At 57.9% G+C, this 113,638-nt stretch carries 103 protein-coding genes (2 of these 103 only partly in view); 50 read left to right on the top strand and 53 right to left on the bottom strand.

Going from position 1 to position 113,638, the window contains the following annotated elements:
* A protein-coding gene (gene nadB, locus RGM3321_RS17225) for an L-aspartate oxidase (RefSeq protein ID WP_244394066.1) crosses the window boundary here: on the bottom strand, window positions 1–1,585 show its 5' portion. 32 nt of this gene lie to the left of the window's left edge; only the first 1,585 of its 1,617 coding nucleotides appear in the window; it begins with the start codon at window positions 1,583–1,585; its stop codon lies beyond the left edge, outside the window.
* Between the two features lie 497 nt (window positions 1,586–2,082).
* Here nadB and rpoE point away from each other — a divergent pair, with 497 nt between their 5' ends.
* From rpoE to pdxJ, 11 genes are all read left to right on the top strand, one after another.
* Window positions 2,083–2,664 carry an RNA polymerase sigma factor RpoE gene (gene rpoE, locus RGM3321_RS17220; protein WP_002554912.1) on the top strand — a complete coding sequence of 194 codons (582 nt, stop codon included), beginning with the start codon at window positions 2,083–2,085 and terminating at the stop codon, window positions 2,662–2,664.
* A 33-nt stretch (window positions 2,665–2,697) separates the two neighbouring features.
* Window positions 2,698–3,288, top strand: a complete 591-nt coding sequence (locus RGM3321_RS17215) for an anti sigma-E factor RseA C-terminal domain-containing protein (RefSeq protein WP_244394065.1) — start codon at window positions 2,698–2,700, stop codon at window positions 3,286–3,288.
* 8 nt (window positions 3,289–3,296) lie between these two features.
* The gene (locus RGM3321_RS17210) at window positions 3,297–4,256 is read left to right on the top strand and encodes a MucB/RseB C-terminal domain-containing protein (RefSeq protein WP_244394064.1); all 960 of its coding nucleotides are present in this window, start codon (window positions 3,297–3,299) and stop codon (window positions 4,254–4,256) included.
* A gap of 298 nt (window positions 4,257–4,554) precedes the next feature.
* Window positions 4,555–5,979, top strand: a complete 1,425-nt coding sequence (locus RGM3321_RS17205; RefSeq protein ID WP_244394084.1) for a DegQ family serine endoprotease — start codon at window positions 4,555–4,557, stop codon at window positions 5,977–5,979.
* 171 nt (window positions 5,980–6,150) lie between these two features.
* Window positions 6,151–7,947: a translation elongation factor 4 gene (gene lepA / locus RGM3321_RS17200; RefSeq protein ID WP_057455072.1), complete on the top strand. Its 1,797-nt coding sequence runs from the start codon at window positions 6,151–6,153 to the stop codon at window positions 7,945–7,947.
* A 9-nt stretch (window positions 7,948–7,956) separates the two neighbouring features.
* Window positions 7,957–8,811, top strand: coding sequence for a signal peptidase I (lepB, locus tag RGM3321_RS17195; protein ID WP_002554908.1), 855 nt, complete (start codon window positions 7,957–7,959; stop codon window positions 8,809–8,811).
* A gap of 116 nt (window positions 8,812–8,927) precedes the next feature.
* Window positions 8,928–9,305 (top strand): DUF4845 domain-containing protein, encoded by a 378-nt coding sequence (locus tag RGM3321_RS17190; protein ID WP_244394063.1) that lies wholly within the window; start codon window positions 8,928–8,930, stop codon window positions 9,303–9,305.
* A complete protein-coding gene (rnc, locus tag RGM3321_RS17185) occupies window positions 9,302–9,991 on the top strand; it encodes a ribonuclease III (protein WP_002554906.1) in 690 nt (229 codons plus the stop codon). The genes RGM3321_RS17190 and rnc overlap by 4 nt, the downstream gene beginning before the upstream one ends.
* The gene (era, locus tag RGM3321_RS17180; RefSeq protein WP_003363707.1) at window positions 9,984–10,886 is read left to right on the top strand and encodes a GTPase Era; all 903 of its coding nucleotides are present in this window, start codon (window positions 9,984–9,986) and stop codon (window positions 10,884–10,886) included. The genes rnc and era overlap by 8 nt, the downstream gene beginning before the upstream one ends.
* Before the next feature lie 60 nt (window positions 10,887–10,946).
* A complete protein-coding gene (gene recO, locus RGM3321_RS17175) occupies window positions 10,947–11,630 on the top strand; it encodes a DNA repair protein RecO (RefSeq protein ID WP_244394062.1) in 684 nt (227 codons plus the stop codon).
* A gap of 59 nt (window positions 11,631–11,689) precedes the next feature.
* Window positions 11,690–12,430, top strand: coding sequence for a pyridoxine 5'-phosphate synthase (gene pdxJ, locus RGM3321_RS17170; RefSeq protein WP_244394061.1), 741 nt, complete (start codon window positions 11,690–11,692; stop codon window positions 12,428–12,430).
* 10 nt (window positions 12,431–12,440) lie between these two features.
* On the opposite strand, the gene cmoB is transcribed toward pdxJ, so the two are convergent.
* The 4 genes from cmoB to lon form a co-directional block, all read right to left on the bottom strand.
* A complete protein-coding gene (cmoB, locus tag RGM3321_RS17165) occupies window positions 12,441–13,400 on the bottom strand; it encodes a tRNA 5-methoxyuridine(34)/uridine 5-oxyacetic acid(34) synthase CmoB (protein WP_244394060.1) in 960 nt (319 codons plus the stop codon).
* The gene (cmoA, locus tag RGM3321_RS17160; RefSeq protein WP_244394059.1) at window positions 13,397–14,140 is read right to left on the bottom strand and encodes a carboxy-S-adenosyl-L-methionine synthase CmoA; all 744 of its coding nucleotides are present in this window, start codon (window positions 14,138–14,140) and stop codon (window positions 13,397–13,399) included. Before cmoA ends, cmoB begins: the two co-directional genes overlap by 4 nt.
* A gap of 100 nt (window positions 14,141–14,240) precedes the next feature.
* Window positions 14,241–14,633, bottom strand: a complete 393-nt coding sequence (locus RGM3321_RS17155; RefSeq protein WP_058887083.1) for a protease inhibitor I42 family protein — start codon at window positions 14,631–14,633, stop codon at window positions 14,241–14,243.
* Between the two features lie 199 nt (window positions 14,634–14,832).
* A complete protein-coding gene (gene lon / locus RGM3321_RS17150) occupies window positions 14,833–17,250 on the bottom strand; it encodes an endopeptidase La (protein WP_244394058.1) in 2,418 nt (805 codons plus the stop codon).
* Window positions 17,251–17,431: 181 nt separating this feature from the next.
* Between lon and RGM3321_RS17145 the strand changes: the two genes are divergently transcribed.
* From RGM3321_RS17145 to RGM3321_RS17130, 4 genes are read left to right on the top strand one after another with little or no spacing between them, the layout of a single operon-like run.
* Window positions 17,432–18,106, top strand: a complete 675-nt coding sequence (locus RGM3321_RS17145) for a methylamine utilization protein (protein WP_244394057.1) — start codon at window positions 17,432–17,434, stop codon at window positions 18,104–18,106.
* Window positions 18,103–20,457, top strand: coding sequence for an EAL domain-containing protein (locus RGM3321_RS17140; RefSeq protein WP_244394056.1), 2,355 nt, complete (start codon window positions 18,103–18,105; stop codon window positions 20,455–20,457). Before RGM3321_RS17145 ends, RGM3321_RS17140 begins: the two co-directional genes overlap by 4 nt.
* Before the next feature lie 3 nt (window positions 20,458–20,460).
* Window positions 20,461–21,336: a DUF3034 family protein gene (locus RGM3321_RS17135; protein WP_244394055.1), complete on the top strand. Its 876-nt coding sequence runs from the start codon at window positions 20,461–20,463 to the stop codon at window positions 21,334–21,336.
* Window positions 21,336–21,758, top strand: coding sequence for a group 1 truncated hemoglobin (locus RGM3321_RS17130; RefSeq protein WP_244394054.1), 423 nt, complete (start codon window positions 21,336–21,338; stop codon window positions 21,756–21,758). The genes RGM3321_RS17135 and RGM3321_RS17130 overlap by 1 nt, the downstream gene beginning before the upstream one ends.
* Window positions 21,759–21,908: 150 nt before the next feature.
* Here RGM3321_RS17130 and RGM3321_RS17125 read toward each other — a convergent pair whose 3' ends face one another.
* Complete coding sequence (locus tag RGM3321_RS17125; RefSeq protein WP_244394083.1) at window positions 21,909–22,910, bottom strand: GntR family transcriptional regulator; 1,002 nt, start codon at window positions 22,908–22,910, stop codon at window positions 21,909–21,911.
* 336 nt (window positions 22,911–23,246) lie between these two features.
* Here RGM3321_RS17125 and RGM3321_RS17120 point away from each other — a divergent pair, with 336 nt between their 5' ends.
* The 8 genes from RGM3321_RS17120 (at window position 23,247) to RGM3321_RS17085 (ending at window position 31,038) form a co-directional block, all read left to right on the top strand.
* Window positions 23,247–24,620 (top strand): amidase, encoded by a 1,374-nt coding sequence (locus tag RGM3321_RS17120; protein ID WP_244394053.1) that lies wholly within the window; start codon window positions 23,247–23,249, stop codon window positions 24,618–24,620.
* Window positions 24,621–24,716: 96 nt separating this feature from the next.
* Window positions 24,717–25,598, top strand: coding sequence for a polysaccharide deacetylase (locus tag RGM3321_RS17115; protein ID WP_002554892.1), 882 nt, complete (start codon window positions 24,717–24,719; stop codon window positions 25,596–25,598).
* Between the two features lie 27 nt (window positions 25,599–25,625).
* Window positions 25,626–26,966: an MFS transporter gene (locus RGM3321_RS17110; RefSeq protein ID WP_058400827.1), complete on the top strand. Its 1,341-nt coding sequence runs from the start codon at window positions 25,626–25,628 to the stop codon at window positions 26,964–26,966.
* A gap of 10 nt (window positions 26,967–26,976) precedes the next feature.
* Complete coding sequence (locus RGM3321_RS17105) at window positions 26,977–27,738, top strand: SDR family oxidoreductase (protein WP_244394052.1); 762 nt, start codon at window positions 26,977–26,979, stop codon at window positions 27,736–27,738.
* 31 nt (window positions 27,739–27,769) lie between these two features.
* Window positions 27,770–28,519: an SDR family NAD(P)-dependent oxidoreductase gene (locus RGM3321_RS17100; protein WP_244394051.1), complete on the top strand. Its 750-nt coding sequence runs from the start codon at window positions 27,770–27,772 to the stop codon at window positions 28,517–28,519.
* Between the two features lie 22 nt (window positions 28,520–28,541).
* On the top strand, window positions 28,542–28,841 hold the full coding sequence (locus RGM3321_RS17095) for a hypothetical protein (RefSeq protein ID WP_244394050.1): 300 nt from the start codon (window positions 28,542–28,544) through the stop codon (window positions 28,839–28,841).
* On the top strand, window positions 28,838–29,845 hold the full coding sequence (locus RGM3321_RS17090; RefSeq protein WP_244394049.1) for a GTP-binding protein: 1,008 nt from the start codon (window positions 28,838–28,840) through the stop codon (window positions 29,843–29,845). The genes RGM3321_RS17095 and RGM3321_RS17090 overlap by 4 nt, the downstream gene beginning before the upstream one ends.
* The gene (locus RGM3321_RS17085) at window positions 29,842–31,038 is read left to right on the top strand and encodes an extracellular solute-binding protein (RefSeq protein WP_244394048.1); all 1,197 of its coding nucleotides are present in this window, start codon (window positions 29,842–29,844) and stop codon (window positions 31,036–31,038) included. Before RGM3321_RS17090 ends, RGM3321_RS17085 begins: the two co-directional genes overlap by 4 nt.
* Before the next feature lie 616 nt (window positions 31,039–31,654).
* Here the strand turns inward: RGM3321_RS17085 and RGM3321_RS17080 are convergent.
* Window positions 31,655–34,072: a glucose/quinate/shikimate family membrane-bound PQQ-dependent dehydrogenase gene (locus RGM3321_RS17080; protein ID WP_244394047.1), complete on the bottom strand. Its 2,418-nt coding sequence runs from the start codon at window positions 34,070–34,072 to the stop codon at window positions 31,655–31,657.
* Window positions 34,073–34,516: 444 nt separating this feature from the next.
* On the opposite strand from RGM3321_RS17080, the gene RGM3321_RS17075 reads away from it, so the two are divergent.
* Window positions 34,517–34,744, top strand: a complete 228-nt coding sequence (locus RGM3321_RS17075) for a VF530 family protein (protein ID WP_004658220.1) — start codon at window positions 34,517–34,519, stop codon at window positions 34,742–34,744.
* A 53-nt stretch (window positions 34,745–34,797) separates the two neighbouring features.
* Window positions 34,798–35,454 carry a Pr6Pr family membrane protein gene (locus RGM3321_RS17070; protein ID WP_244394046.1) on the top strand — a complete coding sequence of 219 codons (657 nt, stop codon included), beginning with the start codon at window positions 34,798–34,800 and terminating at the stop codon, window positions 35,452–35,454.
* A gap of 15 nt (window positions 35,455–35,469) precedes the next feature.
* Here RGM3321_RS17070 and RGM3321_RS17065 read toward each other — a convergent pair whose 3' ends face one another.
* From RGM3321_RS17065 to RGM3321_RS17050, 4 genes are all read right to left on the bottom strand, one after another.
* Entirely contained in the window at window positions 35,470–36,237 is a 768-nt protein-coding gene (locus RGM3321_RS17065) for a siderophore-interacting protein (RefSeq protein ID WP_244394045.1), read from the bottom strand.
* A complete protein-coding gene (locus RGM3321_RS17060) occupies window positions 36,234–36,824 on the bottom strand; it encodes a PadR family transcriptional regulator (RefSeq protein WP_244394044.1) in 591 nt (196 codons plus the stop codon). The genes RGM3321_RS17065 and RGM3321_RS17060 overlap by 4 nt, the downstream gene beginning before the upstream one ends.
* An 87-nt stretch (window positions 36,825–36,911) precedes the next feature.
* The gene (locus RGM3321_RS17055; protein ID WP_244394082.1) at window positions 36,912–40,031 is read right to left on the bottom strand and encodes a transglycosylase domain-containing protein; all 3,120 of its coding nucleotides are present in this window, start codon (window positions 40,029–40,031) and stop codon (window positions 36,912–36,914) included.
* A 215-nt stretch (window positions 40,032–40,246) separates the two neighbouring features.
* The gene (locus RGM3321_RS17050; protein ID WP_244394043.1) at window positions 40,247–40,960 is read right to left on the bottom strand and encodes a hypothetical protein; all 714 of its coding nucleotides are present in this window, start codon (window positions 40,958–40,960) and stop codon (window positions 40,247–40,249) included.
* Between the two features lie 403 nt (window positions 40,961–41,363).
* Between RGM3321_RS17050 and RGM3321_RS17045 the strand changes: the two genes are divergently transcribed.
* The gene (locus RGM3321_RS17045) at window positions 41,364–42,113 is read left to right on the top strand and encodes a hypothetical protein (protein ID WP_244394081.1); all 750 of its coding nucleotides are present in this window, start codon (window positions 41,364–41,366) and stop codon (window positions 42,111–42,113) included.
* 46 nt (window positions 42,114–42,159) lie between these two features.
* Here the strand turns inward: RGM3321_RS17045 and RGM3321_RS17040 are convergent, their stop codons facing one another.
* Both RGM3321_RS17040 and RGM3321_RS17035 read right to left on the bottom strand, forming a co-directional pair.
* A complete protein-coding gene (locus tag RGM3321_RS17040) occupies window positions 42,160–42,825 on the bottom strand; it encodes a hypothetical protein (protein WP_244394042.1) in 666 nt (221 codons plus the stop codon).
* 110 nt (window positions 42,826–42,935) lie between these two features.
* On the bottom strand, window positions 42,936–44,066 hold the full coding sequence (locus RGM3321_RS17035; protein WP_244394041.1) for an OpgC domain-containing protein: 1,131 nt from the start codon (window positions 44,064–44,066) through the stop codon (window positions 42,936–42,938).
* A gap of 294 nt (window positions 44,067–44,360) precedes the next feature.
* Between RGM3321_RS17035 and RGM3321_RS17030 the strand changes: the two genes are divergently transcribed.
* The 3 genes from RGM3321_RS17030 (at window position 44,361) to RGM3321_RS17020 (ending at window position 46,292) form a co-directional block, all read left to right on the top strand.
* Window positions 44,361–44,642 carry a type B 50S ribosomal protein L31 gene (locus RGM3321_RS17030; protein ID WP_244394040.1) on the top strand — a complete coding sequence of 94 codons (282 nt, stop codon included), beginning with the start codon at window positions 44,361–44,363 and terminating at the stop codon, window positions 44,640–44,642.
* 151 nt (window positions 44,643–44,793) lie between these two features.
* Window positions 44,794–45,885, top strand: coding sequence for a D-alanine--D-alanine ligase (gene ddlA / locus RGM3321_RS17025; RefSeq protein ID WP_244394039.1), 1,092 nt, complete (start codon window positions 44,794–44,796; stop codon window positions 45,883–45,885).
* A complete protein-coding gene (locus tag RGM3321_RS17020) occupies window positions 45,882–46,292 on the top strand; it encodes an NUDIX domain-containing protein (protein WP_244394038.1) in 411 nt (136 codons plus the stop codon). The genes ddlA and RGM3321_RS17020 overlap by 4 nt, the downstream gene beginning before the upstream one ends.
* 38 nt (window positions 46,293–46,330) lie before the next feature.
* On the opposite strand, the gene metR is transcribed toward RGM3321_RS17020, so the two are convergent.
* The gene (gene metR / locus RGM3321_RS17015) at window positions 46,331–47,248 is read right to left on the bottom strand and encodes a transcriptional regulator MetR (protein WP_244394037.1); all 918 of its coding nucleotides are present in this window, start codon (window positions 47,246–47,248) and stop codon (window positions 46,331–46,333) included.
* A gap of 106 nt (window positions 47,249–47,354) precedes the next feature.
* Here metR and metE point away from each other — a divergent pair, with 106 nt between their 5' ends.
* From metE to RGM3321_RS17000, 3 genes are all read left to right on the top strand, one after another.
* Window positions 47,355–49,655 (top strand): 5-methyltetrahydropteroyltriglutamate--homocysteine S-methyltransferase, encoded by a 2,301-nt coding sequence (metE, locus tag RGM3321_RS17010; protein ID WP_244394036.1) that lies wholly within the window; start codon window positions 47,355–47,357, stop codon window positions 49,653–49,655.
* Between the two features lie 185 nt (window positions 49,656–49,840).
* Entirely contained in the window at window positions 49,841–50,833 is a 993-nt protein-coding gene (locus RGM3321_RS17005; protein WP_244394035.1) for an alpha/beta hydrolase, read from the top strand.
* Window positions 50,834–50,914: 81 nt separating this feature from the next.
* On the top strand, window positions 50,915–51,562 hold the full coding sequence (locus RGM3321_RS17000; RefSeq protein ID WP_244394034.1) for a DsbA family oxidoreductase: 648 nt from the start codon (window positions 50,915–50,917) through the stop codon (window positions 51,560–51,562).
* 134 nt (window positions 51,563–51,696) lie between these two features.
* On the opposite strand, the gene RGM3321_RS16995 is transcribed toward RGM3321_RS17000, so the two are convergent.
* From RGM3321_RS16995 to RGM3321_RS16970, 6 genes are all read right to left on the bottom strand, one after another.
* Window positions 51,697–53,025 (bottom strand): sigma-54 dependent transcriptional regulator, encoded by a 1,329-nt coding sequence (locus RGM3321_RS16995; RefSeq protein WP_279614042.1) that lies wholly within the window; start codon window positions 53,023–53,025, stop codon window positions 51,697–51,699.
* 10 nt (window positions 53,026–53,035) lie between these two features.
* Window positions 53,036–54,967, bottom strand: coding sequence for a sensor histidine kinase (locus tag RGM3321_RS16990; RefSeq protein ID WP_244394033.1), 1,932 nt, complete (start codon window positions 54,965–54,967; stop codon window positions 53,036–53,038).
* A 55-nt stretch (window positions 54,968–55,022) separates the two neighbouring features.
* Window positions 55,023–55,757, bottom strand: coding sequence for an amino acid ABC transporter ATP-binding protein (locus RGM3321_RS16985; RefSeq protein WP_244394032.1), 735 nt, complete (start codon window positions 55,755–55,757; stop codon window positions 55,023–55,025).
* Window positions 55,754–56,422, bottom strand: coding sequence for an ABC transporter permease subunit (locus tag RGM3321_RS16980; RefSeq protein WP_170846026.1), 669 nt, complete (start codon window positions 56,420–56,422; stop codon window positions 55,754–55,756). The genes RGM3321_RS16985 and RGM3321_RS16980 overlap by 4 nt, the downstream gene beginning before the upstream one ends.
* On the bottom strand, window positions 56,419–57,165 hold the full coding sequence (locus RGM3321_RS16975) for an amino acid ABC transporter permease (protein WP_005741015.1): 747 nt from the start codon (window positions 57,163–57,165) through the stop codon (window positions 56,419–56,421). The genes RGM3321_RS16980 and RGM3321_RS16975 overlap by 4 nt, the downstream gene beginning before the upstream one ends.
* A gap of 130 nt (window positions 57,166–57,295) precedes the next feature.
* A complete protein-coding gene (locus RGM3321_RS16970; RefSeq protein WP_004664079.1) occupies window positions 57,296–58,210 on the bottom strand; it encodes a glutamate/aspartate ABC transporter substrate-binding protein in 915 nt (304 codons plus the stop codon).
* On the opposite strand from RGM3321_RS16970, the gene RGM3321_RS16965 reads away from it, so the two are divergent.
* The gene (locus RGM3321_RS16965; RefSeq protein WP_244394031.1) at window positions 58,203–58,364 is read left to right on the top strand and encodes a hypothetical protein; all 162 of its coding nucleotides are present in this window, start codon (window positions 58,203–58,205) and stop codon (window positions 58,362–58,364) included. The two genes, RGM3321_RS16970 and RGM3321_RS16965, sit on opposite strands and share 8 nt — an antisense overlap.
* Before the next feature lie 195 nt (window positions 58,365–58,559).
* Here RGM3321_RS16965 and glpD read toward each other — a convergent pair whose 3' ends face one another.
* The 4 genes from glpD to RGM3321_RS16945 form a co-directional block, all read right to left on the bottom strand.
* Window positions 58,560–60,098 carry a glycerol-3-phosphate dehydrogenase gene (gene glpD, locus RGM3321_RS16960; RefSeq protein WP_244394030.1) on the bottom strand — a complete coding sequence of 513 codons (1,539 nt, stop codon included), beginning with the start codon at window positions 60,096–60,098 and terminating at the stop codon, window positions 58,560–58,562.
* A 413-nt stretch (window positions 60,099–60,511) separates the two neighbouring features.
* Complete coding sequence (locus RGM3321_RS16955) at window positions 60,512–61,267, bottom strand: DeoR/GlpR family transcriptional regulator (RefSeq protein WP_011169330.1); 756 nt, start codon at window positions 61,265–61,267, stop codon at window positions 60,512–60,514.
* Between the two features lie 99 nt (window positions 61,268–61,366).
* Window positions 61,367–62,872, bottom strand: coding sequence for a glycerol kinase GlpK (gene glpK, locus RGM3321_RS16950; protein WP_004658188.1), 1,506 nt, complete (start codon window positions 62,870–62,872; stop codon window positions 61,367–61,369).
* Between the two features lie 60 nt (window positions 62,873–62,932).
* The gene (locus RGM3321_RS16945) at window positions 62,933–63,790 is read right to left on the bottom strand and encodes an MIP/aquaporin family protein (protein WP_244394029.1); all 858 of its coding nucleotides are present in this window, start codon (window positions 63,788–63,790) and stop codon (window positions 62,933–62,935) included.
* 340 nt (window positions 63,791–64,130) lie between these two features.
* Between RGM3321_RS16945 and ybaK the strand changes: the two genes are divergently transcribed.
* Window positions 64,131–64,601, top strand: a complete 471-nt coding sequence (gene ybaK / locus RGM3321_RS16940; protein WP_244394028.1) for a Cys-tRNA(Pro) deacylase — start codon at window positions 64,131–64,133, stop codon at window positions 64,599–64,601.
* 8 nt (window positions 64,602–64,609) lie between these two features.
* On the opposite strand, the gene RGM3321_RS16935 is transcribed toward ybaK, so the two are convergent.
* Together RGM3321_RS16935 and argF are read right to left on the bottom strand one after the other, a co-directional pair.
* Window positions 64,610–65,683 carry an ABC transporter ATP-binding protein gene (locus RGM3321_RS16935; protein ID WP_244394027.1) on the bottom strand — a complete coding sequence of 358 codons (1,074 nt, stop codon included), beginning with the start codon at window positions 65,681–65,683 and terminating at the stop codon, window positions 64,610–64,612.
* On the bottom strand, window positions 65,680–66,600 hold the full coding sequence (gene argF / locus RGM3321_RS16930) for an ornithine carbamoyltransferase (RefSeq protein WP_244394026.1): 921 nt from the start codon (window positions 66,598–66,600) through the stop codon (window positions 65,680–65,682). Before argF ends, RGM3321_RS16935 begins: the two co-directional genes overlap by 4 nt.
* A gap of 450 nt (window positions 66,601–67,050) precedes the next feature.
* Between argF and RGM3321_RS16925 the strand changes: the two genes are divergently transcribed.
* The 3 genes from RGM3321_RS16925 (at window position 67,051) to grxD (ending at window position 70,000) form a co-directional block, all read left to right on the top strand.
* Window positions 67,051–67,344, top strand: a complete 294-nt coding sequence (locus tag RGM3321_RS16925) for a hypothetical protein (protein WP_244394025.1) — start codon at window positions 67,051–67,053, stop codon at window positions 67,342–67,344.
* A 132-nt stretch (window positions 67,345–67,476) separates the two neighbouring features.
* Complete coding sequence (locus tag RGM3321_RS16920; protein WP_244394024.1) at window positions 67,477–69,585, top strand: molybdopterin oxidoreductase family protein; 2,109 nt, start codon at window positions 67,477–67,479, stop codon at window positions 69,583–69,585.
* Between the two features lie 88 nt (window positions 69,586–69,673).
* A complete protein-coding gene (gene grxD / locus RGM3321_RS16915) occupies window positions 69,674–70,000 on the top strand; it encodes a Grx4 family monothiol glutaredoxin (RefSeq protein ID WP_002554852.1) in 327 nt (108 codons plus the stop codon).
* Window positions 70,001–70,128: 128 nt separating this feature from the next.
* Here the strand turns inward: grxD and bfr are convergent, their stop codons facing one another.
* The 4 genes from bfr to pyrC all read right to left on the bottom strand — a co-directional run bounded on the left by bfr (window position 70,129) and on the right by pyrC (window position 72,935).
* Window positions 70,129–70,599, bottom strand: a complete 471-nt coding sequence (gene bfr / locus RGM3321_RS16910) for a bacterioferritin (RefSeq protein WP_244394023.1) — start codon at window positions 70,597–70,599, stop codon at window positions 70,129–70,131.
* A 201-nt stretch (window positions 70,600–70,800) separates the two neighbouring features.
* A complete protein-coding gene (locus RGM3321_RS16905; RefSeq protein WP_002554850.1) occupies window positions 70,801–71,019 on the bottom strand; it encodes a bacterioferritin-associated ferredoxin in 219 nt (72 codons plus the stop codon).
* Between the two features lie 198 nt (window positions 71,020–71,217).
* Entirely contained in the window at window positions 71,218–71,895 is a 678-nt protein-coding gene (gene rnt, locus RGM3321_RS16900; RefSeq protein WP_003363600.1) for a ribonuclease T, read from the bottom strand.
* The gene (gene pyrC, locus RGM3321_RS16895; protein WP_244394022.1) at window positions 71,892–72,935 is read right to left on the bottom strand and encodes a dihydroorotase; all 1,044 of its coding nucleotides are present in this window, start codon (window positions 72,933–72,935) and stop codon (window positions 71,892–71,894) included. Before pyrC ends, rnt begins: the two co-directional genes overlap by 4 nt.
* Before the next feature lie 149 nt (window positions 72,936–73,084).
* Between pyrC and RGM3321_RS16890 the strand changes: the two genes are divergently transcribed.
* Together RGM3321_RS16890 and RGM3321_RS16885 are read left to right on the top strand one after the other, a co-directional pair.
* Window positions 73,085–73,990, top strand: a complete 906-nt coding sequence (locus tag RGM3321_RS16890; protein ID WP_244394021.1) for an OmpA family protein — start codon at window positions 73,085–73,087, stop codon at window positions 73,988–73,990.
* Between the two features lie 120 nt (window positions 73,991–74,110).
* Complete coding sequence (locus RGM3321_RS16885; protein WP_003412906.1) at window positions 74,111–75,328, top strand: argininosuccinate synthase; 1,218 nt, start codon at window positions 74,111–74,113, stop codon at window positions 75,326–75,328.
* Between the two features lie 434 nt (window positions 75,329–75,762).
* On the opposite strand, the gene RGM3321_RS16880 is transcribed toward RGM3321_RS16885, so the two are convergent.
* Window positions 75,763–76,290 carry a hypothetical protein gene (locus RGM3321_RS16880; RefSeq protein ID WP_244394020.1) on the bottom strand — a complete coding sequence of 176 codons (528 nt, stop codon included), beginning with the start codon at window positions 76,288–76,290 and terminating at the stop codon, window positions 75,763–75,765.
* A 1,144-nt stretch (window positions 76,291–77,434) separates the two neighbouring features.
* On the opposite strand from RGM3321_RS16880, the gene RGM3321_RS16875 reads away from it, so the two are divergent.
* Complete coding sequence (locus tag RGM3321_RS16875; protein ID WP_002554843.1) at window positions 77,435–78,061, top strand: response regulator transcription factor; 627 nt, start codon at window positions 77,435–77,437, stop codon at window positions 78,059–78,061.
* A gap of 159 nt (window positions 78,062–78,220) precedes the next feature.
* Here the strand turns inward: RGM3321_RS16875 and RGM3321_RS16870 are convergent, their stop codons facing one another.
* From RGM3321_RS16870 to metG, 4 genes are all read right to left on the bottom strand, one after another.
* The gene (locus RGM3321_RS16870; protein WP_058401641.1) at window positions 78,221–78,403 is read right to left on the bottom strand and encodes a hypothetical protein; all 183 of its coding nucleotides are present in this window, start codon (window positions 78,401–78,403) and stop codon (window positions 78,221–78,223) included.
* A 106-nt stretch (window positions 78,404–78,509) separates the two neighbouring features.
* Window positions 78,510–79,148 carry an endonuclease III gene (gene nth / locus RGM3321_RS16865; protein WP_002554841.1) on the bottom strand — a complete coding sequence of 213 codons (639 nt, stop codon included), beginning with the start codon at window positions 79,146–79,148 and terminating at the stop codon, window positions 78,510–78,512.
* Entirely contained in the window at window positions 79,145–80,020 is an 876-nt protein-coding gene (gene rsxB, locus RGM3321_RS16860) for an electron transport complex subunit RsxB (RefSeq protein ID WP_244394019.1), read from the bottom strand. The genes nth and rsxB overlap by 4 nt, the downstream gene beginning before the upstream one ends.
* Before the next feature lie 129 nt (window positions 80,021–80,149).
* Window positions 80,150–82,198 (bottom strand): methionine--tRNA ligase, encoded by a 2,049-nt coding sequence (metG, locus tag RGM3321_RS16855; RefSeq protein WP_244394018.1) that lies wholly within the window; start codon window positions 82,196–82,198, stop codon window positions 80,150–80,152.
* 185 nt (window positions 82,199–82,383) lie between these two features.
* Here metG and apbC point away from each other — a divergent pair, with 185 nt between their 5' ends.
* The gene (gene apbC, locus RGM3321_RS16850) at window positions 82,384–83,478 is read left to right on the top strand and encodes an iron-sulfur cluster carrier protein ApbC (RefSeq protein ID WP_244394017.1); all 1,095 of its coding nucleotides are present in this window, start codon (window positions 82,384–82,386) and stop codon (window positions 83,476–83,478) included.
* A gap of 152 nt (window positions 83,479–83,630) precedes the next feature.
* Here apbC and RGM3321_RS16845 read toward each other — a convergent pair whose 3' ends face one another.
* Window positions 83,631–83,840 (bottom strand): cold-shock protein, encoded by a 210-nt coding sequence (locus RGM3321_RS16845; RefSeq protein WP_244394016.1) that lies wholly within the window; start codon window positions 83,838–83,840, stop codon window positions 83,631–83,633.
* Window positions 83,841–84,159: 319 nt separating this feature from the next.
* Between RGM3321_RS16845 and dcd the strand changes: the two genes are divergently transcribed.
* Window positions 84,160–84,726 (top strand): dCTP deaminase, encoded by a 567-nt coding sequence (gene dcd / locus RGM3321_RS16840; RefSeq protein WP_002554836.1) that lies wholly within the window; start codon window positions 84,160–84,162, stop codon window positions 84,724–84,726.
* Between the two features lie 112 nt (window positions 84,727–84,838).
* Window positions 84,839–85,060, top strand: a complete 222-nt coding sequence (locus RGM3321_RS16835; RefSeq protein WP_058401645.1) for a hypothetical protein — start codon at window positions 84,839–84,841, stop codon at window positions 85,058–85,060.
* A 71-nt stretch (window positions 85,061–85,131) separates the two neighbouring features.
* Here the strand turns inward: RGM3321_RS16835 and pdeM are convergent, their stop codons facing one another.
* From pdeM to RGM3321_RS16780, 11 genes are all read right to left on the bottom strand, one after another.
* Window positions 85,132–85,788, bottom strand: a complete 657-nt coding sequence (pdeM, locus tag RGM3321_RS16830; RefSeq protein ID WP_244394015.1) for a ligase-associated DNA damage response endonuclease PdeM — start codon at window positions 85,786–85,788, stop codon at window positions 85,132–85,134.
* Entirely contained in the window at window positions 85,785–88,277 is a 2,493-nt protein-coding gene (locus RGM3321_RS16825; RefSeq protein ID WP_244394014.1) for a ligase-associated DNA damage response DEXH box helicase, read from the bottom strand. Before RGM3321_RS16825 ends, pdeM begins: the two co-directional genes overlap by 4 nt.
* 240 nt (window positions 88,278–88,517) lie before the next feature.
* Window positions 88,518–89,282, bottom strand: a complete 765-nt coding sequence (locus RGM3321_RS16820) for an ATP-binding cassette domain-containing protein (RefSeq protein ID WP_244394013.1) — start codon at window positions 89,280–89,282, stop codon at window positions 88,518–88,520.
* A gap of 9 nt (window positions 89,283–89,291) precedes the next feature.
* Window positions 89,292–90,410, bottom strand: a complete 1,119-nt coding sequence (locus RGM3321_RS16815) for a succinylglutamate desuccinylase/aspartoacylase family protein (protein WP_244394012.1) — start codon at window positions 90,408–90,410, stop codon at window positions 89,292–89,294.
* A 12-nt stretch (window positions 90,411–90,422) separates the two neighbouring features.
* Complete coding sequence (locus tag RGM3321_RS16810) at window positions 90,423–91,133, bottom strand: ABC transporter permease (RefSeq protein ID WP_244394011.1); 711 nt, start codon at window positions 91,131–91,133, stop codon at window positions 90,423–90,425.
* Window positions 91,130–91,858 carry an ABC transporter permease gene (locus RGM3321_RS16805; RefSeq protein WP_002554830.1) on the bottom strand — a complete coding sequence of 243 codons (729 nt, stop codon included), beginning with the start codon at window positions 91,856–91,858 and terminating at the stop codon, window positions 91,130–91,132. Before RGM3321_RS16805 ends, RGM3321_RS16810 begins: the two co-directional genes overlap by 4 nt.
* A gap of 80 nt (window positions 91,859–91,938) precedes the next feature.
* Window positions 91,939–92,721 (bottom strand): transporter substrate-binding domain-containing protein, encoded by a 783-nt coding sequence (locus tag RGM3321_RS16800; protein ID WP_244394010.1) that lies wholly within the window; start codon window positions 92,719–92,721, stop codon window positions 91,939–91,941.
* Between the two features lie 342 nt (window positions 92,722–93,063).
* Window positions 93,064–94,767, bottom strand: coding sequence for an ATP-dependent DNA ligase (locus RGM3321_RS16795; RefSeq protein ID WP_244394009.1), 1,704 nt, complete (start codon window positions 94,765–94,767; stop codon window positions 93,064–93,066).
* Window positions 94,764–95,810, bottom strand: a complete 1,047-nt coding sequence (locus RGM3321_RS16790) for a ligase-associated DNA damage response exonuclease (RefSeq protein WP_244394008.1) — start codon at window positions 95,808–95,810, stop codon at window positions 94,764–94,766. Before RGM3321_RS16790 ends, RGM3321_RS16795 begins: the two co-directional genes overlap by 4 nt.
* A 633-nt stretch (window positions 95,811–96,443) precedes the next feature.
* Window positions 96,444–98,918: a penicillin acylase family protein gene (locus RGM3321_RS16785; protein ID WP_244394007.1), complete on the bottom strand. Its 2,475-nt coding sequence runs from the start codon at window positions 98,916–98,918 to the stop codon at window positions 96,444–96,446.
* A gap of 195 nt (window positions 98,919–99,113) precedes the next feature.
* A complete protein-coding gene (locus tag RGM3321_RS16780; protein WP_002554826.1) occupies window positions 99,114–99,320 on the bottom strand; it encodes an SEC-C metal-binding domain-containing protein in 207 nt (68 codons plus the stop codon).
* A gap of 159 nt (window positions 99,321–99,479) precedes the next feature.
* On the opposite strand from RGM3321_RS16780, the gene RGM3321_RS16775 reads away from it, so the two are divergent.
* The 3 genes from RGM3321_RS16775 (at window position 99,480) to RGM3321_RS16765 (ending at window position 101,105) form a co-directional block, all read left to right on the top strand.
* Entirely contained in the window at window positions 99,480–100,136 is a 657-nt protein-coding gene (locus RGM3321_RS16775; protein ID WP_244394006.1) for an XRE family transcriptional regulator, read from the top strand.
* 128 nt (window positions 100,137–100,264) lie between these two features.
* Window positions 100,265–100,513, top strand: coding sequence for a DUF1654 domain-containing protein (locus RGM3321_RS16770; protein ID WP_057455702.1), 249 nt, complete (start codon window positions 100,265–100,267; stop codon window positions 100,511–100,513).
* Window positions 100,514–100,775: 262 nt separating this feature from the next.
* Window positions 100,776–101,105, top strand: a complete 330-nt coding sequence (locus tag RGM3321_RS16765) for a hypothetical protein (RefSeq protein ID WP_003314406.1) — start codon at window positions 100,776–100,778, stop codon at window positions 101,103–101,105.
* 9 nt (window positions 101,106–101,114) lie between these two features.
* On the opposite strand, the gene RGM3321_RS16760 is transcribed toward RGM3321_RS16765, so the two are convergent.
* Complete coding sequence (locus RGM3321_RS16760) at window positions 101,115–101,606, bottom strand: LEA type 2 family protein (protein WP_244394005.1); 492 nt, start codon at window positions 101,604–101,606, stop codon at window positions 101,115–101,117.
* Between the two features lie 117 nt (window positions 101,607–101,723).
* Between RGM3321_RS16760 and RGM3321_RS16755 the strand changes: the two genes are divergently transcribed.
* Window positions 101,724–102,287, top strand: a complete 564-nt coding sequence (locus tag RGM3321_RS16755) for a hypothetical protein (RefSeq protein ID WP_244394004.1) — start codon at window positions 101,724–101,726, stop codon at window positions 102,285–102,287.
* A 111-nt stretch (window positions 102,288–102,398) separates the two neighbouring features.
* Entirely contained in the window at window positions 102,399–104,834 is a 2,436-nt protein-coding gene (locus tag RGM3321_RS16750) for a TonB-dependent receptor (RefSeq protein ID WP_244394003.1), read from the top strand.
* Window positions 104,835–104,998: 164 nt separating this feature from the next.
* Here RGM3321_RS16750 and RGM3321_RS16745 read toward each other — a convergent pair whose 3' ends face one another.
* From RGM3321_RS16745 to RGM3321_RS16730, 4 genes are all read right to left on the bottom strand, one after another.
* On the bottom strand, window positions 104,999–105,472 hold the full coding sequence (locus RGM3321_RS16745; RefSeq protein ID WP_244394002.1) for a YchJ family protein: 474 nt from the start codon (window positions 105,470–105,472) through the stop codon (window positions 104,999–105,001).
* Between the two features lie 411 nt (window positions 105,473–105,883).
* On the bottom strand, window positions 105,884–108,013 hold the full coding sequence (locus RGM3321_RS16740; protein ID WP_244394001.1) for a TcdA/TcdB catalytic glycosyltransferase domain-containing protein: 2,130 nt from the start codon (window positions 108,011–108,013) through the stop codon (window positions 105,884–105,886).
* Between the two features lie 137 nt (window positions 108,014–108,150).
* The gene (locus RGM3321_RS16735; RefSeq protein WP_244394000.1) at window positions 108,151–110,055 is read right to left on the bottom strand and encodes a hypothetical protein; all 1,905 of its coding nucleotides are present in this window, start codon (window positions 110,053–110,055) and stop codon (window positions 108,151–108,153) included.
* 740 nt (window positions 110,056–110,795) lie between these two features.
* On the bottom strand, window positions 110,796–111,293 hold the full coding sequence (locus RGM3321_RS16730; protein ID WP_244393999.1) for a DUF6231 family protein: 498 nt from the start codon (window positions 111,291–111,293) through the stop codon (window positions 110,796–110,798).
* Between the two features lie 217 nt (window positions 111,294–111,510).
* Between RGM3321_RS16730 and RGM3321_RS16725 the strand changes: the two genes are divergently transcribed.
* Entirely contained in the window at window positions 111,511–111,786 is a 276-nt protein-coding gene (locus RGM3321_RS16725) for a DUF1145 domain-containing protein (RefSeq protein WP_244393998.1), read from the top strand.
* Window positions 111,779–112,537 (top strand): collagen-like protein, encoded by a 759-nt coding sequence (locus RGM3321_RS16720; RefSeq protein ID WP_244393997.1) that lies wholly within the window; start codon window positions 111,779–111,781, stop codon window positions 112,535–112,537. Before RGM3321_RS16725 ends, RGM3321_RS16720 begins: the two co-directional genes overlap by 8 nt.
* Window positions 112,538–112,617: 80 nt before the next feature.
* On the opposite strand, the gene RGM3321_RS16715 is transcribed toward RGM3321_RS16720, so the two are convergent.
* Window positions 112,618–113,638 carry the 3' portion of a purine nucleoside permease gene (locus RGM3321_RS16715; protein ID WP_244393996.1) on the bottom strand. The gene runs 20 nt beyond the window's last position, so the window shows 1,021 of its 1,041 coding nt (coding positions 21–1,041); its start codon lies beyond the right edge, outside the window; it ends in the stop codon at window positions 112,618–112,620.

Genomic DNA, 113,638 nt, shown 5'->3' with positions numbered 1-113,638 from the left:
TGTCCAGCGCCTCCGGCAACATGTCCGGGTAGTCCAGTGTGTAATGCAGGCCACGGCTTTCCTTGCGCTGCATGGCCGAGCAGATCATCAGTTCTGCCACCTGCGCCAGATTGCGCAGCTCGATCAGGTCACGGCTGACCTTGTAGTTGCTGTAGAACTCGTCGATCTCATCCAGTAACAAACGCACACGGTGCTGAGCGCGTTGCAGGCGCTTGTTGGTACGCACAATGCCGACGTAGTCCCACATGAATCGTCTCAGTTCATCCCAGTTGTGCGCGATGATCACGTCTTCGTCCGAATCAGTCACCTGGCTGGCGTCCCAGGCCGGAAGGTCGGTGGGCATCTGTACGTCGGCCAGTTGCTGCTCGATGTCTGTCGCTGCCGAGCGGGCATACACGAAGCACTCCAGCAGTGAGTTGCTGGCCATGCGGTTGGCGCCGTGCAGGCCTGTGAAGCTGGTCTCGCCGATGGCGTACAGGCCCGGCACATCGGTGTGGCCCTTGCTGTCCACCATGACACCGCCACAGGTGTAATGCGCTGCCGGGACCACCGGAATCGGCTGGCGAGTGATGTCGATGGAGAATTCCAGGCAGCGCTCGTAGACGGTTGGAAAGTGCGTTTTGATAAAGGCTTCCGGTTTGTGGCTGATGTCCAGATAGACACAGTCGATACCCAGTCGCTTCATTTCGTGGTCTATCGCTCGGGCAACAATATCGCGGGGGGCCAGTTCTGCCCGTTCGTCGAACCGTTGCATGAAGCGCTCGCCGTTGGGCAGCTTGAGGTAGGCGCCTTCACCGCGAAGTGCTTCGGTGATCAGAAAACTCTTGGCTTGCGGGTGATACAGGCAAGTGGGGTGAAACTGGTTGAATTCCAGGTTCGCCACTCGGCAACCGGAACGCCAGGCCATGGCGATGCCGTCGCCGCACGCACCGTCGGGGTTGCTGGTGTACAGGTAGACCTTGGCAGCGCCACCTGACGCGAGGATGGTAAAGCGCGCGCCGTAGGTGTCCACTTCACCGCTGGTGCGATTGAGTACATAAGCGCCCAGGCAGCGCTGGCCTTCCAGCCCGAGACGGCGTTCGGTGATCAGGTCGATGGCGGCGCGCTGCTCGAGCAGTTCTATATTCGGCCGTTTACGGGCCTGTTCAAGCAGAGTGCGAAAGATGGCTGCGCCTGTGGCATCGGCGGCGTGGATGATCCGCCGGTGGCTGTGGCCGCCTTCGCGTGTCAGGTGGAATTCAAAGCCGCTTTCATCGCTATCTGCGTCATCGCCCCGAGTGAAAGGCACGCCCTGTTCAATCAGCCACTGAATGGCCTCGCGGCTGTGCTCGACGGTGAAACGCACCGCTTCTTCGTTGCAAAGGCCGCCGCCGGCATTCAGCGTGTCTTCAACATGAGACTGCACGGTATCGGTGTCATCCAGTACCGCTGCCACACCGCCCTGGGCCCAGAATGTCGAGCCATTGGCCAGATCGCCTTTGCTCAGCACTGCGATGCTCAGGTGGCCGGGGAGGGTCAATGCCAGGCTCAGCCCGGCAGCGCCACTGCCAATTACCAGTACGTCATGCTGAAAATGTTGACTCATCTGCGAATTCTGCCCTTGGCGACCACTAGTATAAGTATTGGGGTAACGGCACAATAGCCACGCCTACATGGCAATGTGAGACCACGGCGGGTATGGATTGTGCTCCAGTCCCGGATGTCATGCATATTGTTTTCCCTGTTATCTGTTACTGGAAATGCTCCAGTGCACTGATTTCAAAGAACTTTGTGCAGTGTGCGGCTCACACCTGTGATTGTGTCAATGGAACTTTTTGCCAGGATCCATGCTCAATAGCAGGTTGCCTACACAGGAACAGCGTCGTTTTCGCAGGGTTAGATAAGTGATCATCAACTGCGAGACCGGCGACAAGACTATTCACGCAGCCGACCGTGTCGCGCTGCGTTTTTCGTGCAGGCTTTACGATTGCCTGCAGGAAACTTGCTTGAAGGGGGAGAACTTTTGCGAAAAGCCCGAGTCTATGTTTGCGAGCCTGAACAATGTCAGTTGCAACACTCCTTCATGCTTAACGAGGAGTGTTCATGCTAACCCAGGAAGAGGATCAGCAGCTTGTCGAGCGCGTACAGCGTGGCGATACGCGAGCATTTGATCTGTTGGTGCTGAAGTATCAGCACAAAATTCTAGGGTTGATCGTGCGATTCGTGCACGACACCCATGAGGCTCAGGACGTTGCACAGGAAGCCTTTATCAAGGCTTACCGTGCTCTCGGAAACTTTCGCGGTGACAGTGCTTTCTATACCTGGCTGTATCGCATCGCCATTAACACGGCGAAAAACTATTTGGTGTCGCGAGGTCGGCGTCCACCGGATAGCGATGTAAGGTCTGAAGACGCGGAGTTCTACGACGGCGATCATGGCCTCAAGGACATCGAGTCGCCGGAACGTGCATTGTTGAGAGATGAGATCGAGGGCACCGTCCATCGGACCATCCAGCTTCTCCCGGAAGATTTACGTACGGCACTAACTTTACGTGAATTCGATGGTCTGAGTTATGAAGACATTGCGAGCGTCATGCAGTGTCCTGTTGGTACCGTGCGCTCTCGGATCTTCCGCGCTCGGGAAGCCATCGATAAAGCCCTGCAGCCGTTGTTGCAGGAATCCTGAGACAGCGGCGATAGCCCAAGAGAGGAACCCGCCATGAGTCGTGAAGCCCTGCAGGAATCGCTGTCCGCGGTACTGGATAACGAAGCGGACGAACTGGAATTACGTCGGGTATTGAATGCCATTGACGATGCCGGTACTCGCGCTACCTGGTCGCGTTACCAAGTTGCTCGTGCAGCTATGCATAAAGAGTTGCTGATCCCGCATCTGGATATTTCGGCTGCTGTATCTGCCGCAATCGCCGATGAAGTCAGCCCGCTCAAAGCAGCACGCGGACCTTGGCGCACGCTGGGTCGTCTGGCCGTTGCAGCGTCGGTTACCGTAGCCGTTCTGGCCGGTGTCCGCCTGTATAACCAGGATGACATTGCCGGTGCGCAACTGGCACAGCAGACCCAGCAGCCTGCCAACCTGACCGTTCCACAAGTGAAAGGCCCTGCCGTACTGGCTGGCTACACTGAAAGTACCGAGCAGGCACCTGGTCCTATGGCCAACGGTGTGCTGCAGGGTGCTGGTCAAGGTGATCAACGTTTGCCTGGCTACCTGCGTCAGCACGCCCAGGAAGCAGCGTTGAAAGGTACTGAAAGCGCTCTGCCTTACGCACGCGCTGCGAGTCTGGAAAACCGTTAAGGAGGATCATGCGAGCCGTCCCTCTACTGCCATTACTGCTTGGTGGATGGCTTGCCCTCCCGGTACAGGCTGATGATGCGCAAGACGCAATCAATCGTCTTGCCAAGGTTGATCAGCAGCAGAGCTATCAAGGCACCTTTGTATACGAACGCAATGGTAGTTTTTCTACCCATCGAATCTGGCACCGCATAGCGGACGGTCAGGTTCAGGAGCGTTTGTTGCAGCTTGATGGTTCTGCTCAGGAAGTTCTGCGTGTTGACGGGCTCACACAGTGCGTCAGCGGCTCCCTGGAAGCAGGTGTAGCCAATCCGGCCGACTCATCTGCCCGCGCATTCGATGTAAAAAGACTTTCCGCTTGGTACGACATAAAAATTGTTGGAAAATCCAGAGTGGCCGGTCGTCAGGCAACTATCGTTGCGCTGTCTCCCAAGGACCAGCATCGATACGGCCTCGAACTTCACCTGGATAACGAAACCGGTCTTGTGCTCAAGTCGCTTCTGTTGAGCGAGAAGGGGCAGTTGCTCGAACGTTTCCAGTTTACCGATCTCGATACCGCTGGCGTTCTGTCTGAGCAAATGCTCAAGACCAGCGTCGACTGCAAGCCCGTGTCTGTGGTGAAAACCAAGCCCGAGCCGTCCATAAGTTCTGTTGCATGGCATTCTGATTGGCTGCCGCCTGGTTTCGAAGTCAGCAGCGGTGGTGTGCGCAAGGACTCTTCCACGCAATCCTCCGTTACCCATCTGATGTATGGCGACGGTCTGGCGCGTTTTTCGGTGTTCATCGAGGCGGTGAAAAGCGGATCTTCCTCGGATATTCGCACCCAGTTAGGCCCGACAGTGGCTGTTTCGCGTCGCCTCACAACGCCGCAGGGTGACATGATGGTGACGGTCGTCGGAGAAATACCGATGGGTACCGCCGAGCGTATAGCCTTGTCGATGCGTTACGACGAATCTCCAGCCAAAAAATAAACATTTGAAGTCACGAATTCCAGGATGTAAAAATTTTCATCCTGGTTTTCAAGAGTCGCCAGGGCGCATTCAACCTGGCCTGGGCGCAGGTACTGAAATGTTTGGTGAGGTTTGCACGTTGCAAAAACTCTGGTTTTTTTCTATAGGTCACAGCCTCGCAGCTTTGGCCTTTTGTCGTTTCCAGAGGCCATGTCGCTGATCCAGGGATGAGCATCGCTGCTTGAGGTCTTTGAGTCAGTTGCTTGTACTGCTTAATTTTTTGCTCGTTACCAACGGGAGCCATATGTCGATACCACGCATGAAATCCTACTTTTCACTGATTGCCGCTGTGCTGATGCTCGGCCAGGTTGCTACGGCTCAAGCCGAGAACCTGCCGGACTTCACCGGGCTGGTCGAGCAGGCCTCGCCTGCAGTGGTGAATATCAGTACGCGCCAGAAACTGCCGGACCGCGCCATAGCCAATCAGCAGATGCCTGATCTGGAAGGCTTGCCGCCCATGCTCCGCGAATTTCTCGAGCGCAGTATGCCGCCAGGTTCGCGTCCGCCGGGAGCAGGCAAGGGTGATCGTCAGCGCGAGGCCCAGTCACTGGGCTCGGGCTTTATCATTTCCCCCGATGGCTACATTCTGACCAACAATCATGTGATCGACGGTGCCGACGAGATTCTTGTGCGCCTGTCTGATCGCAGCGAGCTGAAAGCCAAGCTGGTCGGCACCGATTCGCGTACCGATGTTGCGGTCCTGAAAATCGACGGCAAGGACCTTCCTACAGCCAAACTGGGCAACTCCAATACGCTCAAGGTGGGTGAGTGGGTGCTGGCGATCGGTTCGCCGTTCGGCTTCGATCATTCCGTGACCAAAGGGATCGTCAGTGCCAAGGGCCGCAGTCTGCCAAACGACACATATGTGCCGTTCATTCAGACGGACGTTGCCATCAACCCGGGTAATTCGGGTGGCCCGCTGTTCAACATGGCCGGTGAGGTAGTCGGGATCAATTCGCAGATATTTACCCGCTCGGGTGGTTTCATGGGGCTGTCGTTCGCGATTCCGATTGACGTCGCCATGGACGTGGCCAATCAGCTCAAGGCCAGTGGCAAAGTCAGCCGCGGCTGGCTGGGCGTGGTTATTCAGGAAGTGAACAAGGACCTTGCCGAATCGTTTGGTCTGGACAAGCCTGCCGGTGCGCTGGTTGCCCAGGTGCTTGAAGATGGCCCGGCTGCCAAGGGTGGCCTGCAGGTTGGTGACGTAATTCTGAGTGCCAACGGCCAGCCAATTATCATGTCGGCTGACTTGCCGCACTTGATAGGCAACCTCAAGGACGGCAGCAAGGCCGAACTTGAAGTGATTCGCGACGGCAAGCGTCAGAAGCTGACGGTCACTGTTGGCGCGTTGCCTGATGAAGGTCAGGAAATGGGCGATGTTGCTGGCACAGGCGCCGAACGCAGCAGCAACCGTCTGGGCGTGTCGGTGATCGAACTGACTGCCGAGCAGAAGAAATCCCTGGACCTCAAGGGCGGTGTGGCCATCAAGGAAGTTACAGGTGGTCCGGCTTCGCTGATTGGCCTGCAGCCGGGTGATGTGATCACTCACCTGAACAATCAGGCGATTACCTCCAGTAAGCAGTTCACTGATGTGGCGAAAAGCCTGCCCAAGGATCGCTCTGTCTCGATGCGCGTTCTGCGTCAGGGCCGTGCGACCTTCATCACCTTCAAGCTGTCCGAGTAACAGGTCGGTTTGACCGGGAAGGGTGGCTACGGCCACCCTTTTTTGTGCCTGTTTGTTTACGTTGCGCCTATCCGGGTACCTGTAAGCGTGACGCCTCTTGCTTAGTTCAGGTACAATTCCCGGCTATTTTTCGGCGGGCAATCTGCCTGCAACCTTTTTGAGTGTTGATCCGTGAGTGATTTGAGTCATATCCGCAATTTCTCCATCATCGCCCACATTGACCATGGCAAGTCGACGCTGGCCGACCGCTTCATTCAAATGTGCGGCGGCCTGTCCGAGCGCGAAATGGAAGCCCAGGTGCTCGACTCCATGGATCTTGAGCGCGAGCGCGGGATCACCATCAAGGCCCATAGCGTTACCCTGTATTACAAGGCCAAAGACGGTATCACCTACCAGCTGAACTTCATCGACACCCCCGGGCACGTCGATTTCACCTATGAGGTCAGCCGATCCCTGGCCGCGTGCGAAGGTGCATTGCTGGTGGTCGATGCGGGGCAGGGCGTCGAGGCACAGTCGGTCGCCAATTGCTACACCGCCATCGAGCAGGGCCTTGAGGTCATGCCGGTATTGAACAAGATGGACTTGCCGCAGGCCGATCCGGACCGCGTCAAGGAAGAGATCGAGAAGATCATCGGTATCGACGCCACCGATGCCGTGGCGTGCAGCGCCAAGAGCGGTATGGGCGTGGACGAGGTCCTCGAGCGTCTGGTAGCAACCATTCCCGCACCGACCGGCAACATCGAAGATCCGCTGCAAGCGTTGATCATCGACTCCTGGTTCGACAACTACCTGGGCGTCGTGTCTCTGGTGCGCGTGCGCCACGGTCGCGTCAAGAAAGGCGACAAGATCCTCGTCAAGTCCACCGGCAAGCTGCATCTGGTCGACAGCGTTGGGGTGTTCAACCCCAAGCACACTGCAACCGTTGATCTGAAAGCCGGCGAAGTGGGCTTTATCATTGCCGGTATCAAGGACATTCATGGCGCGCCGGTCGGTGACACCCTGACCCTGAGCACCACGCCCGATGTAGACGTACTGCCCGGTTTCAAGCGTATCCAGCCTCAGGTATATGCAGGCCTGTTCCCGGTCAGCTCGGACGATTTCGAAGACTTCCGTGAAGCCCTGCAAAAGCTGACGCTGAATGACTCTTCGCTGCAATACCTGCCGGAAAGCTCCGATGCACTGGGCTTCGGCTTCCGTTGTGGCTTCCTAGGCATGCTCCACATGGAGATCATCCAGGAGCGTCTTGAGCGTGAATACAATCTCGACCTGATCACCACTGCGCCAACCGTAATCTTCGAGCTGTTGCTGAAGACCGGCGAAACGATTTATGTCGATAACCCGTCCAAGCTGCCTGACCTGTCGGCCATCGAAGACATGCGTGAACCTATCGTTCGCGCAAATATTCTTGTGCCGCAGGAGCACCTGGGCAACGTCATTACGTTGTGTATCGAAAAACGTGGCGTGCAGCACGACATGCTGTTCCTCGGCACCCAGGTTCAGGTGAGCTACGATTTGCCGATGAACGAAGTGGTTCTGGACTTCTTCGATCGTCTCAAGTCTGTCAGCCGCGGTTATGCTTCGCTGGATTATCATTTTGATCGTTACCAGTCGGCCAACCTGGTCAAGCTCGACGTTCTGATCAACGCCGAGAAGGTCGATGCCCTGGCATTGATCGTTCACCGCGACAACGCTCATTACAAAGGGCGTGCGTTGACCGAGAAGATGAAAGAGCTGATCCCTCGACAAATGTTCGACGTGGCAATTCAGGCCGCCATTGGCGGTCAGATCGTGGCCCGGACAACCGTCAAGGCGCTTAGAAAGAACGTACTGGCCAAATGCTACGGCGGCGACGTCAGCCGCAAGCGTAAATTGCTGGAGAAGCAAAAGGCCGGTAAAAAACGCATGAAGCAGGTCGGCAACGTGGAAATTCCACAGGAAGCCTTCCTCGCAGTGCTCAGGTTGGAATAGTCAGGTCCTATGTCACTAAATTTTCCGCTGTTGTTGGTCATCGCTGTGTTCGTCTGTGGCGTGCTTGCACTGATTGATCTGGTCATCCTGGCACCTCGTCGCCGGGCTGCCATTTCGAACTATCAGGGAAGCGTCGGCGAACCTGACATTGCTGTCGTAGAGCGCTTGAACAAAGAGCCTTTGCTGGTCGAGTACGGCAAATCGTTCTTTCCGGTGTTGTTTATCGTGCTGGTGCTTCGTTCGTTTCTGGTAGAGCCGTTCCAGATTCCTTCGGGCTCCATGAAGCCGACGCTGGATGTGGGTGATTTCATTCTGGTCAACAAGTTCGCGTATGGCATCCGCCTGCCAGTACTGGATCAGAAGGTCATCCAGCTCGGTGATCCGCAGCGTGGCGATGTGATGGTGTTCCGCTACCCAAGCGACCCAAGCGTCAACTACATCAAACGTGTCGTCGGTCTGCCGGGTGATCGCATTCGCTACACCAGCGACAAGCGGTTGTTCATCAACGGTGAGCTGGTTGCCAAGAAGCTGATCGGCACCGAGCCCGGTACACTGGGCAGCGCAGAACTGTACGAAGAACAACTGGGCGCAGTCGAACACCAGATCCGTCAGGAAATGAGCCGATACCGCGCGCCGCCTGACAGTGAGTGGACAGTGCCTGCTGCGCACTACTTCATGATGGGCGACAACCGCGACAACTCGAACGACAGCCGTTACTGGGATGATCCCAATATTCCCAAGGACGAACTGGGCATGGTCCCGGACAAGAACATCGTAGGCAAGGCGTTCGCCGTCTGGATGAGCTGGCCGGAACCGAAACTGAGCCACTTCCCTAATTTTGCACGCGTAGGGTTGATCAAGTAATCGATGCGGCGCTGCCTGGAGCAGCGCCGTATGTCATTTGGGCTGACTGGAAACGCCTCTGAACCCTGAGTCGACCCGGTCGGGCAGGCAGTGAACTCTCGAGGTTGAAGTCGAACATGACGTTCTCTACTTCTCAAAAAGGTTTTTCGCTAGTGGGATGGCTGTTGGTGCTGGCGCTTGTCGCGTTTGCGACGAGCACGGCCTTCAAGCTGGTCCCGCATTACCTCGACTACATGACGATGAAGAAAATCATCGAAACGGTCGACACCAATCAGGCCCTGGGCATTACCACGGTCGACGATTTCTACGGTTATGTCGGTAAGAACATGCAGGTCAACAGCATTCGGGATATAGATTTGAACAAGGCGTTGAAAGTGACGGTGGAGAACAATGCGTTCAAGGCTCATTTGAACTATGAGCAGCGTGAACCGTGGTTCCAGAACATCGATCTGGTGATGAAGTTCGACAAGCAATTCAGTGTGGGTAAACCGTGAGCGTATCCTTGAGCCGCCTTGAGCGTCAGCTCGGCTATACCTTCAAGGATCAGGAACTGATGGTCCTGGCCCTGACCCATCGCAGTTTTGCCGGTCGCAACAACGAGCGTCTGGAATTTCTCGGCGATGCCATTCTCAACTTCGTGGCGGGCGAGGCGTTGTTCGAACGCTTTCCTCAGGCCCGCGAAGGCCAGTTGTCGCGCTTGCGCGCGCGCCTGGTAAAGGGTGAAACCCTAGCGTTGCTGGCCCGTGGTTTCGATCTGGGCGAGTACCTTCGTCTGGGTTCCGGCGAGCTGAAAAGCGGTGGTTTCCGTCGCGAGTCGATTCTCGCCGATGCCCTTGAAGCGCTGATCGGGGCGATCTACCTGGACGCAGGCATGGAGGCTGCGCGTGAGCGCGTTCTGGCCTGGCTGACGACCGAGTTCGACAGCCTGACGCTGGTAGATACCAACAAGGACCCCAAGACCCGACTGCAGGAATTTCTCCAGTCGCGGGCCTGCGAACTGCCGCGTTACGAGGTGGTGGATATCCAGGGTGAACCGCATTGCCGGACGTTTTTCGTCGAATGCGAGATCAACCTATTGAATGAAAAAAGCCGAGGACAGGGTGTCAGCCGCCGGATTGCCGAACAGGTAGCCGCAGCAGCAGCACTTATTGCCCTGGGCGTGGAGAACGGTCATGAATGATACAACCGCAACACGCTGTGGCTATGTTGCCATTGTCGGCCGTCCCAACGTAGGCAAGTCCACGCTGCTCAACCATATTCTGGGTCAGAAGCTGGCGATCACCTCGCGCAAGCCACAGACCACGCGTCACAACATGCTCGGAATCAAAACCGAGGGTGCCGTGCAGGCGATCTATGTCGACACCCCCGGCATGCACAAGAATGGCGAGAAAGCGCTCAACCGCTACATGAACAAGACTGCTTCGGCTGCGTTGAAAGACGTCGACGTGGTGATCTTCGTCGTGGATCGCACTCGCTGGACCGACGAAGATCAGATGGTTCTGGAACGTGTTCAGTACGTGCAGGGCCCGGTCATTCTGGCGATCAACAAAACCGATCGCATTGAAGACAAAAGCGATCTGATGCCGCATCTGGAGTGGCTGCAAGGCCAGCTGCCGAATGCGTCCATCGTGCCTATCTCCGCGCAGCATGGCCACAACCTGGAAGCGCTGGAAAGCCTGATTGCCTCGCACTTGCCGGAGAACGATCACTTCTTCCCGGAAGATCAGATCACTGATCGCAGCAGCCGCTTTCTGGCTGCCGAGCTGGTTCGCGAGAAGATCATGCGCCAGTTGGGTGCCGAGCTTCCGTACCAGATCACCGTCGAGATCGAAGAGTTCAAGCAGCAGGGCCGCACCCTGCACATCCATGCGCTGATTCTTGTCGAGCGTGATGGGCAGAAAAAAATCATCATTGGCGACAAGGGCGACCGTATCAAGCGCATCGGCAGTGATGCGCGTCGCGACATGGAGCTGCTGTTCGACTCCAAAGTGATGCTTAACCTGTGGGTCAAGGTCAAAGGTGGCTGGTCCGATGACGAGCGCGCCCTTCGCTCGCTCGGCTACGGCGACCTCTAAGCTGCCCTTTCGCCTGACCCTTCTGCGGTTGGGCGAACACTTCTCTTTCGAGCCAGCCTGATGAGCGCGCCCACCGGCCAACCTGCTTATGTGCTCCACAGCCGTGCGTATCGCGAAAACAGCGCGCTGGTCGATTTTCTCACGCCCCAGGGGCGGCTACGTGCCGTGCTGCGCAGTGCCAAAGGCAAGGCAGGCTCGCTGGCGCGTCCGTTCGTACCGCTTGAAGTCGAGTTTCGAGGACGTGGCGAACTCAAGAATGTCGGGCGCATGGAAAGCGCAGGCGTTGCTACCTGGATGACCGGCGAGGCGCTGTTCAGCGGCATGTACCTCAACGAACTGCTGATTCGCCTGTTGCCTGCCGAAGACCCGCATCCAGCCGTATTCGAACATTACGCCGCCACATTGCTGGCCCTCGCGCTGGGCCGTCCGCTGGAACCGTTGCTGCGTTCGTTCGAATGGCGGTTGCTGGATGATCTGGGCTACGGCTTTGCGATGGACGCCGACATCAACGGCGAACCGCTGGCAATTGATGGCATGTACCGCCTGCAAGTGGATGCCGGGCTTGAGCGTGTTTATCTGCTTCAGCCCGGCCTGTTTCAAGGCGCAGAATTGCTGGCCATGTCCGAAGCGGACTGGAACGTCCCCGGTGCGTTGTCTGCTGCCAAGCGTCTGATGCGTCAGGCGCTGGCTGTGCATCTGGGCGGCCGCCCACTTGTCAGTCGTGAACTGTTTCGCAAGCCTTGATCAGGCTTTATTCTTTACAGCCTGCTTCGATCAGCTCGCCCATTTTTCTGGAGACAACCGTGACCCAAAGCACTCGCATCCTTCTCGGCGTGAACATCGATCATGTAGCCACCTTGCGTCAGGCCCGTGGCACGCGCTATCCGGACCCGGTCAAGGCAGCACTGGACGCCGAAGAGGCAGGTGCCGACGGCATCACCGTTCATCTGCGTGAAGACCGTCGGCATATTCAGGAACGTGACGTCCTTCTGCTCAAGGACGTGCTGCAGACCCGCATGAACTTCGAGATGGGCGTGACCGAGGAAATGCTGGCGTTTGCCGAGCGCATTCGTCCTGCGCATATCTGCCTGGTGCCGGAGACACGCCAGGAACTGACTACCGAAGGCGGGCTGGACGTCGCGGGCCAGGAAGCGCGGATCAAGGCAGCGGTCGAGCGGCTGGCGAAAATAGGCTGCGAGGTCTCGTTGTTTATCGACGCCGATGAGCGCCAGATCGCCGCTTCAAAGCGCGTCGGTGCGCCAGCTATCGAACTGCACACCGGGCGCTATGCCGATGCTCAGACCCCGGCCGAAGTGGCCGAGGAGCTGCAGCGAATAGCCGATGGAGTAGCGTTTGGTCTTGCGCAAGGCCTGATCGTCAATGCCGGCCACGGCCTGCATTATCACAACGTCGAAGCAGTCGCAGCGATCAAGGGCATCAACGAACTGAACATCGGCCACGCGCTGGTAGCTCATGCTCTGTTCGTGGGCTTCAAGGCGGCGGTGGCAGAGATGAAAGCGCTGATCGTGGCAGCCGCTCGGTAGCCCGTCCTGTTCAAGGCTTGCGCCCCACAATCACCGCACGCATTGGCGCTGGCAGTCCTTCGACGGTCTTGCTGTGATCGGTGGGGTCCAGATAGTCGCTCAGTGACTGGAAGCGCATCCATTCGGTGCTGCGCTGTTCCTTGATCGTCGTATGGCTGACGTCGACGCAGCGCACATCGGTGAAGCCTGCGCGGCGCATCCACAGCTCCAGCGCCGGTACTGACGGCAGGAACCATACGTTGCGCATTTGCGCATAACGGTCTTCCGGCACGAGCACCTGATGCACATCGCCGGGGATCACCAGTGTTTCCATCACCAGCTCGCCCCCGTTGACCAGGCAGTCTTTCAACGCCAGCAAATGGTCAATGGGCGATTTGCGGTGATACAGCACGCCCATTGAGAACACCGTATCGAAGCCTTCCAGGTTGGCGGGTAAGTCTTCAAGTGCGAACGGCAGGTGCCAGGCGGGCAGGTCAGGCAGGTAGCGCTGCATGGCCTGAAACTGGCAGAAGAACAGCCAGTTGGGGTCAACACCAATCACGCTGTCAGCCCCGGCACCAAGCATACGCCACTGGTAATAACCGTTGCCGCAACCAACGTCCAGAACCCGTTTGCCCCGCAGATCAAGATGCGGCGATACCCGTGACCACTTCCAGTCCGAGCGCCATTCGGTGTCGATATGCACGCCGAACACATTGAACGGCCCCTTGCGCCACGGCGACAGGCCTAATAATGCCTTGCGCAGCACAGTACGGGTTTCGCCGTTGCACTCGGCTTGCAGGGTAAAACTGTCGAGCAGATCGATTCGCTCGGGCTGCAGGTCCGGAAGCGCATCCAGCGCACTTTGCCAGCGCTGCAAGTCACCATGACCCTTGGCCATTTTGCTGTCGAGCTGGGCTTGCAAGCCGTTGGCCCAGTCAGCCAGAGGGGTTCCCGCCAGACGGCGGACAAGAGGAGCGAGATCAATCATGGCAGGGCAATCAACGAGGTGAAATTAAGGCATTGGAACCAGGGCACCACCTTGGAAAAACCGGCGGCGAGCAGGCGTTGGCGGTGTTCTTCCAGGCTGTCGGGCTTCATCACGTTTTCGATGGCACTGCGCTTCTGGGCAATTTCCAGATCGCTGTAGCCGTTGGCGCGCTTGAAGGCGATGTGCAGATCCGTCAGCAGCGCATGCTCCTGCTCGTCATCAAAACGCAGTTTCTCCGAAAGGATCAACGCGCCGCCTGGCACCAGCGCATCACGAATGCGCCTGAGCAATGTCAGGCGCTGCTCGGGGGCGATGAATTGCAGGGTGAAGTTAAGCGCCACCACCGAGGCGGGTTTGAACTCCAGCGCCAGAATGTCACCCTCGATGACCTGCACCGGCAACAGCTCCTGAAACATGGAGTTCTGCGCATTGAGGTACTCACGGCAGCGTTCGACCATCGCACTGGAATTGTCTATCGCAATGACCTCACAGCCTTCGCTGCGTACATGGCGGCGCAGGGCTTGAGTCACGGCACCCAGCGAACTGCCAAGGTCGTACAGTACGGATTCCGGCTGGGCGAACTGCGCGGCAAGTACTCCGAGGTTTTCGACAATCGTCGGATAGCCGGGTACCGAGCGTTTGATCATGTCCGGGAACACCCGCACGACGTCTTCGTTGAAGGCGAAGTCAGGCACCTGGGCCAGTGGCTGGGCGAAAATGCGGTCGGTTTCTTTGCTCACGGCGGTTCCGGCGAAGGCTTTGAAAAGCGGGCATTCTAGCCAAGTTGTCGCCGTGATGCATGGTGCAGCGCGTGCCTTCGGACAAGCCGCGGGCAAACGGTCAGTTCACCGTGATTGCGCATTCGAAGGTCTGCTCCGGCGCCACTTCCGGAGCCCACGGCTGCTGATAGGTCATCACCAGCCGCCCGGTGCCTGCGTCGGTTGCCTTGTAGCGCCAGACTGACTGCCCGCCGCTGCCGACCATCTCCTTGCTCTCGGCGTTGGCATACACCTCCGGCCCAAGGCTGCGCAGGATGTTCTGCGCCGGGTTCTGGGTCAGCCAGCGAAAGCCGGTGGTCGGGTTGCTGGGCAGGGTGAGGATCAGCGTCTGTCCGCTCTGGAGCGTCAGCGGGCAGTCGTTTTCAGCCTCGATGGACACTATGTTTTTCGGTGTTTGCGCGCAGGCCGTCAGCAGCGCAAGGCTCAACGGTGCAAGGAAACGGGCGGGGGGCATGGCAAGTTCCGGTTTTTGCGAGACGAGGCGCAAGGATAACTGATCGGAGTTTTGGGGGGGAGTACGACAGGTGTCGCCGCTCTGGATAGGGCGTAGAGCGTCCAGAACTGCATTCCCACGCTGGAGCGTGCGGAACGAGAGGCGCCTGATAGAACACCTCTCGTGCCAGTTCAGCGTGGGACATGCGCAGTATCAATCTTTAGAACAACACCTTCACCACGTCTGCAAAGCGCTTGGCAAAGTGAACGGTGATGCCTTCCTTGAGATAGTCCGGCAGTTCTTCGAAGTTGCCACGGTTAGGCTCCGGAAGGATCAATTCGTGGATCTTCTGACGCCGCGCGGCAATGACTTTCTCGCGTACCCCACCGATAGGCAATACGTGCCCGGTCAGGGTCAGTTCGCCGGTCATGGCCACGCCCTTTTTCGGCGGCTGGTTGCGCGCCAGGGACAGCAAGGCGCTGGCCATGGTAACACCCGCGCTAGGGCCATCTTTCGGGGTTGCACCTTCGGGAACGTGTACGTGCACAAACGCCTCATCGAAGAACTTCGCGTCGCCACCAAACTTCGACAGGTTGGCGCTGACGTAGCTGTAGGCGATTTCCGCCGACTCTTTCATCACGTCGCCCAACTGCCCGGTCAGTTTGAAGCCCCGATTCAGGGTGTGGATACGCGTCGCCTCTATCGGCAGCGTAGCGCCGCCCATGCTGGTCCAGGCCAGGCCAGTAATCACACCCGTGCCCGACAGCACTTGTTCACTGCGGAACACCGGCATGCCCAGCGACGCTTCAAGGTCTTTCGGCCCGATCTTGATGACCGAATCCGGCGCATCGAGCAGTTTGACAACCGCTTTGCGCACCAGCTTGCCCAGTTGTTTTTCCAGATGCCGCACACCGGCTTCCCGCGCATAGCCTTCGATGACCGCGCGCAAGGCCGTGTCACTGATGCTCAGCTTACTCTTGGCAACGCCCGCTTTGGCCAACTGCTTGGGCCACAGGTGACGCTTGGCAATCGCCAGCTTTTCTTCGGTGATGTAGCCCGACAGACGAATCACTTCCATCCGGTCCAGCAGCGGGCCAGGGATCGAGTCCAGGGTGTTGGCGGTGCACACGAACAGGACTTTGGAGAGGTCCAGGCGCAGGTCCAGGTAATGATCGAGGAATTCGACGTTCTGTTCCGGGTCCAGGGTTTCCAGCAGCGCAGACGCCGGGTCGCCCTGATAGCTTTGGCCCATCTTGTCGATTTCATCGAGCATGATGACCGGGTTCATTACCTCGACATCTTTGAGCGCCTGCACCAGCTTGCCCGGCTGGGCGCCGATGTAGGTGCGGCGGTGGCCCTTGATTTCGGCCTCGTCGCGCATGCCACCCACACTCAGGCGGTAGAACGGTCGCCCCAGTGATTCGGCAATCGAACGCCCGACGCTGGTCTTGCCCACGCCCGGCGGGCCTACCAGCAAGACGATCGACCCGCTGATCTCACCCTTGTACGCACCCACAGCGAGAAATTCGAGAATCCGCGCCTTGATGTCATCCAGCCCGGCATGGTGTTGATCGAGCACTTTGCTAGCGTGCTTGAGGTCTAGGTTGTCAGCGCCGTAGACACCCCACGGCAACGAACTGGTCCAGTCCAGATAGTTACGCGTCACGGCGTATTCCGGCGAGCCGGTTTCCAGCACCTTGAGTTTGTTGATCTCCTCGTCGAACTTCTTGCGCGCCTGTGGTGGCAGGGTCTTGCCTTCCAGGCGCTGCTCGAACTGCTCGATGTCGGCGCTGCGGTCGTCCTTGCTCAGCCCCAACTCCTGCTGAATGACCTTGAGCTGTTCTTTAAGGAAGAACTGACGCTGATGCTCGCCGATCTTGCGGTTCACCTCGGCAGATATTTCTTTCTGCAAACGTGCGACTTCGACTTCCTTGCGCAGCATCGGCAGGACTTTCTCCATGCGCCTGAGCATCGGCACACAGTCGAGCACTTCCTGCAGTTCGACGCCGGTGGCGGAGGTCAGGGCCGCAGCGAAGTCGGTGAGTGGCGAAGGGTCGTTGGGGCTGAAGCGGTTGAGATAATTCTTCAACTCTTCGCTGTACAGCGGGTTGAGTGGCAACAGCTCCTTGATCGCGTTGATCAAGGCCATGCCGTAGGCCTTCACTTCATCGGTCGGGTCATTGGGCTGCTGCGGGTACTCGACTTCCACCAGATAAGGCGGGCGATGATGCTTGAGCCAGGTGCGGATGCGCACGCGGCTCAAGCCCTGCGCCACGAACTGCAATCGGCCATTTTCGCGGCTGGCGTGGTGAACCTTGACCAGAGTGCCATACTCGGGGAGCGCATCGGTCTTGAAGTGGCGAGGATCTTCCTGCGGGGTGTCCATGAAAAACAGCGCCAGCGAGTGGTGCTCGGACTTGCTGACCAGCTCCAGCGTCTCTGCCCACGGTTCTTCGTTGACAATGACCGGCAAAACCTGCGCCGGGAAGAACGGACGATTGTGGATGGGGATGATGTAAACCTTGTCAGGCAGATTCTGGCCGGGCAAGGCAAGTGAGGTGCTGTCGGAACTCAGAGACACTTCGTGCTCGTCTGCGTCATTGGGCAAATCTGGCGAGTCTGACTGCTGGTCGCTCATGGGGCACCTGAGAAGTTGAACATGCTTCTTAGATGGGGCAGTAGCCCTCAGGTTTCAATAGTCTTGGTCGATAGTCTGTAAAGCGGTTCTAAAACTGCTATTTCATCGCTGTGAGGCCAGCTATTGCTGACCTGAGCTGAATTGTTTATTTGCGGCACCGCCGTTATGGGTTGAATCAGGTATGACCAACGTATTGATCTCGGCATTAGTGGCTGGACTCTGGATGGCATCGGCCGCGACTGCATCGGCTGCCACCTTCACCGCGCAGTTGTTCGACAAGCAGGGCCAGCCCCTCGCGGACGCGGTCGTGACGCTCAAGGGGCCTCCCGGTCCGTCAGCCGTAGCGCTGAAGGCCGCCATGGACCAGCGTGAGCAGGAATTTGCGCCGCATGTACTGGCTGTTCACGTCGGTACTGAAGTCAAATTCCCCAACAGCGACAACATTCGCCACCAGGTCTACTCCTTTTCTCCGGCCAAACGCTTTGAATTGCGTCTTTACGAGGGTACGCCCTCGGACCCGCTGCTGTTCGACAAACCCGGCGTCGTGGTGCTGGGCTGCAACATCCATGACTGGATGGTCGGCTATATCTACGTGACCAACGAGCCGTGGTTTGGTGTGACGGACAGCAACGGCGTGCTGAAATTTGAACAGGTACCAGCCGGACACTACGCCGCCACGCTCTGGCATCCACAAATAGAAGATATGCAGCCGGTGTCGGGTGGCGAGTTCGATGTGCCCGCAGCGGGCCTGTCCCAGCGTTTCAATCTGGCGGTCGAAGTGAAAAACGAAGATAAACCTGTTAAACCCGCACCCGGTGGCTTCGGTGATGCTTTTCACAAGGCCGCACATGAATGAAGTTTAAGGTCAGCTTTCAGGCGCGTATCGCAGGGGTTCTGATTGCCCTGTTGCTGATTGTCGTGGGCGCAGTCTTTCTCGCGGTCAAGGTTGCGACCGGCGATGCAGTGCGAACCCAGGCCCAGGCGCAACTGGAAGTGGGGAGCCGGGTGTTCGAGCGCCTGATCGATTTGCGTGGCAAGCGCCTGCGGGACGCTGTGCAATTGCTCTCGGCCGACTTCGGCTTTCGCGATGCGGTGGCGAGTGCCGACTCGTCGACCATTCGTTCGGTGCTGCTCAACCACGGCAAACGCATCAACGCCAGCGACATGTTCCTGCTGGGCATGGATGGCGTGGTGATTGCCAGCACTGAAACCCAGGTGCCCGAAGGTTCGAGGTTTATCTACGACCAGGCGCTGCGGGGCGCCAAGCGTGCAGGTCAGTCAGTGCTTATCGTCCCTGGCGGTGGAACACCCCACCTGCTGGTAGAAAGTACCGTTCTGGCACCGTTGCCGATTGGCCGCGTGGTCATGGGCTTTACCATCGACAGCGATATTGCCGAAGAGCTGCGTTCGCTCAGCGGGCTGGAAGTGTCTTTTCTCACGGTGGAAAACGGTCAGTCCGGCGATTTGATCAGTACCCAGCCGCCCGCCATGCATGCGGGTCTGGTCGAACTGATGTGCAGTTCTTCAGAGGGGCAGATGCTGCTCACCGAGCAATCGAACCTTAACTTCCTCAGTCAGACGCTGATGCTTGCCAAAAGCGGCAATGGCGGTGACGGACAAGTGATCGCGCTGCTGCAAAGCCCGCTGGACAAGGCCTATCAAGCGTTTGCGCCGCTGGATGAAAAGATTTTCTGGATTTCCATGGCCGCCTTGCTGGCGTCGCTGATCGGCACGCTGGCGCTGGCTCGAAGTGTCTCGCTGCCGGTACGCGCACTGGCAACTGCCGCCAAACGCATCGGTGATGGCGACTATGAAACGCCGGTCACGATGGCCCGCAGCGACGAGTTGGGCATGCTCGCCGACGCGATCAACACCATGCAGCACGGCATCGCCGTGCGTGAAGGGCAGTTGGCGCACAACGCGCTGCACGACAACCTGACCGGGCTGCCCAATCGCGCGCTGGTGATGGAGCGTCTGGGCAGTTCGATTGCGGCAGATCGCCCGGTGGCATTGCTGTACATGGGCATCGAGAACCTTAAAACGATCAGCGAGAGTTCGAATGCAGAGGGCCTTGATCAACTGTTGCGTCAGGTCGGTCAGCGCTTGCAAGGCAACTCGCGGCCCGGCGATACCGTGGCACGCCTGAGCGCCAACGAATTTCTGCTGTTGCTGGACAACACGGCCAGCGACGGCGCAGTCGGTATCGCCGATGCCTTGCAGCACTTGCTCAGCGAGCCGCAGCGTATCGACAACCATGACTACGCGCTCGAATGCTGCATCGGCATCACGGTTTACCCGGAACACGGTGATTCGGCCCAGGAACTGGTCAACCGTGCGGCGATTGCACGCAAGGACGCAACCTTCCTGCCCGGTCGTCTGCAGATCTACCAGGACGGGCGCGATGTTGCTCACCAGCGTCAGATCAGTTTGATCCGCGACCTGCGCAAGGCTCCGCAGAATGGCGAGCTGATGCTCCATTACCAACCCAAACTGGATATCCGCCAGAGCTATGTTCGTCAGGCCGAAGCCCTGCTGCGCTGGACTCACCCGCGCTTTGGCAATGTTTCGCCGGCCGAATTCATTGTGCTCGCCGAGCGCACCGGCAGTATCAACCTGCTGACCAACTGGGTGATCGAAGAAGCCATGCGGCAACTGGCCGAGTGGCGTCAGCGCGGTCTGGTGATGCAGGTATCGGTCAACATTTCCGCGAACGACTTGCTGGGCGACGACCTGGCCGGTTATGTCATGAAACTGCTCAAGCAATACGGGGTGCCTGCCGAACAACTGGTATTCGAGATAACCGAGAGCGCGATCATGAGCGAGCCGGAAAAAGCCCTGGTGGTCCTGCACCGCCTGCGCGACTGCGGCATCAGCCTGTCGGTCGATGATTTCGGCACGGGCTACTCGTCACTGGCGCACTTGAAGCGCCTGCCGGTGCAGGAGCTGAAAATCGACCAGTCCTTCGTACGTGATCTGGACGAGACCAGCGAAGACGCTGTGATCGTGCGCTCGACCATCGAGATGAGCCATAACCTGGGGCTCAAGGTGGTTGCCGAGGGTGTCGAGTACCAACACAGTCTGGACCTGCTCCGGCGTTGGCATTGCGATACGGCCCAGGGTTACCTGATCAGTCGGCCGCTGACAGCGTCAGCATTCGAGGCATGGATTGCTACCTATCAGGCATCACCCAGTCTTATGGTGAATTAATCCATGTCCTACAAGACATCATTACTGTTGGGTTATCTGTTGGCGGGCGTGGCAGGGGGTGTCCCGGCGCTCGCGCTGGGCGACAACGGCCGGTTGATTGCCACGGGCGGCGCGACCAGCATTGAAGGCAGCGCCGGTGGCGGTATCACCCCATGGGCGGTGATCACCGGTTACAGCGAACAGGGCGAGTGGGGCGCGACAGCCTTCGCCACGCACGTCAATCTGCCCGACTACAACCTTGATGTGGCAGGCCTCGCCGTCGCCTATGGCAATCGCATCGAGTTTTCCTATGCCCACCAACGCTTCGATATCAGCAACCTGCAGCACAGGCTCAGCCTGCCGGACGACAACCTCAGTCAGGACGTGTTCGGCGTCAAAGTGCGCCTGTTCGGCGACCTGATCTATGAAAGCCTGCCACAGGTTTCGCTGGGCGTGCAGTACAAGCATCAGAACGATTTCCTGATCCCGAGTCTGGTGGGGGCCAAGCGTGATTCGGATGTCGAAGGGTATCTGACGGCCAGTCGGTTGTTCATGGGCGCGGCGTTTGGCTACAACGTCGTGATCAACGGTGGTGTGCGTTACAGCCGCGCGAACGAAACCGGCCTGCTCGGGTTTGGCGGGGACCGGCGTGACAGCCGCAGTCTGCTCAAGGAGGGTTCGGCAGCAGTGCTGTTCAATCCGCGCTGGGCACTGGGCGTTGAGTACCGTGAAAAGCCCGACAACCTGTCGTTTGCTGGCGAGAGTGATTGGGCCGATGTGTTTCTCGGTTATTTCCCCAACAAACACGTGTCCGTAGTACTGGCCTACGCCCGATTGGGTGAAATCGCCACGCTGGACAACCAGAACGGCACGTATCTGTCTGTACAGGGGAATTTCTGATGAGGAGTTTGCTGATATGTCTGATGCTGACGGTATTGGCCGGATGCGCCCAGCAGCCGCCCGGGGATGACAGCCTCTATCAAGACTTGGGCCAGCGTGCCGGCATCCAGCGCATCGTCGAGGGCATGCTGCTGAACATCGCCAAGGATGAGCGCATTGTCGAGCACTTCAAGAAGGTTAATATCGTGCGTTTGCGCGACAAACTGGTCGAACAGCTCTGTGTCGAAGCGGGCGGTCCGTGCCGTTACACCGGCGACAGTATGGCCGAGTCCCACAAGGGCCAGAACCTCACCCCGAGCGACTTCAATGCGCTTGTCGAAAACCTGATAGCAGCGATGGACACCGAGAACGTTCCGGTTCCGGTCCAGAACCGTTTGATCGCCCGGTTGGCACCAATGCGTGGCGACGTGGTTGGTAAGTAATTCGTAGCCTTTAAATGCACTCTAACTATCGTGCCAATGCTTCGCGTTGGCATGTCGTTCGTGACGCTCCGCATCACAAATCGTCGCCGCACCGCGCGTCCAGAACAGCGTTCCCACTGGAGCGTGTGCAATGAGTCTTCCAGCCACGTCTCAACTCAACCGCGTCAGGTACCCCGGCACTTCCTGCTCCGGCAAAACCGACAGCACTTTCAGGCGCTGGAGCATGCGCTGCCGGGCGCGTTGCAGGTGTTCCTTGAGGTTCAAGGCCGCAGCGTCGAAAGCACCGTGCAGCAATAACTCAATGATCAGCCGGTGCTCGGCCAGCATCGCTTCATCCGCGCCAATGCCCAGCAGCCGGTAGAAAATCCGGTTGATGATCATCGGGCTTTGCGCCTGGCTGATCAGGGTCGCGATCTTGCGGTTTTGCAGGCCGCCCAGACACTGCTGATGCAGGTCGTCCTCAAGGCGCTCTATCTCCTCCAGGCTGCACTGTTCGGCGTTTTGCGCCTGAATGACTCTGGTCAGCATGGCGTCCAGGGTTTCGCGACTCAACTGCGGCGCGGTCTGGCGCAGGGCTTCAGGCTCAAGGCAGGCGCGCAGTTCGTAGTCTTCGGTGATTTCCCGGGCCGTCAGCGGCCCTGCCAGCCACTGTGAGTAAGGCTCTTTTTCCACCAGGCCGCGGTCACGCAAACGCATCAGCGCCTCGCGAACCACGGCACGGCTGACGCCGTAATGCTGCGCGGCGTTTTGTTCATCGAGCCGATAATGACCAAAAGCGATACAGGCCGACAGCGCCGCGCCGATCTCGTCATGAATTCGTTCGCCGAGTGGGCGGGTGTCGACCAGCTCTTCGCTGCTGTCCAGCCCGAACTGCTTGTGGCTAAGACTCAACCGCAACGGCTCGACTTCCCCGGCGTCAGGATTGACCAGATAACCTCGGCCATCAAAGCGGCTGATCAAGCCTTCTTCATGCAGCAGATTGAGCGCCTTGCGCACTGGCACCCGGCTAGTGCCGAACAGTTCTGCCAGCGGTGCTTCAAGCAGCACCAGTCCATTGGCAGCCGCACCCGAGACGATTGCGTTACGCAACACCTCACGGATCGTGGCGTAACGCGACGCGGTGCGCGTGTCCTCTTCTGACATCGGTTTCATACACTTCTGGCGGTTGACGGGCAATTCTCGCACAGATGCGCCGTTGTCACCCTGGGCCACGTCCTGATGCTCGCTCATGGGGCCACCGTTACTTTTTTGCACTGAAATGTACCTTTTGTAAAAGATACATTATTTCTTTATGAAGCTCTGGTGTTCGGCTCAAGCATTGCCGAAACGGATTTAGTCATTTGCGGAGAGAGTTCTAGGACGGCGGTCCCAGCCCGAAGGGACCTGATCTCTGGCGCGGCCGAAAGTCTGTTAGTACAGATTGGCATGGAATCTGCCTTTGTTAAATGTACATTTTACTAATAAGTACATTTTAAAGGTCCGATGCCCATGATTGATACAGGAAGTCACAGCGTTACTCGTGATGCCTGCGCAATGGCTGAGGACTTCGCTCAGGGGCGCAGTGACCCGATTCAGGTTCTGGACAAGGCCCTGCAGCAGGCAGCTCAGGTTGACCATGTATTCATTTCCATGAGTGTCGAACGTGCCTATAGGGAAGCCGAAGCCAGCACTGCCCGCTGGAAACACGGGCAGCCACTGAGCCCGTTCGATGGGGTGCCGATCGCCTGGAAGGATCTGTTCGACGTAGCTGGTTGCGTGACAACGGCCGGTGCCGCCTTGCGCAACAACCTTTCGCCGGCACTGCTTGATGCGCCGAGCGTCGGGCTGCTGGCGCGTTCCGGGATGGTCAGTCTGGGTAAGACCAACCTCAGCGAATTCGCTTATTCCGGGCTGGGCCTGAACCCGCATTTTGGTACACCGGTCAACCCGATGAGCGATCGCACGCCGCGCATTCCCGGCGGCTCTTCTTCAGGTTCGGCAGTCGCAGTGGCTGCCGGGATTGTGCCGATTGCCATGGGCACCGATACCGCAGGTTCGATTCGTATTCCGGCCGCGCTTAACGGTCTTGTAGGGTTTCGCAGCACCAGCCGCCGCTACAGTCGCGACGGTGTGTTCCCGCTGGCGCTGACACTTGACAGTGTCGGTCCGCTGACCCGCAGCGTGCGTGATGCGCTGGTGATCGATGACCTGCTGTGTGCGCGCAACAAGCCTTCGTCATTGCTGCCTCGCAGTGTGGCCACCCAGCGGTTTCTGGTCGACAAGGCCGTGCTGGAAGACCCGCGTGTCGAGCCTGCGGTTCGTGAAAATCTGTTTCGTGTCATCGGCATCCTGCATGACCACGGTGCTTTTGTTGACGTGCGCCCCTGTCAGGCATTTCAGGCCACCTTGCAGTTGATTCAGCAGAAGGGCTGGCTTGGCGCTGCCGAAGCATTTGCGCTGCATCAGTCGTTGCTCGACAGCGACGCCGCCAGCCAGCTCGACCCCAGAGTGCGCAAGCGCCTGGAGGCGGCACGGCATATGCCCGCCAGCCTGCTGGTAAATCTGTACGCCGCGCGCGAACGCTTGCAGGAGCAATTGACCCTCGAACTCGATGGTGCGCTGCTGATCACCCCAACCGTTGCTCACGTTGCGCCGCCGCTCGCGCAGTTGTTGAGCGACGAAGATCTGTTCATTCAAACCAACCTCGCCACGCTGCGCCTGACCATGCCCGGCAGCCTGCTTAATATGCCCGGCGTGTCACTGCCCAGCGGCTGCGATGCCTCGGGCCTGCCCACCGGGCTGTTGCTCAGCGCTCCGGCGGGAGAGGACGCACGCCTGTTGCGCGCGGCTCTGACGGTGGAGTCGTTGCTCAACCAACCTTGAAAACAAGCACTTTGAAAGCAGGCACCTGAACACTGCAAACCGGCACGCGTGCTGAACACCGCGTAGCCGTTCTGATTAACCAGCGGGAGAAGCAAGATGGCCAAAGAAATTCTGTGTGCGTTTGGTGTAGATGTCGATGCCGTCGCGGGCTGGCTCGGCTCGTATGGCGGCGAAGATTCGCCGGACGATATCTCGCGCGGGCTGTTCGCCGGGGAAGTCGGTGCGCCACGTTTGCTCAAGCTGTTCGAGCGTTATGGCCTGCGCACCACCTGGTTCATTCCGGGGCATTCGATGGAAACGTTCCCGGAGCAGATGAAGGCCGTGGCCGACGCCGGGCATGAAATCGGCGTACACGGTTACAGCCATGAAAACCCGATTGCCATGACCCCGGAGCAGGAAGAGATCGTCCTCGACAAATCCATCGACCTGATCACGCAAATGACCGGCAAGCGCCCGACCGGCTACGTCGCACCCTGGTGGGAATTCAGCAACGTCACCAACGAGCTGCTGCTCAAGAAAGGCATCAAGTACGACCACAGCCTGATGCACAACGACTTTCATCCTTACTACGTTCGTGTGGGCGACAAGTGGACCAAAATTGACTACAGCCAGCATCCGGACACCTGGATGAAACCTCTGGTGCGCGGTGAAGAAACCGACCTGGTGGAAATTCCGGCCAACTGGTACCTGGACGACCTGCCACCGATGATGTTCATCAAGAAGGCACCCAACAGCCACGGTTTCGTCAACCCCCGGCACCTGGAAGAGATGTGGCGCGACCAGTTCGACTGGGTCTATCGCGAGCATGAACACGCCGTATTCACCATGACCATTCACCCGGACGTGTCTGGTCGCCCGCAAGTGCTGCTGATGCTGGAGCGCTTGATCGAGCACATTCAAAGCCATGCAGGCGTCAAGTTCGTCACTTTCGACGAGATTGCCGACGACTTCGTGCGTCGCAACCCCCGTACCCGTTGATACATTGCCCTGTCCGAGGCGTCACTCATGTCCATTTACAACAAGCTCGACCTGACCGGCTGGAAACCTGAGCAATTGACTCCGGAGCAAGTACGGTTCGCCACATGGATTGCGTTTTTCGCGTGGGTGTTTGCGGTATATGACTTCATTCTGTTTGGCACGCTGTTACCGGAGATCGGTCGGCACTTCAGCTGGAGTGAGGTCGAACAGGCCGAAATCGCGACCTGGGTCGCGGTCGGCACAGCGGTGGTGGCACTTGCCATCGGTCCGCTGGTAGATCGCCTGGGACGGCGCGTGGGTATCATTTTCACCGTGAGCGGTTCGGCGATCTGCTCGGCGCTCACGGCCATCGGCGGATCTTGGGGCAAGTCCCCGCTGATCCTGATTCGTTCGCTGGGCGGTTTGGGTTATGCCGAAGAAACGGTCAACGCGACCTATCTGAGCGAAATCTACGCGGCATCCGACGACCCGCGTCTGGCCAAGCGCCGTGGCTTCATCTACAGCCTGGTGCAGGGTGGCTGGCCGGTCGGCGCTTTGATCGCAGCAGGGCTGACCGCTGTGCTGCTGCCGATCATTGGCTGGCAGGGTTGCTTCGTGTTCGCGGCCATCCCGGCCATCGTCATCGCGATCATGGCGCGCAAGCTCAAAGAGAGCCCGCAGTTCCAGATCCATCAACGCATCACCCAACTGCGCAAGAAAGGCGACGTGAGCCAGGCACAGGCTGTGGCGCAAACCTATGGGGTCGATTACGACGAGCACAGCAAAGCGGGCATCGGTGCTGCCTTCCGGGGTTCTTCGCGTCGCGCCACGCTGGTGATCGGTGCTGCGATCCTGCTCAACTGGGCAGCGATTCAAGTGTTCAGCGTGCTGGGCACGACGGTGATCGTCAGCGTTCACCACATCTCGTTCGAGAACTCGCTGATCATTCTGGTGCTGTCCAACCTGGTGGGTTATTGCGGTTACCTGTGTCACGGCTGGATGGGGGACCGCATCGGTCGTCGTAACGTGATCGGTCTTGGCTGGATGCTGGGTGGTCTGGCGTTCGCCGGCATGCTCTACGGGCCGAGCAACATGGTGACGGTCGTTGGCTTGTACAGCCTTGGCCTGTTCTTCCTGATCGGCCCTTACTCGGCGGCCTTGTTCTTCATCAGCGAAAGCTTCCCGACCAGCATTCGTGCAACGGGCGGCGCAATCATTCACGCCATGGGCCCGCTCGGTGCTGTAGTCGCGGGCTTTGGTGCCACGTCGGTATTGAGTGCGGGCGGAGACTGGCAGACCTCGGCGCTGTATTTCGGCGCGCTGCCTTGCTTCCTGTCGGGTGCACTGATGTTTGCGGCCAGGCATGTGCGGCCTGAAACCGTGAAATGAGGAGCAACACATGATTCGTAAAGTTGCAGTAGTAACCGGTGCCGCCAGCGGCATCGGCCAGGCGCTGGCAGTGGCTTTCGCCCGCAACGGTGTGGCGGTGGCCGGCGGGTTCTATCCGGCTGACCCGCATGACCCGAATGAAACCCGCAGGCTGGTGGAGGCGGCGGGTGGCGAATGCCTGATGCTGCCGCTGGACGTGACCAGCACCGAGTCGGTCGACGATCTGGCCGCGGCTGCGATCAAGGCCTATGGCCGAATCGATTACGCAGTGGCCAATGCCGGACTGTTGCGTCGTGCGCCGTTGCTGGAAATGACCGACGAACGCTGGGACGAAATGCTCGACGTCGACCTGACCGGTGTGATGCGTACTTTCCGCGCCGCCGCCCGGCATATGGGCGAGGGCGGTTCGCTGGTGGCGATCTCATCGATTGCCGGTGGTGTCTACGGCTGGCAGGACCATTCCCATTACGCAGCCGCCAAGGCGGGCGTACCAGGGCTGTGTCGCTCGTTGGCGGTGGAGCTGGCGCCCAAGGGCATCCGCTGCAATGCGGTGATTCCCGGTTTGATCGAAACGCCGCAGTCGCTGGACAGCAATAACTCGCTGGGCCCTGAGGGTCTGGCGCAGGCGGCCAAAGCCATCCCGCTGGGCAGAGTCGGCCGAGCGGACGAAGTCGCTGCGCTGGTACGTTTTCTGTGCAGCGACGAAGCCAGTTACCTGACCGGGCAAAGCATCGTGATCGACGGCGGCCTGACCGTGCGCTGGCCGGGATAGATCGCGCAAATTCAACCAAGGAACCCGACCCATGCAACAGCTCAAACAAAAACGTGCGGTGATCACCGGTGCAGGCAGCGGCATTGGTGCTGCCATCGCGCTTGCCTACGCGACTGAAGGTGCGCACCTGGTGCTGGGCGATCGTGATCCGGTCAATCTGGCCAAGGTTGCCGAACGCTGTCGTCAGCTCGGCGCACAGGTGCACGAATGTGTGGCCGACGTCGGCATCGTCGAGGGTGCGCAGGCCAGTGTCGATGCCTGCGTCGAGCATTTTGGCGGCATCGACATTCTAGTCAATAACGCTGGCATGCTGACCCAGGCACGTTGCGTCGACCTGAGCATCGAGATGTGGAACGACATGCTGCGCGTCGACCTTACCAGCGTATTCGTGGCCAGCCAGCGCGCCTTGCCGCACATGATTGCCCAGCGTTGGGGGCGCATTATCAATGTCGCCTCGCAACTGGGCATCAAAGGCGGTGCCGAGCTGACCCATTACGCCGCTGCCAAAGCCGGGGTGATCGGCTTCAGCAAGTCCCTGGCGCTGGAAGTCGCCAAGGACAACGTGCTGGTCAACGCTATCGCTCCCGGTCCTATCGAAACACCGCTGGTCGCCGGGATCAGCAGCGCGTGGAAAACCGCCAAGGCCGCAGAGTTGCCGCTGGGGCGTTTCGGTCTGGCCGAGGAAGTTGCGCCGGTGGCTGTGCTGCTGGCCAGCGAGCCGGGTGGCAACCTGTTTGTCGGCCAGACGCTTGGCCCCAATTCCGGCGATGTCATGCCATGAGCAAACTGCTGGAGAACACCTGATGTGTGGATTGTGCGGGCTGTTGGGCGAAGACGTGCACTGGAGCGACCCGCTGGCTGCCGAGCTGCCCCGGCGGCGTGAGCGTTTGCGGCGTATTGCCGCGATCAACAAGGTCGTGGCGCCGTTTCGTCTCAAAGTCGAGGACTTTCAGGGCGTTTCCTACCTTCTGCTGGGGGCTACCGGCAAGCAGGAACTGGCGACCGGCCTGGAGCAGCTCTGGCAGAAAGCCGAGTCACTGATTGGTCGCCCGCTCGACCCGCTGGACTCCCGTTTGCTCGACCATCTGCAGAGGCCATCATGAGCATTGCCCTCAATGTGATTACCGGCTTTCTCGGCAGCGGCAAGACCTCGTTGCTCAAACGCCTGCTGGCCGATGAAGACATGGGCGAAACTGCGCTGTTGATCAACGAGTTCGGCGATGTCGGTATCGATCATCTGCTGGTTGAAGATGTTGCTCCGGATACCGTTCTGCTGCCCAGCGGTTGTGTCTGCTGCACCGTCAGAGGGGAATTGAAAGATGCGCTGCTTGGTCTTTTGGAGCGGCGTAATCGCGGCGAGATTCCAGCGTTTCGCCGGGTGATTCTGGAGACCACCGGCCTGGCCGATCCGGCACCGATTCTGACCACGCTGAGCAATGACCCGCAACTGCGCGGGCGTTTTCATATCGGCCTGATCGTCACGCTGGTGGACGCCTGCCACGCGACACTGCAAGAGCGTCTGCATCCGGAGTGGCTGGCTCAGATCGCGGCGGCGGACCGGCTGTTGTTGAGCAAGACCGATCTGGTCGATCAGCCCGCACTGGACGCGCTTCGTCAGCACCTGCAAGCGTTGAATTTCTCTGCGCCGCTGCGGGATGCGGCGCAGATCCACAGTGGCGATCAACTGTTGCTGGGCGAGGGCATGCGCAGCGAAGAACCGGCCGCTGAAGTGACGCGCTGGCAACTGCACAGGGTGTCGTCGACCTCCGCTCGGCATGGGGATGCACAAGTCTGCTGCCTGACGTTCGAGCGGCCTCTGGACTGGGTCGGTTTCGGGGTGTGGCTGTCGATGCTGTTAAGATGCCACGGTGAACGAATCCTCCGTGTCAAAGGACTGCTCAACGTGAACGACAACCAGGCTCCCATCGTGATTCACGGTGTGCAGCATTGCCTGCATGCGCCGGTGCATCTTTCGGCCTGGCCAGGAGAGGATCGTACTTCCCGGCTGGTGTTCATCCTGCGCGGTCTTGATCCCGAGTTGCTGCGCCGTTCATTTGAAGTGTTTTCCAGCAGCTTCGCGCCGTCACTCCGCGAGTCTGCGGCATGACCATTACCTTGCGTGTGCTGGGTACGTCTGTGACCTTACTGGAGTCCTTGCGTGAGCGGGCCGAGCAGGAACTGGGCATCAAGCTGATCTACCAGATCCATGACGTGCAGACCGCGCAACGTATTGCGGTCATGCAGCCCGACAGCTACGACCTTTACGATCAGTGGTTTCATAACGTCGATTTCGTCTGGCCTGCGCGGGCCATTCAACCCATCGACACGCGGCGTATTGCGCTGTGGCACGAGATTAACGACCTGCCCAAGCGCGGTCGTTTACGGCCCACCGATCAACCGGGCAGCGGCAGCGTGCCCAGCGAGCGCCTGTTCGTGCAGCACGACGGCAGCCTTGGCAGCACGGTGACCGAGCGCATCAGCATGTTACCGCTGACCCACAACGCCGACAGTTTTGCCTATCGCCCCGAGCGTTTGCCGGATGGGCTGAGCCCTGCTGACGAAAGCTGGGGCTGGCTGCTCGACCCTGTGTGGGGTGGGCGCATCGCCTTGCAGAGCGATGCTGCCATCGGCGCTCTGGATGCCGCATTGGCCGTGCAGGGCGCGGGACTGGCGGCGTTCAAGGACATCGGCAACATGAGCATCGAAGAAATCGACGTGCTGGCCGACGTGCTGGTGCGTAAACAGCAGCAAGGGCATTTTGGCGCGTTCTGGTCAGGCGACGAAGAAGCTGCCGAACTTATGCTCAGCCCGACCATCGACATTCAGAGCCTCTGGTCACCGACCCTGGTCAGGTTGCACCGCGCAGGTGTGAAGTACCGTGTGGCAGTGCCCAAAGAGGGTTATCGCGGCTGGTTCGGCGGGCTGTCTTTATCGCGCCACGCCAAAGGCCCGGTGCTGGATGCAGCCTACGCCTACCTGAACTGGTGGCTGTCCGGTTGGCCGGGCGCAGTAATGGCACGGCAGGGGTATTACATCGGCAATCCGGCGCGCAGTCGTGATCATCTGAGCGCCGCCGAATGGGATTACTGGTACGCCGGTCTGCCTGCCCGCGAGCAACTGCTCGGCAGCGACGGCCTGCCACTGATCGACGCCGGAGAGATCCGTGACGGCGGTTCCTACGAGGAACGCATGGGCCACATCGCGGTGTGGAACTCGGTCATGAACGAACACAACTACCTGGTCCGCCGCTGGAACGACATCCTGCGCGCCAGTGGCAAAAGCAGCGCCAAAGCGCGTTAGGCACGCATTCAAGAGCGGACGCAGAGCGTCCAGAACGGCATTCCCACGCTGGAGCGTGCGGAACGATAATCGTCTGGAAGGGCTGTTCCGGCAGGGCACTTCCGCGAGAACACCATCGTGCCAATGCTCCGCGTTGGCATGCATTTCGTGCCGCTCCGCGTCACAGATCTGCGCCGCACCACATATTCAAGATCGGACGCAGAGGAACGGCTTTCCTACGCTGGAGCGTGCGGAACGATAATCGTCTGGAAGGGCTGTTCCGGCAGGGCACTTCCGCGAGAACACCATCGTGCCAATGCTTCGCGTTGGCATGCATTTCGTGCCGCTCCGCGTCACAGATCTGCGCCGCACCACATATTCAAGATCGGACGCAGAGGAACGGCTTTCCTACGCTGGAGCGTGCGGAACGATAATCGTCTGGAAGGGCTGTTCCGGCAGGGCACTTCCGCGAGAACACCATCGTGGCAATGCTCTGCGTTGGCATGCATTTCGTGCCGCTCCGCGTCACAGATCTACAGCCTTGTCCGGTAGCAAATGCAGCCGAGATCAAGGTTTCAATGGTAATAAAAAAGCGGCTGCCTCTCGGTAGCCGCTTTTCATTTACCGCACTAATGCATCACTTCGGCAGTTTGAACGCCATCACGTAGTCACCCTGTTTAGTGCCCAGTGAGCCGTGACCGCCGGCCACGACCAGCACGTATTGCTGACCGTCCTTGCCCGTGTAGGTCATCGGTGTGGTTTGCGCGCCTGCTGGCAGGCGGGCTTCCCACAGTTGCTTGCCGTTACGCACGTCATAAGCACGCAGGTACTGGTCAAGCGTGGCGCTCATGAAGGCCAGGCCGCTGGCGGTAGTGAATGTACCCCCCAGGCTTGGAACACCCATGGTCAGCGGGATCGGGATCGGCGAGCTGTCACGCACGGTGCCGTTTTTGTGCATCCAGATGGTTTTCTGGTTGGTCAGATCGACCGCCGCCACATAACCCCATGCCGGTGCCTGACACGGCAGGCCCATTGGCGACAGCAGTGCTTCCAGAATCACGCCATACGGTGCGCCCTTGTTCGGCTGCACGCCTTCGGTTTCGCTCTTGCGGCCCGGGCCGCCTTCAACTTCGGCAGACGGCACCAGCTTGGAGCGGAACGCCATGTAGTTCGGATTGACGAAGGCGATCTGGCGAACCGGATCGACAGAGATGCCGCCCCAGTCGAACACACCGAAGTTACCCGGATACACAATCGAACCCTGCAACGATGGCGGCGTGAACGGGCCGTCGTAACGCAGCGACTTGAAGTCGATCCGGCACATCATCTGGTCAAACGGCGTCACGCCCCACATGTCGCGCTCTTTAAGCGGCGGCGGCATGAAGTTCAGGTCGGACTTGGGCTGAGTCGGCGAAGTCCAGTCGCCTGCAACAGCGCCCTGCGGAACCGGTACTTCCTTGATCGGCACGATTTCCTTGCCGGTGCTGCGGTCCAGCACATAGATGCTGCCCTGCTTGGTCGACGCCAATACAGCAGGCTTCACGCCATCAGCCGTTTTCATGTCCAGCAGCGTCGGTTGACCGCCCACGTCCATGTCCCACAGGTCATGGTGAGTAAACTGGTAGTCCCAACGTACACGGCCGGTCGCGATGTCCAGTGCAACCAGGCCTGCGCTGTACTTCTCGGACTCCTTGGTACGATCACCGCCCCATTGGTCCGGCGTCTGATTGCCCATCGGCAGGTAGATCATGCCCAGCTTTTCATCGACGCTGAACATGGACCACATATTCGGCGAATTTCGCGTGTAGATCTTGCCGTCGGCAATCGGAGCCGTTTCTTCCGGGTTGCCGCTGTCCCAGTTCCAGACCAGACGACCGGTGTGCACGTCGTACGCACGGATCACGCCGGACGGTTCGTCCATCGAAACGTTGTCGGTCACGTGGCCACCAATGATCACCAGATCCTTGGTCACTGCTGGTGGCGAGGTGGAGTAGTAGCCGCCCGGTGCGAACGTGCCCATGTTGGCCGTCAGGTCAACCGAACCCTTATTGCCGAAATCTTCACACATCTTGCCGGTATCGGCGTTCAGCGCGATCAGACGGGTGTCGGCAGTCGGCAGGAAGATTCTGCGTGGGCAGGCACTTGAGGTGGCACTGGCTGTGGCCGGTGGTGCCGGGCTTTGTGCCGGGGCGCTGGCTGCATAGGCTGCGTCGTCATGATAAGTGACGCCACGGCAGGTCATGTGCGCCCAGCCTTTGAAGTTTTTCGCGTTCTGGGTGCTGAGCTTCGGATCAAAGCGCCAGATTTCCTTGCCCGAATCCGGATCAAGCGCGATCACCTGGCTGTGCGGCGTGCACACGTAGAGCATGCCGTTGACCTTGAGCGGGGTGTTCTCGGCAGTGGTTTCCCCCGGGTCGTTCGGCCCAGGGATGTCGCCAGTGCGGAAGGTCCAGGCCGGTTCCAGTTTGTTGACGTTTTCCGGGGTGATCTGTGCCAGAGGCGAGTAGCGGTCGCCGAATGCGGTACGGCCGTAGGACTGCCAGTCGCCGTCAGGCATGGCCGGAGCGGTGTTGGTGGTGCCAGCAGTTTCGCGGTCCAGTTGGCCTTCGATACGGCCAGGGTTGGTGAACTGGCTCGCCAGCGCGGTCAGACCGGCCAGCACGACAGCAACGCTCAATGCGCCAGTGCCCAAGCGCGCCGGGCCATTGCGCAGCAATGGCTTGCGGAACCACGGCAGCAGCAGGACGATGCCCAGAGCAAACCACAGCGCCAGGCGTGGTACCAATTGCCACCAGTCGAGACCGACTTCCCACAACGACCATACGGTGCTCGCGAACAGCAGCAGTGCATACAGGCCAAGTGCAGCAGCACGGCCGGTCATCAGCAACACGCCGGTCACGGCAAAACCGATACCCGCCAGCAGGTAATACAACGAGCCATCCAGTTGCAGCAGTCGGGCACCACCGACCAGCAAGGCCAGCCCCATCAACAGGATCACCAGCCCGAGCAGGGTCGGCAACAGGCGATTTCTATTTGAAGCACTGTCAGTGCTCATAATGCGAATCTCCGCGAGAAGTAAGTAGTTGATATCTTGTTTTCATGTACGCCGCCGACCCTGGCAGCATTCCTTGAGGCTGTTTATTGAAACGAATCACCGACGGTCGAATTCAACGTCACACAGAGCACGGTTGCCCATTCAGCGCGGCCCGGTCATTGATTCGTAGACCATTGCCGCCCGAATTCGTGCATAGGTGTTTATTCAGCGGAGCCTCTTCAGAAAGGAAACCTGAAGTCCTTAAACGCGCAATGATAGGACGCTAACGATTTTTCTAAAAGCTATAAACCTGACATGGATCATTGCAAGGTCGGCAACAGTGCCTCAAGTCGACTGTGTTTTATGAAAGCGCGGCGCTTACAATGGCAGACTTTTCGGGAAGACCAGCGCGTTCCAGAAAGCTGTTCAGGCTGTTATCCCTCTTCATCAGCTTCAAGGCTCATCATGACAACACCCAATTCCGATCCGCTGCACGGCGTCACGCTGGAGCAGATTCTCAGGGCTCTGGTCGAACATTACGAATGGTCCGGCCTGGCCGAGCGTATCGACATTCGCTGCTTCAAAAGCGATCCAAGCATCAAATCCAGTCTGACTTTTCTGCGCAAGACACCTTGGGCGCGTGAAAAGGTTGAAGCGCTGTATGTGAAGTTGCATCGCGGCAAGGGCTGGTAACAGGCCCGCCAGAAAAGCCCGGCATGGACGCTGGAACTCAAGGATAACGATTCATGCACCGCGAACACTCAACTGCGCAGGGACAGCGCTATTACACCCTTGCTGCAGCCTGCCTAGGCTGGTCGGGGCTGGTTATACAGCTGTACCTGATCTTCATTGGCCGTTATGCCGATCACGCCAGTCTGCTGGGCGGGCTAGTGCGGTTTTTAAGTTTCTTTACCGTACTGACCAACACCCTTGCAGCCGTTGCGCTGAGTTGTGCCCTGACGTCGCGGCAGTCGGCAGGCCACCGTTTTTTCAGGCACCCTGTGGTGTGTGGCGGTATTGCGGTGAGCATTGCGCTGGTGGGCATCGCTTACAACATTCTGTTGCGCCATCTGTGGCACCCGCAAGGCTGGCAGTGGGTGGCCGATGAGTTGCTGCACGACATAATGCCGCTGGCGTTCGTATTGTACTGGTGGCTGTACGTGCCCAAAGGCGCGTTGCGCTTGAGCCATGTGCCGCTCTGGGCGATCTACCCGGTCATCTACTTCGCCTATGTCCTGCTGCGTGGCCACATGCTTGGTGACTACCTTTATCCGTTCATTGATGTCGGCACGATCGGTTTTCCAAAGGCATTCATCAACGCGCTGGGCGTGCTGCTCGGGTTCTTGTTCGTTGGACTGTTGCTGCTTGGGGTCGACAAATGGGCGGCTCGTCGCACGATGTGAGTCGCCCAGGCTTGCCTACTCTTCAGTGCCGTCCAGCTTCCAGTAGCCAGCGGCTTTGACGAAATCCTCTTGCAGGCCGAACTCATCGAGCAGCACACGGCGCAGCTTGCGTGACAGCGCGGATTCGGTCGCGACCCACGCGTACAGCTTGCCCTCGGGCATTTCAAGGCGGCGTGTGACGTCCACCAGGCTCTGCTCGCCGCGTACAATCCAGATCACATCGACCTGTGCGGCGCTTTCGAACACCTGCTGTTCCTGCGGGTTGGCCACTTCGACCACCACCAGCGCAGCACGGTTGGCGGGCAGCGACTCCAGGCGTCGAGCGATGGCGGGAATCGCCGTTTCATCGCCGATCAGCAGGTAGCTGTCGAACATGTCCGGCACTACCATCGAACCCTTTGGCCCTGCGATGTGCAGAAATTGCCCCGGTTCAGCCTGAGCCGCCCAGGTGGCAGCCGGGCCTTCGCCGTGCAGAACGAAGTCGATATCCAGCTCACCGCTGCTTTCGTCATAGCGACGCGGGGTGTAATCGCGCATCGGCGGACGTGGTGCGTCCTTGTCGCTGGTAGCGGTCAGGTCTTCCAGGGCAGCCTGTTCTTGCGCTGTCTGCGGGAAAAACAGTTTGACGTGGTCGTCTGTGCCCAGGCTGATGAAGCCTGCCAGTTCCGGGCCCTGCAAGGTAATGCGGCGCATCAGCGGAGTCAGCTCTGTGACCCGCAACACTTTCAGTTTGCGACGCTTGATCTCATGCATGACCCGATGGATTGCTTGTGGCGAATTCATACGCTTGCCTCCGACGCAGGTTGAGGTCCGTCGACAACGGCCTTGGCAGTGGTGTTGAGCAACTCGCTGACCCGCAGAATCTCTTCCGGGGTCCAGCGGCCGTGGTGCATCTGCAACGCGTGGCGCAGGTTATGCACAGCTTCATGAATTTCCGGCGGTCGATCATGGCCGCGCAATGAGCGCTTGCTGACATCAATGCGCATCCGCACACCTTCCAGCGCCACTGCCTGATCCTGCAATGACTGGCGACCTGCGTCGGTCACGGTGTAGAGCTTCTTGCCGGCCTGGGCATCGCCGACCACCATTTCGCTTTCTTCAAGAAACGTCAGGGTGGGGTAGATAACGCCGGGACTGGGGCAGTACGCGCCATCGAACAGACCTTCGATCTTGCGGATCAGGTCATAGCCATGGGACGGCTGTTCGGCGATCAACGCCAACAGCAGCAATTTCAGATCGCCAGGGGCGAAAACCCGAGGACCACGTCCACCGCGTTCACGGCCCGGGCGTTTTTCAAAACCGTCGCGGTCATCACCTGCTTCACGAAGATGCGGCGGACGGTGGTGGGGAGGGTGTTTGTCTTCACGCATGTTTTTGATCTCTGGTTACACGTTAGATATACCTTAAGATATATCTAAATGTATTCACAGAGTCGGCAGACGAGCGGTCTTTAACGGTCAGGCACCCTTGGGTGGGTCGGGAAGTGGGGCATTGCACATCGCCTGCCCATGATTCTCCAGGTACGGTGTCAGGATCGGAGCCATGCCTTTGAGTACCTGCACCGGTAGCGCCGAAGTAAAGCGAAAGCCTTCGGCGGCGCGCCCTGGCACGAACGCGGTCAATGCGCCGAAGTGGTTGTCGCCGATATAAAACACAAAGGTCGCCGTGCGGTTGATCGCCCTGGAACTGAGAATGCGTCCGCCTGCGCCAATGCTCTCGATCCTGTTATCACCCGTGCCGGTTTTGCCGCCCATCGCCAGCACGCTGCCGTCCTGCATCTTGAAGGTGCCTTGCACACGCTTGGCGGTGCCGCCATCCACCACCTGCGACAAGGCTTCGCGCATTGCCGCGGCAACTTCTGATGGCAGCACGCGCTGGCCCAGCTCCGGGTTGATGGTCAGTTCGGTGTCGTAAGGTGTACCAGCGGCAAAATGCAGACTGTCGATGCGCACGGGCGGCAAACGGATGCCATCGTTCTGGATAATGCCGATTAGCTCGGCCAGCGCCGCCGGGCGATCACCCGAGCTGCCGATAGCCGTTGCCAGCGATGGCACCAGATGGTCGAACGGATAGCCCACGCGCTGCCAGCGCTGCTCGATATCCAGAAACGCCTCGACCTCCATCATGGTCCGCACTCGACTGTCGCGCGCACCCTTGTGCCGACTCTTGAACAGCCAGCCGTAGACTTCCTGACGCTCGTAACGACTGGCGGCCACTGCGTCCTTGAATTGTGCTTCAGGGTGTTTGAGCAGGTAGCCCACCAGCCACAGCTCCAGCGGGTGGACGCGGGCGATGTAGCCTTGATCGGGCAAGTCGTAAGTCCCCGGTCCATAGCCCTTGTACAAGTCGGCAAGACGCTTGTCGGTCAGCTTCGAGGTTGCTTTCGGCTCATCCAGATGCGCACGGATGAATGCGTTGAACGTGGTTTGGTCAGCCCCAGGCAACAGGTAGCGATGCACGGCAGCCAAGCGAATGGCCGTAGGATGGATACCGTCCAGAAAGGTATCAAGGCGTTCCTGGGTGGTCTTTTCCTTGTAGCGTTTCCAGAAGCGCAGCAGGAACACCGTACCCTCGCGATCGGCAAACTGCGCGAGGTATTCCTGACGGCGCGGGTTGTCGTCATCCTTGAGCAACTCGGCGCTGTTGTTGGGCGCCTGATAAGTGCTGTAGCGCACCACATCGCGCATCAGGCGAATGAACGGCAGGTTGATCGACTCACGCAGCGACTCACGCAGGGTGGGAATGCGCTCGTTGTCCTCACGCCGGAAGTTATTGAAGCGGTGCATGCCGCCACCAGTGAAGAACGCTTCTGCCGGGCTGGCCGAATAGGTGCGGTCCAGTGCGGCCGAGAGCATTTTCGCCAGATCACGGTCCTTGTTCATCAGCAGGTAATCCACTGCCCAGCGAGTCAGCCGGTCAGGTTCTTCGACAGGCACTTTGCGCAGTTGCGCGGTACTCAGGTTCCCATACTGCCCATGCAGCTCGGCAATGATTTCCAGGTACGTGGTCAGCACACGCATCTTGGCCGTCGAGCCCAGCTCCAGCTTGCTGCCTTCATTGATGTCGAACGGCTGATCGGTACTGTCGGTCTGTACCCTGACGCGCGAGCCATCGGCGCCGCGCTCGAACAGCGTGAAGCTGTAGCGCACCTGAGTGGTGCTGGCAGGCGTCAGCAAACGCTCGCCCAGCAAACCGACTTTGGCGGCGAATTCAGGGTCAGCCAGATCGCGCAGGTACTGGCTGACACTGCGCTGCAAATCGCCGTGCAAGGTGCTGGTGGCCGACAGGTCAAGACGGTCCAGGTCGTACAGCGGGCGATTGAGCAGGTTCGACAGACGAGTGCGCGCGACACTGATGCCCTTGTTGGTTTCGATGGGCTGAATGGTCGGCTGCTGCGCCCAGTCGCGGTAGGTGACCTGGGCTGCCAACGCGGCATCGGCCAGTGGTTGATCAATGACATTGGCCTGGGCCAGCAGACGTATGTGGCTGTCGGTCAGGTCCGCCAGTTCCAGGCGACCCTTGGCCAGGTAGTGCGACGGACGACGCTGGGCAATGACCAGCGACAGCACTTCACGCAGGGCGAGCGCCTTGTCGGCCAGCCGCTGTTTGTCAGTCGGGCTGGATGCCAGTAATTCATTGGTTTTGGCAAAATCCACACCGAACCAAACCCGCAACCCTTCGGCCAGCCCATGCACCTCACCGTGCCCCGGCACCGCAGACAACGGCACGCTGTTCAGGTAATCACGCACCACCCGCTGGCGCACCGCAAGGGTCTCGGCCCCCGGTTGATAAGCCCGCACACTGGCGGAAATCATCTGCCGCAACTTCTCTGAACCCGACAGCGTCAGCCCGTCGGGTGAATGGCGATATTTTTCCAGTTGAGTGGCAAGCGTACTGCCGCCAGCCGACTGGCCGGGGAGGGCGAACATCTTCGCCAGTTGCGACCACGCAGCCTTCACGAAGCGTGGCCAGTCCACTGCCGGGTTGGCCAAAGGTTGCTGCGGGTCCAGCAAGTCGCGGTTTTCGATAAACAGCAGGCTGTTCACCAGCAGTGGCGGAATAGCGGTAAAGGTCGGGTAAAACTGTTGTGGGTATCTGAACTCATACAACGGTTCATTTCGGCAATCAGTGATCGACAGGCCAGCCTGGGTTTTTTCCTCGTAAGGCACGAAGAAGCCATGCTGAACGTAGCGCATCAGCTCTGGAGAGAAACGGGTCTGGCGAGTAATCACATAATCGCGCTTGAGCAGGCGCTGCAGGAACTCGTCCAGCGACGAATAACCCAGGCGCCTGTCGAACGGCCCGTCACCGGGATACACCACGTCATGGCTCGGCCCAGGCTGCATTGAATAACTCAGGCTCGCGGCAAAGCGGCTGAACTCCCGCGCCTGCAGCCTTGAACTGCGGCTCTCCACGGTTATTGCAACACCCAGCGCAATGCAGGCCAGCACCACAATCACCCAAAACACCCGCCACCCGTATCGCTTGCGACGCGGATGCTTTGGCGCGCGTGGGTCATCCTGGCGGTCAGCTGACAGCGCTTCATGCTTGCTATCGGAATGCCGAAATACGCCCATAGTCGATTGTCCGGTCATCCTGTCAACGCACCTGACCCAAGCTTAGACGCTGGATGGGAATGTGGGGGAATTGTGTGGTGGTTTTCGAGGCGGACGGCGCGCAGTGGCGATGAGCGTCATGAGAGTGCTTGCGCCCAAACTAGCTGCGTCATGACTCGCATACCGACACGTCAGGCCGGTATGCGTTATGAGTTAATCCGGCGTATCTGACTGAATCAAATGCGCACATCAACCAAAGGTTTCGGCTCCTCCTCACGCTTCGGCGCGTTACGCTCGATCTGGTAGATAATCGTGTCCATAAAGTTACCAATATGGTTGCGGCTGAAGATCTGTCCGTAGTCGATGACCTTGCTGTAATTCTCAAGGTTGAGCGTGTGCTGATCGCCGAATTTTTCCGTGTAATGGTCGAGTAGCGTCATCACGATTTTTGCGTGCGCACGCAGATCTTCTTTCAGTTGTTGACGTTCGTTCAGCTTTTCGGTCAGGTACGTGAACTCTGCCGGGGTGAGAACCTCGTCCGGGTCGGTCACCTGAATGTCCTGATTAAAGCCCAGCGTGAAGCCGAAATGCTTTTTTGACAGCTCAGTATTGAGGTAAAAAAGCTGCTGCTTGAAATCGTGGAAATTGTCGTACATACGGCATATGGTTTGGTCAAAATCCTTAATGTAGTTTTCCAGGTACCTGCCTCGGATATCTTTTGCTTCCTTTTCGGACATGTTCTCTAAAATAGCGCGTCCTGCCGCCGAATTTTTGTAGCTGGAAAACCAAGGTGTTTCCTCGGATTTATAGAATTCAGCGTTCGGGTCACGCGGTTTATCATGTGCCAGAGGGACATTGATCGGCAAAGTAGCAGATGAATTGAGGGGTGGCGAGCCTAAGAGAGTGCGCTGTTGATTTTGTAATGAAAAAGCCAAGGGGTTGATATACATGCTAGGCGCTCTTTGGTGTTAGTGATAGCTATCTAACGGCAGGCTTTTGCAAAACTTTGCCTGATAAGCGTGTAGGATATTTCCTAGGCTGTAGGTGGTGGTTGTTTTTGTAGGAGATTTCCTTAATTTCAATATGATGGTTGACTAAGTGTTCGGCTCTCTATTACGTCGATTTTGTCAGTGGCAACCTGCCTCTGCATAATCTGCGAGAGTATCTGTGAATATTTATGGGAAAAAATGTGTTGGTTTTTGCTTGTTTTCTATCTTCGTGGTACTGGCATCGGCGTCCGGCGCTCACGCCAATACAGGTAGTGAGGATCCGGTCGGTGCATCAACTAACGAAACCAGCGAGACCGTTTTGGCTGAAGCTGTTCAAGAAGTTTCCGAACCAAGATTCACCGTCATGCTGGATAAGCTGCACTCGGTAGCAGATACGTTGACAGTTAAACATCCTGTTCACTACTACGGTTTTGTGTCGCATCGTGGGCAAATTGTACTGCTCTATGCGCCTGTTGGTGACCCGGTCACTAACGAGTGGAAGACCGAGTATTACGAAAATGGTGAGTGGGTTGCTCAGACACTTGAGACCAAGGTTTTTACAAATCTGATTCCCGAGGCAGAGGTGATTGTCAGAATCACGCCAAGAAACCCGTTAGTAGGGAGCACTCTCCCATACACCGTCAGATTTGGTTCCTACCCTGTTCTAAAAAGCTACGAACTGCTTGACGAGCCGGGTGTGATAAGGATTCCAAGTGGGTATACCAATCCTGACTGGTTGGCCACCCAGATTTATAAAGAAGCTGTTTTTGAGGCGAGATTTACCGACACCAAAGGCTCGCCCTTGGAAGGCGGTATGGCGATTCTTGACCTGAGTTTTGGTAAAACAGAACCTTCAATTGAGCATGTTGTAGTCAGTGATGCTACCGGCTTTGCTTCTCAGCGTATCGAGTTTGGACGCTGTTACGGTGGCGTGGAGGCCCAAGATTTTGTGCACGCACAAAGAGGTTTCAATACATGGAGAAGTCACTATAAAGTTGCTGGCTACACCGTACACAACTTTTCATTGGGACCAATGACAGCGACCCCTCATATTTTTTACATGGGGCATATCTGTACACAGACCGTTCTGCGAACTGTCGCTCCTCGTAGTTAACATTCAGCTCAGTCTGGCGAGCCGTTTGTCTCGCCAGTCTGATTTCTCATACCGCCAAAGAAATATAGGAAAAATCTCGCTTTTCAGCATTGCTCTGGACTTGCTGTATCCATTCGTCCTGCATTTTTTGCACGCTGGTGCTCATGATCTTGCCATAATCGATCACATCCTGAAAATTACTGATGTCCAGTTTATATCGACCACCAAATGTTTCATGATCATGGTCAACCAAGGTCATGACCGTCTTTGCGTGCTGCTGTATTTGCTCTTTGAACTCTCTGAACCCGTTGATAGCATGGGTAAGCACTGATTTGTCATTCTCAGTCAGGCTGTTATCGTAGTCAATTATCTTGATGGATGCGCTTTCGTTCAGTGTAAAACCAAATTTTTTACTTGCGATTTCGGGGTGCGTTTCTTGCAGGTCTTTACGAAAACTGTCGTAGGTGACATTTATCAACGCAAGCTCCAGTACGTCGACTATTTTTTTATGCGCTACGTAGTCAAGCCGATTTGTAATGTGCTCGTTGATCGACTCCAACAACCACGGCTCTTTTTGGTATTCATAAAATACATTTTCTTCTGTCTTTTTTGCTTCGGATGCAATGGCCTTTTCCAAGCCAGCATCTTCTGTCGGATCGCCATTTTTGGTGCCAGGTATCAGCGCCGTTTGTTGCAGGGTGTTTGCCTGATTCGGAATGCCATTAATGTTCAAAATGTTGCCCTCCCTTTGGTCTCATACCGAATAGCGGCCAGTTTCTGAAAAACTTGGCCTGATAAACCAGTAGGACATTTCCGAGAGGGCGTGCAAACGTGACGCTGTTCTCAAGTAGTTAACAGGCGGGGCGATTTTCCCAGCCGCTTATTCAACTCCAGCCCATTGGCCATCAGCATCATCAAGCCCAGCCCGACAATCGCGGTAGTCACCTGCATAGGCCATGTATCACCTGCCAGTGCATTTGCCATGTCTGCCAGTGGCGCGAGCAATACGCCCAGGCAGAAGACTTCCAGCGAATAACGGCCCATGCGGCAGGTCTGGCGGGCGGGCCAGTTTTCGAGCCAGGTGCTTGAGGTCGGCAGCAGTCGGGCGACGACGTAGACCAGTGCAAGGAAGTGCAGCAGGCGCGCGGGTGCCAGGTCGGTTTTGCTGATGGGGTACAAGGCGTCGAGGTGCAGGGTCGAGACTAGCGCGCTGTGCAGGCCGGGCCATTTTTCGCTGAAGGTCAGCATTCCGGCAATCACCACGTAGACGGCGGCCATCAGGAACAGCGGCTGTTGGCGCAACGGAGGTTGCACAGCAGTTGTGGCTGTTTCGCTGCGCAATGCACAGGCGCCGCCGAGGATGAACAGCAACTGCCAGGCCACCGGGTTGAAGTACCACACGCCACCGCCTTCATAGGCACGCAGGTTCCAGCCGAATAACGGCACCATCAGGTACAGCGCGATCGACAGGCCGACCGCCAGTTCCAGTTTGCGCAGCATCAACGGCAAGGTCAGGGGCAGGGTCAGCAGCAGGACGATGTACAGCGGCAACGGATCGGTCAGGTTGGGTTTGAAACGCAGCAGCAGCTCATCGGCCAATGCCTGCTGCGGGTTGCCGACGAAGTATTCAAGGCCCATCTGCTGGACCATGTCGCGGGTTTCGACATGGTTGTTGGCGACGAAGACGATGCCCATCAACAAGGTCAGCAGAAAGATGTGCACCACATACAGCACCCAGGTGCGGCGCAGGATCCGCACGCCAGCCACTAGCATGCCTTCGCGCCGGGCGATGCGCCCGTAGGCCAGGATCGATGCGTAGCCGGCGAGAAAAACAAAGATTTCTGCTGCGTCGCTGAAACCGAAGTTACGCACGGTCAGTTGCGCCAGAGGGTTGTCCGGCACGTGATCCCAGAATATGAAGATCAGCGCCAGGCCGCGAAAGAAGTCGATTCGATGATCGCGTCCGTTATTCATAACGGTGAACTCTTGAAAGTGCTAATGAGTAAAGATCGGCCACACGGGCTCAGGTTCCAGGCCAGCGACCAGTGACGTTCGGCGGCGCGGCAGGGTGGCGTTAATTTGGCCCGATTGCAAAGGCGCGCTATTACAGAATGTCTCTGGCTCAGGCGTTACGGTGGCTTCACGCCGACAGCGGCGCCATGTGCGTGTTCGATCAACCTCACCAATGATGGCAATCAACAGCAATCATTCTCATCTTCTATTATGTTACTGTATAACGATTGCAGTCAACTCACCGGAGAGCTAACCATGAAACCCGACACCCATCCTGCTTACCGTACTGTGCTGTTCCACGACACCGCTGCCGACGTGTACTTCCTGATCGGCTCGACCGTAGACACAGACCGCACGCAGCAGCACACCGACGGCAACACCTATCCTTATGTCGCGCTCGACGTGTCCAGCGCCTCGCACCCGATGTACACCGGGCAGCAGCGCAAGACCACCAACGAAGGCCGGATCGCGGGTTTCAACAAGCGTTTCGCCACCTTCGGCTCTGGCGGCAAGAAAGAAACCGCAGCGGCTCAATGAGCTGTCTTACCTCCCGGTGATGGGCATTTCACATGGATTGCCCATCACCGGGATTTTTTTGCCTGAATTTCAGGCGCACGGCCAATCATCTGCTGGACTAACAGTCGACATTGCTTTTATCTTCGCGGCCTGAAAAACAGGAGTAACCGCTTTGAAAAAGTCAGTCGCCATCGTTTTCGGTGGGCAATCCAGCGAGCATGAGGTTTCGTTGCAGTCGGCACGCAACGTGATCTATGCGATTGATCGTGAACGCTATGCGTTGACCCTGATTGGTGTCGACAAGCTGGGCCGCTGGTTACGCTTCGACGAGGCCGACTACCTGCTCAATGCCAATGATCCTGCGCGGATCAAACTGAGTGCATCCGGCAAGCAGTTGTCGCTGTTGCCTGGCAGCACTGGCGGCCAGTTTGTCGAGGTCGAGACAGGCAAGCCGCTGGCAGCTATCGACGTGGTATTTCCGCTGATCCACGGCGCGTTTGGTGAAGACGGTGCGTTGCAAGGCGTGCTGCGCATGCTGGCCGTTCCGTTTGTGGGCGCTGACGTACTCGCCTCGGCGGCGTGCATGGACAAAGACGTGACCAAGCGTCTGCTGCGCGATGCAGGCATTGCTGTCGCGCCGTTCATGGTGCTCAGCCGTGGGGAGACCCTGTCGTTCGCCGATGCGACCACGAAGTTGGGGCTGCCGATGTTTGTCAAACCGGCCAACCAAGGCTCGTCGGTGGGCGTCAGCAAAGTGTCTGACGAAGCTGGTTTCGCGGCTGCACTGGCATTGGGTTTCGAGTTTGATCACAAGCTGCTGATCGAGCAGGGCATCGTCGGCCGGGAAGTGGAGTGCGCCGTACTGGGTAACTTCGATGCGCAGGTCAGCGTCTGTGGCGAAGTGATTGCCAACGACGAGTTCTACGCCTACGACACCAAGTACCTGAACGGCGATCAGGCGCGCATCGCCATCCCCGCCGAGCTGCCCGCCGATCTGAGTGATCAGGTGCGTGAAGTCGCGTTGCAGGCTTACAAGGTGCTGGGCTGCGCAGGGCTTTCACGGGTCGATTTCTTCGTCACCGAAGGTCGCGACATCATCATCAATGAGGTCAACACGCTGCCCGGCTTCACCTCCATCAGCATGTACCCCAAGCTCTGGCAGGCCAGCGGTCTGTCGTATGCCGAATTGATCCATCGCCTGATCGTTCTGGCCTTGGAGCGTGCGGACGAATCGCGCCTGCTGAAAAGGGACATTTTTGCATGAAGGTCATCAACATTGCGGCAGCGTTGCTGATCGGCGCAGATGGCCGAACGTTACTGGTGCGCAAGCGCGACACTCAGGCATTCATGCAGCCGGGCGGCAAGATCGAGCCTGGCGAGCCCGCACCGCTGGCGCTGGCCAGAGAGCTTGAAGAAGAGCTCGGGCTGGTCATCGATCCGCAGCAGGCGCTGTTTCTCGGCGAGTTCGCTGCACCGGCTGCCAATGAGCCGGGTTTTGAGGTGTGTTGTCAGCTTTACGAGGTCAGAACTGATGCCCAGGTTTTGCCTGCTGCCGAGATCGAAGAAGTAATGTGGGTCGGCGCAGACAGTCTTGCGGATGTGCATCTGGCTCCGCTGACACGCGACCTGATCCTGCCGTTGTACCGCGAGCGGCAGACTCCAGCCAACTGAACCAGTGTCGTCCTGTGCCTTGGCACAGGACGACACTGTCAGCGAACCACGCTTACCCCGTCCAGCGTCGAAAACGACGTGTCCTTGGCGGTCAACAGAAAGTCGCGCATGTACGGTGCGTCGAGCATGTCGGCGCGAATGCCGGCATACAGGGTCGCAAAAAGTCCTTTCTCGCCCAGCCGTTTGGCCTTCACATAACCGCGTGAACTGTATTCATGCAGCGCCCAGTGCGGCATGCCACAGACCCCGCGGCCGCTGGCGACCAGTTGCATCATCATCACTGTCAGCTCCGAGGTCCTCACCTGTGCGGGCTCGATGTCGGCGGGCTCCAGAAAACGGGTGAAGATGTCCAGTCGGTCGCGCTCCACCGGGTAGGTGATCAGCGTTTCAGGGATCAGGTCTTCCGGCACGATGTACGGCCGGCTCGCCAGCGCGTGTTGATTGGCCACCGCCAGCATCGCTTCATAGGTGAACAGCGGCACGTAGGTGATGCCGGGCAATTCCAGCGGGTCGGACGTCACCACCAGGTCCAGGTCACCACGCGCCAGCGCCGGCAATGGCGCGAACGAGAAGCCGGAAGACAGGTCCAACTCGACCTCGGGCCAGGCATCGCGGAACTGATCGATGGTCGGCATCAGCCATTGAAAACAGCTGTGGCACTCGATTGCCATGTGCAGCCGTCCCGCCGTGCCGCCTGCCAGACGGGCAATGTCGCGCTCGGCACTGCGCAGTTGCGGCAGCATGGAATCGGCCAGTTGCAGCAGGCGCAAACCGGCGCTGGTGAAGCGCACCGGCTTGGTCTTGCGCACAAAAAGCGGCATGCCCATGCGCTCTTCCAGTTCCTTGAACTGATGGGACAGCGCCGACTGCGTCAGGTGCAGGCGTTCGGCGGCCTCCACAAGGCTGTCGGCCTCGCGCAGGGCGTGCAGGGTTTTGAGGTGGCGTATTTCAAGCACCGTCAGCGCTCCATGAATAAAATTTGTGACCATCACGAAAACAATGAGTTTGTCTCATGTTGTGTCGGCTGTCGACAATAGCGCCATCTTTTATGGAGGACGCACTATGGCCCTGGCCCACAACCTTGGATTTCCGCGCATTGGCGCAGATCGTGAATTGAAAAAAGCCCTGGAGGCTTACTGGAAAGGCGATCTTGATCAGGCTGGCCTGCGCGCCGTTGGTCGTCAGCTACGCGCGACCCATTGGCAGGTACAAAAAGATGCCGGCATCGAGCTGCTGCCGGTTGGCGACTTCGCCTGGTACGACCAGGTGCTGACGCACTCCCTGACGCTTGGGGTCATCCCGGAGCGCTTCGCTCATGCCCGGGACGCCGCCGGGTTGCCGACGCTGGACACATTGTTTGCCATGGCGCGCGGAGCGAGCAATTGCTGCGGTGCGTCTCAAGGCAAAACGCAGCATGCCCAGGAACTGACCAAGTGGTTCGACACCAACTATCACTACCTCGTCCCGGAGTTCACTCAGGACCAGCGTTTCCAACTGAGTTGGGAGCAACTGTTCGAGGAAGTCGATGAAGCGCATGAGCTGGGCCACAAGGTCAAGCCGGTACTCATTGGGCCGTTGACTTACCTGTGGCTGGGCAAGGCCAAAGGCGACAGTTTTGACCGGCTGGAACTGCTGGACAGGTTGTTGCCGGTATATGGCGAGATTCTTGGGCGTCTGGCCGCGCAAGGCGTGGAATGGGTGCAGATAGACGAGCCGATCCTGACCCTGGACCTGCCACAGGAGTGGAAAACCGCATTCGAGCGCGCCTATCACAGCCTGCAGTATTCCCCGCTGAAAAAGCTCATTGCCACCTACTTCGGCGGCCTTGAAGACAACCTCGGTCTGGCTGCCACGCTGCCGGTGGATGGCCTGCATATCGATCTGGTACGCGCGCCGGAGCAACTGCCGGTGGTGCTTGATCGTCTGCCGTCCTACAAGGTGTTGTCATTGGGCGTGGTCAACGGGCGCAATGTCTGGCGCTGTGATCTGCAGACTGCGCTGGCAGCCTTGCAGCAGGCACATGCCCGTTTTGGCGATAACCTCTGGGTGGCGGCCTCCTGCTCGCTGTTGCACAGCCCCGTCGACCTGAACCGTGAAGACCGGCTCGACCCGGAGCTTAAAAACTGGCTGGCATTCGCGGTGCAGAAAAGCGAAGAAATCGCCATTCTCAGCCACGCGCTGAACGAGCCACAGGCTGCCGAAGTGCTTGATGCGTTGGCACAGAGCCGCGATATCCAGGCCAGCCGTGCCCGCTCATCGCGCATTCATAACCCGCAGGTGCAGGCGCGTCTGGCATCTGTGACCGCCGCTGATCATCAGCGCCGTTCAGCATTTGCCGAGCGCATCGAGGTGCAGCGTGAACGCTTGCAGCTTCCAGCGTTTCCGACCACCACCATCGGCTCGTTCCCGCAGACGTCGGCGATTCGCCTGGCGCGTCAGGCTTATAGGCAGGGCAAGTTGTCGCTCAATGACTACACCGACGCCATGCGCCACGAGATTCGTCATGCGGTGCAGATTCAGGAGAACCTCGGCCTGGATGTGCTGGTCCACGGTGAGGCCGAGCGCAATGACATGGTCGAATACTTTGCCGAGCAACTGGACGGCTATCTGTTTACCCGCTTTGGCTGGGTGCAGAGTTATGGTTCGCGCTGCGTAAAACCGGCAGTCATCTTTGGCGACCTCAGCCGTCCGCGGCCGATGACTGTCGACTGGATCCGTTACGCGCAAAGCCTCACTGACAAGACCATGAAAGGCATGCTGACGGGACCGGTGACCATGCTGACGTGGTCCTTCCCGCGCGAAGACGTTTCACGCGAGGTTCAGGCGCAACAGCTGGCGCTGGCGATTCGTGACGAGGTGCTGGATCTGGAGCGAGCCGGTATCAGGATCGTGCAGATCGATGAGGCAGCTTTTCGCGAGGGTTTGCCGTTACGCAAGGCGCAGTGGCAGCAGTATCTGGATTGGGCCGTCGCTGCATTTCGCCTGTGTGCTGGCGGTGTTCGGGACGAAACCCAGATCCACACGCACATGTGCTACAGCGAGTTCAATGACGTGATCAAATCCATTGCCGCCATGGACGCCGACGTGATCACCATTGAAACCTCGCGTTCGGACATGGAACTGCTGGACGCTTTTGAAGCGTTCGACTATCCGAACGACATCGGTCCTGGCGTTTACGATATCCATTCGCCGCGTGTTCCGGAAACCGCCGAAATGGTTAGCCTGATCGCCAAGGCGGCACGACGCATCCCCGCTGAGCGGCTGTGGGTCAACCCGGACTGCGGCCTCAAGACCCGCGGCTGGCCAGAGACCGAAGCCGCACTGATCAACATGGTCGCGGCCGCCAGGCAACTGAGGCTTTAGGGGCTGACACCGATCTTGAGCTGCAAGTGGATTCGTCCTTTCTTGCAGCTTGAGGTTTACCGCTTGCGGCGGCTGCACCTACCACTCAGCGCCATTCATCAAATTGTCACGTAACTGTGGCAGCGCGCTTGGCAAAACATCATCAGACTCGCGGCTTACTGGGGTTCTGTTTTTTGGTGTTTTTCATGCGGGTTTTAATTTTTCTGGCCGCGCTTCTGTGCGGCTTGCCGTCTTTTGCGGCCAATCGTTGTGATGTCGATGTTCCTGTACAGCTCGCTGACCTCAAGGAAGTACGCATTGCCTACCAGAGTATCGGCAGTGAGTCCGACCCTGCCTTGCTGTTGGTCATGGGCCTGGGCGGTCAGTTGATTCATTGGCCGGACGAGGTCGTGGTTGCGCTGTGTCAGCAGGGTTATCGGGTGATTCGCTATGACAATCGCGATGTCGGCCTGTCGACCTGGGTACAGCGGCCAGCCGATGCCAACCTGACCTTTGAAGTGCTGCGCTACAAGCTGGGCCTGCCGGTCTCTGCGCCGTATTCGCTGACCGATATGGCCGACGATGCCTTGGGTCTGATGGACGCCTTGCAGATTCGCCAGTTTCACGTTCTTGGCGCGAGCATGGGCGGCATGATTGCCCAGCACCTGGCCGATCTGGCCCCGTCGCGGGTCGAAAGCCTGACGCTGATCATGACCAGCTCCGGTGCGCAGGGCTTGCCGATGCCCAACGCGGCGCTGCTGCAGCTATTGGCGCGTCGTGGCGCGCCTAACCGGGAGGTGGCGCTGGAGCAGCAGGCTGACTTGCTGGCGGCGTTGGGCAGCCCGCAGGTCAAGGATGATCGCGAGCAGTTGCTGCATCAGGCGGCGGTTTCCTACGACCGGGCGTTCAATCCCGAAGGCGTCAAACGCCAGATCATGGCGATCCTGGCCGAGCCCAGCCGTGTCGAGTTGCTCAACCGCTTGCGCCTGCCGGTGCTTGTGGTGCACGGCACTGCCGACCCGTTGCTGCCGGTCATGCACGGTGTGCACGTCGCCGCGCACATTCAGGGCAGTCAACTGCGCCTGATTCCAGGGCTTGCGCACCGTTTTCAGGAAGCCTTCAAGGCACCGTTGCTCGGGGCGGTGCTGCCGTACCTGAAAGCCCAACATGAGGACGGTCGCAGCCTTGCTCAACTGTGAAGCCTGCCCGGTTGTCAGGCTCCGACAGAGGTGTATCGTATGGCCCTTGCTTATTGAATTAGCTGACTGAGAAGGGCCGACATGACAACTGCACTGAAGATCGATTTCATCTCCGATGTTTCCTGCCCCTGGTGTGTCATCGGCCTGCGCGCGCTGGATCAGGCGCTGGAGGCGCTGGGTGATGAAGTGCAAGCGCACATCCACTTCCAGCCTTTCGAGTTGAACCCGAACATGCCTGCCGAAGGGCAGGACATCAAAGAGCACATCGCCGAAAAATATGGCTCTACGCCAGAACAGATCGAAGGCATTCACGAGACGATTCGTGAGCGCGGTGCTGAACTCGGCTTCACCTTTGCCAGCGGCGAGCGACGTATCTACAACACGTTCGATGCTCATCGCCTGCTGCACTGGGCCGAACAGCAAGGCAAGCAGCACGCGTTGAAGCAGGCGCTGTTCGAGGCGTATTTCAGTGACCTGAAAGACCCGTCCGATCACCAGACTCTGGCAGCTGTGGCGCAGAAGGTCGGTCTTGATCGTCTGCGTGCTCAGGCCATCCTCGACAGTGGCGAGTACACCGCAGAGGTCCGGGAAGCCGAGCAACTCTGGACATCCCGTGGTATCGCCTCAGTGCCGACCATGGTCTTCAACGACCAATACGCGGTATCGGGCGGGCAGCCGGTTGAAGTGTTCGTCAGCGCGATCCGGCAGATGCTCAGCGAGTCGAAGTAACGTATTGCCTGTGCAGGATCGGTGTCGTTAGAGCACCGATCGTTCCGCACGCTCCAGCGTGGGAATGCAGTGGGTGACGCTCTGCGTCACGGATCTGCGTTACACCGCACACTCAAGAGCGGACGCAGCAGTGCTCAAAGCCCGTATTTCTTGACCTTGTCGAACAAGGTGGTCTTGGCCATGCCCAGCTCCTGACTGGCCTGGCTGAGGTTGCCGCCGCTGCGTTGCAGGGCTTCGCTGAGCAGGGATCGTTCGAAGGCTTCAACCGCTTCGGCAAACCCCAGGCTTTGATTTTCACTGACCGTGCCTGCCTGTTTGAACGCTGGTAGACCCAAGGCAAATCGCTCGGCTACGTTGCGCAGTTCCCGCACGTTACCTGGCCAGTCGTGGCTCATCAGGCTTGAACTGGTCTGTCTGTCCAGCGTCGGCGGTTCGCGGTCGAAGCGTAATGACGACAACTGCAGGAAATGTTCGAACAGCTGCAGAATGTCTTCGCGGCGCTCACGCAATGGCGGCAGCTCCAGCGTGACGACGTTTAGACGGTAATACAGGTCGCTGCGGAACTGACTGGTCTTGCTCAGTGCATTGAGGTCGGATTTGGTCGCCGCAATGACCCGGCAATCCACCGCGACACTCTGGTTCGAACCAAGCCGCTCCAGAGTTCGTTCCTGCAAGACGCGCAACAGTTTGATCTGCAGGTTGACCGGCATACTTTCCACTTCATCGAGAAACAGCGTGCCATTGTGGGCGTGTTCGATCTTGCCGATGCGCCGCTTGCCCGCGCCGGTGAATGCATTGGCTTCGTGACCGAAAATTTCCGACTCGAACAGGCTTTCTGCCAGCCCGCCACAATTGAGTGCCACGAACTGGCTGTCCTTGCGCCGGCTGAAGTCGTGCAGGCAGCGCGCAACGAGCTCCTTGCCGGTGCCGGTCTCGCCTTCGATCAGCACATTGGCCGATGTATCGGCGACGTTGGCAATCAATGCGCGCAGGTTTTGCATGGCGGGGGAGCGGCCGATGATCCGGCCTTCCAGCGAATCGCGTTCGGCCAGTTGCTTGCGCAAGGCCCAGACTTCACGGGCCAGCCCGCGCTGCTCCAGCGCACGCCGGGTGACGTCGACCAGGCGCTCGGGAGAAAAGGGTTTTTCCATGAAATCGTAAGCGCCATCGCGCATTGCGTTGACGGCCATGGTGATGTCGCCGTGACCGGTGATCAGCACCACCGGCAGGCTGCTGTCACGCGCCTTGAGACGGCTCAGTAATTCCAGCCCGTCGATACCCGGCAAACGGATGTCGCTGATGACGATACCGGCAAAATTGTCACCGATGCGCTTGAGGGCGTCTTCGGCGCTGGATACGCCTTCACTGGCAATGTCTTCCAGTGCCAGTGCCTGCTGGCAGCCGAGCAACACATGCGGGTCGTCTTCGACGATCAGCACAGTCAGGTCGCTGTTGATGTTCATGGGTGTCGTCTCATGTCAGTCCACCTGGGCCGGGGCCGGTCGGGCGATTGTCGGTCGGGGCATCGGGGACGAACGGCAGGCTCAGGACAAATGTTGTGCCGCCGTCACCCGGATGCTCTGCGCTCAGGCTGCCCCCGGCTGCGGCGGCAAGGCTCGCCGACAGCGTCAGGCCCAGTCCCAGGCCTTGTTCGCCGGGTTTGGTGGTGAAGAAAGGTTCGAACAGGTGCTTGCGGGTTTCGGTATCGATGCCGTGCCCGTTATCACGCACCCGCAGGCGATAACGGCCGTCTTCAATTGACCCGGTGAGCCACAATTCGGGCGCTGGCTGGTTGAACATGGCGTCCAGCGCATTGCCGATCAGGTTGACCAGAATCTGTTCCAGGCGGGTTTGGTCGATGGTGAGGGTGGCGTCGACGAAGTCTCGATGCAGCGTCAGGCCAGATTGCTCCAGGCGTACGCCCAGCAACTGCGCGGCCGCCTCGACGGCCTTGCTCAGCTGCGCCTGGCCCTGATCGTCGCCGCGTCTGGCGAATGCGCGCAGGCTGGCGGTAATTCGGCCCATGCGGTCGACCAGATCATTGATGGTGCGCAGGTTGGCGCTGGCGGTGTCCAGTGCGCCTCGCTCAAGAAAACGCACGGTGTTGCCAGACAAGGTGCGCAATGCTGCCAGAGGCTGGTTCAGTTCATGAGCGATGCTGGTCGACATCTGGCCGATGGCCGCCAGCTTGCCAGCTTGCACCAACTCGTCCTGAGCTTTGCGCAGGGTGTCTTCAGCCTGTCTTCGTTCGCGAATCTGCGCCTTGAGGCGTTCGTTACTGGCACGCAGGTGTTCGGTACGCTCGGCGATCTTGCGTTCCAGCTCATTGTTCGCAGCCTGCAGCGCCTCTCTGGCCGCCAGCCGGGTCGAGATCACCTTGCGCCGCTCGTTCCAGGCAATCAGCAGAAAAGTCACCAGCGCGCAGGCCACAGCTACCAACATGCCCTGATTGGCCGCTTCACGGCGCAGGTCTTCCAGGGGCGTAAGCAGTGTCAGGTGCCAGGCGGTATCGCTCAGCGGGCGGCTCTGGGCCAGATAGCTGACCTGCTTGTGCTCTCGATCGACACTGACGTTGGCCGGGAACACAAGCTTTTCGACGCCTTCGGAGAGGGTTTCCCGTTCCAGTGGCACCAGCTCGTTAAGCGGCCACCAGTAATACTGCAGGCTGCGGGCCAGGCGTTCCTTGACCTGCGGGGTGAGCGGTCGAACTGACTTCAGGCGTCGAGCCGGGTCGCTTGAGAGAATGATGATGCCGTTCTCGTCACTGACAAACGCTTCCAGACGCGCACGCTGCCAGCGTTCTTCCAGTGCTTCAAGGCGCACCTTGATCACGGCGACGCCGATGATCCGTCCTTTGTCTTCCAGCCCGTGGGCCAGGTAGTAACCCGATTCGCCCGTGGTGGTGCCAATTCCGTAAAAACGGCCGGGCAGGCCGCGCACGGCGTCCTGAAAGTAGGCGCGGAAGGACAGGTCTTCACCCTGATAACTGTCGGAATCACGCCAGTTGCTGGTGGCCAGCACTCGGCCGGTGGTGTCCATCACATAAATGGCGCGGCTGCCGCTGCGTCGATTCATCCCTTCCAGATAACGGTTGACCTGCTGCTGAAGCTCGGGGCTCGGCTTGTTGAGCATCTGCGACACGCTGGATTCAAGCTCCAGCACGCTGGGCAAATAGGTGTACTTGCTGATTTCGCTCTCGACCGTACGGGCGTGCAGCTCCAGCTGGCGCTCACCGGTCTCGCGCAGGCTCTTGATACCGCTGTGTTCACTGATCAGGTAGGCGATATAGCCCAGTCCGATCATCAGCATGAGGATCAGTGGCGGCAAGAACAGTTGGCGTATCAGACGAGGTTTCACGGCGAGTGATGGCGGCGCGGCGCGATACAGAGTGGGGTCGCATTTCATCACAGTCGTCCTGAACCGAACAGCTGCCCGCGAGCGCGCGGGCAGCCGGCATTACCTAGTGCTGGAGAATCTTGGCGAGAAATTGCTGAGCGCGTTCCGAGCGTGCGCTGACGTCACCGAAAAACTCTTCTTTTTCGCAGTCTTCGACAATCTGTCCCTTGTCCATGAAAATCACCCGATTGGCGACCTTGCGAGCGAAGCCCATTTCGTGGGTCACGCACATCATGGTCATGCCTTCGTGCGCCAGTTGCACCATCACGTCGAGCACTTCGTTGACCATTTCGGGGTCCAGCGCAGACGTCGGTTCGTCAAACAGCATGACCACCGGGTCCATGGCCAGGGCGCGGGCGATGGCAACACGCTGTTGCTGACCACCGGAAAGCTGCCCGGGATGCTTGTGCGCATGCTCGGAGAGGCCGACGCGGTCCAGCAATTTCAGGCCTTTTTCGGTCGCTTCGGCCTTGCTGCGGCCCAGTACCTTGATCTGCGCGATGGTCAGGTTTTCGACAATGCTCAGGTGCGGAAACAGCTCGAAGTGCTGAAACACCATGCCGACCCGCGAGCGCAGTTTTGGCAGGTTGGTCTTCGAGTCGGAAATGGAAGTGCCGTCGACGACAATGTCGCCTTTCTGAAACGGTTCCAGCGCATTCACGCATTTGATCAGGGTCGACTTGCCGGAACCGGAGGGCCCGCACACCACAACCACTTCACCTTTGCTGACCTCGGTGCTGCAACCGGTCAGCACCTGGAAGTCGCCATACCACTTGTTGACGTTTTTGATGGAAATCATACGGCAAACCTTTTTTGCAGACGCTTCACCAGCAGCGAGGCGGCAAAGCTGATCGTGAAATAGACCAGACCGGCAATGATCAGGAACTCGTTGGCGCGCCCGATGATGTCGCCACTGGAGCGCGATGCGTTGAGAAAGTCCACAAGGCCCACGGTGTACACCAGAGAGGTGTCCTGAAACAGAATGATGCTCTGTTGCAGCAACAGCGGTGTCATCTTGCGAAATGCCTGGGGCAGGATGATCAGTCGCATCATCTGCGAGTAGTTCATGCCCAGCGCCTGGGCTGCGCCCATCTGTCCTTTGGAAATCGACTGCACGCCGGCACGGACGATTTCGCAGAAGTACGCGGCTTCGAACATCATGAAGGCCACGACGCAGGAGGCGAAGGCCCCGATGGGCGTGTCTTCACCGGTAATCCAGCGCAAAACGAATGGCACTGCGAGGTAGAACCAGGTGATCACCAGCAGCAGCGGGATCGAACGAAAGTAGTTCACGTAAGCGCCAGCCACATTGGCCAGCAGCTTGTTCGATGACAGACGCATCAACGCCAGTAACGTGCCAAGCACCAGGCCTCCGATAACGCCCATTGCCATCAGCTTGAGGGTCATGACCATGCCGTTCCACAGGCCGGGAATGGCCGGAACGATTCCAGTGAAGTCCATTATTTGCCCCCCAGCGAGATGAGTCCGGGTACAGCGACTTTCTTCTCGATCATGCGCATCAGCAGCATCAGGCTCATGTTCAGCGTGAAGTAGATGAGGGTTGCGAGCGTAAAGGCTTCAAACAGGTTGGCGGAAAACTCGGCGGTCTGTTTGGTCTGCGCGAGCAACTCCATCAGGCCGATCAGCGACGCTACCGAGGAGTTCTTGAACACGTTCAGGAATTCGGAGGTGAGCGGCGGAATGATGATCCGGTAAGCCTGTGGCAACAGCACGTTCCAGTAGATCTGCGGCAGCTTGAAGCCCATTGCACGCGCGGCCGATTCCTGGCCCTTTGGCAGTGCTTCAATGCCGGTACGCACTTGTTCGCAGACCCGTGCAGCAGTAAACAGACCCAGGCAGACCACCACGCTCAGGAACGCGGAGGTCGTCGGGTTGAGGTCCTGCTTATACCACTCCTGCAGGTTTTCCGGCAGCAGGTCGGGCACCAGAAAGTACCAGATGAACAGCTGCACCAGCAGTGGCACATTACGGAAAACTTCCACGTATACCGTGGCAATACCCGATACCAGACGGCTTGGTACGGTACGCATGACGCCCAGTACCGAACCCAGTATCAGGGCAATGATCCAGGCAACGACAGCAATGGCTATGGTCCAGCCCAGGCCGGATATGAACCAGTCCAGATAGGTCTCGCTGCCGACGCCGGTGGACTTGAAGAACACGCCCCAGTCCCAGTTGTAATTCATCAGGGTCTCCCCCTATTTTTCTATTTATATCGATATGCACGCACTGTCGGACTTCGAGAGTGAGGGGCCTGTCCCGAACAGGTTTTGCCTGTTCGGGATGCCATCAGTTCAGACTGGCTGAACCGGTTGCTCAGGCTTTCTTGTCTTCTGCGGCCTTGTCGGTCGGGTTCTGAATCAGTTCCTTGAGCTTGTCGCTCATCGGGAAATTCAGATTCAGTCCTTTAGGCGGGACGGGGGACATGAACCACTTGCTGTAGATGGCGTTGATGTCGCCAGACTTGTAGGTGGCAACGATGGCGTCATCCACTGCCTTCTTGAACGGGGCATCGCCCTTGCGGACCATGCAGCCGTAGATTTCGTAGGATTGCGCTGTACCGGTCACTGCCCAGTCATCCGGCTTCTTGGCCTTGGCCATCTCGCCGGCCAGCAGTGCGTCGTCCATCATGAACGCGACCGCACGGCCGGACTCAAGCATCTGGAAGGATTCGCCGTGGTCCTTGGCCGAGATCACGTTCATGCCCATCTGCTTGTCGGCGTTCATCGCTTTGAGGATGCGCTCGGACGTTGTGCCAGCGGTGGTCACGACGTTCTTGCCTTTCAGGTCATCGAAGTCTTTGTAGCTGGAGTCTTTTTTCGACAGCAGGCGCGTGCCGACTTCGAAGATGCCGATGGAGAAGTCGACCTGCTGCTGACGCTCGACATTGTTGGTGGTCGAACCACATTCAACGTCGACGGTGCCGTTCTGAACCAATGGAATACGAGTCTGAGACGTTACCAGGTTGTACTTGACCTTAAGGTCAGGCATGTCGAGGTCTTTCTTGATGGCTTCGACGATTTTCAGCTGGATGTCATGCGAGTAGCCCATCGGTACGCCAGAAGCGTCTGCGATGTAGGAAAACGGAATGGACGCGTCACGGTGGCCCAGCGTGATGGTGCCGGATTCCTTGATTTTCTTCAGGGTGCCGGTAAGTTCGGCGGCGAAAACCGGGGTGCTGATCAGAGCGGCAGTGATTGCTACGCCCAACAGGTGGGGAACGATGCGCATTGATGAATCCTTGATTTCATTTTTTATTGATGGGGCCGCAATGGGAGGCGACCCGCTTCTTGGCGAATGCTTCAACGGCGTCCAGATCCAGACACACGCCCTGTCGAAACGCTCGGTTCAGAGTGTAGAGCATGAGTCGTGCCAAGCAGCTTGAATCGATCAAGACTATGAATTTAAAGGATTTTATTCATGATTGAACGCGACACCCGGAATGGAAGCGTCCGGGAAGCCGAATCAGGCAGAGCGAAATGTTCGGAAAACCGAATGCAACCGAGTGTTCAGGGGGAGGGCGGTGCAGAGGAACAAACCTGTTCGCCGCGCGATGGGCGAACAGGTGGTGTGCGAGCTATCAGGCAGCCTCGATAGCGGCCTTGTTGCGCACAACAGTTTCCAGGTAGCTGCGCACAGCGGCCTGTTCTTCAGGCGTGGTGAACAGGCCAAGCTTGGTACGGCGCCACAGGATGTCTTCTATGCTGGTAGCCCATTCCTGATCGCACAGGTAATCGATCTCTCGGGTGTACAGACCTGCACCCAGATGCTGGCCGAGGTCTTCCAGACCTTGCGCGCCTTCCAGCAAGCGCCAGCTGCGGCTGCCGTAGGTAATCGCCCAGCGTTTGGCGATAGGCGCGGGCAACCAACTGAAGCGGCGGGTCATTTCTCCTGCCAGGGCTTCTGGCGTGCTCATGTCTTCTCCGCCAGGCAGAGCAGCTTTGGCCGTCCAGCTCGGTTTCATCTGCTTGAAGAACGGCGCCAGTTGCGCCATTGCCGACTCGGCCAGCTTGCGATAGGTGGTCAGCTTGCCACCGAATACCGACAGCATTGGTGCCTCATCGCCACTGCCCGACAGCGACAGCGTGTAATCGCGGGTAATGGCTGACGGGTTATCGGATTCGTCGTTGCACAACGGGCGCACACCCGAGTAAGTATGCAGAACGTCTGCACGAGTCAGTTGCTTTTTGAAATGGTCGTTGGCCACTTTGAGCACGTAGTCCATTTCGCCGTCAGTGATCTCGACCTTGTTCGGGTCGCCCTGATATTCACGGTCGGTGGTGCCGACAATCGTGAAGTGCTCCAGGTAAGGGATCGTGAACACGATGCGTTTGTCTTCGTTCTGCAGAATGAACGCATGCTCGCCTTCATACAGTTTCGGCACGATCAGGTGGCTGCCCTGAATCAGACGAATACCGTAGGCAGACTCAAGTTTGAGGTCTTCACGGATGAACTTGGCCACCCACGGGCCTGCTGCATTGACCAGCGCCTTGGCATGGATAGAAAACAGGCTGCCATCGCTGCGTTCCAGATGCAGGTGCCACATGCCCTTGATTCGGCGGGCACCGACACAGCGGGTCTGGGTATGAATATGCGCGCCGTTTTCACGCGCTGCCATGGCGTTGAGCACCACCAGACGGGCGTCGTCGACCCAGCAATCGGAGTATTCGAAGCCACGGGTGATGCTTGAGTTCAGTGGGCTGTCTGCGCCAAAACGAATGGTTTTCGAGGCGGGCAGCTTTTCGCGCTTGCCGAGGTTGTCATACAGGAACATGCCGGCGCGGATCATCCATGCTGGACGCAGGTGCGGACGGTGCGGCAAGACAAAACGCATGGGTTTGACGATGTGCGGCGCCTTGGCAAGCAGCACTTCGCGTTCTGCGAGTGCCTCGCGGACCAGACGGAATTCGTAGTGCTCAAGATAGCGCAGGCCGCCATGAATCAGCTTGCTGCTGGCCGAGGACGTGTGGCTGGCCAGGTCGTCCTTTTCGCAAAGAAAAACCGACAGGCCGCGACCGGAGGCATCCGCCGCAATACCGACACCATTGATGCCACCGCCAATAACGGCGATGTCGTAAACCTCGGAGAGGGGTTGGGTTGGCACGGTAGTGTGGGGCATTGGTGGCCTCCTGGACAATTCGTGAGCAAAGCTCGAAAGGCGAATCTGAACATTAATGTTCACTTTCGAAAATGATAGCTCAATAAAATGACCCTTGCTAGCGAGTATCGATTGAAAATACTGATGATGGGGTCAGGAAAAGAACAAATGTGAACATTGTAGGGCGGGATGTCATGCGGGGATGATTGTACTTTCTGATGCTTTTCGTTCTGCACGCGCCAGCCTGGACACCTCTCGTGTCTCAGGCTCCAGAGGGAATGAAGTTCGCGACGCTCTGCGCGTAAAAGAGGACGCAGAGCGTCCGGAACGGCATGCGGCGCGGAGCGTCGCACGATATTCGGGCTTGTCGTTCCTCACGCTCCAGAGTGTCCGGAATGGCATGTGTTATCGCGGACACTGCTCGTTCGTGACAATCACACCACTTCCAGACGAATCTTGTGTTGGGTCAGCAGTTGTTGCAGTGCGGGCACAGGTGGCTGATCGGTGACCAGGCAATCGATCAGGGTGATTGGCCCCAACCGGACCATCGCATTGCGCCCGAACTTGCTGGAGTCAGCCGCAAGCAGCACTTTGCGTGCGTTGGCGATGATCGCCTGGGAAACCCGTACTTCCTGATAATCGAAATCCAGCAGGCTGCCGTCTTCATCAATACCGCTGATTCCGACCAGCGCGAAGTCCACCTTGAACTGGGTAATGAAGTCGATACTGCCCTGGCCCACCACGCCGCCGTCACGACGCACATTGCCACCGGCTATCAGGACCTCGAAATCATCCTTGGTACTGAGGATCGATGCCACATGCAGGTTATTGGTGATGATCTTCAGGTTGTTGTGGTTGAGCAGGGCGCGTGCGATGGATTCGGTGGTGGTGCCGATATTGATGAACAACGAGGCGTTGTCCGGGATTTGCGCGGCAATGGCCTCGGCGATCCGTTGTTTTTCGTCGCGCATCTGATCTGCACGCATGGCGTAGGCAGTGTTTTCGATGCTGGAGTCATAGGCCGCGCCGCCGTGGTAGCGACGCAGCAGATTCATTTCCGCCAATTGATTGATATCACGGCGGATGGTTTGTGGGGTCACGACGAACAGCGTCGCCATTTCCTCGATGCTGACGTAACCACGGTCACGGACCAGTTCGAGGATCTGTTGTTGGCGGGGAGGCAGGTTCATTGTTTTTCCTTGAGCGCCCTCTGCAAATGGCGCCCATCATGCCGCAGGAAAGTGTGACCTGTCAGCCGGAATCCTGTCCCCTCCGCACAACAGCGGGTATCACTCTTCGTTTTCGTGCGGTTCCCAGTCACGGGTGCGCGCGACGGCTTTTTGCCAGCCTGCGTAGAGTTTCTCGCGGTGCGCTTCTTCGCAGGAAGGTTCGAACACGCGCTCGATCACAGCCTTGTTGCGCAACTCGTCCAGGCTGCTCCAGAACCCGATCGCCAGACCGGCCAGGAACGCGGCGCCCAGGGCTGTTGTTTCACGCATTTGCGGGCGTTCGACGTGGGTGCCGAGAATGTCCGCCTGGAACTGCATCAGGAAGTTGTTGGCTACCGCGCCGCCATCTACACGCAGCGACTTGAGGCGTTCGCCGGAGTCCTGCTGCATGGCGTCGAGCACGTCGCGGGTCTGATAGGCGATGGATTCCAGGGCTGCACGGATAATGTGATCAACCTTCACGCCGCGGGTCAGGCCGAACAGAGCGCCTCGTGCATACGGGTCCCAGTAGGGCGCACCCAGACCTGTGAACGCTGGCACCAGGTACACGCCGTTGCTGTCCTTGACCTTGCTGGCAAAGTATTCGGTGTCCAGCGCATCGTTGATGAGCTTGAGTTCGTCGCGCAGCCACTGTACGGTCGAGCCACCGTTGAACACGGCACCTTCCAGTGCATAGGCCACTTCACCGCGAGGCCCGCAGCCAATGGTAGTCAGCATGCCATGCGCCGATTTCACCGCTTTCTTGCCGGTGTTCATCAGCAGGAAGCAGCCGGTGCCGTATGTGTTTTTGGCCTGGCCGGGTTCGACACACATCTGCCCGAACAGCGCCGCCTGCTGGTCGCCTGCGATACCGGCAATCGGGATGCCGCTCTTGCTGTGGCCGTAGACTTCGGAAGAGGCTTTGACCTCTGGCAGGATCTCGCGCGGGATATCCAGCACGTCTAGCATGCGCTGATCCCATTCCAGCGTATGGATGTTGAACAGCATGGTCCGCGAGGCGTTGGTGTAGTCGGTGACGTGAACCTTGCCGCCAGTGAATTTCCAGATCAGCCAGGTATCGATGGTGCCGAACATCAGTTCGCCTTTGCGGGCGCGCTCGCGGCTGCCTTCGACGTTGTCCAGAATCCATTTGACCTTCGAGCCGGAGAAGTACGGGTCAATCACCAGGCCTGTAGTGTCCTTGATGTACTCCTCAAGACCGTCACGCTTGAGCTGCTGACAGATCTCGGTGCTGCGTCGGCACTGCCAGACAATTGCGTTATAGATAGGGCGGCCGGTATCGCGCTCCCAGATGACGGTGGTTTCGCGCTGGTTGGTGATGCCGATGGCAGCGATCTGGTTGTGGTGCAGATCAGCCTGTGCCAGCGCCTTGGTCATGCACGCAGTCTGAGTGGCGAAGATTTCCATCGGGTCGTGCTCGACCCAGCCTGCCTGAGGATAGTGCTGTACGAATTCGCTTTGGGCAGTGCTCACCACGTTGGCATCGCGGTCGAAAATTATGGCGCGCGAGCTGGTGGTGCCCTGGTCAAGAGCAATGATGTAGTTCTTGTTCTGTGTGTCAGTCATGTCGATTGCCTTGCATTGTTGGGTGGGATTCAGTTGGGTGAGATTCAAATTGAGTGAAATTCAAGATGAAGCCTGAACTTTGCCGCGAACCACTGGAGCATTTTTTTCGTTTTCAACAGGAGCGGCGCTCGGCAGATGACGCGCAATCAGCACGCGATAGCCAGCAGCACCGAGGCAGGCACCCAGGATGGGCGCAAAAATTGGAACCAGGAAATAAGGAATGTCACGACCACCGGTGAAGGCTATTTCACCCCAGCCAGCGAAGAACGTCATCAGCTTTGGACCGAAGTCGCGCGCCGGGTTCATGGCAAAACCGGTCAGCGGGCCCATCGAGCTGCCGATCACCGCCACCAGCAGGCCTATCAGCAAGGGTGCCAGCGGGCCGCGCGGCAAGCCGTTACTGTCATCGCCCAGGGCCATGATGACGCCCATCAGAATGGTGGTGATGACCACTTCGACCAGAAATGCCTGCCCTACGGAAATGGCAGGGTTTGGATAGGTCGAGAACACCGACGCCAGTTCAAGGCTCTGTTCGCTGCCGCGAATGATGTGGTGCGCATGTTCGAAGTCGAAAAAAAGACTGATGTACAACAGGTACACCAAGCCAGCTCCGCAGAACGCGCCTGCGATTTGCGCCGAGATATAAAAAGGCAATTTACGTTTTTCGAAACCGGCAAACAGACTCAGCGCGATGCTGACAGCCGGATTGAGGTGGGCGCCTGAAATGCCGGCACTGAGGTAGATCCCCATGCTGACCGCCATGCCCCAGATGATGCAGATTTCCCACAAGCCGAAAGTGGCTCCCGCGACCTTGAGCGCTGCAACGCATCCTGTGCCGAAAAAAATCATCAGCGCGGTGCCAAGAAATTCAGCTACACATTGCCCGGTGAGTGTCGGTTGTTTTAGTGCGATGGTCATGGATACCTCTTTTTTGTTTTTGTCTCGGCACCCTGAGACAGGCATGGGTGCTCGTTATTCGTGCGTATCAGAAAAACCCCATTTCTGATCGCTGGTGCGAGTTATACCGAAAAACCGCTTTCGATAATATTCGTAAACGAAAAAATATAGACAAGAAACAACGCTGTCAAAGGTCGGAACCGAACGGTCATGGAGTGGATACGAGCCCGCACAGCCGCTTAATATCGGGATTTTGTGGCTGTTACCAAAAAGCCATCAGTGTTGCAGGTGGCGTGAATCAAGGCATGTTCACTTTACTTGGCTTAAAGTGGCAGGCAGTCGGAAGCCTATGGAGCGTTGCATGACCCCTGCACTGGATTTACTGAAAAAACTTCGCGCCGAACATCGTATTCACAGTTACGAGCACGATCCCAAAGCAGCGTCATATGGGCTGGAAGCAGCGGAAAAGCTGGGGCTGGAGCCTGCGCGGGTTTTCAAGACATTGTTGGCCAGTACCGAAAAGGGCGAGTTACTGGTCGCAGTAGTGCCGGTCGTCGGAACGCTTGATCTGAAGGCTTTGGCACAGGCCGCCGGGGCGAAAAAAACCGAAATGGCTGACCCTGCGGCGGCGCAGCGCTCAACGGGCTACCTGTTGGGTGGAATCAGCCCATTGGGCCAGAAGAAGCGCTTGCGCACGTTTATTGACGATACAGCGCAACGTTTTGAGAGTATTTATGTCAGCGCCGGGAGGAGGGGGCTGGAGGTTGAGCTTTCGGCAGCCGTGCTGGCCGAGCATACGCAGGCACGGTTCGCAGCAATTGGCCGGGAATAAGCTGCAGCTCAGTGATTGACTGTATGCACTGCGACGCTGCCTGGCACTGCAAACAGCACCAGATGGTCAGCTGCCACACGAATACCGACTTCCTCGCCCTGACGGTGATCGGCATGACTGGGGAAAATGGCTTCAAGTTGGCTACCGGTAGACAGCTGCAGGCGATACAGCGTCGATGCGCCCTGAAATGTTCGACCGATTACCCGCGCTTTCAGGTCGCTGTGCGGCGCGTAGACGATATCGTCAGGTCGCAGCAAGACATCCACTGCGCTGCCGCTGCCGCCCGGATATGCCCGGTTGCCGCGCAGAACACCCAGTTCGGTGCGCACCGATTCGGGGTCTATCATCTGCCCGCGAATGAAATACCCCTGGCCAATGAAGCTGGCAACAAAGGGTGTGCGAGGTTCGTGATACAGGTTGTAAGGCGTATCCCACTGCTCCAGGCGACCCTCCTTGAATACGCCGACATGATCGCTGACCGCGAAAGCCTCTTCCTGATCATGGGTCACCAGAATGGCACTGGTGCCACGTGCCTTGAGAATATCGCGCACCTCATGGCTCAGACGTCTACGCAACTCGCCATCCAGATTGGAGAAGGGTTCATCGAGCAGCAACAGTTGCGGCTCCGGTGCCAGCGCCCTGGCCAGGGCCACTCGTTGTTGCTGCCCACCTGACAACTCGTGAGGGTAGCGTTTGCCCAAGGCGCCGAGGTTGACCAGTTCAAGCAACTCGGCGATCACTTGATCCAGGCGCGGGTGGTTGCGAATGCCGAATGCGATGTTCTCGGCGACGCTCAGGTGCGGGAACAGCGCGTAATCCTGAAACACCATGCCGATACGGCGCTTCTCCGGTGCAAGAGTCCAGCCCGGACGGGAAATGACTTCGCCCGCCAGGCTGATCTCTCCCGCGTGTATCGGCTCGAAACCGGCAATCGCACGCAGTGTGGTGGTCTTGCCGCAGCCCGATGAACCCAGCAGGCAGCCGATATCGCCCGCGTTAAGGTGCAGATTCAACTCCTGCACCACGCGCTGGTTCTGATAACCGCAAGCGAGGTTGCGCAGGTTCAGCAGCAACGGGTTCATGCGGGCTTGCAGGACGGCGCGACGAGAAACTCCAGCAGCGCTTTCTGTGCGTGCAGGCGATTTTCGGCCTGATCCCAGGCGACCGAACGCGAATCATCCAGCAGATCAACACTGATTTCTTCGCCACGGTGGGCAGGCAGACAGTGCATGAACAGCACGTCCTTGTCGGCCAGGTCGAGCAAAGCGCGTGTTACCTGAAACGGTGCGAACAACGCCATGCGCCGAGCGGTTTCCTCTTCCTGACCCATCGAGGTCCACACGTCGGTGCTGACCAGGTGTGCACCGGCGACCGCTGCTTTCGGGTCGCGGACAATGGTCACTCGCTCACCGGCCAGCGCCAGGAACTCGGGGTTCGGCTCGTAGCCCGCGGGGCAGGCCACGCGCAACTGGAAGTCAAACTGAATGGCCGCTTCTATATAGCTGTTGCACATATTGTTGCCATCGCCGATCCAGGCGACGGTCTTGCCTTTGATCGAGCCGCGATGCTCCAGAAAGGTTTGCATGTCGGCCAGCAACTGGCATGGGTGCAGGTCATCCGACAAACCATTGATAACCGGGACGCGGGAATTGGCGGCGAATTCGGTCAGATTGCTGTGCGCGTAGGTACGGATCATTACCGCATCGAGCATGCGTGACATGACTTTTGCACTGTCGGCAATCGGCTCGCCACGGCCCAATTGGGTGTCGCGATGGGACAAAAAGATGGCCTGGCCACCCAGCTGAATCATCCCTGCTTCAAAAGAAAGACGGGTACGTGTCGAGGATTTCTCGAAAATCATCCCCAATACCCGGTTCTTCAGCGGTTCAAAAAGCTCACCGCGATTTCGCAGGTCTTTGAGCTCTACGCCACGACGGATCAAGCCCAGGAGTTCATCTGGGGTGTAATCCATCATCGAGAGAAAGTGCCTGGCGTTCATGATTAACTACCTTTTTTGCAACAGACCGCAGGTTATCAAAGCCGGTTTTTATCGGGAAAACGGGCGAGACCTGCGGCGGAAACCGCACGAGGCGACGAATAAGAAAGGCGCGATAGTATAAAAAAATGTCGCGTCTTACCAATAGCATGCTGTTTTCTGAAACACCGATGTCACTGGCGCTCCCCGTCAGGGGGCACTGTTATTCTTTGTTGACGAGTTAAAAACTGGCTAAGCTGACAAGGCCAATAGCCATCTCTGCTTTTTCCGAAGGCAGCATTTGTACACTGCCCAAATAGCGCTTGGCAATTAGTACCAATCCTGCAACAGTCCGGGTTTGCGCGTGCGCGCTGAATGCGACCCGCTTCACGGGCTGGAAACAGGGACCGTTTCTTTAATGCCGGGCGTAGGTTATAAATCGTTGCCGATACATTACTGATCGAGGGGTGGGGAATGGACTCAAAAGAGCGTCAACTAACGGAGTTACTCGGGCTGACCGCACGCACGCTTACCCATCTGACCGCCTCAATGACCTCGATGTCCTTTGAGTTGCTGCGCAGCGAGGACGAAGTCACGCGTAATGCGGGGCGGCGCATGATTGATCGCATGGCGACCATCAGCTCGGGACTCGACGAGCACTGGCGCCTGATCGGCGACCTCACCGGCGTCCACCTGGCGCAGGAACAGATCGAAACCGTGGCGGAAATCCAGCAGCAGCGCAAGGTCGTCACGCCTATCGGCGGTTGATACGCTCCACTCATCGGCCCGCCTGATGCCCCCCGATTCACACGACACACGTCAGTGGCGCGGGTTATTGGCAGCAGCCATAGTGCTTGTCAGGCAATCAACCGGATTGCCATGACAAGATCTGAGGCTGTGATGACCCGGACTGAACACTACCGCGCCTGCCACCTGTGCGAGGCCATTTGTGGTCTTGCCATCGAGACCGTTACCGAGCCGGATTCTGCCCCGCGCATCACCTCGATCAAGGGTGACCCGCTTGACACTTTCAGCCGTGGCCATATCTGCCCCAAGGCTGTTGCGCTGCAAGACATTCAGAACGACCCCGACCGCCTGCGTCAGCCAATGCTGCGCACCGGTGACCAATGGCGACCGATCGCCTGGCAGGCCGCGTTCGATCTGGTGGCAGAGCGGCTTTACGCCATTCAGCAGCGCCATGGGCAGAACGCGGTAGCGGTTTATCAGGGCAACCCCAGCGTTCACAACTATGGGCTGATGACCCACAGCAATTATTTTCTCGGGCTGCTCAAGACTCGTAATCGCTTCTCGGCGACCTCGGTTGATCAGTTGCCGCATCACCTCACCAGTTTTCTGATGTATGGCCACGGCATGTTGTTGCCGATTCCGGATATCGATCTCACCGACTTCATGCTGATCCTGGGTGGCAACCCGTTGGCGTCCAACGGCAGCATCATGACCGTGCCGGATGTTGAAAAGCGTCTGAAAGCCATACAGCAGCGCGGCGGTAAACTGGTGGTCATCGACCCGCGCCGCAGTGAGACCGCGGCCATCGCCGACCAGCATCTGTTCGTGCGTCCGGGCGGTGATGCAGCGCTGCTGTTCGGTCTGCTCAATACTCTGTTTGAAGAAGGCCTGACTCGCGAGACTCACTTGCCCGTTGATGGTCTGGACCAGGTGCGACACGCCATTGCAGGCTTCACTGCGCAGGCCATGAGCCCACGCTGCGGCATTGCTGCCGAGCAGATCCGGCAACTGGCGCGGGATTTTGCTGCCGCTGACAAGGCGGTGTGTTATGGCCGAATGGGGGTGTCGACCCAGACCTTCGGCACGTTGTGTCATTGGCTGGCGCAACTGATCAATCTGGTGACCGGCAACCTGGATCGCGTGGGCGGAACGCTGTGTACGGAACCCGCAGTTGATCTCGTCAGTTCGACTTCGGGCGGCCATTTCAATCTATGGCAAAGCCGGGTGTCCGGCCTGCCTGAGTACGGCGGCGAATTACCGGTGTCGGCGCTGGCCGAGGAAATGCTCGTGGAAGGAGAAGGGCAGGTTCGCGCACTGGTCACTGTCGCGGGTAATCCGGTTCTGTCTACCCCCAATGGCCGTCAGTTGGAACAGGCGCTCGAAGGTCTGGAGTTCATGCTCAGCATTGATCTTTACATCAACGAAACTACCCGCCATGCCGACTTGATCCTGCCGTCCACCTCAGCGTTGGAAAACGATCACTATGACACCACCTTCAATACCCTGGCAGTGCGCAACGTCACTCGCTTCAATCAGGCCATTTTCGACAAGCCCGACGGTGCGCTGCATGACTGGGAGATTTTTGTCGGTCTGGCCAGATCATTTGCAGCCAGGGCGCAGCGGGAACTCAAACCGACCCTGCCACCCGCGCAGATGATTGATCGCGGGTTGCGCGCAGGCTTCTATGGCGATGCATCGCCGCACAAACTGTCACTGGAAACGCTGGCCAGTCACCCGCATGGGCTCGATCTGGGGGTGTTGAAGCCTAACCTCACTGAGCGCCTGAAAACCGCCAACGGGCGGATTCAGGCGGCCCCAGAGGTCATCATGGCCGACCTGGCGCGCTTCGCGGCCGACCCCGCTCCCGATTCCGCAGCGTTGTTGCTGATTGGTCGTCGGCACGTGCGCAGCAATAATTCGTGGATGCACAACTATCACAGGCTGGTAAAAGGCAAGCCCCGGCATCAATTGCTGATGCACCCTGACGATCTTGCCTGTCGTGGTTTGAGCGATGGCCAGCAGGTTCGGGTCAGCTCTCGGGTCGGAACGATCGAGGTACAGGTGTTGGGCAGTCTGGACATGATGCCTGGGGTGGTCAGCCTGCCGCATGGCTGGGGGCATTCGCGTACCGGGGTGAAAATGGATATCGCCCGGAGTCAGCCAGGGGTGAGCGCCAATGACCTGACTGACGAACGGCAACTCGATGTACTCTCCGGCAATGCGGCGTTGAACGGTGTGCCGGTGCAGGTGGCTGCCCGTTAAGGCTCAAGACAGAGCGTCATGCTCGGGATTTCGTTACAATGCGCCACCGTGCCGACAACTGAGTCGGATATTTCAGCCGAGGTGCTCCATGGATATCATCGAAACGATCAAAGAGCAGATTGCCAACAACACCATTCTGCTTTACATGAAAGGCGCTCCGAATGCCCCTCAATGCGGCTTTTCGGCCAAGGCTTCCCAGGCATTGATGGCGTGTGGCGAAAAATTTGCCTACGTCGACATTCTGCAAAACCCTGAAATTCGCGCCAACCTGCCAAAGTACGCCAACTGGCCGACTTTCCCGCAACTGTGGGTGGCTGGTGAACTGGTCGGCGGTAGCGACATCATCACCGAAATGATGGCTGATGGTTCGCTGCAAACTCTGGTCAAGGAAGCATCGGCCGCCAAAGCCGAGTAAAGCCTCGCGCTGCAGCGTGGGCACGGTAGTCGAGATTATCGTGACCTGCGTTCAAGCATGGTCTTACGCACAAGAAAAAGCCCGCTCTCGGTTGAGGCGGGCTTTTTCATTGCAGCGTAACCAGTGAATCAGTCACCCATCTGCGACTGCAGGTAGTTCTCGATACCAACCTTGACGATCAGACCCAGCTGGGTCTCCAGCCAGTCGATTTGCTCTTCCTTGGGCTCAAGGATGTCTTCCAGCAGCTCACGGCTGCCGAAGTCACCCACCGTTTCAAAGTGAGCAATGGCCGCTTTCAGATCAGCCAGGCCTTTGTGCTCGATCTTCAGGTCGCACTCCAGCATTTCCTTGGTGTGCTCGCCAATCAGGATTTTGCCCAGATCCTGCAGGTTTGGCAGCCCTTCAAGGAACAGCGTGCGCTTGATCAGCTTGTCGGCGTACTTCATCGCATGGATGGATTCTTTGTACTCATGACCGCCGAGCTTTTTCAGACCCCAATCTTCATACATGCGCGCATGCAGGAAATACTGATTGATGGCGACCAGCTCGTTTCCGAGGATCTTATTGAGATGCTGGATGACTGTAATGTCGCCTTTCATGTTCGAGGTCCTGCCGGTGGCTTGTGTATATAAGCGCCGAGTGTGAGCCGCGCTTAAACGCCTGTCAAACCTAAGTTGTTGAATAATAAGTGAATTTAAATAGGAATAAGAATGTTTGAGTTCCGCATCTTGACGCTAAGCGCTTGAATTACAGGCATAAAAAAACCGGGCAGGGTGCCCGGTTCTTTAAAATAGGGGAATTCAGGCGGCTGAAAATTCTGCTGGATACGCCAGCGATGCCTGAGTGGTTTGCAGTTCTGTCAGCGTGTCACGCACCACTTCCTTCGCAAGGCAGGCGCATTTTCCGCATTTACTCGCAACACCCAGCGTTTCACGGACTTCACGATAACTGCAGCAGCCTTCCAGAATTGCATCCCGGATTTGACCGTCTGTGACACCTTGGCAAAGACAAACATACATAAGCTATTGACCGTCGCTGGTTTATTGCTTGGTGCCGAGGAGCTTAATGTTAATGAGAATGCTTGTCAAAACTGTTTTGGATTCGATTCAGGTGGAACGATGAGCGGTTGTTTTCACCCAGGGCGCGTCCAGCCATCACGTTTCAGGCAGGCATGAAAAAACCGGCGCGAGGCCGGTCCATTCACTGCCGTGCCGACCTTAGTCGTCGAAGTCTTCCCAGCCGCCCATTTCTTTCCAGCGGTTGACGATGCCGCAGAACAGCTCTGCGGTCTTCTCGGTGTCGTAGCGAGCCGAGTGAGCCTCGCGGCCGTCGAAGTCGATTCCGGCAGCCTGGCAGGCCTTGGCCAGCACGGTCTGACCGTAGGCCAGGCCTGCGAGGGTAGCGGTGTCGAAGCTTGAGAACGGGTGAAACGGGTTGCGCTTCATGTCCATTCGCGCGACAGCGGCATTGACGAAGCCGAGGTCGAAGCTGGCGTTGTGGCCGACCAGCACGGCGCGTTTGCAGCCATTGGCCTTGAGAGCCTTGCGCACGCCGCGGAAGATGTCGTTCATTGCGGTTTCTTCGCTGACCGCCATGCGCAACGGATGATCCAGCTTGATACCGGTAAACTCCAGTGCAGCGGCTTCGATGTTGGCACCTTCGAACGGCTCGACGCGGAAGAAATAGGTGTGTTCCGGGAACACGAAGCCTTTTTCATCCATGCCGATGGTCACGGCAGCAATTTCCAGCAGTGCGTCGGTGGCTGAGTTGAAACCGCCGGTTTCTACGTCGACGACCACTGGCAGGTAGCCGCGAAAGCGTGCTGCCATCGGGTGACGAGAACCGCCGCCACCGCCGTGGCCTTCGTGTTCGTCGTCAAAATGATCTTCACTCACGCGTGTTCCTCCAGACGCCAGCGCAGTTTTTCACCGGCGCGCAGCGGGATAACGGTCAACTCGCCAAACGGCAGGCTGGCAGGGGCGGTCCACTCGTCACGCACCAGCGTGATGGTGTCCTGATTGGCAGGCAGGCCGTAGAACGCCGGACCATGAAGACTGGCAAAGCCCTCCAGCTTGTCCAGAGCATTACGCTGCTCGAAAGCTTCTGCATACAATTCGATGGCCGCGTAGGCGGTGTAGCAACCGGCGCAACCGCAAGCGTTTTCCTTGGCGTGTTGGGCATGCGGTGCCGAGTCGGTGCCCAGGAAGAACTTGCCGCTGCCACTGGTGGCGGCGTCGAGCAGGGACGCCTGGTGCGTATTGCGCTTGAGAATGGGCAGGCAATAGAAGTGCGGGCGAATGCCGCCGACCAGCATGTGATTGCGGTTGTAGAGCAGGTGATGCGCGGTGATGGTCGCCGCGACATTGGCTGATGCTTCATTGACGAACTGCACCGCTTCACCGGTGGTGATGTGTTCAAACACCACTTTCAGGGTCGGGAAGCGTTCGACTACACGGCGCAGGTGCTCATCGATGAAGACCTTTTCGCGATCGAACACGTCGATCTCGCCACGCGTCACTTCCCCGTGTACCAGCAGGAGCATGCCGACTTCGGCCATGGCCTCGAGCGCCGGGAAGATCTTGTCGATGCTGGTGACACCGGAATCGGAGTTGGTGGTCGCTCCGGCCGGATACAGCTTGGCGGCGTGCACGAAGCCACTGGCCTTGGCGGTACGGATGTCGTCGGGCGTGGTCTGGTCGGTGAGGTACAGCACCATCAACGGCTCGAAGCGGTTGCCGGCCGGGCGTGCAGCCAGAATGCGCTGACGATAGGCATCGGCTTGCTGCGCGTTGCGCACCGGAGGCACGAGGTTGGGCATGATGATTGCGCGGCCAAAAGTTCGCGCTACGTCAGCAACGGTATGAGGCAAGACAGCTCCGTCACGGAGGTGAATGTGCCAGTCGTCGGGACGCAGGAGGGTCAGGCGGTCAGACATTGGGGATTCCAGGCGGGTCAAACTCGCTGGGAATGCTACCGGAAAAGACTCTCTCAGGCATCCGCTATCAAGTTTTGCACGAAGTTACCGATAGCTCCCTTGTCAGTCAGTCATTTTTTGTTTCGCGTTTATTTCCAGTGGAGCCTCCCGTGCGCCAGCGATATTTAGCCCTGCTCAGCATGTTTGCCAGCCTCCCGGCGATGGCTATCAGTTTCCAGACTCGTCTGGAGAGCATCGAGTGGAAGGTCGAAGGCGATCAGTTCGAGTGCCGCCTGACTCAGCCGATCACCGACTTCGGTGCCGGTGAGTTCGTGCGCCGTGCCGGTGAGCAGGCGACGTTTCGCCTTAAGGCTTCCTACAATATGCTGGGCAACGGTTCCGCAACGCTGCTGGCCGCCGCCGCACCGTGGCAGCCGGGGCGCGGTGATATAAATCTGGGGTCGGTGCGCGTCAGCAATGGCGACATCCCCTTCAATACTTCCCAGGCACAGGCCGGGCGTCTGATCAGTGGGCTGATGGACGGTCGCAGCCCGCTTATCCGTCACTACACCCGTGACGGTGGCCAGATGGAAGTGCGCCTGCTGCCGGTCAAGTTCAGCAAGGCGTTCAGCGATTACCAGGCGTGCACAGCCAAACTTCTGCCGATGAACTTCGATCAGGTCAAACAGGCTGAAGTAGGTTTTCCCGGTGGCGGTATTGAACTGGATGCCCATGCCAAGGCGCGTCTGGACAACATGGTGGCCTATTTGAAGGCCGACCCGACGGTTAACCGTATCGAGCTTGACGGCCATTCGGACAACAGTGGCAACCGACTCACCAACCGCGACCTTTCTCGCCGCCGTGCGCTGGCGGTCATGGACTACTTCAAGGCTCAGGGCATCCCCGAGCAGCAAATCACCCTGCGATTTCATGGCGAACGCTACCCGCTGGTGCCCAACACCAACGAGGCCAATCGTGCGCGCAACCGCCGCGTGAACGTGCATCTGGAGCGTGTTGCGCCCGATGAGCGTCCGGTGCCGGTAGCCTCCACGGCCAGTGCAGCACACACGTCCTGATAGCTGCATAAGGCTTCTGCCAAACGTCGCCTTGTCGTCACAAGCTGTCGCGCCCCTGTAAATTTGCTGGTTTGAACGGTAGAATCAACGGTTTTCCGTACAACCCGGTGGAGTGATGGCATGGCGGACGTAAACAAGGTAGTTCTCGCGTATTCCGGTGGCCTGGATACTTCGGTAATCCTCAAGTGGCTGCAAGATACGTACAACTGCGAAGTGGTGACCTTTACCGCTGACCTGGGTCAGGGTGAAGAAGTCGAGCCGGCACGCGCCAAGGCTCAGGCCATGGGCGTGAAAGAAATCTACATCGATGATCTGCGCGAAGAGTTCGTGCGTGATTTCGTGTTCCCGATGTTCCGTGCCAACACCGTCTATGAAGGCGAGTACCTGCTGGGCACTTCCATCGCTCGCCCGCTGATCGCCAAGCGCCTGATCGAGATCGCCAACGAAACCGGCGCTGATGCCATTTCCCATGGTGCCACCGGTAAAGGCAATGATCAGGTGCGTTTCGAGCTGGGCGCCTATGCGCTCAAGCCAGGGGTCAAAGTGATTGCTCCGTGGCGTGAATGGGACCTGCTTTCTCGTGAAAAGCTGATGGACTACGCCGAGAAGCACAACATTCCGATCGAGCGCCACGGCAAGAAGAAGTCCCCGTACTCGATGGATGCCAACCTGCTGCACATCTCCTATGAGGGCGGCGTGCTGGAAGACACCTGGACCGAGCACGAAGAAGACATGTGGCGCTGGACCAAGTCCCCAGAGGACGCGCCGAATGTTGCAACTTATCTGGAGCTGACCTATCGCAATGGCGACATCGTTGCGCTGGATGGCGTCGAGATGACGCCTGCCACTGTGCTGGCGACCCTGAACCGCATTGGTGGCGAAAACGGCATTGGACGTCTGGATATCGTTGAAAACCGTTACGTGGGCATGAAGTCTCGTGGCTGCTACGAGACGCCGGGCGGCACCATCATGCTGCGTGCTCACCGCGCCATCGAATCGATCACTCTGGACCGTGAAGTCGCCCACCTCAAGGACGAACTGATGGCCAAATACGCCAGCCTGATCTACACAGGTTACTGGTGGAGCCCGGAGCGTCTGATGCTGCAGCAGATGATCGACGCGTCTCAGGCCCATGTGAACGGTGTTGTACGTCTGAAGCTTTATAAAGGCAATGTGATTGTTACTGGCCGCAAGTCGGACGATTCGTTGTTCGATGCCAATATCGCTACCTTCGAAGATGACGCAGGTGCCTATGATCAGGCCGATGCGGCAGGCTTCATCAAGCTCAATGCCTTGCGTATGCGTATTGCTGCGAATAAAGGCCGCAAGCTGTTCTGATACTGCTGGTTTTTCGATGAGTGCAGCCCTTGCAGGGCTGCACTTTAAACCCGGGTTCCCCGTCACGGCTGTAAAGCGTCAACGCCTGTAGCCATTTCTCGAATTCAGGTTCCCTGACAAGTTGCTCATTGTTCATGAGTGTTTCGAGACCGTCCTGCCGGACGCTCAGTGTTTTTTCGTTGTCGCAGTGCTCGTTTGATATTGATAGAGTATTTCCTTCGGCAATTCATGTAAGCAGTAGTTCGCCGGGTGCAGGCGATCATGTATCACCGCGTATGTACTCATTAAAGTCGTTCTTACCGTTCGTGGCGAAAAGTACAGGTCTGCTTTTGGTTTTTTCCTACAGTGGCTGTCGAAGTTAAAAGCAGGGTGCCTGGTGCTTTCTGCGTGGCAGTCGAAACTTACGCACTCGATACCTGTTTTAGAGTCGGGCTTCAGGGCGTGTCGTTCTCCCGTTGCTGCCTGAACTCAAATCGATAGGCCTTGCCGATATTCCATACCTGGCGAAGGCTCAGGTCCAGTACCTGGGCAATCTCGGCTGCGGTATAGCCCAGCGCCGAATAATGCATGGCGTGGCCGGCAACCACGTCGTCGATATCCGTAGTGTCATGACGGGCCTCTCTGCGGGTGGTGAGCATGGGCTGACTGACAGTGATTGTCACACCATTTTCGGTAGCCAGTTGGCGAACGTCTTTTTTATTCATGCGTAATGAATATTGCAGCGCTGTAAAGCCTGCGCCCTTGGCGGCCAGGTATTTGAGTTGTTCCAGCTTGCCAGCGTGTTCAGGCCCGTATGGCAGGGCTGGCGCTGTATCAGTTGAGGACGGGTATGATGCGCCTGCCATCTCTCCATCGGGTATGACTGCAATAATACCGCCTTTGGCAACAAAGGTTTCCACAGCGGTGATTAACTCAGAGGCGGTGGGTATTGATGAGCGCGTGCGCGCATATCTAGTATTCATGGTATGTCCCTTTTTGAGCATGGTTATACACAGAGCCCATTCAAAAGAGTTACCAGGCACTCAGTGTTTGTCACGCAGCAGCCCGCTTGATGAGCCGTGTACGTAACACCTGGATTCAGCCGGTTCGCGTGATACACCAAGTTCGTGTAAACGCGCAGCTCATGAACTGCAAACGTGTATTACCTAATGATAGTGTTTCATAGGGCTGCACATAGTTGATGGCAGTAAGTAATAAAGTCTCTGTTAAAAAAGTAACGACTGGTAATAAAATTTGCAAGTGAAAAATGGGGTGTCTCCAGAATTGATTTGTCGTTCTTTATAAAGTCTTACGTGTTGTAATGTTGCGTCCGTGAATTTTGTAGTACGTTTCCCATTCGATTCCCTGCGTCTGGATTTGAAATAAAAAATGGTATTTGCTACTTGTCGAAAGAGCTACTTATGGTCTTGAATGATGTAGGGTTATGCTATGGTGTGTGTAAGATCCTGCGACAATACGAGGGGTGAAGGGCTATCATTATTTGTCGTCTGTCGACAATGGTTCAATTTGGCACGCCGCGTTTATGTTGTGCGCTTCGGTTGTAGGAACTTTCCTTCATGCCTGTAAGGCGCGTCCTTAAATAAATATTTTTACGAAATTCCGTAATCGATGTGTAATTTTTAATCCCTGTTTACGTATGTAATGCGTGCTGTGTATTCACTGATTTTCCATCATGGGGTTTCGGGTAGGGCATCCGGATGCAAGGCCTCTACAGTTTTCCGGCTGTTTTTGCTGGCGATAAGCCATGTATTCGGCGTGTTCTGACGCTGACGCAAAAATAGTGTGGCGATACTTTTAACAGATGCAGCAAGGTCATTTTTGAACGTAAAAGTTTGGCTGGGTTTTGCTGCATGCATTTACTGACTGGCGCTGTGATGCTTATGCCGTAGCCGCCAGCAATAAAAAATCACCAGATTCCGAAAAGGAAGGCGCTGTGAAAATTAATAAAAAATGTACGTTTCTGCCGAGTTTTGTAGGAAGTTTCTGCTGTAATTGTAGGAATGGTCTTTGGCTGTCAGTCCACAAGGGTGAGCGCCATGCAAAGCAGTAAACGACTAAGTTATTGTGCTGGCTCTGAAAATTCGAATAGCGAAAAATGGACTGCCCATGAATAAAGTGCTGATCGTGGATGATCATCCCGTCATTCGCCTTGCTGTACGCATGCTGATGGAGCGTCATGGCTATGAGGTCATTGCGGAGACTGACAACGGTGTGGATGCGCTGCAACTGGCTCGTGAGCACCTTCCTGATATCGTCATTCTTGATATTGGTATCCCCAAGCTCGATGGGCTGGAAGTCATTGCCCGCCTTTCAGCCATGACATTGCCTTTCAAGGTTCTGATTCTGACGTCTCAGGCACCCGGCCACTTTTCCATGCGCTGCATGCAGGCAGGGGCCGCAGGATATGTCTGCAAACAACAGGACCTGACCGAGCTGCTCAGCGCTATCAAGGCGGTACTCTCGGGGTACAGCTACTTTCCCAATCAGGCGTTGCACACGGTTCGTTCCAGTATGGGCAACGCGAGCGAGTCGGACATGGTTGACCGACTTTCCGGCAGGGAGATGATGGTTCTGCAACAACTGGCCAGAGGCAAGACCAACAAGGAAATTGCAGACGGTATGTTTCTGAGCAACAAAACCGTCAGTACCTATAAAACGCGTTTGTTGCTCAAGCTCAACGCGCATTCACTGGTCGATCTGATCGAACTCGCCCAGCGTAACGGGCTGGTCTGAGTAACCGGTCTGTTTGAGAAGGAAGCGTGCCTGGTGCCCACGTATGTGGAGCGGGTGACGAGCAGCCATTCACGTATTGAAGCCTCTTCTGTGAGAGGCTTCAAATGCCTGAATGGAACGGTAGGTGCAGGAAGCCGATGCGAGGTTTTTTGCGCTTGTCTAGAAGTCGAAATCGTAGTCGGCCAGCTGTTTCTGCAAGCGCCGCTCTTCAAGCAGGTTGTCGATGGTGCGTCGTTTGCTCAGATTGGTCTTTGCCGGCTCAACAGTCGCTGTTTCGGTTTCATCCGTTTCGACGGAAACAAGGTCATCGTCCACGTCCAGTTGCTCGTTGTCAGTGCTCATGAAGTCGACTCCAGGGCTTGGGCTCTCTGGCGCCTCTTATATCGACAATCCACAAGCGGGTAAAAAAGATTTTTTCAATCGACAGGGCAGCAACTACCTATCGTGCTCAATCGTCGGACGTTTTTTCCTTGTAATCGCATAGGTCTTCTATGCGGCAACTGCCGCATCTGGGCTTGCGTGCCTGGCAAACGTAGCGTCCGTGCAGGATCAGCCAGTGGTGCGCATCGAGCAGATAGTTCTTTGGCACAAATTTCATCAATTGCTTCTCCACCTCCACCACATTTTTCCCTGGCGCGATGCCCGTACGGTTGCTGACGCGAAAGATGTGAGTGTCTACAGCCATCGCGACCTGACGAAAAGCGGTATTGAGCACGACATTGGCTGTCTTGCGTCCCACGCCCGGTAAGGCCTCGAGCGCTTCTCGGGTCTGCGGTACTTCGCTGTTATGCAGCTCCACCAGCATCCGGCAGGTTTCAATTACGTTTTTGGCTTTGCTGTTGTAGAGGCCAATTGTCTTGATGTACTCGGACAGCCCCTCGACGCCCAGGTCATATATGGCTTGTGGCGTATTGGCAACCGGGTACAGCTTCGCCGTGGCCTTGTTGACGCTCACGTCAGTGGCCTGGGCAGAAAGGATGACGGCGATCAACAGCTCAAAAGGCGTGGTGTAGGCCAGTTCGGTTTTAGGGTCCGGATTGTCCTCATGCAGCCTGCGAAAGATTTCCTGGCGTTTTGCGGCATTCATGGACGGAGCTTTTCCTCGGAATTAGCCTGTGCGGGAGGCGGCAGAAGTGCTGCAAGTGTTTGCTCGGCGGCTTCGTATTCGCGCTGCAACTCCACGAGCCTGGCGGCCTGCTCGGCAATCGGTGGATGGCCGAAGGCCTTGAGCGACTTGTTGAGCTGCGCGCGGCTCATGGCCACGGCAATACGGGCCTTTTTCAGGGCCTCGTCCGGCGCAGCAGGCTTGTCGTTCTGGGCGTGTCTGGCTGCGGATAGGGGTAAAGCGTCACGACTCGACTCAACGCGCTGTGACCGTGCGAGACGCTCGGCCAGCCGGGTTTGTTGCTCACGGTACAAGCGTGCATTGCGCGCTTCGAAACGAAGCCGCGCATGCGTACGCTTGCGCAGACGAGCTTTTTGCAGATCAGGGGTGGGTGCCAGGCCGCCTATAATGGGCGTGACACTCGCCAGCGGCAGTGGATGCATTTCAATGCAGTCCACCGGGCATGGCGCAACGCACAGATCACAGCCTGTGCATTCATCGATAATCACGGTGTGCATCAGCTTGGATGCGCCGAGAATGGCGTCCACGGGGCAGGCCTGAATGCATTTGGTGCAGCCAATGCACTCTGCTTCGCGAATGAACGCAACCTGCGCAGGGGCTGCACCGCGTTCCACATCCAGCCTCAGAACCGGAACAGCAAGCAGCTCTGCCAGTTGGGCTATTGTTTCGTCCCCGCCCGGTGGGCATTTGTTGATGGCTTCGCCGCCGGCAATGCCCTCTGCGTAGGGCTTGCAGCCGGGGTGGCCGCACTTGCCGCACTGAGTCTGCGGCAGAAGGGCGTCGATGCTGCGGATCAGGTCCACGTCGGGAAGCAGGCGAATCAATTCAGTCATGATCTTGCCAGGTGACCAACAGGTGTTCTGTCTATCGAGGATGCAGCATTATCGGACAGATCGGGAGGTTTGCGAATGCGCGAAGGCCCGGTATCCGCCTGATGGCTGGATACCGGGCCTTGTCCGGGTTTACTTGATGCGCTGGCCGGGCTTTGCACCATTGTCCGGGCTGAGCAGATAGATCTCCTCGCCGCCAGGACCTGCCGCCATCACCATACCTTCCGAAATGCCGAAGCGCATTTTCCGTGGCTTAAGGTTGGCGATCATCATGGTCAGACGGCCTTCGAGCTCGGACGGGTTCGGATAGGCGCTTTTGATGCCGGAAAAGACATTACGTTGCTCATCGCCGATATCCAGCGTCAGGCGCAGCAACTTGTCGGCACCCTCCACATGTTCGGCCTTGAGAATCAGGGCAACGCGCAGGTCTACAGCGGCAAAAGCATCAAAGTCGATTTCCGCCGACAGCGGGTCTTTGGCGAGTTCGCCATTACCGGCAGGCGCACTGCTCGCGCTAGTGTCGGTAGCGGTCAGGTCTTGCTTGGAAGCAGCAGCCATGGCTTCTACCTTGAGTGGATCTATGCGAGTCATCAGGGCCGAGAACGGATTGAGCTGATGATTGCCCAGCAAGGTCTTGTGGTCTTCCCAGGTCAGTGGTTCGACGTTGAGAAATTTCTCTGCATCAGCGGCCAGATTCGGCAATACCGGTTTGAGGAAAATGACCAGTTGGCGGAACAGGTTTATACCCAGCGCACAGACCGCCTGGACCTCATCCTGTTTGCCTTCCTGTTTGGCCAGCGCCCACGGCGCTTTTTCCGCGATATAGGCGTTGGCGCGATCCGCCAGAGCCATGGTCTCGCGCATGGCGCGGGCGAAGTCGCGGGCTTCGTAGGCGTCGGCAATGCTTGGGGCTGCCGCGAGGAAGGCATCGGTCAATTCGGGAGCCGCATTGGCCTCGACCATTACACCGGCGTTGCCCTTGTGGATGAACCCGGCACAACGGCTGGCGATGTTGACGACCTTGCCGATCAGGTCAGAGTTGACCTTTTGCACGAAGTCTTCGAGGTTCAAATCCAGGTCGTCGACGCCACGACCCAGTTTCGACGCGTAGTAATAGCGCAGGTACTCGGGTGGCAGGTGGTCGAGGTAGGTGCGTGCCTTGATGAAGGTGCCACGTGACTTCGACATTTTCTGACCGTTGACGGTCAGGTAGCCGTGAACGTTGATGCCGGTCGGTGTACGCAACTCTGCGCCTTCCAGCATGGCTGGCCAGAACAGGGCGTGGAAATTGACGATGTCCTTGCCGATGAAGTGATAGAGCTCGGTGGTCGCACCCTTGCCCCAGTACGCGTCGAAGTTCAGGTCCGGACGACGTGCACACAGGTTCTTGAAGCTGGCCATGTAGCCGATCGGTGCATCCAGCCATACGTAGAAGTATTTGCCCGGCTCATCGGGGATTTCAAAGCCGAAATACGGTGCATCGCGGGAGATGTCCCACTGCTGCAGGCCGCTGTCCAGCCATTCGGCGATCTTGTTGGCGACGGCGTCCTGCAGGGTTCCGCTGCGCGTCCAGCTTTTGAGCATCGCGTCGAATGCAGGCAGGTCGAAGAAGAAATGCTTCGAGTCCTTGAGGACTGGCGTGGCCCCGGAAATCGCCGACTTGGGGTCTTTCAGATCCGTCGGGGCATAGGTAGCGCCGCACTTTTCGCAGTTGTCGCCATACTGATCTTCGGCCGCGCATTTCGGGCAGGTGCCCTTGATGAAACGGTCGGCCAGGAACATTTTCTTTTCCGGGTCGAAATACTGGGTTACCGAACGCGTTGCGATATGTCCTGCCTCGCGCAGACGCGTGTAGATCATGCTCGACAGCTCGCGGTTTTCATCCGAGTGCGTCGAGTGAAAGTTGTCGAATTCCACCAGGAAATCGGCAAAGTCGGCGCTGTGCTCAGCCTTGACGTTATCGATGAGTTGTTCTGGCGTAATGCCTTCTTTTTCAGCGCGCAGCATGATTGCCGAACCGTGAGCGTCGTCCGCGCAGACATAAATGCATTGGTTGCCGCGGTGCTTCTGAAAGCGCACCCACATGTCGGTCTGGATGTACTCGAGCATGTGGCCAAGGTGGATGGAACCATTGGCATAGGGCAGGGCGCTGGTAACGAGAATCTTGCGTGGCTCGGACATGGGGCTCGGCTACTTGAAGTGAAACGGAGACCGGCCACTATAAAGGTCTGAGCGATTTTTTTCACCCCGCTCGGTTGCGCGATTGCTCCTGAACGGTTGGGCAGGGTTCAGTGAAATCATGTCGGCTACGGACAGAACAGGTACGATAGTCGGCTGTTTCACTCAGTCTTTTACGGAGTAAGCCCATGAGCGCAGTCAATCGCGCAGCGGTGGAGACGATTCTTCGCCAGTACACCGACCCTTATCTGAATCAGGACCCGGTCAGTGCCGGTTGCGTGCGGTCCATCGATATCGAGGGTGCACAGGTCCGCGTGCAACTCGAACTGGGCTATGCCGCCGACCTGTTCAGGAACGGCTGGGCGCAAGTGCTGAAAACCGCCATAGAGAACCTGGAGGGCGTCAGCTCGGCCACGGTTGCCATTAAAAGCGTGATCAGCGCGCACAAGGCGCAGAGTCAGATCCCCGGTCTGGCCAATGTGAAAAACATCGTGGCTGTCGCGTCGGGCAAGGGTGGTGTCGGCAAGTCCACAACGGCGGCCAATCTGGCACTGGCACTGTCTCGCGAGGGCGCACGGGTCGGTATTCTCGATGCAGATATCTATGGGCCGAGTCAGGGTGTGATGTTTGGCATTGCCGAAGGCACGCGGCCGAAGATCAAGGACCAGAAGTGGTTCGTACCAGTCCAGGCTCATGGCATTGACGTGATGTCGATGGCGTTTCTGACTGATGACAACACGCCTATGGTCTGGCGCGGGCCTATGGTGTCAGGGGCGTTGCTGCAACTGGTCACGCAGACTGCCTGGAATGATCTGGACTACCTGGTTATCGATATGCCGCCGGGCACCGGCGACATCCAGTTGACGCTGGCGCAGAAGGTCCCGGTGGCGGGTGCCGTGATTGTCACCACGCCTCAGGATCTGGCCCTGCTGGATGCGAAGAAGGGTGTCGAGATGTTCCGTAAGGTCAACATCCCGGTGCTGGGCGTCGTGGAAAACATGGCGGTGCACATATGCTCCAACTGCGGCCATGCCGAGCATCTGTTTGGTGAGGGCGGGGGCGAGAAGCTGGCGTCGCAGTACAATGTCGAGTTGCTGGCATCACTGCCGTTGTCGATGCTGATTCGCGAGCAGGCAGATGGCGGCAAGCCTACCGCTATTGCCGAGCCGGAAAGTCAGATTGCGATGGTGTATCAGGAGCTGGCGCGTCACGTTGGTGCACGAATCGTCTTGCAGGAAGCTGCAAGCCCGGCGATGCCGACCATTTCTGTCAGCGACGATTGATGCTGTAGCGATGTTCTGGCGGGGGAGGCGCAGGGAATTGGCGTCTCTCGGTCAGGCTTGAGGCATGGCTTGACGGGTAAGCAGATGTTCAAACGGCAGACAATAAAAAACCCCGCTTTTAAGGGCGGGGTTTTTAAGCGAATCAGTACAAGTTAGACAACTTGAACTTCTTCAGCTTGCATGCCTTTCTGACCGCGGGTAGCGATGAAAGAAACCTGTTGGCCTTCTTTCAGGCTTTTGAAGCCGTCGGATTGGATAGCTTTGAAGTGCACGAACAGGTCGTCACCGGATTGTGGAGTGATGAAGCCGAAGCCTTTTTCATCGTTGAACCACTTAACGGTACCAGTTTGGCGATTGGACATAGTATATCTCCTTGGACAAAGTTAACTGCGGCGTAGGAAGAGCCCTGGCCGAGACTGAGTGCAAAGAGCTGGAAAATTCATGGAGATGGTTGGATCGAAATTCAACATCGTGTAGAGATTCTCAGTGACACAAGCAACACAGTGACGCCACCTTAACCCTTTTTTCCGAACGTGCCAATGGTCTGTTGATGATTATTTCCATTCGCAGTGAAAGAGCCCGGCCTGTCACGCAAACTTGCTACTGGTTGCCTTTGAACCGTCGGCCCCGGCCCGGTAAGATGCCGGATATCTTTTTTACCTCGCTATTCAGGACACCGCCATGAGCATCAAATCGGACAAGTGGATTCGCCGCATGGCGCAGGAACACGGGATGATCGAGCCCTTCGTCGAGCGCCAGGTACGTGGCGAAGGGGCTGACAGGGTGATCTCCTTCGGTGTGTCCAGCTACGGCTACGACGTGCGTTGCGCCGACGAATTCAAGGTGTTTACCAACATCAATTCGGCCACGGTCGATCCGAAAAACTTTGATGAAAAAAGCTTCGTCGATATCAAGAGCGACGTGTGCATCATCCCCCCCAACTCTTTTGCGCTGGCACGCACCGTCGAATATTTCCGCATTCCGCGTAACGTTCTGACCATCTGCCTGGGCAAAAGCACCTATGCGCGCTGCGGTATTATCGTCAACGTCACGCCGCTTGAACCTGAGTGGGAAGGTCATGTGACGCTGGAGTTCTCCAACACCACTACATTGCCGGCCAAGATCTACGCCAACGAAGGCGTGGCACAGATGCTGTTCCTTGAGTCAGATGAGGAATGTGAAGTGTCCTACAAGGATCGAGGCGGCAAATACCAGGGCCAGCGTGGCGTCACCCTGCCACGCACCTGATTTGCCGGTCAGGTGATTAGTGGAATTGAATTAATACTCTATTTCGCACTCTATCTGCTCACATGCTTTCGCATAATCGATATGTGCGAAGGCCTTTGATCTGGAGTGCCCTATGAAGACTACTTTCAAAATCTCTGAACAGGTTGAATCTCCGCTTAACGAGATCGGGCTGCTGGCCTGGTCATTGATGGCTCATTCAGATCTGCTTCCCGAGCTGAATGTGGTCGGTGGTGGCATTCCGGGTGATCCAGGGCCAGATACTCCTTTTCCGGAGCCCACTGAGCCAGGTGGACCTACCGTTCCTGACGAGCCGCCACCTGCGCCGGTTGCCTGATTATCAGCTCCCTGCTTCTCCTTGTGAGGGGCAGGGTACTCTTATCTATATGGCTATGGCTGAGAGCGACGCTACACCACTCGCCATACTGCATCACCGCCTGTCACATAGACTGAGCACTCCTGCGCCGGACGAATCTGAAACCCACCCGTAAACTCTCCGAACGCTGGCAGCAGGCTGACGCGTGGGCCCAGGTAGAAGCACGCGAGTCGCAAGCTTTGCCTGCCACGCCCATGCAGCCGGTGAACCGGGTGAACGTGCCCTGCCAGTACGTGCAATTGCGGGTGTGGATCAGGCTCGTGCTGCAAGGCAAAAGGTCCCAGCATCAGGGGTTCGGGAACCACATCAATGCCCAGATAGGCGGGGGGATCGCCCGCCCGTTTGTCATGGTTGCCACGGATCAGGGTGATGCGTAGCGCCGGGTGTTGCGCCCGCCATTGCTCTAGTGCCGCGAGTGTGCCCGCTGCGTGTGATTCCGGTGCGTGCAGAAAGTCGCCCAGAAAGATCAGATGATCACAGGCATATGCATCGAGCAGGCTGTCCAGTCTTCGCAGATTGGCTTGGGTGGTGCCATGTGGCACCGGTTGACCTAGCTTGCGGTAGGCCGCTGCCTTGCCAAAGTGCGCGTCGGCGATCAGCAGCGATCGTTCTGCTGGGTAGTAGATGGCCTTGTCGGCCAGCAGCCATAGCTCCTCTCCCGCCAGCGTTACTGCGAGGTAAGGCTTCATTGCTCATGCTCCGGACCTGCGGCTTTCTCCAAATCACGGACCATGCGCGCAATGCGGTCAGCGAGTTTTTCCGAACTGAGACTTTCGCGGAAGCGCTCGACCAGTAGAGGAAACGCCAACGGGGTCGCGCGCTTTATCGCATGCAGGTCCAGCCTGCGACTGTTGATCTGGCGCAATGTCAGCTCCAGACGCTGCAGATCCAGCTCCTGGCGTAGCACTTCCTGTTCGGCCTGGGTCAGTAGCATGTTGTCAGCGTCGTATTGTTTGAATACTTCAAAGAACAGCCCGCTCGATGCCTGAAGTTGTCGATTGCTTTTCGCAGCACCCGGGTAGCCGGAAAACACCAGTCCTGAGATGCGGGCAATTTCGCGAAAGCGTCGCAGCGCCAGTTCGCCCGCATTCAGGCTGGCAATAATGTCGGCCAAAAGATCGGTCTCGCTGAAAAGGTCAGCCTGCAACGCTTGGGCCCAGTCAATCTCGCTGGCGCTGAGCAGTTCCAGCCCGTAGTCGTTGACGGCGATGGAAAAGGTCAACGGTCGATGCCGGCTCAGACGCCAGGCGAGCAGACTTCCCAGCCCCAAATGCACATGACGACCGGCGAACGGGTAGAGAAACAGGTGCCAGCCTTCACGGGATTTAAGGGTTTCAGCCAGCAGTGTGTCGCGTCGCGGTAGCCCGGACCATTGTTGCTGCACTTCCAGCAAGGGTTTGATGGCTTGCATTTCCGGGCTGGTGAATTCACCCCGCGCCGCAGCATCGAACTTCTCCACCACGGCGTCCGCCAGTTCGCTGGACAGGGGCATTCGCCCACCGTTCCAGCGTGGCACGGCGGCTTTCTTGCCCGTAGCCCGCTTGACGTAGGCGGTCATGTTTTCCACCCGGACCAGCTCCAGCAAGCGCCCGCCGAACAGAAAGCCGTCACCAGGTTTGAGCCGGGCGATGAAACCTTCTTCAACGCTGCCCAGCGAGCCGCCACCGCCGCCTTTTTTCCAGTATTTCAGGTTAACGGTGGCTTCGCTGACGATGGTGCCGACGCTCATGCGGTGGCGCCTGGCGAGACGCGCATCGGGAACACGCCAGACACCCTGTTCATCCGGTTCGGCGCGGCGGTAATCGGGGTAGGCGGTCAGTGAGTGGCCGCCGTTGCGCACAAAGGCCAGCGCCCATAGCCATTGCTCGTCGCTGAGGTCACGGTAGGCCCAGGAGCTGCGCACTTCGGTCAACAGCTCATCGGGCATGAAGCCACCGCCCAGCGCGATGCTGACCAGATGCTGGACCAGAACGTCCAGCGGCTGCTGCGGCGATTCGCGGGGCTCGATCATCCGCGCGGCGACGCCGTCATGAGCGGCAGCCGCTTCGACCAGTTCCAGGCTGTGGGTCGGCACCAGCGTGACACGCGAAGGGCGGCCCGGCGCATGGCCTGAGCGTCCTGCACGCTGCATCAGCCGTGCGACACCTTTGGGCGAGCCGATTTGCAACACGCGCTCGACCGGCAGAAAGTCCACGCCCAGATCCAGGCTTGATGTACACACCACGGCCTTGAGCGCGCCTTCTTTCAACGCACGTTCGACCCAGTCACGGACTTCGCGTGCCAGAGATCCGTGGTGCAGGGCAATTAATCCGGCCCAGTCCGGGCGCGCTTCGAGTAGCGCCTGATACCAGATTTCCGATTGCGCCCGTGTGTTGGTGAACACCAGGCAACTGGCGCTGCTGTCCACCTCGGCGACCACTTGCGGCAGCATGCGCAGGCCCATATGTCCGGCCCACGGAAAGCGTTCGATGGAAGGCGGCAGCAACGTATCGACCAGCAATTGCTTGTCGACCTTGCCCTGTACGGTCACGCCGTTGTCGCCGATCAGCACGTGCTGCGCATGCTCCTGATTGCCCAGCGTTGCCGAAATGCCCCACACGATCAGTTGCGGATTCCATCGCCGCAGGCGCGCCAGTGCCAATTGCAGCTGCACGCCGCGCTTGTTGCCGATCAGTTCATGCCATTCATCCACCACCACCATTTTCAGCGTCGACAAGGCGACCTGGGCATCGGCGCGGGTCAGCAACAGCGTCAGGCTCTCCGGTGTGGTGATCAGCGCTGAGGGCAATCGCCGGCTCTGGCGGGCGCGTTCGCTGCCGCTGGTATCGCCGGTGCGCAAGCCAACCGTCCACGGAATATCCAACTCGGCCAACGGCGCTTCAAGGGCTCTGGCGGTATCGGCGGCCAAGGCGCGCATGGGCGTGATCCACAGGACACTCAACGGCGCGGCGGGCGGTTTACGTTTACGGGGTTTGTCATCGATGACAGGCGCATTGGCTTTGGCGAAGCGGTTGAGTGCGGCAAACCAGACTGCATAAGTCTTGCCTGAGCCGGTACTGGCATGCAGCAGGCCGGACTCACCTTTCTTCACCGCCGCCCAGACCTCCTTCTGAAAAGCGAACGGCTTCCAGCCCCGGGCGAGAAACCATCGTCGAGCGAAATCGGTGGGTCTGCTCATCCGTTTGCGTGTGCTCTGAGTGGCGTTAAGTCAGAGACAGCGAAGAAAGGGTAATAGTTTTAAATGGTTATGTGGCTGGAGCATGCGGAACGATGATCTCAACTATAGTAGTGCGTCGCTCCGCGCCCTCTTGGCGACGCAGCGCGTCGAGCACTGCATCCCCACGCTGGAGTGGGGACTATAGTCGTGGATATTTCAGCTCCGGTTACCAGGCGTTTCCGGCGTCATACACAAAAAACGCTACTTCAGATTGCCACTCAAAAACTGCTGCAAGCGCTCGCTTTTCGGATTGTTGAGCACCTCGTCCGGGTGGCCGGACTCTTCTATCTGGCCTTGATGCAGGAACACCACCTGGCTCGCAACCTTGCGTGCAAAGCCCATCTCGTGTGTCACCAGAATCATGGTCCGGCCTTCCTCGGCCAAGCCCTGAATGACCTTCAGCACTTCACCGACCAGTTCCGGGTCCAGTGCCGAGGTAGGCTCGTCGAACAGCATGATTTCCGGCTCCATTGCCAGCGCACGGGCAATGGCCACGCGCTGTTGCTGGCCGCCCGACAGGAACGCCGGGTACTGATCGGCGACGCGCTCCGGCAGCCCGACCTTCTCCAGGTACTTGCGCGCGCGGGCCTCGGCTTCGGCCTTGGGCACGCCCAGTACCCGGCGCGGAGCCATGGTGATGTTTTCCAGCACGGTCATGTGCGCCCACAGGTTGAAATGCTGAAACACCATCGCCAGACGCGTGCGGATGCGCTGCAGTTCATCCGCGTCGGCAACGCGCATACCGTCCTTGTCGCTGACCATGCGTACTTGCTTGCCGTCCAGGCTCATCGCCCCGTCATCGGGCTGTTCGAGAAAATTGATGCAGCGCAGAAAGGTGCTCTTGCCGGAGCCGCTGGCTCCGATCAGGCAGATGACGTCACCGCTGCTGGCCTTGAGCGATACGCCTTTGAGCACTTTGTTGTCGCCATAGCTTTTGTGCAGGCCATCGATGGTCAGTTTGTACATGGCAGGTCCTCAAGGAGAAAGTAGATAGCCGCTGCGATAGGCCTGGGTGCCGGCGATGTGCGCAATGACCATGCCGGCAGTCGCCATGCGGCGCAGCGAGCGCGCATACAGCAGGCCCGCGTTCAAGGCATGGATGCAGGCCACGGTGTCGCTGATAGGGTCGATGACCTCGGCAATCAGTTGGCCAGCCTCGACGTGTTCGCCGGGCATCGCACAGAACACCAGCAGGCCGCCGACCGGCGTGGTCACCGGTTCGACCGCTGCCAATGGCGTAGCGGGGTAGAGCAGTTCGGGCAGAGGCTGGAGTTCGCCGTCGATGATGCCCGCGTCGATCAGGTAATGAATGATGGCCTGACAGTCACGGCTGGCGAGGGCATGGTTCACATCGCCTTGCCCGCGCAGCTCCAGCGTAACCGAGAAGCTGCCCATGGGAATTGGAAAGCGCTCACCGAAGCGTTGCTGCAATTGCCACCAGACCAGCGTGAAGCATTCATCGAACGACTGACCACCCGAGTCGGTCGCCAGCAGGCTGGCTTGCGCGCCCAGATAGCGCGACAGCGGCTCGACTTTAGGCCAGGCTTCGGGCGTGGTGTACAGGTGCTCGACCGATTCGAAATCACAGTGCAGGTCCAGCACCATGTCGGCATCGCAAGCCAGGCGCTGCAGGGTCAGGCGCAGCGATTGCAATTGGGTGGTTGCGGGTACGGCATCCAGCGCCGCTCTCAGGCTTTTACGCACCAGTGCGATGTTGTGCTCTGCATCAGCAGTCAGCCGGGCTTCGATTTCATCGCCGACCTGTGCGCCAAGGTCGCTGAACCAGCGATTGAAGTTCTGGCCGCTTTCCAGCTCGTAGCGGCCCAAAGGTGTGTCCATCAGGACCTGTTCCAGACCAATCGGGTTAGCGACCGGCACTACGACGACTTCACCCAGTAGGCGACCAGCACTTTCCAGTTCTGCCAGACGCTGCTTCAGATACCAGGCAACCAACATGCCCGGCAGTTCGTCCGCATGCAGTGAAGCCTGGATATAAACCTTGCCGGAACCGTTTTGCGGACCGTAGTGAAAGCTGTGGACCTGCCGGGCAGTGCCTGGCACTGGCGACAGCAAGTCGTGGGTGTGATGGCGCATGTTCAGTCCTGATTAGTGGGCCGGGCCGAGAAAGGCCAGCCAGCGGCGTTCGGCAAGGCGGAACAGCCCGACCAGAACGAACGTCACGGTCAGGTACATGACGGCGGCGATACCGAAGGACTGGAAGGTCATGAAGGTCGCAGAGTTGGCGTCCCGCGCCACTTTCAATATGTCTGGCACTGTGGCGGTAAAGGCCACCGTGGTCGAGTGCAGCATCAGAATAACTTCATTGCTGTAGTACGGCAGCGAACGGCGTAGCACCGATGGCATGATCACGTAGGCATAAAGCTTCCAGCCAGTCAGACCGTAGGCTTTGGCCGCTTCGACTTCGCCGTGGGCCATGCTACGGATCGCCCCGGCAAAGATTTCCGTGGTGTAGGCGCAGGTGTTCAGGGTGAAGGCCAGGATCGTGCAGTTCATCGCATCGCGAAAAAACGCATCCAGCATCGGCTGTTCACGCACTGCGGCAATGCTGTAAATGCCGGTGTAGCAGATCAGCAACTGTATATAGAGGGGCGTGCCGCGAAACAGGTAGGTGTAGAACTGCACCGGCCAGCGTACCCAGCGGTTTTTCGACACCCGTGCAATCGACAGCGGGATCGACACGCAAAAGCCGATGGCGATTGAGGCGCTGAGCAGCCACATGGTCATGGCCAGCCCGGTGATATTTACGCCGTCTGTATAAAGGAAGGGTTTCCAGTATTCCTGTAACAACTCGATCATCGCTGTGCCTCCCGGCTGCCTGCGGCATAGTGCCGTTCAGCCCAACGCAGGGCGAAGTTCGAGGCGCTGGTGATCAGCAGGTAGATCAATGCCGCCAACACCAGAAAGTAGAACAGCTGATAGGTACTTTTGCCGGCGTCCTGCGAGGCCTTGACCAGATCAGCCAGGCCGATGATCGATACCAGTGCGGTGGCCTTGAGCAGCACCTGCCAGTTATTGCCGATCCCCGGCAGTGCGTAACGCATCATTTGCGGGAACACAACGTAGCGAAATCGCTGGCCGCGCTTCAAGCCGTAGGCGGTTGCCGCTTCCACCTGACCGCGAGGCACGGACAGAATCGCACCGCGAAACGTCTCGGTGAAATATGCCCCATAAATGAAGCCCAGAGTGATGACACCCGCGCCGAACGGGTTGATTTCGATGTATTCCCATTCCATTGCGTCGGTGAGCATGGTCAGCCAGGTTTGCAGGCTGTAGAAAATCAACAGCATCAACACCAGATCCGGGATACCGCGGATCAGTGTTGTATAAATTTGTGCCGGAACGCGCAGCAGCGCCGAGCTCGACAGTTTGGCGCTTGCCCCGATCAGCCCGAGCAGAATGCTCAGCGCGAGGGACAGCACAGCCAGTTTGATGGTCATCCAGGTGCCTTCCAGCAACAGCGGGCCAAAGCCCTTCAGGCTGAATGCCGAGAGTCCCAGGTTTTGCATGAGTGCATCGAGCATGGATAGGCCTTGCTTTCAAAAACAGAGACGCCCATCGATTGGGCGGCGAATCATCGCCGAAATCGATGGGCGTCGGGGTGTTATTTGCCGCTGTACAGGTTCAGGTCGCCAAAATGCTTTTTCTGGATTTCGGCGTAGGTGCCGTCGTCGTGCATCGCCTTGATGCCTTTATCCAGCAGCGCTTTCAGCTCCTTGTTGCCCTTGGCGATGCCGATGGCAGTTTTGGCTGGCAGCAATTCGCTGTCGATAGGCTTGCTGACTTCGTAGTCGGCACCGGCTGGCGACTTCAGGAAACCCAGTTCGGCTTGCAGCATGTCCTGGATCGAAGCGTCCAGACGGCCCGAAGTCAGGTCAGCGTAAACCTGGTCCTGGTTGGCGTAGGCCTTGGTGGAGATACCGGCCTTGTCCAGTACGGCCTTGGCGTAGGCTTCCTGAATAGTGCCTTGCTCATAGCCCACAGTCTTGCCTTTCAGGCTGGCCGGATCGGCAGTAAAGCCTGCACCTTTCTTGAACACCAGCGAGGTCGGGCCGGAAAACAATTCGTTGGAGAAGTCGATGACTTTTTCGCGAGCAGGGGTCACGGTCATCGAGGAGATAACGCCGTCGAACTTGCGTGCCTTGAGGCCGGGGATCATGCCGTCGAAATCGCTTTCAACCCATTTGCAGGTGACTTTCAGCTCTTTGCAGATCGCGTTGCCCAGGTCGATATCGAAGCCGACCAGGCTGCCGTCGGCGGCTTTGGATTCAAACGGCGCATAGGACGGATCAACGCCGAAGCGCAGTTCCTTGTATTCCTTGGCCATCGTGTTACCGGCGGCGAGGCACAGAGCCAGTGCAGAAAGAGTCAGCCATGCTTTTTTCATCGTTCAGTCCTTAAAACCTTAAATGGGGCGTTGGGAACACGCGAAGCTTGCTACCGGCAAGTGCCAGACTGGCAGAAGGTAGCAATTTCCGAACCAGAGCGATGAACGTGCGTTTGAAATGTAAGGCGTTGTCGCTATTTCGTATAAATGGCTGGCAATCTGCCGCCTTGGCACGTTTATGGGCCGGATGTTGTTCTCTGTGACGTAAACCACACCCTATTCAGCTCGCGGCGAGCGGCAGATTGGTAACGCAAGAGAAAGGTTTCTGCGTGCAGAAGAACTCTGGCGTCACGCAATGTTTCAAAAAGGTGCGCGTCATTTCTCGCGCACTTTTTCGGTGCGTCAATTCAACAGGTCCTGTAATGACGCCAGGCTGTCGGCTTCGGCCACCGGCTTGTCCTGCCTCCAGCGCAACATGCGCGGGAAGCGCACCGCAATGCCGCTCTTGTGGCGCTTTGACAAGGCGATGCCTTCAAAGCCCAGTTCGAATACCAGTGTCGGTGTGACGCTGCTCACCGGGCCGAATTTTTCCACGGTGGTTTTACGAACGATAGCGTCGACCTTGCGCATTTCCTCATCGGTCAGCCCTGAGTAGGCTTTGGCGAATGGCACCAGCGTGCGCTCACTGGCGTCGGGCGGGCCGTCCCACACCGCAAAGGTGTAGTCGCTGTACAGGCTGGCACGTCGGCCGTGGCCACGTTGCGCGTAGATCAGCACGGCATCGATACTGAACGGGTCGATTTTCCATTTCCACCACACGCCCATGTCCTTGGTGCGACCGACGCCGTACAGCGAGTCGCGGCCCTTGAGCATCATGCCCTCGACGCCCAGGCTGCGAGAGGCTTCACGTTGAGTCGCCAGATCAAGCCAATCCTTGCCGGTGAGTACCGGGGAGGGCATCAACACCTCGCTCTGGACGCTTTCGATCAAGGTTTCCAGTTGCGCGCGACGTTCATGTTGCGGTCGGCTGCGCCAGTCATCACCTTGCCATTCAAGCAGGTCATATGCCAGTACCACCACGGGAACGTCAGCGAGAATTTTCTTGCCGAGGGTCTTGCGGCCAATCCTTTGTTGCAGCAGGGCGAAGGGCTGAACCGAAGGTAACGCCGCGGTGGCATTACCGTTCAACGCAAATTCAGCGCTGCCATCGGGGCTCGGCTCGGGGGCTTTCCAGACGACGATTTCGCCGTCGATCACCGTGCCGTCAGGCAGGCACTGCGCCAGGCTGTGCAGCTCGGGAAACCGGTCGGTGACCAGCTCTTCGCCGCGCGACCAGATCCACAAGCGTCCGTCACGTTTGACCAGTTGTGCGCGAATACCGTCCCACTTCCATTCCACCTGCCAGTTCTCGGCCGCCCCGAGCAACTCCTGGAACTGATCGGCGGGCTGTTGCAGGGAATGGGCAAGAAAAAACGGGTAGGGCTGACCGCCACGTTGTGCGTGCTCGTCTTCGGATTCAGGCGCGATCAGTTTCAGGTAGCGCTCGGCGCTGGGCCGATGCGACAGGTCGGTATAGCCAACCAGCCTTTGGGCGACGCGCTTGCTGTCGATATCGGCCAGCGCAGCCAGTGCGCGCGTTACCAGCAATTTCGACACGCCAACCCGGAAACTGCCGGTGATCAGTTTGATGCAGACCATCAGGCTGCTGCGGTCCAGTTGCGACCAGAACATCGGCAGGCGTGCTGCCAGCTCTTCGGGCGGCAGGCCGCGCAACGGCAGCAGCTTGTCTTCCATCCAGGTGGCCAGGCCCTCGTCATTGCTGTGATCGGCTTGGGGCAGCAACAATGACAAGGTCTCCGCCAGATCACCGACCGCCTGATAGCTTTCTTCGAACAGCCACTCCGGCAGATTCGCCAGAGTCATTGCCTGCTCACGCAACACGCGTGTCGGCACCAGTTGCCTGGGGCGTCCACCGGACAGGAAGTACACGGCCCAGGCAGCATCCTCTGCAGCCGCTTTCTCGAAATAGTCACGCATCGCGGCGAGTTTGGCGTTGCTCGATGTGGTTGCGTCCAGTTGTGCGTAGAGCTCCGCGAAGGCTTTCATGACTGAGCCTCCCCCGCAGTTGCCGTCTCAGGCTCGGCAGCCGCCGGGTTACTGTCCTCCTCATCGCCGTACTCGGTGCTGAAGCCCTGCGCATCCAGCCCCAGTTCGCGCAGATAACGCACCAGTATGCCGACCGAACCGTGGGTGACCATGACCCGCTCGGCACCAGTCTGTTCGATGGCCCACAGCAAGCCGGGCCAGTCGGCGTGATCGGACAGCACGAAACCGCGATCCACGCCACGCCGACGTCGCGTGCCGCGCAGCATCATCCAGCCGCTGGCAAACGCATCGCTGTATTCGCCGAAGCGCTTCATCCAACTGCTGCCACCGGCCGAGGGCGGGGCGAGAATCAACGCCTGACGCAGGGCCGGGTCAGTCTTTTTGAAATCGCCAGCGTATTGCGTTTCCGGAATACGAATGCCGCCTTCACGGTAAACCCGGTTCAACGGCTCGACAGCGCCATGCACCAGAATCGGCCCGATCTGCGAATCAATGCCATGCAGGATGCGTTGAGCCTTGCCGAACGAGTAGGCGAACAGCACGCTGGCCTTGCCTTGGGCCGCATTGCCACGCCACCACTCGTTGATGCCTTCGAAAATCTGCGACTGCGGTGCCCAGCGATAGATCGGCAGGCCGAAGGTCGATTCGGTAATAAAGGTGTGACAGCGCACCGGTTCGAACGCCGCACAGGTGCCGTCGGGTTCGACTTTGTAATCCCCGGAAGCGACCCAGACTTCGCCTTGGTATTCCAGCCGCACCTGCGCCGACCCCAACACATGCCCGGCAGGGTGCAGGCTGAGTTTTACCCCGTGATGGGTGATGGTTTCGCCGTATTCCAGGGTCTGCAGGTTGATGTCCTGGCCAAGGCGCGAACGCAGAATGCCCTCGCCACTGGCCGCCGACAGGTAATGCTGATTGCCGGTACGGGCGTGGTCGCCATGTGCATGGGTAATGACGGCCCGTTCGACCGGGCGCCACGGGTCGATATAGAAATCACCGGGTGGGCAGTACAAACCTTCGGGACGAGCAACGACAAGATCCATGAGGCAACCGTATGGATGGGCTTGTTAGCTATGAGCCGGGTCGGGTCTGGAAGTTCGGGGAGTTTGCGTGCGCTACGGAGCGTGAGCCGCGACATGTCTACGAGAGAACAGGTCGCTACCGTCACCATGCTCTGGTATGGAGAACACTATTGTGTATAAAAGCGTTTTTTATCACGATGGCACTGACGACGCAGAGTGCGACCTTAGTGACGGCTGAGTCCTGGCGCTGATCCGGGGCTAGCCTGGCAGGACGCCAGGCTTGCCGCACCGTGCCAAGGATGGCCCGTTGCGGCGCCCCCGGATCAGTGTCAGGGCGAAGGAACCCGACGAAGTCGGGCCGGAAACAGGAGCGAGGGGATTTGCCTGCTTTGGCCCCATCAAAGTAGGTCGCCGAGGGGCGAAAAGGTGACTCAAGTCGAGCCTGAATCTCACTGAATCGCAGAACGGTGTGACGCGGAGCGTCACGAAATGCATTACCACGCGGAGCGTGGGAACGATAGGCGTTCGGGAGCCTGCTCCGCGTGGCTATTCCCGCTGGAGCATTCGGAACTATAGGCGCTCTGGATAACACCATCTTGCCCATGCTCCGCGTGGGTATGCCGTTCTGGACGCTCCGCGTCCGGTTTTCGGCGCTTACTTGCCCGGCGTGAGTGTCAGGCGTTGCTTGCCGTAGCCTTTTTCATAGTTCTGCTGTTGCAGCGGAATCGACATGTATTGGCCTTTCTGCCACGGCTCGATGCTGTTGGCGTAATACGGGCTGGCCGGGTTGCCGGACTGGCCGGTGCTGATCAGACCGGTCATGGGCTCGACAAGGCTGAAGTCGACGATCATGCGCAAGCCGGGGGCCACGTGTGTCTCGAAGCCTTTACCCCACTCGAAACCGGACACGTTCAGCGTGCTGTGGTCACCCCCTGCCGGAGACGCACCGCGATTGAACTCGCCGCCACCCAACTGTTTGGCGAGCGGGCTGGTCGAGGTCCAGTTGTCGCGGTGCAGCTTGCCCCATTGCCAGGCCTTGTGATCGCTGCCCAACAGGCTGTCGCCACTGGTCACAGCAGCCGCCAGACTGCGCGCCAGGATGGCTGGCTTGTCTTCTTTCTGCGGGGTTTTGACGTCATCCCAGTACGGGCTGTCATCACGGCCCAGCAAATGGTCGGCTTGCGGCGAATACGACGAGCTGGCGTTGGCCACCAGCGCCTGCCAGGCAGGACTGGTTTCCGGGCCTAGCTCATCAAGGAAAATCTGTTTGGCGCTTTCCTGCAGAAACAGCTCGTACAGCGCAGCGTCAGCCGATGTTGCGCTGAGCTTGCCATCGAATGCCATCAGGCGAGTGAGCGCTTCGCGGGCCTTGTTGCGATCCGCTTCCGGCAGGGCGTCGATGGCCTGCTTGAGCGGCTTGCTCATGCCCGGCGCCTGAAACATGGTCTTGAGTTTGGCCGCGAAAGTCGTGGTCTGGTCGTACTGCATGGCGACGGTGCTGCGCAGGTCCTGCTTGCCGCTGTTGGCCAGTTCGGCAATGCGCTCGGCGCGCTCCGGGTAGCCCCACGAGTTGGAGAGCTGCATGCCGTAGCCTTTCGGAATTGTGCGCTGGTTGGCTGCCGCGAGCCAGCCCTGACGCGGGTCCTGGTCGTAAGGATGGAGCATCGAGTCGGCAAAACCGTCCCAGTCGTACTTGCCATCCCAGCCCGGCGAAGGCAGCAGGCCCTGGCCTTCACGGCGGTTCGGGAAGCGGCCAGTGACCTGCCAGCCAATATTCGAGACGTCGGCAAAGATCATGTTCAGGGTGATCGCCCGAATCTCGCGGCTGGTGTCGAAGGCTTTCTCGACGTCAGGTGCACGGGACAGATCGAAGAACGCATCCAGGCTCTTGTCGTCCTTGAAGTTCGGGACTTGCAGCGCCAGGCTCAAACCGTTGCCGGGCGGGGTTGCAGAGGCGTTGAGCAGCGCGCCGTGGCGGGTCTCGTATACGGTTTCGCGAAGCGGGCTACCACCCTTGACCAGAAAGGTCTCCTGATGGGCAGTGGCGGGAAGCCATTTGCCGTCAGCCATATAAGACACTCGGTTGCCTTCGCGCTTGATCTTCTCCAGAAACAGGTCCTGATTGTCGCCCTTGACGTTGCTCATGCTCCACGCCAACTTGCCGTTGAAACCGCTCAGGACCAGCGGCAAGCCAGCGATGGAAACGCCGGACACCTGATATTTAGGCGCTCGGATCTGCACGAAGCTCCAGGCGGAGTTGAGCCCGGCAGGCAGTTGCATGTCGCTAGCCAGCAGGCTCTTGCCGCTTCGGCTGCGTTGCGGCGCGATGGCCCAATTGCTGGAGGCTGCAACGCCAAGCATGTTCAGGTCCGAGAGCTGCAAGGCGATCTTGTTCAGGTCGCTCAGGCCGTTGACCTGATTATTCAGGTTCAGGCCCTTGAGCTTGTCGGCTTCGGCAAATGGCAGTTCTTCGTCAGGATAGGTCGGCAGCAGCCAGGCAAGTTTGTCTGCCCCGACTTTCTGCGCCAGCACCAGCGCCGAAAGCTCTTCCTGCAGGTTCACCGACAGGCTGAAATTGAGCAGGCTGAAGATCAGCGCCGAGTCTTCCGGTTTCCAGTATTCCGGCTTGTAACCCGAATTGGCGACATCGGCCGGAAGCTTGTCGCGGTAGCGGAACAGGTAAGCGTTAACGCCGCGCGCATAGACGTCGAAGAAGCGCTTCAAGCGAGGCGAGGCGGCGTTATACAGGTCGCTGGCGTTTTGCTTGAGGTTGACCGAGCGCATCAAACGGTCGACTTCCAGCGCGTCCGCCCCGGCCATTTCCGACAAACGGCCCTGAGCCAGCAGGCGCATTCCGAGCATCTGACCGATGCGATCACCGGCATGGATATATCCGAGGGTGAACAGCGCATCGTGATACGTTCTGCTTTCAATCAGCGGCATGCCCATGCTGTTGCGGCGCACGGAAACGTTTTGCGCCAGCCCTTTGAGCGGGAACGTCCCGGAAGCAGGCAATACGGTCTCGGGATCACCGCCGCCCAACTGGCAGCCGGCAAGGCTCAGGAAACTCGCCGCAGCGGCGGCAGCGCCGAATCGGGGTAGAAAATGACGAAGGGCTGGCGAGGCCATGGGCAAGCTCCTGGAGGGGTAACGTACAAAAGTCGCTACGTTAGAGAGCAGGCCGTCAGCGCGCAAGCGGGGAGGGCGAGTTTATTTCAGGATTTTGCAGAAGCTGGCCACACGCCTCTCGCTCCATTGCGTGTGAAGACGCGCGCAAATGAAAACGGCCTGCTTATGCAGGCCGTCAGAAGAACGCTCAACGCTTTACGCGCCGTGGCATTTCTTGAATTTCTTGTCGCTGCCGCACGGGCAAGGGTCGTTGCGACCTACATCTTTCAGGGTGTTGCGCACCGGTTCCTGGTGGGCATGCCCGCAGTTCGGACCATGCACATGGCCATGCTGGTGGTCGTGATGATCGTGATCATGGTCGTGGTTGCAATCGGGGCCATGAACATGGGCTTGCTGGTTCATCGGTTTTACTCCGCAAATAAATCTGGCGCGCATTATCCCGCAAATCAGGACGAAGCAGTATCGGCATATTTCGATTCACATATCACTGTAAATTTAAGTATGCTTATTTTTTCGGGCGTTTTTCAGCGTCTTTGTATTTTTATGCGCAGAGCCAACTCTATGACCCGACAAGAGCGTATCGCCAGGGCAATTGCCGCCAGCGGCATGAAGAAAGGGGAAATTGCCGCACAGTGCGGCGTTGCCAATTCTGCCGTCACCCAATGGATCAGCGGCGAAAGCAAAAGCCTGCGGCCGGAAAACCTCTATGCACTGGCGCGAGCGACGGGCTTTCGTGCCGAATGGCTGGCGATTGGCGAAGGGCCTGAAAAGGACGCCCCCTTTGACGCCAACGTTGCCCTGATCGATCAGCCGAACATGTCCTTTCGTTATCCAGTAATCAGCTGGGTGTCGGCAGGCTCCTGGGAGGAGGCCGTCGAGCCTTACCCCGACGGTTTTTCCGATCGCTATGAAATCTCCGATTACGACTCCAAGGGCCCGGCGTTCTGGCTGGAGGTCAAGGGTGACTCGATGACTGCACCCACTGGCGTCAGCGTGCCAGAGGGGATGATGATTCTGGTTGATACAGAAGCCGATGTGCAGCCCGGCAGGCTCGTGATCGCCAAGCTGCCCGCCAGCAACGAGGCGACCTTCAAGAAGCTGGTCGAGGACGGCGGCACGCGCTACCTGAAGCCCTTGAATCCTGCGTACAAAATGATCGAGTGTGGTGCCGACTGTCGCATCATTGGCGTGGCCGTGAGAATGACCGCCAGGCTATGAGCCTTGTTGTACAAGGCTTGCGGACGTTATCCGTCGCGACGTGAGGCGGGGCGCGTCCTACGAAGTGCTTGCGCAGGTCTCGCAGCTGGAATACTGTATCTATATACAGTTATCTTCGGGAGGCAGTCATGACTGGCACTCGTAATGGGCCGACAGGCGCGTCGTCTTATGAACAGATCGGCAAGCGCATTCAACGGCTGGTATCTGCGCCGAATGTTCAGAAGATCCAGTGGGTCATCGTAGCCCGACGCGACGATGAGCCTGTGGACAGCTGGAACGTGGTGCTCCGGGAAATCGAAGAAACCGAAGGGATCGAGGTCGACCGTCAGCCAGACGGTTCGGTAAGGATCGGCTGGCAGCGCTATATCGATAACTGAGCCTTATAAGGTACTCCTCCACGTTTGATGGCAAACGTTTCACTTTATTTTTAAGTATGCTTAATTTTCTGGTTTCGGCTTCAAATACCGCCGCCTCATCGACCCGCAATACGCGCAAGGAAGCGATAAAGGGCAGGGCGGGCCCGAACGTCAACCCGGATGACCCTCATCAACCCGTTCCCTGCCATTCGAATGGCAGGCTCTCAGCGTCTGAATTTCTATGTTCGTGAACGGCTGTATCTCTTGAGCGGAGTCAGGTCCGATGGATATCTTGAATGGTTTGGCAGACAGAGGCGAATGGCTGGTCGCCGGTCTGGTGGGCGCGATCATTTCTGGCTGGTGGCATAAGGCAGGTCTGCTTGACTGGCGTGCCTGGCTGGTTTTTCTGGTGACCGGCGTGGCCTGTGCGGTGTTCCTCACCGGCATCGCCAGTGATTACCTTGGCGTGGCAGATCCGCGCAACACCACGGGCGTGGGGTTTCTGCTGGGATCGTTCGGGGGTGCGCTGATCAGTGCCGTTAACCGGGCATTGTGGGCCGCGGACATCTGGAAGTTTCTTCTGGAACTGATCAAGGGCAAGCTGGGCGGATAGCCGGAATGATCATCGGCGCTGGATCAGGTCGTGCGGCAGCACATCGCCTGATGTGCCGATGCGGACGTTGTGCCTGAAAACGATGCCGGTCTTGAGCTTGCCGTCCAGCTGATAATGAACCAGCTCATCAGGCTTTTTCAGCAGTTGAGCGATGTATTTCGCGTAGCGCCACAGGTTGGTGCGAACAGGCACCACAAAGGTTTTCCGGCTATGCGCATCGACGAAAAACCAGTCGCTGAATTGGTCGTCAGCGAGCACAACGTCATTAAGCGAGATCTTGTAGTTCAGACCGCGCACGAACAGGTCCGAGTCGTTGGGGTTCTCGACCTCGAAATACAGCTTGAAATCCTGTTGTGTCAGCCTTGCCTTGACCACCTGGACCTTCAGCAAATGCACTTCCGGTTCCTGAGCGCGGTCAAAGCTCAGGAGCGAGCATCCGCTGAGCCCGAACAGGATCAACGCAAGGCTTATGATTCTTGTAATGTGCGCCTGAAAAGACATGGATGTGCTCCCTTTGACACCTGAGTCTACCAACTCGACGGTCGAGGGCAACGCGCTTGTTGCGCTGTCTGACGCTACGCCATACTTTTACTGACGTGCATATTGGTGTCTTCTTCCATGAATCTCTACGAAATTGTCTTCAGTGCCGAACTGGTCGCCGGAGCCCAGCCCGAGAAGGTCAGGGCCAACCTTGGCAAGCTGTTCAATGCCGATGCCGAGCGTCTGGAGCTTCTGTTCTCCGGGCGCCGACTGGTCCTGAAAAACAATCTCGACGCTGCAACCGCTGAAAAATACCGCGCTACGCTGGAGCGGGCAGGCGCACGGGTCCATGTGCTGGAAATGAATACGCCGCTGCCCATGGAAGAGGTCGAACTGGCGCCGCCGCCCGACGCTCCTACCTGGTTGCGTAAATCCGCTGTCGGCCCGCAGCCGGGTACGGGCCGTCTGCAGATCAAACCGCGCGACGCTTATATGGCCGCTTTCGAAAATGTCGATGCGCCGGACTATTCGGTGGCCGAAGCGGGGGCCGACCTGTCGCCCGCCAAACCTCAGCCCGCAGCGCCACTGCTGGATCTTTCCCGGTTGAGCCTGGCACCGGTGGGCAGCGACATGGGGCAGGCCGAAAGGCCCGAGTCGCAAGCTGCTCCCGATACTTCTCACCTGAAGGTCGTCCCGGAGTAGTGCTGCGAGCCTACTGAATCCTGAAACGGAATTATTTTCAATCAGCTCTGTTACTTTCGAACTTTCGCTCGGCTAACAGGCATTGAGAAATATTCCATCAGGAGTTGCCCGATGTCCCGTTCGTTCGACACCCTTCTGCGTCCCAGTCTGTTGGCCGTGGCGATTGCCCTGTGCACGCCGCTGGCCAGCCCGCTGCTGATGGCCGCGCAGCAGGCCAGCGTGCTTGCCTATGACCTGCCTGCAGGCCCCCTGGCGACCACGCTTAATCAGATTTCCAGCCAGGGTGGCCTGGCACTGAGCCTCGATCCTGGGCTGGTTGCTGGCAAAACAAGCGCGGCGGTGAAGGGGAATTTCGACGCGGCGACAGCCTTGCGTGAGGCGTTGCGTGGCAGCGGCCTGCAACTGGTGCAGAGCAGCGCCGGGACCTACACACTGATGGTCATGGAACAGAACGCCTTGAACCTGTCGGACGTGAACATCAACGCCAACAGCGCTCCCGCCGAAGGCTCGGAAGCTGCTGGTTATCGCAGCGAGAACATCAGCAGCGTCGGTGCCCTGGGCGGCATGAAACTGCAGGACGCGCCGTACTCCATCAGTGTGACGCCTCAGGCTCTACTGAAAAACATTCAGGCCACCTCGCTCGACGATGTCATCAAGCACAACCCATTCACCCAGATGTACTCGCCGACCAGCGCCGGTTATGCCAGCGCCGTCAACATTCGTGGTTTCAGCAGCTCGGGCAGCCTGAACATCGCCAATGACGGCTTGCGCTTTACCAATGGTGCGGATGGCAGCAACTACATTGAAGAGATGGAACAGCTGGAAGTCATCACCGGCCTGACCGGTTTCCTGTATGGCCCGGCCTCGCCAGGCGGGCTGGTCAACTACGTCATCAAACGCCCCACTTACGAACGCTATAACAGCGTCACGCTGGGCAATGCCGGTGGCGAGAACTACTACCTGCATGGTGATTTCGGCGGGCCGATCGACAGCGAAGGCAAGTTTGCCTATCGCCTGAACGTGTTGACTCAGGATGGCGAAACCGCTGTCGACATGAACAAGCGTCGTCGCGAAATGATTTCCCTGGCGCTGGACTGGAACGTCTCCGACGACCTGCTGGTGCAGTTCGACGCTTCACACAAAAAGACCGAAATTCGCGGCCTGACCAGCTATTGGTACTTTGGTGATCAGTCGTTACGCCCAAGCGCAGCCTCGCTGGACAACGACAAGCTCTACAGCCAGAAGTGGTCGTTTTCCGATTATGAATCCGACAAGGCGGGCGTGCGCGCTAAATGGCGCTTGAACGATACATTCACCTTGCGCGCGGCCTTTGCAGCCCAGCAATACACTTCGGAAAACACCTACACCGGGCCGACGGTTTACAGTGCGGGCCTGTATTCGCAGCCGTTGTACGCCTTCGCACCGATCGAAACCGAAGAAAAGACCGGCTCGCTGTTTCTGGATGCAGCATTCGATACCGGCTTTCTCGGCCACAAAGTCACGATGGGGTACCAGGGCAACACATCTCGCCAGAAGCAGTACGAAGACCACATCCCGTACACGCCTAGTCAGCCTGGTCCGCAATACACCTCGCCAGTCGGCACGATACCGCTCGACCAGACTCCTCAGGTCGGTAAACCGTCGTACTCGATTGGTCACGGCAACCAGCGTCTGGCCAATAGCTCGGAGAGCAACAACTTCCTGATCGGCGACATCATCACCTTCAACGAGCAATGGTCGGCGATTCTTGGCGTGACCAACACGCAGATCAAGACTTATGCCAACGAGTTCGTTTACGCCAAGGCCTTCGGCTCCGCAGAGACCGAGACCAAATACAATGAAAGCAAGACCTCGCCGAACATCTCGCTGGTCTACAAGCCACTGCCGTGGCTGACCACTTACGCCACCTATATAGAAGGTCTGCAATCCGGCGGTGTCGCCCCGAGCGGCGCAGCCAATGCCGGCCAGGCATTCGCACCGGAAGTCAGCGAGCAGTACGAGATCGGTGCCAAGGCGACGTTAGGTGAAACCCTGTTTACCCTGGCGCTGTTCAACATCGAGAAGCCCAACGGCTACACCACGGCCTCGAATATTTACGTGGTGGACGGACGTCAGGAAAACAACGGTCTGGAGTTCAGCGTGACCGGCAAAGTCGTTCCAGAGTTGACACTGGTCGGCGGCTTTACCTTGCTGGACCCGAAGATCAAGAAAACCGGCATTGCCGCGGATGAAGGCAACGCACCGACCAACGTCGCCAAGCAACTGGCCAAGGTCTATGCCGAGTACGACATCAACCCGGTACCTGGGCTGGCGGTAACCGGTGGCGCGTTTTATACCGGCAAGCAATACACCGACCAAAGCAACGAAAACGACCTACCGTCCTTTACCACCTTCGACGCCGGAGCCCGCTACCGCCTGCGCCTTGCAGAAAACGACCTGACCCTGCGCGTCACCGTCAGCAACCTGACCAACAAAGAATACTGGCTCAACAGCAGCTACCTGGGCGACCCACGCACTGTAGCGTTCTCGGCGCAGCTGGAGTTCTAGGTCGACTTGTGTCCACCGGAGCATGACCTTGACTATCGTGCGACGCTCCGCGTCGTCATGCCGTTCTGGACGCTCTGCGTCCGGTCTTGAGCGTGACGGTGCGGCGCAGGGCTCACGCACGGCACTCCCACGCTGGAGTGTGAGGAACGATCATCTCGACTATCTCAAACCACATAAGGCGAGCAGCATTTCTTGAATTTCTGTTCGCTGCCACACGGGCAGGCGTCATTGCGGCCGGCCTTGAGCGGGACGGTGGAATCGATGAAGTACCAGCGGCCGTGATTCTGCACGAAGGACGAGCGTTCCTTGTGGCTGTGTTCGCCGTTGCCATCGTGCCAACGAGCCGTGAAGGTCACAAATGCATGCTCAGGCTTGCCGCCAAACACTTCCGCGCTTTCCACCTCCAGCCCCAGCCAGGTGCTTTGCGCGCTCCACTGAGCGATGGCTTCACGGTCCAGTGCGCTCTGCTGCACCGGCAGCGTGGATTCCACCAGATAATCGGTCAGTCCCAGCACGTAAGCGCTGTAACGTGAGCGCATCAGCTTTTCCGCACACGGCGCAGGCTGGCCAGCGTGATAATGGCCGCAACAGGCCAGCAACAGATCACCGCTGCCGCACGGGCAAATAGCACTACTCATGATTCACCACCAGTATTTTCCAAAATTCTCCGGGTTGGCCCCAGAACCGAGAGACGACTGATGGAGGCCCTGGCGTAGTGGGGTTCATAGGGGACCTCAAGGTTTCTGGTGACGACATGGTGACAGCGTTGGTGACAGTTGGCGAGTCTCTAAGGTGCCCATTGGGTCGCCTTCTTGGGGGCCTTATTAGTCCGCGCGGACCTGCGCGAGGGCACACGGGAGTAGAAGCAATTAGGTGATCACTCCCAAATATTCTATATTTTTTCGTCAAGGTCGTTTGAGGTGCCCGTAAAGCCACAAGACCAGATAGGCAACCACACAGACCAGACAGGCAGCCGGCAGGGTGTCAATTGGGGTCCTGAAAAAAGGCGTCTTTCGGGACGCCTTTTTTTTTGCAGGACCAAAATTTAGTTATGAATTTCTGAATAAGCGAAACTGTCCAGGATTCATTCCGGATGAGTCCAGATGAATGTCAGGTATAATCTCCAGTTGGTTCATTGCCTGTTGGAATGCTAAATACTGGCCTTTGTCTTCAGCTACCTTGACTTCGGCCGGAATCGACTCATCGTGACCACGATTAGCTCGTCTTTTAACTGTTTCTTCGAACTCACAGTCGAGGCGCACTACGACATGCGCCGCATCCTTGATCAAATGAGGTGTGCAGATGCCTTCAATTAAATAAGTGTCACAGACAGGCAAGCTGATTTCTTTATAGGGTCCATCAGGATCGCGCTCCCCTCGCGGAAAGCCTCCAATCATAACCCCCTCGCGATAGGTGCTCGGCAGGCTGTAAGTGGCGCCTTTGCCACTCAATATATTGTCCATCACTCGCGTTGCCAGCTCTCTGTTGAACGAGTCGACATGCCCGTGAACGACCGCCCAGTCTGTCACTGGACCTCGATTGTCTGGGTGCTTGCTCAGCTCCGAGAAAGACTTCAAGAAGTGGTCAGTTTTGATCGACTCAAATGTCAACTCTGCTTTTTCCAGCGCTTTAGTCAGCGTTGACTTTCCGGACGCCGAAGGTCCGGAAACGAAGATGATGACTGGCTTGCCAGCTTGTCGCTTTTCCTGGATTTTTTTTAGAATCAAGCTTGCGACCTTTTCAGTGGTCACTGTTCGCTCTGTTGAAACACTCTTGTCTACTCCAGAGATAACTATCGTGTTTTGCAATGAGGTTTTTTGTGCTGCGCTAGCCTGTTTTGTCACCCCCCCGGCCATGGCCTTGGTAGCACTATTCTGTTGCTCGTCAGTTTCAAAATTCACGTAGTTTTCCGGGAAATTGAAGTGCGTCTTCAACGATGACCAGAAGTCTTTGTTTTGAGATAGATCCTGCCCCCAGATGCGTTCCGATAACGACACCGCGTCGTCACGCATCAACGATGGCAGCCCCTGCGCCTTACGTATTACCGCATCGACGTGACCGCGCAATCCGTTAGGGCCGGTCGCTTCAATCGTGCTTTTATTAGGACGACTGAAATACCTATCCCCTCTGAACTCATTGCCTTTCAGACTTTTGTAGTCCTCACCTATTTTATCGATAAAGTCGGAAAGCATTTTACTGCCAAGGTGTGCCGCAAGTAACGCGTTCGCAAAATAGGGGGTCGTGCGACCGGACGCCTCGCTCTTGGCTTGCGCCAAACCTACTAACATTAGGTCCGGGTGCGCGTGCAATACTCCACTTAGCGGCCGCATGCACTCCAGATCGATATCTGCATACACACCTCCGTATTCGTGCAATATCTCGTAACGAGCAATGTCGGATGCGGCTGGGTAGGCACCATTACGCCCGATGATTTCGTGCTGATAAGCGTCCTTGTTCTTGAGTCGGATGTCTTTCGAATTGCTCAAATCGCGAATCTGAACGTTTTTAATACCCTGAAATTTTTTCTGCAACTCATTCAACGTGACAACGTCACGGGTTGCATTTGTTGTCAGTCGATCCCATGACTTGACGGTTTGGTCTAGAATAATCCTCTCCGCCTGAAAAAAATTATTATCATGCCTGGCGGTGTGTTCTTTGAACGCGGCCAGTGCCAATCGTGCATTATGTAAGGTCACTTCCGCGGCGTGAGGTAGCACGTTTTGCTTCAAGGACTCATTACCTTCGGCCAGGAGTTCTTTGTTCAATTCACTCAGAGCCTGTTTGTGTGCGCTTAGATTCGACACGCTGCCGGACGTATCAAGCGTCGTCTCAAGTTGACTGAACAGACCACGCATCAGCTTCTCTGACTGATACTCAGGGAACACTTTCTCTGCTTGCTGTCGAGTGATTTTATTGGTTTCGTAAGCCTTGAACTGCGAGGCATCGACCCATAGCATGACGGTACAATCCGGATTTTTTTTTGCCCATTGGCGTACATACTCTTGCTGTTTGTCGCCGGGTTGAGAACCGACCCAGACCATATGAATATTTGACGGAACGACCTTGAAGTCTTTCTTGGGATATACGTCCATCAACGCGTTAGACGTTTGAGGTTTTTCGATGCCCGAGGTTGAGGGCTGGGCAGGCGGGTACACACCCAGGTTGTTCTGGATTTTCATTCAAATTCCTTAGCGTATTTTCTAAAAAAGAGAGGTAATGATTTCTGACAAAAAGTTGTTGCAACGACGCACGCGTGATTCAGCTACAGGCGCACCTCAACAAGATACTCATATGAACATACACTTCGCTGATGCGCTCACGATACAGGACGCGATTCAGCCGTCTTGAGTGAGTTGGATGAAGAAGACACTGATGTGTGTTGAATATTTTTACGAGCCAAATCATTGCTTAAACGCAAGATGATTCGCTCAACGATACAGGCTGCCACATTATAGGATTCGTCACTTGGATGTGAAGAGATCCAGCCATTGGCTTCAAATTTCCTCAAGAGGGTGTCAAGGTTGATGTGTTGACCTTCAAATTCAATCATTATATTTTTTTCAGCATCGAAGAGTGCTTTTAGAGTATTGATTCGACCCTTGTCCCAGTAGGGGTTCGGCCTGTCTGCAGGCCCTTCTAGTTCCTTTTTAATAATCATTTCTTGCTGCAAAGCTACGTTACGGTGATCGTTACTCAACTTCAATTGTTTACTCATTAGCATGTCTTCTCCACCGGCCACCATGTAAGGGGGGTAGATGCCATCTCCTTCTCGGAGGAAGGGGGCGCGAATGGACACAAACTGCTCAGCTGGGCCATCCAGATCCGAAGGTCTGGGCGTGGGTGTCTTGCTGAAGGGTGAAGGCGTTGCTTGTCGCGTCGGGTAGCCGACACCGTAGCCCACGATAGGCTGCTCTATCGTTTGGTGCAGACTTTCCACCTTGTTTTTAATGATTGGATTCGTGTGCCTGGTCTGTTCTGTCTTCACGACATCCTGGTCGATCATCATTATCCGCTCAGGGCGGTAGGGCAGTGTATCGGCAAAGGCCAAGGCCGCTGCTCGAGCGGCACCAAAACCTGTCAAACCTCCACCATCCCAGCCAATAAGATGCAGATTCGGATAGTGTTCGATCACCTCTTTCATCGTGGAAGCGTAGGTAGGGTAATCCATTTTATGAACAAGAAGATAGATAGGTTCCGCCCGCCGCCCACGCGCCCCATGCATGTTTTTGGGATGCCATGCCAAGCTATAGTCCTTGGTAAGCTCTGCCGCCAGCTTATGCGCGCTGCCACCGCTTATAACAAAAGCAGGAACAGTAGCTTTATTAAAATGTGGCTCGTGCAGTTGAGGCCCTCTTATAAACGAGAACCAACTGCCGTCTCCCGGAATGGCTCGGTCCATGGCCAGTTTCCTGCATTCGTTTATCCGATTGTCAAGCACGGCCTGCATACTGCCCATGGTCTCCTTGCTCGTTGATTCAGAGACTTTGACAGGTGAATACTTACACGCGGGCCTTGTTTCAGGATTGGCCCATCTGGGGTTGCACTTCAGTTGAATGGAAGGGTTATTTACCTGTAGCGGGGCCCTTGCAGGGTTGACGTGATCGAGTGACATAAGAGGTGAAGCGCCAGGTTGAATAGATGTACTTATAGAGTCGTACTGATTAAGTAAGTTTTTGTACAGCTGCTCCTTAAATTCCGTAGCTTGCTTAGGGCTTATGGTATCTGTCGGTGCATCCGCCTTGACGGCAAGCATAACTCTAAAAAAAGCGTTTTCTCCCGAGCTCTCCCATTTTTTTTCCCTTTGACTTACTGTGTATGTCTCTTTGCCGTCACGGCACACCTCAATGCACTGAAATTTTTGCTCTTCTGATAGAGTATCGTAGTTTCCCCGGCTTTTTACCTCGTCGGGTCTGAAGACCGCACACGGCGTGGTATCAGGATAATGCTTCCACACCAGAAAAGCGTTTTTGGGCCAGTCGTCGTCTTTAACAATTGCCAAACTGAGGAGCTCAAGAAGGCTGCCTTCCAGTTCGCAGTCTGGGTCTTTTAGCTTTTGAACCAGGTTTTCTAGCTTATTTAAAATCGCCCTCGAAGGGTTGTATTTAAATATGGAATTGTCGGGTAATCGTCTTTTTTCAGAAGGGTGCTCTACGCCTGATACAGTTATTGCAGTATCGACAAGACTAAGCGCTGGCAGAGAATGACTTCGAATGAGCATCATTATGTCCGTGTTTATATCTGGTTGTACGATGGGTGGAAAAGACACGTATGGCGGTACCAATGCACTGAATGCTTCTGCCCGGCTGTGCTCCAGGCTTTGTAGGTAAAGTGGGTGTGCATCGCTGACGCTGCGTTCCTCGCCTGTTTTTGCCTTGCCTTGCCTCGCCTTCGCTCGCCGCCTTTTCGTTCAGAGCTGAGTGCCTCGCTTGCCTGCTCAAAGTCAGCGTATCGCAGTGCTTGAGTGGCTCGGCGGATGGATCGGGTTCCACGCAAACGTAAAGCGGTGTCCAATCTATATTACGTTCGCCTAGACCCATGAGCTTGGTCGTTACTGGGTCTACCGCACCGTGGTCGAGCAGCCAGCTGTGCTTCGGGCGTTGACGGCCCGGTATCCGCAACTCTTCGTTGATGAGCTTCAGGATTTGGGCACGTTGCATCAGGCTATCTTGAAGTGACTCCTAGACGCCGGAGCAACTGTTTCCCTTATAGGGGATGTAACAAGAGGATGTCCTTGGAGAATGGCATGGCGGTCTGCCTATCGGTAGATCCAGGAGAGAGGGTAAGGCTACGTGCAGAGCAGCCCATTGGACGTATCCTTAGTTAGTAGATCCCTGAGCGCCTGTAATGCCAGATGGAAAGGTGCTGATCGGGTCGTTGGTGACGAGGCTGGTGACAGTTGGCCCTGCACTGGCGTATTGACGTTGGTAGTCATGTTTGGGTAAGCCCTTTATATTCAAGGGGTCACCACCAATACTTTCCAAAATTCTCCGGGTTGGCCCAGTACTTCGCGTTCAACCAGTCGGGCACCTGTTTGTACTCACGCAAGTCGTACGTAAACAGGTTCAGCACCTGCTCGTCGCGGGCGAAGCGTTCGCTGCATTGCAGCGCCAGCGAGAAAAAATCCGTCTCCTGCCAACCGCAGGCCTGCAAGTCGGCAAGCACTGCGATGCGGCTGGCGTTGAGGTTGCGGATGCCACCCAGCAGTTCCAGGCCAGTGCGCTTGGGGATGTGTTCCAGACAATCGACCACCAGCGCCAGATCGAAACGTTGCGCCGCCAGATGGGCAGGCAGCGCACCGGGTTCGGCCAGCGCCACCTCGGTCTGCGGGTGGGCATCCTGAAAGGCTTGCAACGCCGGGAACGCCTGAGCGCCGATCAACAGCAGACGCTGGGGTGCGTAACGGTCGAGCAGGGCAGCCAGCGCTTGCTGCGGCGTGCGGGATGAATAGCCGACGGTCATCGAAAGTCCTCTGGTTGACTGACAAGACTAGCCTGCCGGCCCCGCTCTGAACAGCCGTCAGTATCAGACGAACGCCCACAGACTGACGACAACGATCTATGCTTGATCTTTTTCAATACACTGCTGGCATATTCGGCGTACAGCACGTCTACTGTGCGGCGACGAAAAGCGCGCGCAGACTGCGCTTTCGTAACGGATCATGACAAGGGGGCAGGCGATGAAGGTGTTTTGGGGGCTGGGAAAAATCTTGATGCTGGGCTTCTGGCTGGTAGTCCTGGCCAATGCGGTCATTGAAGCGCCCAGCCCGATGGGCGTGATGATCGACATGGCCGGTGCCGTACTGTTGTTGACTCACTTGCTCGAACTGATCCTGTTCAACGGCAGTCTGCGCGGTCGCAGACATCCCTGGCGCGACCGGGGAAAAATCATCCTGTTCGGCATCTTTCACGTTCAATCCATCAGCCGTTCGGCTACAGGGCACTCTCATGCGTAAGCTCGTTCTGCTGGCAGCACTGTTCAGCCCTATGGCCTTGGCTCAGGCGATTATCGTCGCGCCACACTCGCTCATGCGTCTGCCTGGCAACAGCAGCGTTTTGCAGGTCGAGCGCCTTGAAGTGGCCGACTACGGCACCCTGCTGATACCGGCCGGTATCGATGACGTGAAGATCGGCGAACTGGTGCTTGGTCACGAAGCGCGGATTGCCATCGTCCCCGGTGTACAGGCGTTTAACCTCGTCGTGGTGCATGGTGAATTCGGCACCGGCAGCCAGATCACTGCGCGAGGCGCTCCGGGCACGTTCGAGAAGCCGGCATTGCCGGGGCGCAATCTGACTCTGCGTCTACAGAGCCTGAATGCCGAACAACTGTCGATCGATGCACGCGGCGGCGCGGGCAGCCCAGGCTATGTCGGGCTCGATGGCGGCACGGGCGAAGAGCCGGGCTGTACCTGGGGCCAGGCCGGGCGTGGTTACAACGGCGATAGTGGCGGCAACGGCCACGACGGCGCAGCAGGTGCGCAGGTTCGTCTCGAGCTGCCACAGAGCTTTCCGGCCGAGCGTATCAAGGTGAATGTTGCGGGTGGCGCGGCAGGCAAGGGCGGTGAAGGCGGCAAGGCAGGCAAAGGCGGCGCTTCGAAGGGCTGCATCGTCTACCGCGCGGATGGCGGCAAGGCTGGCAGACCAGGCGAACCCGGCCTGCCAGGCGTTGCAGGGCCCGCAGGCAGTTTGATTCTGCAGCGCCTGTGACCTTCAACAGCTGTCATCCTTGAGAGGCAGCCCGGATCAGGCGCAAGGCCACGATCCGGGCAGTCATCACGGCAGCGCGCTTACTGCGGTACGCCTTTTTCCCAGTTCTTCCAGTCGCCGACAATGGCCTGCACCAGCGGATTACCGGTGCGGTACAGGTTTTCCAGTGCCGGTACGAAGGCGCCTTGGTCGGCATACTTGAGCAAATTGTCCACTTCGCTGTAACCCGGATACGGACGGTCGAAATCGGAACCTGCGCGCACCACGGCCAGCCGGTTGACGTCTACCTTGCCTGCCTTGCTGGCTCGCAACAGGGCTTCGTACGTAGAGTTGTCCTCCTGCTGGGTGGTGCAATACACGCCTTTGCCGTCGGTCAGCAGCCTGGTCCAGACTTCTGCCCGCTCACTCAAACGCGTTCCGGAAAACCACGTGTTGCCCGCCAGCGTATCGCACTGCGTCACCTGCGGCGGCTGATTGGCCGGGGCGTAAGGGTACTTGACGCGCCAGGCGGCGGATTCCTTGCTCTCGCTGAGCGTCACTTTTTGCGAAAGGGCGAAGGCCTTGGCCTGAAGTTTGGGGTTCAGCTCGAAGACTTCAGTCTTGTAGTCCAGCGGCGGCTTTTCGTTCGGACCTTTGGTGTTGATGCCCAGGTAACCGGTCGGCCAGTCCCTGGGCACGTCGCGCGAATCGATTTCCCACTGCGTGCCGAACTCCACCAGATAATGCGCCCACGCAGTGGTGCCGAGCGTGCCGTGGTGCGGGTTGATCCCGGCAATGCCAGCGACGATGAAGTAGGTCTTGCGCAGGTCGAATTGTGGCGATAGGGCCAGCGCCAGTGTCGACGCGGCAGCATTGGTCTGGCCCATGCCGGTGACCATCAGGCACACGTCCTGACCGTTGCAGCGGATGGCCGGATACTCGGCGGCAAGGCCGGGCACCTGAATCTCTTTGGTCAGGTGCAGCCGGTCGATCCAGTTTTGTGCTTCAGGCGCAAACATGGCGACCAGCATGACCTTGGGCGTGACTGGCGTGACTGGCGTAACCGGCGCGGTGGCCGCCCAAAGGCCAGGGCTAAGCAGGGCCAATGTGGCGCCGAGTGTA

The organism is Pseudomonas sp. RGM 3321, from assembly GCF_022836805.1.
Lineage (GTDB): Bacteria > Pseudomonadota > Gammaproteobacteria > Pseudomonadales > Pseudomonadaceae > Aquipseudomonas.
This window is presented reverse-complemented; position numbering and strand designations above follow the sequence as displayed.

What these genes read in the sequence shown, in the direction of transcription:
- rpoE (WP_002554912.1), top strand. Translation starts at nt 2,083, where the DNA reads ATGCTAACCCAGGAAGAGGATCAGCAGCTTGTCGAGCGCGTACAGCGT.
- RGM3321_RS17215 (WP_244394065.1), top strand. Translation starts at nt 2,698, where the DNA reads ATGAGTCGTGAAGCCCTGCAGGAATCGCTGTCCGCGGTACTGGATAAC.
- RGM3321_RS17210 (WP_244394064.1), top strand. Translation starts at nt 3,297, where the DNA reads ATGCGAGCCGTCCCTCTACTGCCATTACTGCTTGGTGGATGGCTTGCC.
- RGM3321_RS17205 (WP_244394084.1), top strand. Translation starts at nt 4,555, where the DNA reads ATGAAATCCTACTTTTCACTGATTGCCGCTGTGCTGATGCTCGGCCAG.
- lepB (WP_002554908.1), top strand. Translation starts at nt 7,957, where the DNA reads ATGTCACTAAATTTTCCGCTGTTGTTGGTCATCGCTGTGTTCGTCTGT.
- RGM3321_RS17190 (WP_244394063.1), top strand. Translation starts at nt 8,928, where the DNA reads ATGACGTTCTCTACTTCTCAAAAAGGTTTTTCGCTAGTGGGATGGCTG.
- era (WP_003363707.1), top strand. Translation starts at nt 9,984, where the DNA reads ATGAATGATACAACCGCAACACGCTGTGGCTATGTTGCCATTGTCGGC.
- recO (WP_244394062.1), top strand. Translation starts at nt 10,947, where the DNA reads ATGAGCGCGCCCACCGGCCAACCTGCTTATGTGCTCCACAGCCGTGCG.
- cmoB (WP_244394060.1), bottom strand. Translation starts at nt 13,400, where the DNA reads ATGATTGATCTCGCTCCTCTTGTCCGCCGTCTGGCGGGAACCCCTCTG.
- RGM3321_RS17155 (WP_058887083.1), bottom strand. Translation starts at nt 14,633, where the DNA reads ATGCCCCCCGCCCGTTTCCTTGCACCGTTGAGCCTTGCGCTGCTGACG.
- lon (WP_244394058.1), bottom strand. Translation starts at nt 17,250, where the DNA reads ATGAGCGACCAGCAGTCAGACTCGCCAGATTTGCCCAATGACGCAGAC.
- RGM3321_RS17145 (WP_244394057.1), top strand. Translation starts at nt 17,432, where the DNA reads ATGACCAACGTATTGATCTCGGCATTAGTGGCTGGACTCTGGATGGCA.
- RGM3321_RS17140 (WP_244394056.1), top strand. Translation starts at nt 18,103, where the DNA reads ATGAAGTTTAAGGTCAGCTTTCAGGCGCGTATCGCAGGGGTTCTGATT.
- RGM3321_RS17135 (WP_244394055.1), top strand. Translation starts at nt 20,461, where the DNA reads ATGTCCTACAAGACATCATTACTGTTGGGTTATCTGTTGGCGGGCGTG.
- RGM3321_RS17130 (WP_244394054.1), top strand. Translation starts at nt 21,336, where the DNA reads ATGAGGAGTTTGCTGATATGTCTGATGCTGACGGTATTGGCCGGATGC.
- RGM3321_RS17125 (WP_244394083.1), bottom strand. Translation starts at nt 22,910, where the DNA reads ATGAAACCGATGTCAGAAGAGGACACGCGCACCGCGTCGCGTTACGCC.
- RGM3321_RS17120 (WP_244394053.1), top strand. Translation starts at nt 23,247, where the DNA reads ATGATTGATACAGGAAGTCACAGCGTTACTCGTGATGCCTGCGCAATG.
- RGM3321_RS17115 (WP_002554892.1), top strand. Translation starts at nt 24,717, where the DNA reads ATGGCCAAAGAAATTCTGTGTGCGTTTGGTGTAGATGTCGATGCCGTC.
- RGM3321_RS17110 (WP_058400827.1), top strand. Translation starts at nt 25,626, where the DNA reads ATGTCCATTTACAACAAGCTCGACCTGACCGGCTGGAAACCTGAGCAA.
- RGM3321_RS17105 (WP_244394052.1), top strand. Translation starts at nt 26,977, where the DNA reads ATGATTCGTAAAGTTGCAGTAGTAACCGGTGCCGCCAGCGGCATCGGC.
- RGM3321_RS17100 (WP_244394051.1), top strand. Translation starts at nt 27,770, where the DNA reads ATGCAACAGCTCAAACAAAAACGTGCGGTGATCACCGGTGCAGGCAGC.
- RGM3321_RS17095 (WP_244394050.1), top strand. Translation starts at nt 28,542, where the DNA reads ATGTGTGGATTGTGCGGGCTGTTGGGCGAAGACGTGCACTGGAGCGAC.
- RGM3321_RS17090 (WP_244394049.1), top strand. Translation starts at nt 28,838, where the DNA reads ATGAGCATTGCCCTCAATGTGATTACCGGCTTTCTCGGCAGCGGCAAG.
- RGM3321_RS17085 (WP_244394048.1), top strand. Translation starts at nt 29,842, where the DNA reads ATGACCATTACCTTGCGTGTGCTGGGTACGTCTGTGACCTTACTGGAG.
- RGM3321_RS17080 (WP_244394047.1), bottom strand. Translation starts at nt 34,072, where the DNA reads ATGAGCACTGACAGTGCTTCAAATAGAAATCGCCTGTTGCCGACCCTG.
- RGM3321_RS17075 (WP_004658220.1), top strand. Translation starts at nt 34,517, where the DNA reads ATGACAACACCCAATTCCGATCCGCTGCACGGCGTCACGCTGGAGCAG.
- RGM3321_RS17070 (WP_244394046.1), top strand. Translation starts at nt 34,798, where the DNA reads ATGCACCGCGAACACTCAACTGCGCAGGGACAGCGCTATTACACCCTT.
- RGM3321_RS17065 (WP_244394045.1), bottom strand. Translation starts at nt 36,237, where the DNA reads ATGAATTCGCCACAAGCAATCCATCGGGTCATGCATGAGATCAAGCGT.
- RGM3321_RS17060 (WP_244394044.1), bottom strand. Translation starts at nt 36,824, where the DNA reads ATGCGTGAAGACAAACACCCTCCCCACCACCGTCCGCCGCATCTTCGT.
- RGM3321_RS17055 (WP_244394082.1), bottom strand. Translation starts at nt 40,031, where the DNA reads ATGGGCGTATTTCGGCATTCCGATAGCAAGCATGAAGCGCTGTCAGCT.
- RGM3321_RS17050 (WP_244394043.1), bottom strand. Translation starts at nt 40,960, where the DNA reads ATGTATATCAACCCCTTGGCTTTTTCATTACAAAATCAACAGCGCACT.
- RGM3321_RS17045 (WP_244394081.1), top strand. Translation starts at nt 41,364, where the DNA reads ATGCTGGATAAGCTGCACTCGGTAGCAGATACGTTGACAGTTAAACAT.
- RGM3321_RS17035 (WP_244394041.1), bottom strand. Translation starts at nt 44,066, where the DNA reads ATGAATAACGGACGCGATCATCGAATCGACTTCTTTCGCGGCCTGGCG.
- RGM3321_RS17030 (WP_244394040.1), top strand. Translation starts at nt 44,361, where the DNA reads ATGAAACCCGACACCCATCCTGCTTACCGTACTGTGCTGTTCCACGAC.
- RGM3321_RS17020 (WP_244394038.1), top strand. Translation starts at nt 45,882, where the DNA reads ATGAAGGTCATCAACATTGCGGCAGCGTTGCTGATCGGCGCAGATGGC.
- metE (WP_244394036.1), top strand. Translation starts at nt 47,355, where the DNA reads ATGGCCCTGGCCCACAACCTTGGATTTCCGCGCATTGGCGCAGATCGT.
- RGM3321_RS17005 (WP_244394035.1), top strand. Translation starts at nt 49,841, where the DNA reads ATGCGGGTTTTAATTTTTCTGGCCGCGCTTCTGTGCGGCTTGCCGTCT.
- RGM3321_RS17000 (WP_244394034.1), top strand. Translation starts at nt 50,915, where the DNA reads ATGACAACTGCACTGAAGATCGATTTCATCTCCGATGTTTCCTGCCCC.
- RGM3321_RS16995 (WP_279614042.1), bottom strand. Translation starts at nt 53,025, where the DNA reads ATGAACATCAACAGCGACCTGACTGTGCTGATCGTCGAAGACGACCCG.
- RGM3321_RS16990 (WP_244394033.1), bottom strand. Translation starts at nt 54,967, where the DNA reads ATGAAATGCGACCCCACTCTGTATCGCGCCGCGCCGCCATCACTCGCC.
- RGM3321_RS16985 (WP_244394032.1), bottom strand. Translation starts at nt 55,757, where the DNA reads ATGATTTCCATCAAAAACGTCAACAAGTGGTATGGCGACTTCCAGGTG.
- RGM3321_RS16975 (WP_005741015.1), bottom strand. Translation starts at nt 57,165, where the DNA reads ATGAATTACAACTGGGACTGGGGCGTGTTCTTCAAGTCCACCGGCGTC.
- RGM3321_RS16965 (WP_244394031.1), top strand. Translation starts at nt 58,203, where the DNA reads ATGCGCATTGATGAATCCTTGATTTCATTTTTTATTGATGGGGCCGCA.
- RGM3321_RS16970 (WP_004664079.1), bottom strand. Translation starts at nt 58,210, where the DNA reads ATGCGCATCGTTCCCCACCTGTTGGGCGTAGCAATCACTGCCGCTCTG.
- glpD (WP_244394030.1), bottom strand. Translation starts at nt 60,098, where the DNA reads ATGCCCCACACTACCGTGCCAACCCAACCCCTCTCCGAGGTTTACGAC.
- RGM3321_RS16955 (WP_011169330.1), bottom strand. Translation starts at nt 61,267, where the DNA reads ATGAACCTGCCTCCCCGCCAACAACAGATCCTCGAACTGGTCCGTGAC.
- glpK (WP_004658188.1), bottom strand. Translation starts at nt 62,872, where the DNA reads ATGACTGACACACAGAACAAGAACTACATCATTGCTCTTGACCAGGGC.
- RGM3321_RS16945 (WP_244394029.1), bottom strand. Translation starts at nt 63,790, where the DNA reads ATGACCATCGCACTAAAACAACCGACACTCACCGGGCAATGTGTAGCT.
- ybaK (WP_244394028.1), top strand. Translation starts at nt 64,131, where the DNA reads ATGACCCCTGCACTGGATTTACTGAAAAAACTTCGCGCCGAACATCGT.
- RGM3321_RS16935 (WP_244394027.1), bottom strand. Translation starts at nt 65,683, where the DNA reads ATGAACCCGTTGCTGCTGAACCTGCGCAACCTCGCTTGCGGTTATCAG.
- argF (WP_244394026.1), bottom strand. Translation starts at nt 66,600, where the DNA reads ATGAACGCCAGGCACTTTCTCTCGATGATGGATTACACCCCAGATGAA.
- RGM3321_RS16925 (WP_244394025.1), top strand. Translation starts at nt 67,051, where the DNA reads ATGGACTCAAAAGAGCGTCAACTAACGGAGTTACTCGGGCTGACCGCA.
- RGM3321_RS16920 (WP_244394024.1), top strand. Translation starts at nt 67,477, where the DNA reads ATGACCCGGACTGAACACTACCGCGCCTGCCACCTGTGCGAGGCCATT.
- grxD (WP_002554852.1), top strand. Translation starts at nt 69,674, where the DNA reads ATGGATATCATCGAAACGATCAAAGAGCAGATTGCCAACAACACCATT.
- bfr (WP_244394023.1), bottom strand. Translation starts at nt 70,599, where the DNA reads ATGAAAGGCGACATTACAGTCATCCAGCATCTCAATAAGATCCTCGGA.
- RGM3321_RS16905 (WP_002554850.1), bottom strand. Translation starts at nt 71,019, where the DNA reads ATGTATGTTTGTCTTTGCCAAGGTGTCACAGACGGTCAAATCCGGGAT.
- pyrC (WP_244394022.1), bottom strand. Translation starts at nt 72,935, where the DNA reads ATGTCTGACCGCCTGACCCTCCTGCGTCCCGACGACTGGCACATTCAC.
- RGM3321_RS16885 (WP_003412906.1), top strand. Translation starts at nt 74,111, where the DNA reads ATGGCGGACGTAAACAAGGTAGTTCTCGCGTATTCCGGTGGCCTGGAT.
- RGM3321_RS16880 (WP_244394020.1), bottom strand. Translation starts at nt 76,290, where the DNA reads ATGAATACTAGATATGCGCGCACGCGCTCATCAATACCCACCGCCTCT.
- RGM3321_RS16875 (WP_002554843.1), top strand. Translation starts at nt 77,435, where the DNA reads ATGAATAAAGTGCTGATCGTGGATGATCATCCCGTCATTCGCCTTGCT.
- RGM3321_RS16870 (WP_058401641.1), bottom strand. Translation starts at nt 78,403, where the DNA reads ATGAGCACTGACAACGAGCAACTGGACGTGGACGATGACCTTGTTTCC.
- nth (WP_002554841.1), bottom strand. Translation starts at nt 79,148, where the DNA reads ATGAATGCCGCAAAACGCCAGGAAATCTTTCGCAGGCTGCATGAGGAC.
- rsxB (WP_244394019.1), bottom strand. Translation starts at nt 80,020, where the DNA reads ATGACTGAATTGATTCGCCTGCTTCCCGACGTGGACCTGATCCGCAGC.
- metG (WP_244394018.1), bottom strand. Translation starts at nt 82,198, where the DNA reads ATGTCCGAGCCACGCAAGATTCTCGTTACCAGCGCCCTGCCCTATGCC.
- apbC (WP_244394017.1), top strand. Translation starts at nt 82,384, where the DNA reads ATGAGCGCAGTCAATCGCGCAGCGGTGGAGACGATTCTTCGCCAGTAC.
- RGM3321_RS16845 (WP_244394016.1), bottom strand. Translation starts at nt 83,840, where the DNA reads ATGTCCAATCGCCAAACTGGTACCGTTAAGTGGTTCAACGATGAAAAA.
- dcd (WP_002554836.1), top strand. Translation starts at nt 84,160, where the DNA reads ATGAGCATCAAATCGGACAAGTGGATTCGCCGCATGGCGCAGGAACAC.
- RGM3321_RS16835 (WP_058401645.1), top strand. Translation starts at nt 84,839, where the DNA reads ATGAAGACTACTTTCAAAATCTCTGAACAGGTTGAATCTCCGCTTAAC.
- pdeM (WP_244394015.1), bottom strand. Translation starts at nt 85,788, where the DNA reads ATGAAGCCTTACCTCGCAGTAACGCTGGCGGGAGAGGAGCTATGGCTG.
- RGM3321_RS16825 (WP_244394014.1), bottom strand. Translation starts at nt 88,277, where the DNA reads ATGAGCAGACCCACCGATTTCGCTCGACGATGGTTTCTCGCCCGGGGC.
- RGM3321_RS16820 (WP_244394013.1), bottom strand. Translation starts at nt 89,282, where the DNA reads ATGTACAAACTGACCATCGATGGCCTGCACAAAAGCTATGGCGACAAC.
- RGM3321_RS16815 (WP_244394012.1), bottom strand. Translation starts at nt 90,410, where the DNA reads ATGCGCCATCACACCCACGACTTGCTGTCGCCAGTGCCAGGCACTGCC.
- RGM3321_RS16810 (WP_244394011.1), bottom strand. Translation starts at nt 91,133, where the DNA reads ATGATCGAGTTGTTACAGGAATACTGGAAACCCTTCCTTTATACAGAC.
- RGM3321_RS16805 (WP_002554830.1), bottom strand. Translation starts at nt 91,858, where the DNA reads ATGCTCGATGCACTCATGCAAAACCTGGGACTCTCGGCATTCAGCCTG.
- RGM3321_RS16800 (WP_244394010.1), bottom strand. Translation starts at nt 92,721, where the DNA reads ATGAAAAAAGCATGGCTGACTCTTTCTGCACTGGCTCTGTGCCTCGCC.
- RGM3321_RS16795 (WP_244394009.1), bottom strand. Translation starts at nt 94,767, where the DNA reads ATGAAAGCCTTCGCGGAGCTCTACGCACAACTGGACGCAACCACATCG.
- RGM3321_RS16790 (WP_244394008.1), bottom strand. Translation starts at nt 95,810, where the DNA reads ATGGATCTTGTCGTTGCTCGTCCCGAAGGTTTGTACTGCCCACCCGGT.
- RGM3321_RS16785 (WP_244394007.1), bottom strand. Translation starts at nt 98,918, where the DNA reads ATGGCCTCGCCAGCCCTTCGTCATTTTCTACCCCGATTCGGCGCTGCC.
- RGM3321_RS16780 (WP_002554826.1), bottom strand. Translation starts at nt 99,320, where the DNA reads ATGAACCAGCAAGCCCATGTTCATGGCCCCGATTGCAACCACGACCAT.
- RGM3321_RS16775 (WP_244394006.1), top strand. Translation starts at nt 99,480, where the DNA reads ATGACCCGACAAGAGCGTATCGCCAGGGCAATTGCCGCCAGCGGCATG.
- RGM3321_RS16770 (WP_057455702.1), top strand. Translation starts at nt 100,265, where the DNA reads ATGACTGGCACTCGTAATGGGCCGACAGGCGCGTCGTCTTATGAACAG.
- RGM3321_RS16765 (WP_003314406.1), top strand. Translation starts at nt 100,776, where the DNA reads ATGGATATCTTGAATGGTTTGGCAGACAGAGGCGAATGGCTGGTCGCC.
- RGM3321_RS16760 (WP_244394005.1), bottom strand. Translation starts at nt 101,606, where the DNA reads ATGTCTTTTCAGGCGCACATTACAAGAATCATAAGCCTTGCGTTGATC.
- RGM3321_RS16755 (WP_244394004.1), top strand. Translation starts at nt 101,724, where the DNA reads ATGAATCTCTACGAAATTGTCTTCAGTGCCGAACTGGTCGCCGGAGCC.
- RGM3321_RS16750 (WP_244394003.1), top strand. Translation starts at nt 102,399, where the DNA reads ATGTCCCGTTCGTTCGACACCCTTCTGCGTCCCAGTCTGTTGGCCGTG.
- RGM3321_RS16745 (WP_244394002.1), bottom strand. Translation starts at nt 105,472, where the DNA reads ATGAGTAGTGCTATTTGCCCGTGCGGCAGCGGTGATCTGTTGCTGGCC.
- RGM3321_RS16740 (WP_244394001.1), bottom strand. Translation starts at nt 108,013, where the DNA reads ATGAAAATCCAGAACAACCTGGGTGTGTACCCGCCTGCCCAGCCCTCA.
- RGM3321_RS16735 (WP_244394000.1), bottom strand. Translation starts at nt 110,055, where the DNA reads ATGATGCTCATTCGAAGTCATTCTCTGCCAGCGCTTAGTCTTGTCGAT.
- RGM3321_RS16730 (WP_244393999.1), bottom strand. Translation starts at nt 111,293, where the DNA reads ATGACCGTCGGCTATTCATCCCGCACGCCGCAGCAAGCGCTGGCTGCC.
- RGM3321_RS16725 (WP_244393998.1), top strand. Translation starts at nt 111,511, where the DNA reads ATGAAGGTGTTTTGGGGGCTGGGAAAAATCTTGATGCTGGGCTTCTGG.
- RGM3321_RS16720 (WP_244393997.1), top strand. Translation starts at nt 111,779, where the DNA reads ATGCGTAAGCTCGTTCTGCTGGCAGCACTGTTCAGCCCTATGGCCTTG.